The 115,343-nt window shown below is 39.1% G+C and carries 99 protein-coding genes, 3 pseudogenes and 2 riboswitches (1 of these 104 running past the window's edge); of the genes and pseudogenes, 81 read left to right on the forward strand and 21 right to left on the reverse strand.

Features of this window, described 5'->3' with window-relative positions:
- The 5 genes from NON16_RS15505 to NON16_RS15525 all read left to right on the forward strand — a co-directional run.
- A partial coding sequence (locus tag NON16_RS15505; RefSeq protein WP_257350310.1) for a group II intron maturase-specific domain-containing protein occupies nt 1–587 on the forward strand: 587 nt, incomplete at its 5' end.
- A gap of 748 nt (nt 588–1,335) precedes the next feature.
- The gene (locus NON16_RS15510; RefSeq protein ID WP_257350311.1) at nt 1,336–2,937 is read left to right on the forward strand and encodes a Na+/H+ antiporter NhaC family protein; all 1,602 of its coding nucleotides are present in this window, start codon (nt 1,336–1,338) and stop codon (nt 2,935–2,937) included.
- A gap of 196 nt (nt 2,938–3,133) precedes the next feature.
- A complete protein-coding gene (locus NON16_RS15515) occupies nt 3,134–4,744 on the forward strand; it encodes a gamma-glutamyltransferase family protein (RefSeq protein ID WP_257350313.1) in 1,611 nt (536 codons plus the stop codon).
- A gap of 53 nt (nt 4,745–4,797) precedes the next feature.
- Nucleotides 4,798–5,403: a chromate transporter gene (locus NON16_RS15520; protein ID WP_257350429.1), complete on the forward strand. Its 606-nt coding sequence runs from the start codon at nt 4,798–4,800 to the stop codon at nt 5,401–5,403.
- Complete coding sequence (locus tag NON16_RS15525; protein ID WP_257350430.1) at nt 5,403–5,939, forward strand: chromate transporter; 537 nt, start codon at nt 5,403–5,405, stop codon at nt 5,937–5,939. Before NON16_RS15520 ends, NON16_RS15525 begins: the two co-directional genes overlap by 1 nt.
- A gap of 298 nt (nt 5,940–6,237) precedes the next feature.
- Here NON16_RS15525 and NON16_RS15530 read toward each other — a convergent pair whose 3' ends face one another.
- Nucleotides 6,238–7,140, reverse strand: coding sequence for a DMT family transporter (locus NON16_RS15530; protein ID WP_257350315.1), 903 nt, complete (start codon nt 7,138–7,140; stop codon nt 6,238–6,240).
- Nucleotides 7,141–7,300: 160 nt separating this feature from the next.
- Here NON16_RS15530 and NON16_RS15535 point away from each other — a divergent pair, with 160 nt between their 5' ends.
- Nucleotides 7,301–8,686, forward strand: coding sequence for an aminotransferase-like domain-containing protein (locus NON16_RS15535; protein WP_257350316.1), 1,386 nt, complete (start codon nt 7,301–7,303; stop codon nt 8,684–8,686).
- 30 nt (nt 8,687–8,716) lie between these two features.
- Here the strand turns inward: NON16_RS15535 and pdxR are convergent, their stop codons facing one another.
- Nucleotides 8,717–10,096 carry a MocR-like pyridoxine biosynthesis transcription factor PdxR gene (gene pdxR / locus NON16_RS15540; RefSeq protein WP_257350317.1) on the reverse strand — a complete coding sequence of 460 codons (1,380 nt, stop codon included), beginning with the start codon at nt 10,094–10,096 and terminating at the stop codon, nt 8,717–8,719.
- A gap of 133 nt (nt 10,097–10,229) precedes the next feature.
- Between pdxR and NON16_RS15545 the strand changes: the two genes are divergently transcribed.
- The 3 genes from NON16_RS15545 (at nt 10,230) to NON16_RS15555 (ending at nt 12,316) form a co-directional block, all read left to right on the forward strand.
- On the forward strand, nt 10,230–10,862 hold the full coding sequence (locus NON16_RS15545) for an FMN-binding negative transcriptional regulator (RefSeq protein ID WP_257350318.1): 633 nt from the start codon (nt 10,230–10,232) through the stop codon (nt 10,860–10,862).
- Between the two features lie 127 nt (nt 10,863–10,989).
- The gene (locus tag NON16_RS15550) at nt 10,990–11,607 is read left to right on the forward strand and encodes an FMN-binding negative transcriptional regulator (protein WP_257350320.1); all 618 of its coding nucleotides are present in this window, start codon (nt 10,990–10,992) and stop codon (nt 11,605–11,607) included.
- 70 nt (nt 11,608–11,677) lie between these two features.
- Nucleotides 11,678–12,316, forward strand: a complete 639-nt coding sequence (locus NON16_RS15555; protein ID WP_257350321.1) for a LysE family translocator — start codon at nt 11,678–11,680, stop codon at nt 12,314–12,316.
- Between the two features lie 652 nt (nt 12,317–12,968).
- On the opposite strand, the gene NON16_RS15560 is transcribed toward NON16_RS15555, so the two are convergent.
- The 3 genes from NON16_RS15560 to NON16_RS15570 form a co-directional block, all read right to left on the reverse strand.
- Entirely contained in the window at nt 12,969–13,433 is a 465-nt protein-coding gene (locus NON16_RS15560; RefSeq protein ID WP_257350322.1) for a phage tail protein, read from the reverse strand.
- 65 nt (nt 13,434–13,498) lie between these two features.
- Nucleotides 13,499–13,921 carry a DoxX family protein gene (locus NON16_RS15565; RefSeq protein ID WP_257350323.1) on the reverse strand — a complete coding sequence of 141 codons (423 nt, stop codon included), beginning with the start codon at nt 13,919–13,921 and terminating at the stop codon, nt 13,499–13,501.
- A gap of 88 nt (nt 13,922–14,009) precedes the next feature.
- Nucleotides 14,010–14,489: a GyrI-like domain-containing protein gene (locus tag NON16_RS15570; RefSeq protein WP_257350324.1), complete on the reverse strand. Its 480-nt coding sequence runs from the start codon at nt 14,487–14,489 to the stop codon at nt 14,010–14,012.
- Nucleotides 14,490–14,599: 110 nt separating this feature from the next.
- Here NON16_RS15570 and NON16_RS15575 point away from each other — a divergent pair, with 110 nt between their 5' ends.
- Both NON16_RS15575 and erm read left to right on the forward strand, forming a co-directional pair.
- The gene (locus tag NON16_RS15575) at nt 14,600–15,562 is read left to right on the forward strand and encodes a helix-turn-helix transcriptional regulator (RefSeq protein WP_257350325.1); all 963 of its coding nucleotides are present in this window, start codon (nt 14,600–14,602) and stop codon (nt 15,560–15,562) included.
- Between the two features lie 716 nt (nt 15,563–16,278).
- On the forward strand, nt 16,279–17,124 hold the full coding sequence (erm, locus tag NON16_RS15580) for a 23S ribosomal RNA methyltransferase Erm (protein WP_372508826.1): 846 nt from the start codon (nt 16,279–16,281) through the stop codon (nt 17,122–17,124).
- Between the two features lie 99 nt (nt 17,125–17,223).
- Here erm and NON16_RS15585 read toward each other — a convergent pair whose 3' ends face one another.
- From NON16_RS15585 to NON16_RS15600, 4 genes are read right to left on the reverse strand one after another with little or no spacing between them, the layout of a single operon-like run.
- Nucleotides 17,224–18,594 (reverse strand): GntP family permease, encoded by a 1,371-nt coding sequence (locus tag NON16_RS15585; RefSeq protein ID WP_257350328.1) that lies wholly within the window; start codon nt 18,592–18,594, stop codon nt 17,224–17,226.
- A gap of 30 nt (nt 18,595–18,624) precedes the next feature.
- Complete coding sequence (gene pdxA, locus NON16_RS15590) at nt 18,625–19,644, reverse strand: 4-hydroxythreonine-4-phosphate dehydrogenase PdxA (protein WP_257350329.1); 1,020 nt, start codon at nt 19,642–19,644, stop codon at nt 18,625–18,627.
- Nucleotides 19,641–20,951, reverse strand: a complete 1,311-nt coding sequence (locus NON16_RS15595; protein ID WP_257350330.1) for a four-carbon acid sugar kinase family protein — start codon at nt 20,949–20,951, stop codon at nt 19,641–19,643. Before NON16_RS15595 ends, pdxA begins: the two co-directional genes overlap by 4 nt.
- 2 nt (nt 20,952–20,953) lie before the next feature.
- The gene (locus NON16_RS15600) at nt 20,954–21,721 is read right to left on the reverse strand and encodes a DeoR/GlpR family DNA-binding transcription regulator (RefSeq protein WP_257350331.1); all 768 of its coding nucleotides are present in this window, start codon (nt 21,719–21,721) and stop codon (nt 20,954–20,956) included.
- Nucleotides 21,722–22,376: 655 nt separating this feature from the next.
- Here NON16_RS15600 and NON16_RS15605 point away from each other — a divergent pair.
- The 7 genes from NON16_RS15605 to NON16_RS15635 all read left to right on the forward strand — a co-directional run bounded on the left by NON16_RS15605 (nt 22,377) and on the right by NON16_RS15635 (nt 30,394).
- Nucleotides 22,377–23,300: a nucleoside hydrolase gene (locus NON16_RS15605; RefSeq protein WP_257350332.1), complete on the forward strand. Its 924-nt coding sequence runs from the start codon at nt 22,377–22,379 to the stop codon at nt 23,298–23,300.
- Nucleotides 23,301–23,338: 38 nt separating this feature from the next.
- Nucleotides 23,339–24,559 (forward strand): NupC/NupG family nucleoside CNT transporter, encoded by a 1,221-nt coding sequence (locus NON16_RS15610; RefSeq protein WP_257350333.1) that lies wholly within the window; start codon nt 23,339–23,341, stop codon nt 24,557–24,559.
- Nucleotides 24,560–24,861: 302 nt separating this feature from the next.
- Nucleotides 24,862–26,886 (forward strand): bifunctional metallophosphatase/5'-nucleotidase, encoded by a 2,025-nt coding sequence (locus NON16_RS15615; protein ID WP_257350334.1) that lies wholly within the window; start codon nt 24,862–24,864, stop codon nt 26,884–26,886.
- A 65-nt stretch (nt 26,887–26,951) separates the two neighbouring features.
- Complete coding sequence (locus NON16_RS15620) at nt 26,952–27,572, forward strand: class D sortase (RefSeq protein ID WP_257350335.1); 621 nt, start codon at nt 26,952–26,954, stop codon at nt 27,570–27,572.
- Nucleotides 27,573–27,669: 97 nt separating this feature from the next.
- Nucleotides 27,670–27,789: riboswitch (SAM riboswitch) on the forward strand.
- An 82-nt stretch (nt 27,790–27,871) separates the two neighbouring features.
- A complete protein-coding gene (locus NON16_RS15625) occupies nt 27,872–28,900 on the forward strand; it encodes a methionine ABC transporter ATP-binding protein (RefSeq protein WP_257350336.1) in 1,029 nt (342 codons plus the stop codon).
- Nucleotides 28,890–29,552: a methionine ABC transporter permease gene (locus tag NON16_RS15630; RefSeq protein WP_257350337.1), complete on the forward strand. Its 663-nt coding sequence runs from the start codon at nt 28,890–28,892 to the stop codon at nt 29,550–29,552. The genes NON16_RS15625 and NON16_RS15630 overlap by 11 nt, the downstream gene beginning before the upstream one ends.
- 14 nt (nt 29,553–29,566) lie before the next feature.
- Entirely contained in the window at nt 29,567–30,394 is an 828-nt protein-coding gene (locus tag NON16_RS15635; protein ID WP_257350338.1) for a MetQ/NlpA family ABC transporter substrate-binding protein, read from the forward strand.
- A 187-nt stretch (nt 30,395–30,581) separates the two neighbouring features.
- On the opposite strand, the gene NON16_RS15640 is transcribed toward NON16_RS15635, so the two are convergent.
- The gene (locus NON16_RS15640) at nt 30,582–31,946 is read right to left on the reverse strand and encodes a sigma-54 interaction domain-containing protein (protein WP_257350339.1); all 1,365 of its coding nucleotides are present in this window, start codon (nt 31,944–31,946) and stop codon (nt 30,582–30,584) included.
- 231 nt (nt 31,947–32,177) lie between these two features.
- Here NON16_RS15640 and NON16_RS15645 point away from each other — a divergent pair, with 231 nt between their 5' ends.
- The 15 genes from NON16_RS15645 to dapA all read left to right on the forward strand — a co-directional run bounded on the left by NON16_RS15645 (nt 32,178) and on the right by dapA (nt 51,608).
- A complete protein-coding gene (locus tag NON16_RS15645; protein ID WP_257350340.1) occupies nt 32,178–33,260 on the forward strand; it encodes an aromatic ring-hydroxylating oxygenase subunit alpha in 1,083 nt (360 codons plus the stop codon).
- Nucleotides 33,253–34,704 (forward strand): aldehyde dehydrogenase family protein, encoded by a 1,452-nt coding sequence (locus NON16_RS15650; protein ID WP_257350341.1) that lies wholly within the window; start codon nt 33,253–33,255, stop codon nt 34,702–34,704. Before NON16_RS15645 ends, NON16_RS15650 begins: the two co-directional genes overlap by 8 nt.
- A gap of 451 nt (nt 34,705–35,155) precedes the next feature.
- Nucleotides 35,156–36,247, forward strand: a complete 1,092-nt coding sequence (locus NON16_RS15655; RefSeq protein ID WP_257350342.1) for a tartrate dehydrogenase — start codon at nt 35,156–35,158, stop codon at nt 36,245–36,247.
- Nucleotides 36,248–36,401: 154 nt separating this feature from the next.
- Nucleotides 36,402–37,943: a BCCT family transporter gene (locus NON16_RS15660; protein WP_257350343.1), complete on the forward strand. Its 1,542-nt coding sequence runs from the start codon at nt 36,402–36,404 to the stop codon at nt 37,941–37,943.
- Between the two features lie 630 nt (nt 37,944–38,573).
- Complete coding sequence (locus tag NON16_RS15665) at nt 38,574–39,596, forward strand: DUF3231 family protein (RefSeq protein ID WP_257350344.1); 1,023 nt, start codon at nt 38,574–38,576, stop codon at nt 39,594–39,596.
- 107 nt (nt 39,597–39,703) lie between these two features.
- On the forward strand, nt 39,704–40,174 hold the full coding sequence (locus tag NON16_RS15670; RefSeq protein WP_257350345.1) for a hypothetical protein: 471 nt from the start codon (nt 39,704–39,706) through the stop codon (nt 40,172–40,174).
- A gap of 912 nt (nt 40,175–41,086) precedes the next feature.
- Nucleotides 41,087–41,794, forward strand: a complete 708-nt coding sequence (locus NON16_RS15675) for a FadR/GntR family transcriptional regulator (protein WP_257350346.1) — start codon at nt 41,087–41,089, stop codon at nt 41,792–41,794.
- Nucleotides 41,795–42,172: 378 nt separating this feature from the next.
- Nucleotides 42,173–43,099 carry a 5-dehydro-4-deoxyglucarate dehydratase gene (gene kdgD / locus NON16_RS15680; RefSeq protein ID WP_257350348.1) on the forward strand — a complete coding sequence of 309 codons (927 nt, stop codon included), beginning with the start codon at nt 42,173–42,175 and terminating at the stop codon, nt 43,097–43,099.
- Between the two features lie 94 nt (nt 43,100–43,193).
- Nucleotides 43,194–44,657, forward strand: a complete 1,464-nt coding sequence (gene gucD, locus NON16_RS15685) for an alpha-ketoglutaric semialdehyde dehydrogenase GucD (RefSeq protein ID WP_257350349.1) — start codon at nt 43,194–43,196, stop codon at nt 44,655–44,657.
- 58 nt (nt 44,658–44,715) lie between these two features.
- Entirely contained in the window at nt 44,716–45,729 is a 1,014-nt protein-coding gene (locus NON16_RS15690) for a mannonate dehydratase (RefSeq protein WP_257350350.1), read from the forward strand.
- Between the two features lie 170 nt (nt 45,730–45,899).
- Nucleotides 45,900–46,922, forward strand: a complete 1,023-nt coding sequence (locus tag NON16_RS15695) for a tripartite tricarboxylate transporter substrate binding protein (protein ID WP_257350352.1) — start codon at nt 45,900–45,902, stop codon at nt 46,920–46,922.
- 78 nt (nt 46,923–47,000) lie between these two features.
- Nucleotides 47,001–47,453, forward strand: coding sequence for a tripartite tricarboxylate transporter TctB family protein (locus NON16_RS15700; protein WP_257350353.1), 453 nt, complete (start codon nt 47,001–47,003; stop codon nt 47,451–47,453).
- A 13-nt stretch (nt 47,454–47,466) separates the two neighbouring features.
- A complete protein-coding gene (locus NON16_RS15705) occupies nt 47,467–48,972 on the forward strand; it encodes a tripartite tricarboxylate transporter permease (protein ID WP_257350354.1) in 1,506 nt (501 codons plus the stop codon).
- Nucleotides 48,973–49,305: 333 nt separating this feature from the next.
- Complete coding sequence (locus NON16_RS15710; protein ID WP_257350355.1) at nt 49,306–50,310, forward strand: DUF3231 family protein; 1,005 nt, start codon at nt 49,306–49,308, stop codon at nt 50,308–50,310.
- A gap of 94 nt (nt 50,311–50,404) precedes the next feature.
- Nucleotides 50,405–50,583, forward strand: a riboswitch (Lysine riboswitch).
- Between the two features lie 131 nt (nt 50,584–50,714).
- A complete protein-coding gene (dapA, locus tag NON16_RS15715; protein WP_257350356.1) occupies nt 50,715–51,608 on the forward strand; it encodes a 4-hydroxy-tetrahydrodipicolinate synthase in 894 nt (297 codons plus the stop codon).
- Between the two features lie 333 nt (nt 51,609–51,941).
- On the opposite strand, the gene NON16_RS15720 is transcribed toward dapA, so the two are convergent.
- Together NON16_RS15720 and NON16_RS15725 are read right to left on the reverse strand one after the other, a co-directional pair.
- Complete coding sequence (locus NON16_RS15720; protein WP_257350357.1) at nt 51,942–52,571, reverse strand: homoserine/threonine efflux transporter; 630 nt, start codon at nt 52,569–52,571, stop codon at nt 51,942–51,944.
- A gap of 23 nt (nt 52,572–52,594) precedes the next feature.
- Complete coding sequence (locus tag NON16_RS15725; protein WP_257350358.1) at nt 52,595–53,068, reverse strand: YbaK/EbsC family protein; 474 nt, start codon at nt 53,066–53,068, stop codon at nt 52,595–52,597.
- A gap of 614 nt (nt 53,069–53,682) precedes the next feature.
- On the opposite strand from NON16_RS15725, the gene NON16_RS15730 reads away from it, so the two are divergent.
- Both NON16_RS15730 and NON16_RS15735 read left to right on the forward strand, forming a co-directional pair.
- Nucleotides 53,683–55,053, forward strand: a complete 1,371-nt coding sequence (locus tag NON16_RS15730; protein ID WP_257350359.1) for an MATE family efflux transporter — start codon at nt 53,683–53,685, stop codon at nt 55,051–55,053.
- Between the two features lie 167 nt (nt 55,054–55,220).
- Nucleotides 55,221–55,772, forward strand: a complete 552-nt coding sequence (locus NON16_RS15735; RefSeq protein WP_257350360.1) for a GNAT family N-acetyltransferase — start codon at nt 55,221–55,223, stop codon at nt 55,770–55,772.
- Between the two features lie 155 nt (nt 55,773–55,927).
- Here the strand turns inward: NON16_RS15735 and NON16_RS15740 are convergent, their stop codons facing one another.
- Nucleotides 55,928–56,389 carry a universal stress protein gene (locus NON16_RS15740; RefSeq protein ID WP_257350361.1) on the reverse strand — a complete coding sequence of 154 codons (462 nt, stop codon included), beginning with the start codon at nt 56,387–56,389 and terminating at the stop codon, nt 55,928–55,930.
- Between the two features lie 297 nt (nt 56,390–56,686).
- On the reverse strand, nt 56,687–57,802 hold the full coding sequence (locus NON16_RS15745; RefSeq protein ID WP_257350431.1) for an AbrB family transcriptional regulator: 1,116 nt from the start codon (nt 57,800–57,802) through the stop codon (nt 56,687–56,689).
- A gap of 155 nt (nt 57,803–57,957) precedes the next feature.
- On the opposite strand from NON16_RS15745, the gene NON16_RS15750 reads away from it, so the two are divergent.
- The 4 genes from NON16_RS15750 (at nt 57,958) to NON16_RS15765 (ending at nt 62,522) form a co-directional block, all read left to right on the forward strand.
- On the forward strand, nt 57,958–58,830 hold the full coding sequence (locus NON16_RS15750) for a LysR family transcriptional regulator (protein ID WP_257350363.1): 873 nt from the start codon (nt 57,958–57,960) through the stop codon (nt 58,828–58,830).
- Between the two features lie 197 nt (nt 58,831–59,027).
- Entirely contained in the window at nt 59,028–60,176 is a 1,149-nt protein-coding gene (locus NON16_RS15755) for a M24 family metallopeptidase (protein WP_257350364.1), read from the forward strand.
- A gap of 27 nt (nt 60,177–60,203) precedes the next feature.
- Nucleotides 60,204–61,724: a BCCT family transporter gene (locus NON16_RS15760; RefSeq protein WP_257350366.1), complete on the forward strand. Its 1,521-nt coding sequence runs from the start codon at nt 60,204–60,206 to the stop codon at nt 61,722–61,724.
- A gap of 99 nt (nt 61,725–61,823) precedes the next feature.
- A complete protein-coding gene (locus NON16_RS15765; RefSeq protein WP_257350368.1) occupies nt 61,824–62,522 on the forward strand; it encodes a TetR/AcrR family transcriptional regulator in 699 nt (232 codons plus the stop codon).
- 425 nt (nt 62,523–62,947) lie between these two features.
- Here NON16_RS15765 and NON16_RS15770 read toward each other — a convergent pair whose 3' ends face one another.
- The gene (locus tag NON16_RS15770) at nt 62,948–64,075 is read right to left on the reverse strand and encodes a 2-methylaconitate cis-trans isomerase PrpF family protein (protein ID WP_257350369.1); all 1,128 of its coding nucleotides are present in this window, start codon (nt 64,073–64,075) and stop codon (nt 62,948–62,950) included.
- A gap of 151 nt (nt 64,076–64,226) precedes the next feature.
- On the opposite strand from NON16_RS15770, the gene NON16_RS15775 reads away from it, so the two are divergent.
- Together NON16_RS15775 and NON16_RS15780 are read left to right on the forward strand one after the other, a co-directional pair.
- Nucleotides 64,227–65,090 carry a LysR family transcriptional regulator gene (locus NON16_RS15775; RefSeq protein WP_257350370.1) on the forward strand — a complete coding sequence of 288 codons (864 nt, stop codon included), beginning with the start codon at nt 64,227–64,229 and terminating at the stop codon, nt 65,088–65,090.
- A 354-nt stretch (nt 65,091–65,444) separates the two neighbouring features.
- A pseudogene (locus NON16_RS15780) lies at nt 65,445–66,754 on the forward strand (CitMHS family transporter).
- A 176-nt stretch (nt 66,755–66,930) separates the two neighbouring features.
- Here NON16_RS15780 and yyaC read toward each other — a convergent pair.
- Both yyaC and NON16_RS15790 read right to left on the reverse strand, forming a co-directional pair.
- Nucleotides 66,931–67,545: a spore protease YyaC gene (yyaC, locus tag NON16_RS15785; RefSeq protein ID WP_257350371.1), complete on the reverse strand. Its 615-nt coding sequence runs from the start codon at nt 67,543–67,545 to the stop codon at nt 66,931–66,933.
- Between the two features lie 229 nt (nt 67,546–67,774).
- Nucleotides 67,775–68,656: a LysR substrate-binding domain-containing protein gene (locus NON16_RS15790; RefSeq protein WP_257350372.1), complete on the reverse strand. Its 882-nt coding sequence runs from the start codon at nt 68,654–68,656 to the stop codon at nt 67,775–67,777.
- A 340-nt stretch (nt 68,657–68,996) separates the two neighbouring features.
- Here NON16_RS15790 and NON16_RS15795 point away from each other — a divergent pair, with 340 nt between their 5' ends.
- The 6 genes from NON16_RS15795 to NON16_RS15820 all read left to right on the forward strand — a co-directional run bounded on the left by NON16_RS15795 (nt 68,997) and on the right by NON16_RS15820 (nt 78,671).
- Entirely contained in the window at nt 68,997–70,151 is a 1,155-nt protein-coding gene (locus tag NON16_RS15795) for a M24 family metallopeptidase (protein ID WP_257350373.1), read from the forward strand.
- Nucleotides 70,152–70,330: 179 nt separating this feature from the next.
- Nucleotides 70,331–71,770 carry a sodium:solute symporter family protein gene (locus NON16_RS15800; RefSeq protein ID WP_257350374.1) on the forward strand — a complete coding sequence of 480 codons (1,440 nt, stop codon included), beginning with the start codon at nt 70,331–70,333 and terminating at the stop codon, nt 71,768–71,770.
- 677 nt (nt 71,771–72,447) lie between these two features.
- Entirely contained in the window at nt 72,448–74,109 is a 1,662-nt protein-coding gene (locus tag NON16_RS15805) for a sigma-54 interaction domain-containing protein (RefSeq protein ID WP_257350375.1), read from the forward strand.
- A gap of 499 nt (nt 74,110–74,608) precedes the next feature.
- Nucleotides 74,609–75,526, forward strand: a complete 918-nt coding sequence (locus tag NON16_RS15810; RefSeq protein WP_257350376.1) for a proline dehydrogenase — start codon at nt 74,609–74,611, stop codon at nt 75,524–75,526.
- A 200-nt stretch (nt 75,527–75,726) separates the two neighbouring features.
- On the forward strand, nt 75,727–77,274 hold the full coding sequence (gene pruA / locus NON16_RS15815) for an L-glutamate gamma-semialdehyde dehydrogenase (protein WP_257350377.1): 1,548 nt from the start codon (nt 75,727–75,729) through the stop codon (nt 77,272–77,274).
- Between the two features lie 116 nt (nt 77,275–77,390).
- Nucleotides 77,391–78,671: a PucR family transcriptional regulator gene (locus NON16_RS15820; RefSeq protein ID WP_257350378.1), complete on the forward strand. Its 1,281-nt coding sequence runs from the start codon at nt 77,391–77,393 to the stop codon at nt 78,669–78,671.
- Nucleotides 78,672–78,893: 222 nt separating this feature from the next.
- Here NON16_RS15820 and NON16_RS15825 read toward each other — a convergent pair whose 3' ends face one another.
- On the reverse strand, nt 78,894–79,847 hold the full coding sequence (locus NON16_RS15825) for a VanW family protein (RefSeq protein ID WP_257350379.1): 954 nt from the start codon (nt 79,845–79,847) through the stop codon (nt 78,894–78,896).
- Nucleotides 79,848–80,196: 349 nt separating this feature from the next.
- On the opposite strand from NON16_RS15825, the gene NON16_RS15830 reads away from it, so the two are divergent.
- The 9 genes from NON16_RS15830 to NON16_RS15870 all read left to right on the forward strand — a co-directional run bounded on the left by NON16_RS15830 (nt 80,197) and on the right by NON16_RS15870 (nt 87,373).
- On the forward strand, nt 80,197–81,045 hold the full coding sequence (locus tag NON16_RS15830; RefSeq protein ID WP_257350380.1) for an MBL fold metallo-hydrolase: 849 nt from the start codon (nt 80,197–80,199) through the stop codon (nt 81,043–81,045).
- 626 nt (nt 81,046–81,671) lie between these two features.
- A complete protein-coding gene (ureA, locus tag NON16_RS15835) occupies nt 81,672–81,974 on the forward strand; it encodes an urease subunit gamma (RefSeq protein ID WP_257350381.1) in 303 nt (100 codons plus the stop codon).
- Nucleotides 81,975–82,010: 36 nt separating this feature from the next.
- Nucleotides 82,011–82,379, forward strand: coding sequence for an urease subunit beta (gene ureB / locus NON16_RS15840; protein WP_257350382.1), 369 nt, complete (start codon nt 82,011–82,013; stop codon nt 82,377–82,379).
- Nucleotides 82,376–84,091 carry an urease subunit alpha gene (ureC, locus tag NON16_RS15845; RefSeq protein ID WP_257350383.1) on the forward strand — a complete coding sequence of 572 codons (1,716 nt, stop codon included), beginning with the start codon at nt 82,376–82,378 and terminating at the stop codon, nt 84,089–84,091. Before ureB ends, ureC begins: the two co-directional genes overlap by 4 nt.
- Nucleotides 84,092–84,107: 16 nt before the next feature.
- Nucleotides 84,108–84,551: an urease accessory protein UreE gene (locus NON16_RS15850; RefSeq protein WP_257350384.1), complete on the forward strand. Its 444-nt coding sequence runs from the start codon at nt 84,108–84,110 to the stop codon at nt 84,549–84,551.
- Nucleotides 84,493–85,233: an urease accessory protein UreF gene (locus NON16_RS15855; RefSeq protein WP_257350385.1), complete on the forward strand. Its 741-nt coding sequence runs from the start codon at nt 84,493–84,495 to the stop codon at nt 85,231–85,233. The genes NON16_RS15850 and NON16_RS15855 overlap by 59 nt, the downstream gene beginning before the upstream one ends.
- A gap of 36 nt (nt 85,234–85,269) precedes the next feature.
- Complete coding sequence (ureG, locus tag NON16_RS15860; RefSeq protein ID WP_257350387.1) at nt 85,270–85,908, forward strand: urease accessory protein UreG; 639 nt, start codon at nt 85,270–85,272, stop codon at nt 85,906–85,908.
- A gap of 25 nt (nt 85,909–85,933) precedes the next feature.
- Nucleotides 85,934–86,689, forward strand: coding sequence for an urease accessory protein UreD (locus NON16_RS15865; protein ID WP_257350388.1), 756 nt, complete (start codon nt 85,934–85,936; stop codon nt 86,687–86,689).
- A 27-nt stretch (nt 86,690–86,716) separates the two neighbouring features.
- Nucleotides 86,717–87,373 carry a sulfite exporter TauE/SafE family protein gene (locus NON16_RS15870; RefSeq protein ID WP_257350389.1) on the forward strand — a complete coding sequence of 219 codons (657 nt, stop codon included), beginning with the start codon at nt 86,717–86,719 and terminating at the stop codon, nt 87,371–87,373.
- A gap of 437 nt (nt 87,374–87,810) precedes the next feature.
- On the opposite strand, the gene NON16_RS15875 is transcribed toward NON16_RS15870, so the two are convergent.
- Both NON16_RS15875 and NON16_RS15880 read right to left on the reverse strand, forming a co-directional pair.
- A complete protein-coding gene (locus tag NON16_RS15875) occupies nt 87,811–87,942 on the reverse strand; it encodes an FbpB family small basic protein (RefSeq protein ID WP_257350390.1) in 132 nt (43 codons plus the stop codon).
- 304 nt (nt 87,943–88,246) lie between these two features.
- The gene (locus NON16_RS15880) at nt 88,247–89,338 is read right to left on the reverse strand and encodes a carbohydrate kinase (protein WP_257350391.1); all 1,092 of its coding nucleotides are present in this window, start codon (nt 89,336–89,338) and stop codon (nt 88,247–88,249) included.
- A 503-nt stretch (nt 89,339–89,841) separates the two neighbouring features.
- Here NON16_RS15880 and NON16_RS15885 point away from each other — a divergent pair.
- The 5 genes from NON16_RS15885 (at nt 89,842) to NON16_RS15905 (ending at nt 95,442) form a co-directional block, all read left to right on the forward strand.
- The gene (locus tag NON16_RS15885) at nt 89,842–90,792 is read left to right on the forward strand and encodes an EamA family transporter (protein ID WP_257350432.1); all 951 of its coding nucleotides are present in this window, start codon (nt 89,842–89,844) and stop codon (nt 90,790–90,792) included.
- A gap of 452 nt (nt 90,793–91,244) precedes the next feature.
- Nucleotides 91,245–92,246, forward strand: coding sequence for a carbohydrate kinase family protein (locus NON16_RS15890; RefSeq protein WP_257350392.1), 1,002 nt, complete (start codon nt 91,245–91,247; stop codon nt 92,244–92,246).
- On the forward strand, nt 92,247–93,173 hold the full coding sequence (locus tag NON16_RS15895) for a pseudouridine-5'-phosphate glycosidase (protein WP_257350393.1): 927 nt from the start codon (nt 92,247–92,249) through the stop codon (nt 93,171–93,173).
- Between the two features lie 129 nt (nt 93,174–93,302).
- On the forward strand, nt 93,303–94,484 hold the full coding sequence (locus NON16_RS15900) for a NupC/NupG family nucleoside CNT transporter (protein WP_257350394.1): 1,182 nt from the start codon (nt 93,303–93,305) through the stop codon (nt 94,482–94,484).
- 28 nt (nt 94,485–94,512) lie between these two features.
- Nucleotides 94,513–95,442, forward strand: coding sequence for a nucleoside hydrolase (locus NON16_RS15905; protein ID WP_257350395.1), 930 nt, complete (start codon nt 94,513–94,515; stop codon nt 95,440–95,442).
- 158 nt (nt 95,443–95,600) lie between these two features.
- Here the strand turns inward: NON16_RS15905 and NON16_RS25700 are convergent.
- Nucleotides 95,601–95,901, reverse strand: a pseudogene (locus tag NON16_RS25700) (GABA permease); the annotation flags it as partial.
- A gap of 316 nt (nt 95,902–96,217) precedes the next feature.
- Between NON16_RS25700 and NON16_RS15915 the strand changes: the two are divergent.
- From NON16_RS15915 to NON16_RS16010, 20 genes and pseudogenes are all read left to right on the forward strand, one after another.
- The gene (locus NON16_RS15915) at nt 96,218–96,820 is read left to right on the forward strand and encodes a superoxide dismutase family protein (RefSeq protein WP_257350397.1); all 603 of its coding nucleotides are present in this window, start codon (nt 96,218–96,220) and stop codon (nt 96,818–96,820) included.
- Nucleotides 96,821–97,029: 209 nt separating this feature from the next.
- Nucleotides 97,030–97,246 (forward strand): annotated as a pseudogene (locus NON16_RS15920) (IS4 family transposase); the annotation flags it as partial.
- Nucleotides 97,247–97,465: 219 nt separating this feature from the next.
- On the forward strand, nt 97,466–97,753 hold the full coding sequence (locus tag NON16_RS15925) for a hypothetical protein (protein ID WP_257350399.1): 288 nt from the start codon (nt 97,466–97,468) through the stop codon (nt 97,751–97,753).
- Nucleotides 97,754–98,132: 379 nt separating this feature from the next.
- On the forward strand, nt 98,133–99,050 hold the full coding sequence (locus NON16_RS15930) for a ketopantoate reductase family protein (RefSeq protein ID WP_257350400.1): 918 nt from the start codon (nt 98,133–98,135) through the stop codon (nt 99,048–99,050).
- Between the two features lie 267 nt (nt 99,051–99,317).
- On the forward strand, nt 99,318–100,463 hold the full coding sequence (locus NON16_RS15935) for an acyl-CoA dehydrogenase family protein (protein WP_257350402.1): 1,146 nt from the start codon (nt 99,318–99,320) through the stop codon (nt 100,461–100,463).
- Nucleotides 100,464–100,578: 115 nt separating this feature from the next.
- On the forward strand, nt 100,579–102,546 hold the full coding sequence (locus NON16_RS15940; protein WP_257350403.1) for a TRAP transporter permease: 1,968 nt from the start codon (nt 100,579–100,581) through the stop codon (nt 102,544–102,546).
- A 14-nt stretch (nt 102,547–102,560) separates the two neighbouring features.
- Nucleotides 102,561–103,568 (forward strand): TAXI family TRAP transporter solute-binding subunit, encoded by a 1,008-nt coding sequence (locus NON16_RS15945; RefSeq protein WP_257350405.1) that lies wholly within the window; start codon nt 102,561–102,563, stop codon nt 103,566–103,568.
- Nucleotides 103,569–103,604: 36 nt separating this feature from the next.
- The gene (locus NON16_RS15950; protein ID WP_257350407.1) at nt 103,605–105,215 is read left to right on the forward strand and encodes a long-chain-fatty-acid--CoA ligase; all 1,611 of its coding nucleotides are present in this window, start codon (nt 103,605–103,607) and stop codon (nt 105,213–105,215) included.
- A 75-nt stretch (nt 105,216–105,290) separates the two neighbouring features.
- The gene (locus NON16_RS15955) at nt 105,291–106,070 is read left to right on the forward strand and encodes an enoyl-CoA hydratase/isomerase family protein (protein WP_257350408.1); all 780 of its coding nucleotides are present in this window, start codon (nt 105,291–105,293) and stop codon (nt 106,068–106,070) included.
- 6 nt (nt 106,071–106,076) lie between these two features.
- Complete coding sequence (locus NON16_RS15960) at nt 106,077–106,484, forward strand: PaaI family thioesterase (RefSeq protein WP_257350409.1); 408 nt, start codon at nt 106,077–106,079, stop codon at nt 106,482–106,484.
- A gap of 24 nt (nt 106,485–106,508) precedes the next feature.
- Nucleotides 106,509–107,279 (forward strand): electron transfer flavoprotein subunit beta/FixA family protein, encoded by a 771-nt coding sequence (locus NON16_RS15965; protein WP_257350410.1) that lies wholly within the window; start codon nt 106,509–106,511, stop codon nt 107,277–107,279.
- Between the two features lie 12 nt (nt 107,280–107,291).
- Nucleotides 107,292–108,269, forward strand: coding sequence for an electron transfer flavoprotein subunit alpha/FixB family protein (locus NON16_RS15970; protein ID WP_257350411.1), 978 nt, complete (start codon nt 107,292–107,294; stop codon nt 108,267–108,269).
- 63 nt (nt 108,270–108,332) lie between these two features.
- Nucleotides 108,333–109,481: an acyl-CoA dehydrogenase family protein gene (locus tag NON16_RS15975; protein ID WP_257350412.1), complete on the forward strand. Its 1,149-nt coding sequence runs from the start codon at nt 108,333–108,335 to the stop codon at nt 109,479–109,481.
- A gap of 33 nt (nt 109,482–109,514) precedes the next feature.
- Complete coding sequence (locus NON16_RS15980; RefSeq protein ID WP_257350413.1) at nt 109,515–110,699, forward strand: thiolase family protein; 1,185 nt, start codon at nt 109,515–109,517, stop codon at nt 110,697–110,699.
- A gap of 368 nt (nt 110,700–111,067) precedes the next feature.
- Complete coding sequence (locus tag NON16_RS15985; protein WP_257350414.1) at nt 111,068–112,237, forward strand: acyl-CoA dehydrogenase family protein; 1,170 nt, start codon at nt 111,068–111,070, stop codon at nt 112,235–112,237.
- 167 nt (nt 112,238–112,404) lie between these two features.
- Complete coding sequence (locus tag NON16_RS15990; protein ID WP_257350415.1) at nt 112,405–113,451, forward strand: zinc-dependent alcohol dehydrogenase family protein; 1,047 nt, start codon at nt 112,405–112,407, stop codon at nt 113,449–113,451.
- Nucleotides 113,452–113,497: 46 nt separating this feature from the next.
- The gene (gene fabG, locus NON16_RS15995; protein WP_257350416.1) at nt 113,498–114,262 is read left to right on the forward strand and encodes a 3-oxoacyl-ACP reductase FabG; all 765 of its coding nucleotides are present in this window, start codon (nt 113,498–113,500) and stop codon (nt 114,260–114,262) included.
- A gap of 134 nt (nt 114,263–114,396) precedes the next feature.
- Nucleotides 114,397–114,846 carry a MaoC family dehydratase N-terminal domain-containing protein gene (locus tag NON16_RS16000; protein WP_257350417.1) on the forward strand — a complete coding sequence of 150 codons (450 nt, stop codon included), beginning with the start codon at nt 114,397–114,399 and terminating at the stop codon, nt 114,844–114,846.
- Nucleotides 114,843–115,244 carry a MaoC/PaaZ C-terminal domain-containing protein gene (locus tag NON16_RS16005; protein WP_257350418.1) on the forward strand — a complete coding sequence of 134 codons (402 nt, stop codon included), beginning with the start codon at nt 114,843–114,845 and terminating at the stop codon, nt 115,242–115,244. The genes NON16_RS16000 and NON16_RS16005 overlap by 4 nt, the downstream gene beginning before the upstream one ends.
- Nucleotides 115,245–115,337: 93 nt before the next feature.
- Nucleotides 115,338–115,343, forward strand: partial view of an acyl-CoA dehydrogenase family protein gene (locus NON16_RS16010; protein WP_257350419.1) — the start only. 1,245 nt of this gene lie beyond the right edge of the window; only the first 6 of its 1,251 coding nucleotides appear in the window; it begins with the start codon at nt 115,338–115,340; its stop codon lies beyond the right edge, outside the window.

The raw sequence follows: 115,343 nt of genomic DNA on the forward strand, positions 1-115,343 counted from the left end.
CCTCGTTTTTCGGAGGTCTCCAGGGAGGGGTCATTTCTCCGCTACTCGCCAACATCTACTTGGATGAATTTGATTGGGGGATGAAAGCGTCTGGATTCCCAGTCGTTCGCTATGCGGATGATGCCATTATATTTTGTAAGACTAAAACGCAGGCAGAAAAAGCGCACCGAGTAGCGAAAACCATCTTAGAAGACCGACTCCACCTAACGATGCATCCTGAAAAGACGAAAGTGGTTCACTTTAAGGAAGGATTCAGTTTCCTTGGGTTCAATTTCTGGAAGGGCTATATGGTTCTGCCAAAGAAACGAATCAACAAGTACAAGAAAAAGGTTCGCAAACTTACTAGAAGACAACAGGGAAAAAGCCTAGAGGAAGTCATAGTCAGACTTAATAAGTCAATTCGGGGTTTTGCGAACTACTTCAAGGTAGGGGACGTCAAAACAGTCTTTGACCGATTAGATAAATGGATTCGCATGCGGTTACGTGCGTTTATACGAAGAAGAAGGTCAACACTATCAAACCAGCTTATTCCGAACAAAAGGTTGGAACAAGCCGGTCTGGTTTCCTTGGTTGAACTACTCACCTAGTGTTCTTAATCCGGTAGTGAAATTCAAGCAATCCGGTGACGGATGAAGAGAACTCACTCCCGGAAATGGGGAACTGACACAGTGAAAGCCGGATGCGGGAAAACCGCACGTCCGGTTTGACGAGGGGTCCGAGGGTGAAAGCCCTCGTCCTACTCTACTTAATTGTTTGGAAATTATAAATTATTGTTTATTATGCACATATGCATAGTCCTATAATTCTTTCACTTGTCGATTTCACTCAACCAACCTTTGTATCCTTAACTAACACTTTCATAAATTCCCCTACCTTATTCTTAAAAAAGGTTTAAACATTAGTTTTTATTCACAAATGGGTATGTTATGCAAAAATTAATAAAAGGGATACTATTTGTCGATATAAAATTCCTAATTTTTATAATATTTCTTCAAAAACCAAAAATACCTTAGTTGGCATTGTTCTTGCATTAAAGAAAAGAGAATACCCTTTTGAGATAAAAAACATAGAATAGGTTTCTTAACGTATAAATATCCTTGCTAATACTTTCGAATTGGATATAACTTATGGAGTTTTTATTTACAAATGATTATGTGTATTTCGAATTTAAATCACTACTCCTAAACTATTTTTTAGTGATGTAATGAGGACTTTTTTTGAGGGATAAGCAGGAAGGATCTCATAGTAACTATTAAACTTATTTTTATTGTAAAAAAGGGTATTTTCGTACAGGGGAAATTAAATATTCTATAATTATTGGGAGGCGTTAAATTAATGGAAGGTTCTGTTTTTTCGCTCTTGTTACCTTTGATTGTCATGGTATTGTGTTTTACAACCAGAAGGGTAATTTTGTCACTTGGAATTGGTGTTGTTATTGGAGCCTTAATGTACACAAATTTTAATGTTATTTTTGCGGCTGGTTATCTTTTTGGTCAACTTAAAGCGTTATTTATTGAAGAAACTGATACCGGATGGGTGCTTAATACGTGGAATATTTACTTGATTGTTTTCACAATTCTTTTAGGGTTTTTCTCTTCCATAACCCATGTAATGGGTGGGAATAAAAGCTTTGGGGGTTGGGTACAATCGTTGTTAAAAACACGTGTAGGTGCGCAACTTTCATCAGCTATTTTAGGGGTTATTATATTTATTGATGATTATTTCAGCTGTATTGTTGTAGGGAGCATTTCAAGAAGTATAACAGATCGTTTTAAGATATCTAGAGCAAAATTAGCCTATATAATTGATTCAACAGCAACACCAGTGAGTGTGTTAGTCCCAATATCTAGCTGGGGAGCTTTCATGGTTGGATTAATTGGTACAACAATGGAAGATGCAGGAATAACTGGACATTCTTCGTTCAATGCTTTTATGTTGACGGTACCGATGAATTTTTATTGCATATTCGCAATCCTGATGGTGTTCGTTGTTATCATTAATAAGATTAATATCGGATCAATGAAAACTCACGAACTACGAGCACAAACGACTGGAGAGCTTGTTGATCCAAAAAGAAAACACAATTCAAGTGGAGAAAAAGAACTTCCTGAAAGTGATAAAGGTAACGTACGTGACCTTGTCGTTCCTTTTGTTGTTCTTATAATTACTACGTTTTCTGCTTTAGTTATAACAGCAATACCTGGAATTAAAGGCGCAGGCGAAGCTGTAACCTTCCTAGCTATATTTGAATACACGAAATTAGTAGAATCGCTAAGTATTGGGGGTCTTGCAGGGTTTCTTGTTGCAACTGGGTTCTTTTTTTCGAAAAAAATGCCGATGCTACAATTATTTCAAGCGATGTGGCATGGATTTAAGAGTATGCTGCCAGCTATTATGATTCTTTTGCTCGCGTTTACAACCGCAGAGATCATTGGCGACCTCAAAATGGGAGAACTTTTGGCAGGTTTAATCAGTAGTAACGTTAGTCTCTTCTTACTGCCTGCGTTAATATTTATTATTTCTATTATTATCGATTTTGCAATAGCAACAGCCTGGGGGACTTGGGCAATTTTATTCCCTATTATAGGACAAATTTCAGTAGCCACTGATGTGGATTTGTTCCTTCCAATGGTTGCAGCAGCAATTGCTGGATCGATATTTGGCGATCATTGTTCACCTATCTCAGATTCTACAATCTTGTCTTCCATTGGATCCGGAAGTAACCACATGGATCATGTTATAACGCAATTACCATATGGCCTTATTGTTGCAGGCGTTTCGTTTATCGGTTATATCATTTTAGGAATAACTCAAAGCATTTGGATGGGATTCTTTGCGACTACTGCTATCTTTATATTCGTATGTTACGCGTTGAAGAGATTTTATAACATACGAGCGAATACTGTTAAAACCGATGCAGCAGCAGCAAAAGAGTAGTAGATTTATTTATATTTGAGGTGAATTTGTAGATGTTTTTTATGACAACTATTATAATCTCAAATAACGAGAATGATCATATGTTAGTATAAATATCAATTTTAATTAACAATAGAAAGATGAGAGGTTATTTTTAAGACATTTCGTTTATATGTTATAAAGGAAGTCCACTATCATTAAACAGGAGTGAACAGTCATGAATCATGATCAGTTATTTTATCCTTACACATCACAACGTATGACGACTTTTGCAAGAAAAGGGATGGTTGCAACGTCGCAACCACTTGCCGCGCAGGCAGGATTGGAAATGTTGAAACAAGGGGGAAATGCCATTGACGCGGCAATTGCAACTGCAGCATGTTTAACGGTAGTTGAACCGACATCAAATGGAATCGGCGGGGATGCGTTTGCATTAGTTTGGATAAAAGGGAAATTGCATGGACTTAATGCAAGCGGACCTTCTCCACAAAGTATTTCTATTAAAGCGGTAAAAGAAAAAGGATATAACGAAATTCCAACACATGGATGGATTCCGGTTACAGTTCCGGGAGCCCCGGGTGCATGGGCAGAGTTATCCAAACGGTTTGGTAAACTTCCCTTAACAGAAGTACTTAAACCGGCAATTGACTATGCAGAAAATGGCTATCCCATTTCACCTGTACTGGGAAGATTTTGGAAAGAAGAAGCTGATAATTTTAATAAAACTTTGACTGGTGAAGAATTCTCTCATTGGTTTGAAACGTTTGCTCCAAATGGGAAAGCTCCGGAGATTGGAACGATATGGCGTTCTTCGGATCATGCCCAAACATTGCGGTCGATTGCAGAAACAAATGCTGAATCGTTTTATCGTGGTGAATTAGCTGAAAAAATCGATCAGTTTTCCAAGCAATACGAAGGCTTTTTGTCGAAAGAGGATTTGGCGGATTATTATCCTGAATGGGTAGAGCCAATTAAGGTGAATTACCGTGGCTATGATGTGTGGGAAATTCCACCGAACGGCCAAGGACTTGTCACTTTAATGGCACTAAGTATATTAAAAGGTTTTGAGTTACGAGAAAAGGATTGTACCAATACGTTCCACAAACAAATTGAAGCAATGAAACTAGCATTTACAGACGGGCAAACATATATAACCGAGGAAGAAAAAATGTCTTTTAAAGTAAAGGAGTTACTTTCGGAAGAATACGCTGCAGAAAGAAGAGCGCTTATTGCAGAAGAAGCACTTACTCCAGCGCCTGGTACACCCCCAAAAGGCGGAACGGTTTATTTAGCGGCAGCGGATGAAGAAGGGAATATGGTCTCCTATATACAAAGCAACTACATGGAATTTGGGTCCGGATTAGTGGTTCCTGGAACCGGAATTGCTTTACAAAACAGGGGACATAACTTCTCATTAGACCATGCTCATGATAATCGATTAGAGCCAGGAAAGAAAACGTATCATACGATTATCCCAGGATTTTTGACAAAAGGAGATCAACCTGTCGGGCCGTTCGGTGTGATGGGTGGGTTTATGCAGCCACAAGGACATGTACAGATCATCATGAATACAATTGATTTTCACTTGAATCCTCAATCTGCATTAGATGCGCCAAGGTGGCAGTGGCTAAAAGGTAAGAAAGTGCTCGTTGAACCTAACTTCCCAATCACTATCGCACAATCGTTAGCCCGAAAAGGTCACGATATTCAAATTGCATTAGATTCTGGTTCGTTTGGCCGCGGGCAAATTATTTGGAGAGATCCCGAAACAGGCGTTTTAGCTGGGGGAACCGAAGCTCGGACGGATGGAAGTGTTGCAGCTTGGTAAGTAATAAAAAGGTAGAAATTAATTTCACCGCGGAGAATCAAACTCATCTCAACATGAATACATCAAAAAAATGGGATCTTAAAAACCAACTTCATCTGTTTTTAGCTTTTTTTCGTGTAGGCATATTAGGGTATGGCGGTGGACCGTCCTCCATACCCCTTGTCCATAAAGAAGTTGTCCAGAAATATCAATGGATGGCTGATGATGAATTTGGAGACATATTGGCGTTAGCAAATACTTTACCTGGGCCAATCGCTACAAAAATGGCCGGATATATTGGTTTCAGAGTTGCTGGTATTACAGGGATGTTAAATGCTGTGTTGGCAACGATCTTGCCGACAATTGTTTTAATAGTGGTTTTGCTTACGTCGTTAAGAACATTTAAAGATCAGCCATGGGTAGCGGGTATGACCCGGGCAGTTGTTCCTGTTGTTGGGGTAATGCTTGCCGTTTTAACATGGCAGTTTTTCAGTAAATCGAAAAACGGATTAGGTTGGAAATGGAGTGTTATTCTTGTTGTTGCCAGTATTGTTTTAATTGAGCCGCTCAACGTTCATCCAGGTATATTAATCTTTGTTCTGCTAGTAGGATCATTAGTGAAAAAAGACAAACAAAAGACGGAAGAAAGCCGGGCTGTTAAAAGGAAGGATACAGTATGATTGTTTATTGGAACATTTTCCTTGCTTTTTTTATACCTGGTATTCTTGGTTACGGAGGAGGGCCTGCTTCAATACCGCTTGTCGAAAATGAAGTCGTCGACCGTTATCATTGGCTTACCACTGAACAGTTTAGTGAGATGTTGGCACTCGCTAATGCTTTACCCGGTCCAATTGCCACGAAAATGGCGGGTTACATTGGATTCCAACAAGGAGGAATTTTTGGGGCATTTGTGGGTGTATTTGCAACGGTTGCACCTTCTCTTATTTTAATGATCGTTCTTTTAGGAATTTTGTATAAATTTAAGGACTCTCCAAAAGTGAAACGAATGACGCTGCTTATTCGTCCGACGATTGCTGTTTTACTCGGGATTATGGCCTATGAATTTTTCCTAACCTCTTATGAGGGATCCGGACTATTGCAAACGATCGGTTTAGTTGTTGTTAGTTTTTTGCTGCTTGAGAAATGGAAAGTTCACCCCGCTTTTGTAATAATCGGCGCACTCGGTTATGGCGCCCTGTTTTTTAACAGTACCTAATCAATGGAATGATTCAATCTCCGTTCACATTATGAGCGGAGTTTTATATTTTTATAGAATTTTTTTAAAACTTGTTTAATGAATGAATCAATTTATAATTACAACCCCTTGTGGCTCAACGGTTTAAGACATAAATAGGGTATTCCTTACGTAAGAGACGAACATCAAACAGCTATTAAATGGCTAAATGAATTAAGTGATGACGATACTTTAGGGGTTAAATACAGGCTGTTAAGTTGTCAGTATTTTTTTTTTGTTTTCATATTTAATTATTTAGCTATTTCAATTGAACATGTAGTTAGTTTTTCTCAGATAGTGATCCTTTTTTTGAAACGGTAGCATTTTTGCCTAATATAACAGAAAAGACAACAATCACTGCTATTACAAGAGTGAAAAATGTGATGGATTCATCGAGGAAAACTGTTGCAAATAGTATCATCAAAAATGGTTGTAAGTATTGAATCTGACTAACTCGTGCTATTCCGCCCAGAGCCATGCCGCTATACCAAGCAACATATGCTAGAAATTGACTAACAACTGCGAGATAAATAAAACTGACCCAAGCTTGTAAAGGAGCATGGAGCATTTCAGTTGTAAGGTTTAGCGCAACTGGAATAATAAAAAATGGGGCACCGATCATAATCGCCCAAGCAATTACTTGCCAGCTGCCTAATTCTTTCGCTAATTTCCCACCTTCTGCGTAACTAAGTCCAAGTATAATCACGGCTGCTAGTAAAGCTAAATCGGAAAATTGTAATTGACCGAACCCTAGATGAAGTGCATACACAATAACAGCTAAAGAGCCGATTATACTTGAAATCCAGAATTTGAGAGAAGGAACTTCACCAGCTCTAAACATTGCAAATCCGGCTGTGGCTAATGGTAACAGAGCTAATTCCACAGCTCCATGAGAAACAGGCAAGGATTCCATTGCCCTAGAAGTGAGGAGAGGAAATCCTAAAACTGCACCAAAAGCAACAACAAGTAGACTTTTGAATTGGCGAGGAGAAGGGAGTTTTTCTTTTCGAACAATTAATACAACAGCAACTAAAATAGCGGCAACAACTGTTCTTCCCAAACCGACGACCGTGGTCCCAAAATACTGTACTGCAATACTTGTAGAAGGGAGCGTTAAGCTAAAACAAATAACACCTACTAATCCCAACAATAATCCAAATTTCTCCCTGGTTTCTCTCTGCATCTTATCCTACCTACCTTTTTACTTCGTATTATATCTGTACCATTTTCTGCTTTTCTTAAAAAACAGTTCTGATATAATTTAAATATTAATAGGTACACACAATAAAAATAAACCATTTTTTTACCCATCTGTACCGGTACAGTTGAAGGAGGATAAATGTATGAGCTCAAAATATATCGAGATAATGGAAGAAATTAAGCTTCGGCTGGCAGATGGGTCGCTTATTGCAGGAAGTAAACTCCCTTCTGTTCGTCAGCTATCTGAGCATTTTTCATGTAGCAAAAATACGGTCATTAAAGCATACGAAGAACTTGAAAAAGAGCATTTAATTTATTCTGTTCCTAAAAGTGGCTACTTTGTTGTGAATGAATTTCAAAATGCGCCGAAAGAAAATGACGTGATTGATTTCTTATCTGCTGGTCCAGATAAAAACGTTATGCCTTATGTTGAATTTCAACATTGTATGAATCAAGCAATTGAACAATATAAAGAAGAGCTTTTTACATACTCTGATCAACAAGGGCTTTACTCATTACGAGTACAGTTAGTGAAATATTTGCAGAATCTACAGGTGTTCACTCAACCTGAAAGAGTAGTTGTTGTTTCTGGCTCGCAGCAAGCCCTTAATTTATTAGTTTCTATGCCGTTTCCAAATGGAAAAAACAATATTCTAATTGAGCAGCCTACTTATTTCGGATTCATTGAGTCCATCAATCTACAACAAGCTAATACTTTTGGAATTGAGTTATCGATGGAAGGCATTGATCTTGATCGTCTGGAATACATTTTTCGAAATAATGATATAAAATTTTTCTATATTATCCCGAGATTTCACAATCCACTTGGACATTGTTACTCGAATAGCGAAAAGAAAAAAATCGTTGAGTTAGCTGAAAAATACGATGTATATATAGTGGAAGATGATTTTTTAGGAGACCTTGACCCAAATGCAAAATCAGATCCTTTATTTTCTTTTGATCCTTCCGGGAGAGTAATTTATATTAAAAGCTTTTCGAAAATTTTCCTCCCAGGGTTAAGGATTGCTACAGTCGTTCTTCCTACATTAATGATTAACAATTTTTTACGATATAAATTTAGTTCGGATTTTAATAGTTCAGCACTTTCTCAAGGTGCACTAGAAATCTATTTAAAAAGTGGTATGTTTAATAGCCATCTCAAAAAAATAAAAGAGGTATACCATACTAAAATGCAAACCCTTCAAGAAGCCTGTGAATTATTGTTACCGGCTAATACTCATTTTTCAAAACCGACTTCAGGATTCTATCTATCCATCAGTTTGCCCGAGAATGTGACAGCAAAACAGGTAGTTCATATGCTTAACGAGCAGCATATATTTGTTGATGATGCCTCTAGAATGTTTTTGCCAGAATATAAAAAGGAAAATCTCCTTCGATTAAGCATCTCTCAAGTGAACGAGAGTCAAATTAAACTAGGGGTAGAGCGATTGGCTCATTGTATTGCTTTAATTAACAGTAGAAAAAATCATATTACTCCAAAATTCAGATTTAGACTGCAGACCATTTAAATGGTTCGACGTTAATATTTACTTTTCGATTCAAATCCATGCCTTTTTTAAGAGCTCGACACCAAGCTCAATTTCATCACAAGAAAGATGACTAAATCCAAGTTTAATGATTGGGTTATCGGTATTATTTTTAATAAAGTAGAGTGAGGTGGGACACACTTTTACACCATAAGAAGAAGCGCGTTGGATTAACCATTCTTCTGAACGGTTCAGGTGTAATTTGATTAATAAGTACAAACCAGACTGCTCGCCAATAATAGAAATATTTTGGCCGAATTGCTTCCTTAATTCAGAAACTAAGTGCAGCATTTTTCTTTTATAAACAAGACGCATTCGTTTAACGTGGCGATTCCATTCTCCAAATTCCATAAATTTTGCCATTGTGAGTTGGCTGAAAAGCGAAGTGGGACTCTCAAAATGAGTAAAATACTTTTTATAATGATTTAAAACTGACTCTGGCAACACCATATAAGATAAACGGATTCCCGGAAGAAAAGATTTTGAGAAATTCCCTAAATAAATGACTCTTGCTGAATCAATGGAGGCAAGAGCAGGAAATGGTTTTTGTGTATAGCGAAATTCACTATCATAATCGTCTTCGATAATATATCCACGCATCTTGTTAACCCAATGAATAAGCATTTGCCGTTGTTGAATAGACATGCTTACTCCAATTGGACTTTGATGGGAAGGGGTTACATAGATTAATCGTGATTTCATTTGTTCTAATTGTGAAAGATCAGCACCTGTTTCATAAACCGGCAAAGTTTCAAACATAAAGCGATGGAATTGAAAAGCTTCTCTAGCACCGTCGTAACCAGGGTCTTCAACTATAATACTCTGGAATTCATCCTTCAGTATATATCCAAGGTATACAAGCATTTGTTGGGTACTACTTCCAATAATAATTGCATTTGCATTTGTTTTCACTCCGCGTGATTGGAATAAATATGTGGAGATTTGTTCACGCAGGCATTCTTCCCCAAATGGTTCTCCGTATCGAAAGCTATCCTGTAATGTTAATACTTGATTGGCAATTCTCCTCCAAATTTTCAGTGGGAAATGTGTTTGATCAACGGCATCTGCCCTGAAATTAACTACCTGAGGTTTCTTGGACTCTGTTTGCTTTTTATTATGAGAGATTAATGCCTCCTGAAATATTAGGGGTTCTAACTCATTTGCAAAATAACCTTTTCGGCCCTCTCCACGAATATAGCCTTCAGCAACAAGTTGTTCATATGCCATTAAAGTTGTATTACGGCTTACATGTAAGGAATCTGCAAGTTGACGAATGGAGGGTAATTGCTCATTCGCCAAAATGTCTCCTTGTTCAATAAATGATTTAAATTTCTCGTAGATTTGTTTGTATTTTGGGGAGTTATCTTTAAAAGTAAAAATGGTATTATTCATTTGCATTCCCTCTGACATGTATATTTATTTGTTATTGTACCTTTTTTTATGTCAGTTTGTATAATATTATTTTTTTATCGGATATTTATTTTTAATGCTTATATTTTTAAAAACTCAAATATAAGTTGAAAGGATGATTATTGTGTACATTCCTAAGCAATATCGTATGGATCATAATGAGGCAGTTCAAATGATGAAGTCTTACCCGTTTGCCTTATTGATTACTGTTGATGAACATCGTCCATTAGCTACGCATATTCCTTTGGAAATTCGGGAAGATGAAGGGAAAATCTATGCGACTGGGCACATTGCATACGGAAACATGCAGAAAAAAACTTTAGATAATAATAGCGATGTGCTGCTCATTTTTCAAGGGCCGCACGCTTACATTTCATCAAGTTGGTATCAGTGCGAAGAGGTTCCTACATGGGACTATCTAGCTGTACATGCGTATGGAACAGCACGTGTAATCACTGAAGACGAGCTGAAATCGGCTTTGGATACTATGCTTAAACACTATGAGTCTCACCGAGATAATGGTCGGCTCTGGGATACGTTTGATCCAGAGTTGCTTGAGAGTGAAATGAAAGGAATAGTTGGCTTTGAAATCGAAATAACCGCTATTCAATCTGCAGCCAAAATGAGTCAGAATCGTAATGACAACGATTACAAATCGATAATTGCAGAGCTTGAAAAATCAAATGAACAAGGCGAAATTCAGGTTGCTCAGTGGATGCGTGAGCGACGGAAAGGTCTATTTAAATGATTGGTCTAATCCTCCATGACATGTTCATCTTTTCAGTTTTGTACATTTTTTAATGTCAGTTTGAATTATATCATACCGTGCAAACGATATCTGTTATATGTAAAAAATAGGATTGAGGAGATTTCAAATGTATATCCCAGAGCATTTTACGATGAAAGAAGTAACTACTGCCTACAATGTCATACAGGCGAACAGTTTTGCAACATTGTTTTCCATTCATGAAGGAATGCCCTTCGCTACACATTTACCTCTGATGTTGAATAAGGAGAAAACTTATTTGTACGGTCATTTTGCCCGTCCGAACCCGCAGCGGAAGGATATTCAAAATCAGACAGTCTTAGCCGTTTTCCATGGTCCTCATTGTTATATCTCTCCCTATTGGTATGAGACCAATAAAGCAGTGCCAACGTGGAATTATGTGACCGTTCATGTTTACGGAGAAGCTGAGCTAATCGAGGACGAACACGAGTTAATGAGTTCCTTGAATGATATGGTATTGAAGTATGAAGCTCCTGACAGTTCTTACAGATTGAAGGATGTAGATGCTGAATTTCTCGTTGGTATGAACAAAGGTGTTCAAGGATTCAAAATAAAAATCGATAGGATTGAAGGGAAAGCAAAGGTAAGTCAAAACCACTCCTTACACAGACAAGAGCTCATTATAAAACAGTTGGAACAGATTCCATTTCCAAACGAGCAACAAATTGCCTCCTTGATGAAAGCGAACCTTAAAAATAAAGTGTAACCTTGCTTTCACCAATCAAGGAGGAGCCCAATTAAATCATGTGCAAAAATACAATAAGGAGTTGCATTTTATGGAGTTTTCAACTATTTGGCTATTTGTAATTGCTGCTGCTACATTGTTAATAATACCTGGACCAGCTGTGTTATATATTATGGCAAGAAGTATAGATCAAGGGAAGAAAGCGGGCCTGGTATCAGTTCTTGGTGTATCTCTTGGTGGTTCTGTTCACGTTTTAGCTGGAGCAATTGGAGTTTCTGCGATCCTTATGACATCAGCAACAGCCTTTAATATCGTTAAATACTTGGGTGCTGCTTATCTTATCTATCTGGGGTGTAAGACTTTATTTTCTACATCTGATAGAACGACTTCAGAAATTCCAAAAGCCTCTCGCAAAAAATCATTAAAGATTTTTTACCAATCAGCGCTCGTAGAAGTAATGAATCCTAAGACAGCACTCTTTTTTTTCGCCTTCTTTCCGCAATTCATATCACCTTCTGCTGGATCAGTCACAGTACAATTTTTGCTTTTAGGAACTATATTTATTATCCTAGCTTTTATTAGTGATGGTCTGTATGCAGTTCTTGCGGCAAGTATTAGAAAGCGGATTCTGGGTAGTAAAGAGAGTTCAAAGTTACAGAATCGGATAACTGGTTATTTGTATATTGTTCTAGGGGTATTCTCCGCCTTTGCGAGCCCCTCCAAAACATAAGAGTGTTATGATGAAATTTATCGCGTTGTGAAAAAACAAATAGCGATTCTACCAAGACAATAAGTAAAATAAAATGGAGAGATATTTTATGCCTAGCTTTATCATTGAAGATGATTTTTGGTCGTTATTCCCTCATGCAAAAATAGGCAGCTGAAAAGTTATACTTTCTTAACGTGTAAAACTAAACCCTCTCAAAACGATGATTTTTGAGAGGGTTTTTCATTAACATGCATCCGAAGTATTGAAAACTGTTTTGTTATTACCTTATTGAACTAACCTGCGCGCAGTTTAAGTACGTTTCTTCACAATCTTTATTGTATATTAACCTAAATATCCAATAAAAAATCATCTTACCTCTAAAAAATCTAGGGGAGAGATGACTTTTTTCGAACTTTGTTTTAAATGAACACTTTTTAACGTTGATTAGTAAATATTCCTAGGCTATGTCTCTTTTTTTACACGTATCTCCCCTAAACCCCTATTAGCAAAGTAGAAGTTACCAAGGAAAATGTCCGCATCCATTGGGTTTTCAAGCTAGTGAAAGCTATTTTTTACCTAGAGAGAAAATAGCTTTCACTAATTTCAATGAAGAAAAGGAATGACCAAATACAAAAAATGGCTGGATTCCTCTACTTGCGCTTTTTTGCCTACTTTAATATTCCCCTTTAATTACAAAAAACGAGCCCCGAATTGTTCCAGCTAGTTTAGACTTCTGCCTAGCAAACTTAAACTTCCCTTCTAATTCTTTTGGTACGTCCATTCCCTCAGAAAGCTTAAAACCAACGGCCCGCTTCTTAGGGTCATCAACCGTATACATGACATTGACCCCAAGGCCATCCTCATAAAAGACGTAGGCAAATTTGATATTTCCCACTTGAAAACGCGACGTTTCTAAAGGTTTGGCCGCAAACTCTATATCACGTTCTTCTTTCAAAATTCGGTTCACATAATCAAGAGTCTCCTGGCTTTCGCTAGCTGGTACAACCGTAAATTCATGCTTGTATTTGTTCATAAAGTAACGGGCTTCATTAGCACGTAAACCAGCAAACGCTTCTACTACAGGTGAAGACTCTAAACCAACCCTAGACACATTTTTAAAATCAACGATATAGGACATTTCCATCGCTCCTTTTATTTCCTAACAACAGGAATCCAACATTTCACCAAAAAGTCCATCCCTCTTTATAGTTTGCGGCTCTTCGGACGCAGCGCCCATGAAGCGATATTGAGTGCAGCATATGAAAGAGGAAGGATAAAATTGAACCCGTAATTACCAAAATCGTCAGCAAACGCATGAGACAAAGCCGCACCAGTCATTAAAAAGAAGAGACCAGCGTGAGCCCATTCTTTAAGTCGAGGAAAACGTGGCACGACGATAGCAATGACTCCAAGTATTTTCCAAATCCCGAGAATAGTAGTGATGTATAATGGGTAACCAATATTCGTTACTAACTCAATGTTTCCCCCAATTCGCATCAGTTGCCCGATACCACTTAACGTAATTGCTCCTGCGAGTAGTAATGTGATTGACCAATATGCAATCAATTTTCCTTGGAGCTGGGCCTCTACCTTCGCGGTTGTTTCCGCACCAGTAACCTTGCTCATTTGATTCCTCCTCATCATTGTTTCAAGTGAAAACTTATTCAAGGTGGCAAACTTTCCAAATGATTAACTCCTAAATGGAAACCTCCCTTTATTTCCTAACAACAGGGATCCACATTTCACCAAAAACTAAGCCGTTTCGCTCCCCCATCTCAACCGTCGCATTCGGCCCGCCAACATAAGCAACATTCTTTTCTTCTGGCAAGGCTTGACCAAAGGCAATACCAGTAAGCATATTATTCAGTTCATCAGCCGTCTTTCCTTCCCCTTTAACAACTAGGTATTCCCCCTTAGGAAATTGGATCACTCTGGCTTCTTCTGGTGCCGATGCCTCTGTCATGACGCCAGCATAATGCATCATCTTGTTATTTACCGCTTCGTTAACAGCAAAAATGTAGTCATTTGTGGCCATGGATTTTAACGTGTCAAGCCTTCCATCTTGAATGATGGCTTGCCAAAAGTCTACCTTTTCCTTGTTTACGCCAGCTTGGTCTGTGTAATCGCTCTTAAGCTCCGTTCCAAGACCTATAACGGTGAAGCCGTCTTTTTCTTCCAACGTATAATTAGCCATTTTCAAAACCTTCCTTTTTTAGACTTTTTCAAATGATTTGTCTTTTTCATTTGATGGTTATATCATAGCCTTAAATCATGTCAAAAGATGATACTGTTTAGGGGGACCCGATGAAAAAAGTTGAACGGATTAATACCATCATGCGGTATATCAACAACCGCGCCCACTTTACAATTTCTGAAATCATGCGAGAATTTAACATCTCTCGTTCGACTGCTATTAGAGATATCAGAGAAATTGAAGCCATGGGGATGCCACTTGTCGCTGAAGTTGGAAGGGATGGGGGTTATTTTGTTATGAACAACTCTGTCCTGCCCACTGTTCGCTTTACCGATAATGAGGTTAAAGCTCTTTTTATTGCCTTTATGGCCACAAGAAATCAACAACTCCCTTATCTAAAGAGTCGTCAGTCTTTAGCGGAAAAATTACTAGGCCTCATCTCAGAAAACCAGCAAGATGACCTTATTCTTTTAAATCAAATCTTGCTTTTTGAAGGGACCAACCCCCATAATCCCGACCTGCTTGATCTGTCAGACCTACCCCATCCTATTTTAGAAAAGCTCATCCAAATCCTTCTTTCGGATAGCTATTTATTGATTACCATCGAAGAAGAGAAGGTAGTAAAGTCTTATCCGATTTATCTCTTGCATCTTTATCGTGAAAAAAGTCTTTGGCTGATTGAAGGCTTTGACTTAAAGGAAGAAAAGAAGCAGATTTTTTCTGTCGACCATCTCATCAATGTCGAACCCTACCCGACGAAAAAAAGATTAAGTAAGAAAAAGATTTTAGAAAAACTAAGTAAGCAGGAAGAAGTAATCAACCTTGTACTTGAACTTGGTCCAAAAGCGATTGCCCAGTTCAAAAAATATCATCCTTTAAAAGTTTCAATTTCCTATACAAATCCTTACCAAACCACAGCCATTCTAAAGACTTTTATTAATGTTAATAAACCTGAAGAATTGACCGAAATAACAAATTGGCTGCTTTTCCTAGGTAAGGATATCAAGGTCAGGGAAGTGCCAGAAGAAGTCTTAGAAGATTTACAAGAGAGATTAAGCTTATACTGCCCATAAGTGATTGAGGAACCGTTTGAAGACTTAAAGATTAGACAGGCTGAACTTATGAAGCAATGGGAAACTAATTCAACCGGTAAAATGATTAAGTATGTTTGTGAAAAACATTCGTTAACTTTTGTTATTGCGGAGACGGACAAAGATGCAGTAGATTTTTATCTAAGCTACGGATTTATAAATTACAAATTATCAAACCTTAACCAAATTAGTTTTTGCAAAACAGTACTTCCCCAATAACTTCCAACTGTGCTATAATGGATTCAACTTTAAGGAACGGAGGGTTCAGCGTGATAGATTTTATGAGATTCCGGTTGAAAGGTTTTACTGCCGCTAATTAAATAGTGGCTCTGCCAGTGTGCAGAGTAATCGGGATTGGTCTGCTTATCACTACTGAAACCCTATATTTGCTATACGTAAAAAGGGCGAGACAAATCTGCCCTTTTTTTGCACGTTAAGAAAGAAAAATACTTTCTATAGTATAAGTGTAACTAAGGCAATCGCCAGCGCTAAGGCTTGGCGCTAGCCAAGTTTTCTTTATTTTCTTTAAAAGTTGTATATACTGGTTAGCTTTATTGCGATATGCCTATTGATGTGAAAAGGATTCTTTGTTTTGTCCAAAACAAGGGTTTCTTTCGGTGTTTTGTCATGTCCTTTTCCGTTACTCAAGCACAGGTACTGAGCCTGTGTCTTTTTAATTTGTAACGTAACGGAGGAAAATCATGAAAAAACATAAGAAACAGTATCATAAAGTTCGGAAATGTGTGGATGGGCCTAATTTTTCCGGGCAGCATCTGATGCATAATAAACAAATATTGAAAAGTATCGTGAAGCAAGCGGATATCAAGTCTACAGATCTCGTCATGGATATCGGAGCAGGGAAGGGGGCATTGACCTTTCCGTTAGCGGAAAAAGCAAAGAAGGTTCTCGCGGTCGAAAACGATCCAGTTTTTTCGGAGATCCTTTCTAGAAAAGCGAGTGGCTTCTCAAATATTCATATTATCGAGAGGGATTTCTTGATGGTGCATCTTCCGAAAGAACCGTTTTGTGTGGTCGCGAATGTTCCTTATGCGATTACCACGCCTATTCTTAAGAAGCTTCTGAATCGTCCGGACACCGCTTTCCAAAGGGCAGTGCTTACGATAGAAAAGGGGGCAGCCAAGCGTTTTACAGCCAATACAATTACCAATCCATTGATTTTAAGATGGAGAATGTGGTTTAATATCGAGATTACTATGGCGATCTCTCGGGAAAATTTTTCACCACCACCGAAAGTAGATTCAGCATTAATAAGGATTCAGAGAAAAAAGAACCCCCTTGTGGAGCACAAATATCATTCCAAACTAGCATCGTTGGCTGAATATGGCTTGAAGTATCCACATTTACCGATTCATGACGTTCTGAAAGGGATCTTTACAGCACCACAAATGAAACAATTGATCAAAAATATGAGGGTTAAGCGAGACGCTCCGATCAGCAGCTTAAAGGAACATCAATGGGGAGTCGTATTTAATACGATGATTCAATATGTAGAGCCTTATCGGTGGCCGAAAATGAAACGTTAATACCGACTTAATGGTATTTCAGTGCCCCAATTTAGCTAAAGGGGTAAAGAAAGAGGAACGACCAGCCGATGGGCATTAAAAGTCGTTCCTCAAAATCTATTAACCTATGATGCCATTTGCAATTAATAAGAGTACTAGGGAGCCTGCCCATACGAGTGTAGTAGGAACTGACCAGGTAATGATTTGTTCCTTTACGTTCTTAATTCCTAACATACGGTTTACTACCCAGAACAGACTATCATTGAAATAGGAAAATACCATTGCACCAAGCGTTGCTGCTTGTGCAGCGAGAACCATGTTTACATCAAGTCCTGCCAAAATCGGTGCAGAGATCGAGGCACCGGTAATCATCGCAACCGTTCCACTTCCTTGGATCAGACGGACTATACTAGCGATTACGAACGGAAGTAATATCGCTGGAAGAGCGGTCTGGGCAATTTGTTCTGCAATGTAATCTCCTGCGCCGCTTTCTCTCAGGACATTACCGAGTGCGCCCCCAGCACCAGTGACAAGTAAGATAATCCCCGCTTCTTTAATCCCTTCCTCCATTCGTTCAATGGCCGTGGACTGCTTAACATGATTAAACAAGCCATAAATCGCAAAGAGTAAGCCGATCCCAACCGCAATAATCGGGGATCCTAAGAATGTAAGGATATTATAAATTCCACCTTCAAGCCCAATCGCTCCGATGGTCGTATTTAAGAAAATTAGAAAGATAGGTACTAGAATTGGTAAAGAAGAACGGAGGAATGAGGGCAGATTTTTATCTTCCTGCATCTCATAGTATTCTTCCAAGGTTTTTGGTACGTCAGGTCGAACAAAACCTTGCCCATCTTCATCCGGTAATTGATAAATTCTTTTCCCTACCCATTTTGCATAAAAAATTCCGATGATCATAAGTGGTACGGCAAAGATTAGACCTGTAAGAATCATTAAGCCAACGTCTACACCAAATATTCCTGCGACACCAAGGGGTCCTGGAGTAGGTGGTACAGCGTGGTGTGTGACCGCTAACCCGATACCTAGAGCAACACCTAGTCCGACTACTGATTTACCCGTCTTTTTTGACAACGCTTTCACAAGCGGGGTTAAAATAACGAAAGCAGAATCGACAAAAATCGGGATAGAAACGACATAACCTGTTATCGCCATTGCCCATTCTTCTTTCCGCTTTCCTAGCCATTTGATAAAAGTGTACGCTAAACGTTCAGCCGCGCCGGAAATCTCGAGGATCCGTCCCATCATCACGCCAAAGCCGATGACGATACCGATTGATCCTAGTGTGCCACCAAAGCCTGACGTAATCGAGTCAATAACGTCAGGGGCTTTCATTCCCCCGACGATACCTGTGATCGATGCTGCAATGATCAACGCTAAGAATGCATGGACTTTCGTCCGTAATACTAGAAAAATGAGTACAAATACTCCAAGAACAAGACCTAAAATCATTTGTGCACCAGATGGTTCCATACTATTGACCTCCTATCGATTGTTCATTATTTACGCATTATCGCGTGTGAATTTGGATGCATATTTAGCAGCAAGCTTAATGCATTCTTCCATACTGACTGTGCTCGCGATTCCTTTTCCTGCAATATCAAAGGCTGTTCCGTGATCGACGGATGTTCGTAGGAACGGCAATCCATTCGTAATCGAGATCGTCCGTTCAAAATCAGTCATTTTAGCGGCAATATGTCCCTGATCGTGGTAAAGGGAGAGGACCGCATCAAATTTTCCGTTTAAAGCATGATGGAAAACAGAATCTGCTGGTACAGGCCCAACCACATCGATTCCATCCTTTCGTGCAAGTTCAATTCCTGGCGTAAGCTCGTCAACTTCCTCACGTCCGAACAATCCGCCTTCACCTGCATGAGGATTTAATCCAGCAACTGCAAACTTTCGACTTTCAACACCTAAACGTTGAAGTGCCTGATCACATCGATTTAAATAATCACGAACGCGCCTCTTCGTCATCTGGTCAATCGCATCTTTAACACTAAGGTGACGTGTTAGGAAGAAGATTCGCATATTTCGGACCTCGAACATTGTAAGTGGATCATCAGTCTTTGTTAGTGCCGCAAGCATTTCGGTATGTCCGATATGGGGAACGTTCGCTGCTTGCAATGATTCCTTGTTGATTGGGGTCGTAGCCATTACGTGAACGGCACCTGAGTTTGCGAGTTCTACTGTTTTTTTAATATAATCAAATGCAGCTTGTCCGCATTGTGCTTGAACTTGACCGAATTCAAGATCGTCTACCTTCAAGTTAGGTAAGTGGAGGACATCGATCGTACCGTATTGATAGCTTCCTTCCTCAGGGGAATTCACTATATTTAACGTAAGGTTTACATCCATGATTTCAATCGCTTTTTGTAGCACATCTTTATGTCCGATGACGATTGGTCGGGATTGTTCATAAATTTCTTTCTTGTTTAGAGCACCTACAGTGATTTCGGGCCCAATCCCTGCTGGATCCCCCATTGGAATAGCGATGATTGGTTTCTCATTAGTTGTTATCATTGATGATTCTCCTTTCTGAATTGGGACAATTTACTTTTCAAATGCTGCACACATTCATAGATTGCTTTCTTGTCGCCTACCATACCACCCTTTGTGACGATTGATAGCCCATCGAAGTGACCGCCGATGAACGTTCCATAGGCAACGAGTGGTAAAACTTCATCTTTAAGTCGTATACCTGAGGCGCCGCCTACTGCACAAAGCGAGGCTGTTACATCACCGCCGCTTGAAAAGCAGCCTTCAATTTTATGAGGCGAGCTCTCAATGATTTTTCTTGAAATTTTCGCTAATCCATCTGTAATCCGTTTAGCGAGTGCATCCTCAGAAGTGTTCTCGATCTTTGCTTTGTGCATTAAATCAATCCGTTTAGCTCCGGGTTTAAACGTTGTTACAACGAGAAGATTGTCGTTTTCAATTCGTACCAATGCCTCTTTAACCGCATGTTCGATTTCTTGCTCCCAGCCATCTCCGTACGTTGCAAGTTCGTTGGCATCTACCATGACCGGGGCGATCTGTGCTTTGGAATACAAGTATTCAAGCTGCCTCCCAGTTATTGTGGTAGCACTTCCGACAGATACGAGAAGTTTTACCGGACGGACCTTCTGTTGAACGTATTCCCTTGCATAAGAAGCGGTAAGCGGTCCAGGATCACACGGGAACAAATTGTGCGTTTTAATAAAGGTCATTGCTTTTGCGATATGATCAATTTCTTCATCTGTCACGGCGTCTACAGAAATGATCCGAGTACCTTTCTCGATCAACTCGGTCATTCGATTTCTAACAGCTTCGGATCCATTTAATACAGTAGACAAAGGAATATGTTCGACTTTATATTGACTTTGATTTTCGATGATCACCGGAACATAGGATTGGGTTAACGGCTTGACTGGATCACGTGCTACATCCGTTTCCTGTAATGGAACCCCATCGACAAGCAAATAACCACCCGTTGTAACTCGACCGGACTTAGGATAGGAAGGGCAAACTACTGCGACCGAATTCATCCCCAGTTCCTCGAGCATCGTATCAATTTCATATCCGAAATGACCGCGAACTGTACTATCGATTCGTTTGCAATAAACAGTAGTATCATGACTTTTTAATTGGGATATTGCTTTCGCTACACGTCTTTGGCAAACGTCAACAGGTGCGTAACGACTGTCTGTATCAATGGATAGTGCATCATATAATCTCGTATCTGGGAATGGAGCACCGCGGACAACGGTTGCGGTGCGAAAACCTTGCTTCGTCAGTCTTACACCGGTTGCATTTGCACCAGTTAAATCGTCAGCAATTACACCGATCATGTTCAATCCCCGCTTTCTACAATGTGAGTCTGGACGTGTTGTTCAATTAAACGGAAATCCTCATCGTTTATTCCGCTATCCATTATCAACCCATTTAGAGTGGATAGGTTACAAACCTTACTGAATGCTTTCTGGTTCAATTTACTGGAATCGGCAATCAGCCAAGACTCCTCAGCCGTTTCCAACATCAATTTTTTGACAAGTGATTTTTCTAGCGTTGGGGCAGTAACTCCAGCTTGTAGGTCAATGGCATGAGCACCTAAGAAGAAAAAGTCAACATGAATCGTCCTTAAGAACTCTTGTGTTTGCGGGCCGAATAAAGCACCAACGTTATTTTGTAAGTCTCCGCCGGTAACAACGACTTTAATCGAGGAGTTCATAAGCTCAGCAGCGATTTTAATATCATTTGTGATAACGGTAATATCGTTTTTTTGTAAAAGGCACCGAGCGAGCTCGAGTGTTGTTGTCCCCGAATCCAGTAGGATGCTTGAACCATCCGGAATAAAACTTGCTGCCGTTCTTGCTATTGCCCGCTTTTCCTTAACATTCTTAGTTTCTTTATTTAAATAAGGTGTTTCTTGTGTAAGGGAACGTGGAGATACTGCTCCGCCATGTGTCCGTATCAGTTTTCCCTTTTGTTCCAAAAAGTCTAAGTCACGCCGGATTGTCATGGGGGAGACATTGAATGTATGGCTCAATTGCTCAATATCCACTTTCCCAGTTTCGTTAACATGTGAGGTGATTTGTTCTCGACGTTGATCTGGTGACATCGTTTTTCATTCCTTTTTCAAGCTCAATTTGTTTAAAACAATCATTTCACGGTCTATTATGTTCTAAATTAACATTAAAGTCAAACAATATGATCGAATTTATCATATTGATGTTAAAAATGGACATAGGGAATTAATCACGATCATCAATAGTCCCGATCACAATGTCATTCACCTCCGCCTAACATCTTACATTTAAGTTATTTCAATATTCCTCATCTTAAATTTATTTTGACAAACACCGTCGTTTCGTGTAATCTCTTTAGATAAGTTACCTTAGTTGTGGTAACTAAAAAAACCGGAAACTGATTATCTTAACAGAGTGTTTTATAAAAGTATTTTTAATGATGAATCTGTAACCGGTTACAGAATTGAAAGGAGTGCTGGTAAAATGAAAAATAATCCATAGTTAATGGATGGATTGATAGTACATAGTATTCTGTGAATCTATGAACCTTTTAGGAGGAAAAGAATGACGGGCAAATTTGTTTTTTGAAAAACCTGGATGATCAATCTTGTTTTGATGATGATGCTCCGGAAGATGATGATTAATTTGCATAACCATCCGAAAACAGAAGTATTTTGCTAAACTGTAACCGGTTACAGTTCTTCTGTAATATTTTCAATGATTTTAAATTTGGAAAGGTGATAATACATGGAACACGTTATTTTAGATGTTGACACAGGAATTGATGATGCACTTGCAATTGCGTACGCTTTTCGTTCTTCCGAGTTGAATGTACTTGGGATCACAACCGGATTTGGAAATGTTTCCGAAAAAGAAGCGACTCGAAATACTCTTCAAGTTCTCGACGTGCTTGGTCTCGAACATGAAATCCCTGTTATAGCAGGAGCAGATAAACCGTTATCAGGTGTTCATATAAAAGGGAAATCAACGCACATTCATGGTGAAGACGGTCTCGGAAATTGCGGACTGCCGCTTTCTAAGCGGAGGCCTTTATCAACAGAAGCAGCCAATTTTATCATTTCAAAAGTTAAAGAGCTTCCGCATCAGGTCACACTTATTGCTGTCGGACCTCAGACAAATCTTGCAACGGCGATTAAAAAAGATCCCGAGATTGTGAATCTTGTAAAACGTGTGGTCGTCATGGGCGGTGCAGTCACTGTTCCGGGAAATGTGACACCTAACGCCGAAGCAAACATATATGCCGATCCGGAGGCAGCTTCTGTCGTGTTTGAATCGGGAATTCCAGTGACGCTCGTAGGCCTTGACGTAACGATGCAAACGTTGTTGCGGAACGAAGTGGTAAACGAATGGAGTTCTGTCAAATCGGCTTACAGCGACTTTTTACAAACAATTTGTAACAGCTATATTGGTGCTTATCATCAATTTGATTCTTCTTTAGGCGGTTGTGCATTGCATGATCCTCTCGCGGTTGGAGTTGTGATCGATCCTTCGTTTGTAAAAACAGTGCCGATGTGCGTTGGAGTTGATTTAGGGAAAGGAGATACGTTCGGGAAAACCTATGAGGTTCAACAAGGTAAAGCGAACATCGAAGTTTGTCTTGATATCGATGTAGACCGGTTTGTATCACATTTTCTACAAAGAGTTATCTAAGTTCATTTTTATAAAAAAAGTACAGGGGTGTGGGATATATGCAAATATTATGGGGTTTTGCCGGCATGATTGTCCTTCTCGGCATCGCTTTTCTGTTTTCAAAAGACAAAAAGTCGATCAATTTCCGAACGGTTATTGGAGCACTGGCGATCCAGCTGGCCTTCGCATTTGCCGTATTAAAGTGGGCGCCTGGAAAAGCCGCATTACAGTGGGTCTCCGAAAAAGTCCAACTACTGATTGGTTATGCAAGTGATGGGATCAACTTTCTGTTCGGTAATCTTACGAACGGAAGTGCGGAGAAAATCGGATTTGTTTTCGCCTTTCAAGTTTTAACGGTGATCATCTTTTTTTCATCCTTAATCGCCGTATTGTATCATCTGGGGATCATGCAATGGGTTATTCGTATTATCGGTGGTGGTCTTTCTAAGCTTCTTAAGACGAGTAAAGCGGAATCGATGTCGGCAAGCGCAAATGTTTTTGTCGGACAGACGGAAGCCCCTCTTGTTGTCAGGCCTTTCATTAAAAAAATGACGCAATCAGAGTTTTTTGCGGTTATGACCGGGGGAATGGCGTCTGTCGCGGGCTCGACACTCGCAGGGTATATATTACTTGGTGTTCCGGTGGATTATTTGATTGCAGCCAGTTTTATGAGCGCTCCAGCAGGTCTGTTGATGGCTAAAATACTTGTTCCAGAAACAAAACACGATGAAGTGAACAATTCAGTCGATGTTGAAAAGGATTCGGAAACAGTGAACGTTATTGATGCAGCGGCGCGCGGTGCTTCTGACGGTTTGACACTGGCATTGAATGTCGGGGCGATGCTGCTTGCTTTTATTGGATTGATTGCTTTAGTCAACGGAATTCTTAGCGGAGTCGGCGGCTGGTTCGGTTATGAGCAGCTTTCTATGCAAATGATATTAGGTTTCGTTTTATCTCCGCTTGCTTTTATTATTGGAGTTCCCTGGGGAGAAGCGGTTCAGGCAGGATCGTTTATCGGCCAAAAAGTTGTCCTCAATGAATTTGTAGCCTTTTCCGCATTTGCCCCTCACATTGAAGAATTATCCGATAAAACGGTAGCGATCGTATCGTTCGCATTGTGCGGGTTTGCTAATTTTGGATCGCTGGCGATTCTTCTTGGCGGACTCGGTGGGATGGCACCTGACCGGCGTCCGGATATTGCCCGGCTTGGACTTCTCTCTGTACTGGGAGGAACTCTTGCCAACTTGTTGAGTGCTGCAATTGCGGGCATGTTGATTTAAGCAAAATGGTGTCTCATGAGTAAAGAAAGTATAAAAGTTTGCGGCATGGATGTAATGTCCAGCTTCAACGCCCAACCACTTGGATCACTTCAGGCCTCCTGTGGCGGCAACAGCCTCCTCGTCGGTCTTCCAGTGACCTTCGTGGCTAAGCAGGGCGCTTGCGCTTTTCTTATACGTTAAGAAAGTATAAAAATACTTTCTATAGTATAAGCGCAACTAAGGCGATCGCCAGCGCTAAGGCTTGGCGCTAGCCAAGTTTTCTTTATTGAATAAAAGTCTAGTAGACAAATTGGGGGATAAGTATGAGGAGAAAAGTAATTTTATCTGTATTACTGTTATTTTTTCTAACGTTCGCGCTTGTTGGATCACTTCTACCAGTTCAGGCAAATGAGGGTGGTAACAACGATTATATACCTTTTCAAATCCTTGCAATCAATGACTTTCATGGGAACCTTGATACGAAAAGCACATTAAATGGAAAAGAAGTGGGCGGTGCAGCTTATTTAGCCTCACACCTTAATCAGCGTCAAGCCGATATGGAAGCACAAGGAAAAAATAACGAAAAAAAATCTTATACACTTCGTTTACAGGCTGGTGACGCAGTGGGTGCGAGCCCAACCGTTTCATCTTTGCTTCAAGACGAGCCAACTATGGAAGCACTGAATCAAATGGGCTTTAAACTCGGTGTACTTGGAAACCATTCATTTGACGAAGGGATTCCGGAGTTCAAACGACTTTTACATGCAACATCTATTCATCCGAACGTAGCGAAATATACGGAAGGAACGGATTACGAATATCATGGCATTGATGATGATTTTAAGTTTCTAGCGGCAAATGTTGTTGAAAAAGTTTCTGGCGCTCATATTTTTGATCCCTATACGATTAAAGATATTGGCGGTGTAAACGTAGGTTTTATCGGCATTGTAACTCCTGAAACAACAACTTCTGCTGCGCCAAAGTATACAAGTAAGTACGAATTTCTTGATATAGCGAAAACAATCGATAAATATGCAAAAGAATTGGATGGTAAAGGGATTAAAGCCATTGTTGTTGTTGCTCACGAAGGTGCTGCAACACATAATGATGTAACAACAGGCAGAATGGCGAACGTGGCTAAACAAATAGACGATCAAGTCGATATTATTTTTGCTGCCCACAGTCACGAAAAGGCGAACGGCTTTGTTGACGGTAAATTGATCATTCAAGACTATAATTACGGACAAGCCTTTGGCGACGTTCGTACGAAGCTTGACCCGAAGACAGATGACTTTGTCAAAGGTTCGATTAAAGCAAAAGTGGTACTCAATACACGCGATATTAAACCAGATCCAGAAATCCAGGTGATTGTTGATGAAGCAAAAAAAGTAACAGCAGAAGCAGCAAATGAACCGATTGGACAAGCAACTAGTGGGGAACCAATTGGAAAACGTAAGCCAGAAGACGGCGAAAATAAGCTTGGTAATTTGGTGACAGATGCACAACGCATCATGACACCTGAAGCTGATTTTGCGATTACTAATTCAGGCGGTATTCGTGAAGCACTGATTCCAAAGACAACTGACAAAGGTAAACACATAATCACATGGGGAGCGGCCTATGCTGTTCAGCCGTTTAATGGCTATATGCAGCTTGTAGAATTAACAGGCCAACAAATTAAAGAAGCGTTGAACCAACAATGGAAGAACCCTGAAGAAATTATGTTTTTGCAAATTTCAGGCTTTAAATATACGTATGTTGACGGAAGCAAGGTTGCTGATTGTAAACAAAAATATTGTGTACAAGATGTCTTTTTAGCAGATGGAAAGACAAAAATGGATATGAACCAAACCTATAAAGTAGCAATGAACGAATTTTTGGCTGACGGCGGGGACGGTTTTACTGCATTTACGGAAGGTAAAGTTCTAACTAATAACGGCACCGATACCGAAACGTTTATTGCTTATATTGAAAAGTTAGCATCAGAAGGAAAAAAAGTTGATCCAAAACTCGACGGCCGCGCGACACTGGTTGAGCCGTCAAAAAACGAGCAGGACGATGGCTCAAACGAAACAGGTATCGATAAAAATGACGGTACGGCTGATGAGGAAAATTCAAAAAAAGAGGATCCGAAAACAAATGATTCAGGTACGAAAACAGAGGACTCGAAGCAGCAAACTGAAAACCCAGGTGAACAAACAGACGTCCCAGGTGAAAATCCAAATGATTTAAATAGCGGACATAAGCTTCCGGAAACGTCCACCAATATTTACAACGCTTTATTGGCGGGTATCATACTCATTGCCGCAGGTTTCACTGTTTTGGTCAATCGGAGAAAACGAGTTTAATCTTACCCCGGAAGGTTCCGGATAGCCCGGGACTTTCCCTATATCTTAATGGAAGGTGTATCGACATGCGCAAATGGATTGGAATTTTATTATTAATTGCAGGTGTTATTTTTATTTCTGTTGCCGGATATAACCTCTGGCTGCATGATAATGGTCAAGACTATGCGATTCACAAAGCGGAAGCTATTGTGAAAGACACTAAAAATCAACAAGATAGACATTCCAGGAAATTTCAGATGCGCGAAAAATTTGATCCAGCCAAAGGGGAATCGATTGGTATTTTAAAGATTCCAAAACTCGATATTAAACTGCCGATTATTGAAGGAACAGATCCCGAGCAGCTGGTCAAAGGAGTCGGCCACTACAGAGCCACCGCTTTTCCCGGCGGGGATAACCAAATTTTATTGTCGGGCCATCGAGATACTGTCTTTCGCCGCTTAGGTGAATTACAAAGCGGAGATAAAATCATTGTTCAGTTGCCTTATGGAACATTTAGGTATGTGATGAAAGATTCTGAAGTCGTTTCGGCTGATGACACAACCGTAATTCGTTCCACCGCACCGAAAGAGGTCCTGACTTTATCAACATGTTATCCCTTTAATTATATCGGTAATGCACCTAAACGTTATGTGATCAATGCCCATCCGGAGGGGAAGTTGAAAATTAATAAAGTTGTATTAAAATGATTCAAACCGTAAAAAACAATTGACAACGAACTTATATATGAATTATGATTAGTGACAATATACAGAAAAACGTGTTAAAAAAATGAATATGACTTTCTTCTTATCTAGAGAGGTGGAGGGACTGGCCCTTTGATACCTCGGCAGCGGGTTTTATGTTAACCATATAAAACACTGTGCTAATTCCAGCAAATGCATGCAAGCATTTGAAAGATAAGAAGAGACGGTTTACATAACTTGTAGGCCCCTCTTCTTATTTTTCGAGAAGAGGGGCTTTTCGTTTTTCAGAAAGGAGCATTGCCATGATTCACTTTGACCATGTGACGAAGGTGTTTAAGAGTAATGGAGCGCCACTTAAGGCGGTAGACGATGTTGAATTGAAGGTTGAAAAAGGCGAAATTTTTGGTGTGATTGGATTCAGTGGTGCTGGTAAGAGTACCTTGATTCGATTGGCCAACTTGTTAGAACGACCAACTGAAGGGCGTGTCCTGTTAAATGGTCAGAATATCGCAGATCTTTCACAACCAGAGCTACGAAAGGTGAGAGGAAAGGTCGGCATGATTTTTCAACACTTCAACTTGTTGGAAGCAAAAAGTGTGTATCACAATGTTGCTTTCCCACTATCTATAGCAGGGATTCCGAAAAAGGAGATCCAAAAAAGAGTGAAGGAAATATTAGAGTTTGTTGGATTGGCTGACAAAGCGAAGCAGTATCCAGATCAGCTTTCAGGCGGACAAAAGCAACGGGTCGGGATCGCACGTGCTCTAGCAACCTCTCCTGAGATTTTGCTTTGCGATGAGGCAACGTCAGCACTTGACCCAGAAACGACGAAGTCGATTTTGGACTTACTCCGCCGCATTCGTGATGAATATAACATCACCATTCTAATGATTACGCATGAAATGCACGTCATTCGTGAAATATGTGATCGGGTTGCGGTCATGGAGAGCGGTAGGGTGATTGAACAAGGATCGATATTTGAGGTGTTTTCGAACCCTGACCATCAAACGACGAAGAACTTTGTCCGAACCGTCATGCAGGATGAGATTCCGGAATCGATATTACGAATGATTGATAAGCACGACGGACGTAGCCATATTTACCGCGTAACCTTTATTCGTGAAACGGCAGGTGAACCGATTCTCTCTAGGATCGCGAAAGGGTTTGATGTCGAAGTAAATGTTCTTTACGGCCAAATCACCGAACTTCAAGGTGTCCCTTTCGGTAACTTGATCGTTGAGTTCCGAGGAGACGGGGCTGAAATCTTAAAAGCGATTCATTATCTTCAAACCAATGTGAAAATCAAGGAGGTGACATCACATGCAGGTTGATCTACTAACCTTTTGGCCAAAAATTCTTGAGGCAACGAATGAAACACTAGTGATGGTAGGGATTTCACTACTATTCGCGACTTTAATCGGGTTGCCACTTGGTGTTGCTCTTGTCGTCACTCGACCAAACGGATTACTTCAAAATGGTGCCTTGTTCAAAGTGCTTAACGCTATTGTAAACTTTTTCCGTTCGATTCCATTTATCATCTTGCTTGTTGCGATTTTGCCGATTACGCGTTTTCTAGTAGGTACATCAATCGGTACAGCGGCGGCTGTCGTACCGCTTGTCTTTTTCTCAGGTCCATACATTGCACGACTCGTGGAAAGTAGTTTACTAGAAGTAAAGCCCGGTGTTGTCGAAGCAGCAGAATCGATGGGTGCAACACCATGGCAAATTGTGTTTCGTGTTCTTATTCCTGAAGCACTCAGCTCACTTGTGCTTAACATAACCATTGCTACGATCGGTTTGGTCGGGGCATCTGCTATGGCTGGCTTTGTCGGCGGGGGCGGCCTCGGTGATTTAGCGATTGCATATGGCTATCAACGCTTTGAAACAGAAGTCATGATCATAACCGTGCTATTGCTCGTCGTACTCGTACAACTTGTTCAGACCACAGGAAATCTATTATCTCGTAAAATTCGTAGACATTAAGAGGAGGAAACAACATGAGAAAATTACTAACACTATTAAGTTTAATCGCCATCATTGGAAGTCATCTAGCAGGCTGCGGTAAAGGGGAAGGTGCTGAGAACGAAGTCGTTAAGGTAGGATTGAATGGTTCAGGTGTTCCGATCTGGGAGAAAATCAAAGAAAAAGCGGCAAAAGAGGGTATTGAAATCGAATTGGTTGAATTTGCGGACTATGTTCGTCCGAATTTGGCACTAGCGGATGGGGATATCGACCTGAATGCATTCCAAACCGTCTCATACTTTGATACATTCATTAAAGAACATGATTTAGACTTGGCTCCAATTGCGACAACAATGATTGCACCAATGGGGATCTATTCTGAAAAATATAAGGATGTCAGTGAAATTCCAGATGGTAGTACAATTGCATTACCGAAAGAAGCAACGAATATGGGTCGCGCGCTTTTACTGTTAGAAAAAGCAGGTTTGATCGGTTTACCGGAGGACTTTGATGGAAATGGCTCGATCGACAAAGTTGAAGAAAATCCGAAGAACCTGAAGTTGGAACCGGTCGTTGCAGCTCAGACCCCCCGTGTATTACCGGATGTAGCGGCATCGATCATTAACAATGGTGTTGCCGTTGAAGCTGGGTTTGTCCCTGTGAAGGATGCGATCTTCGTAGAGGATGATACAGCGAAACCTTATATTAATATCATCGCTGCTCGTGCAGATGAAACGGATAAGGAAGTCTACAAGAAGATTGTTGAAATCTATCAGCAAGAGGATGTAGCCAACCATATCCGAGAGGTTTATAATGATTCATTGATTCCGACATTCGTGCCGCTTGATGAAATCGGCTGGTAGGGGAGCAGGTTCATGACGATTAACAACGTATCCGACATTAGAAAATCGAACCTTACAATCTATAGAGAACAAACCGAATCTCCAACAAGCAATCAAAACTCAATATAAAGAACGGAAGCTCTGATGCACATGGATCAGGGCTTCTATTTTATCGTGGAATACTTTAAACTCATCTATTTCCCGGGATTTATAAATCTGAACAATATTCCTTGATCAGCCTTGCAGCCTTTGTTTGGCTGATGCCAAGGTCCTTGGCCACTTTTCTAGACGATTTATATGTCTGATAAGAGTTTCTGACCAAGATTCGTTTCGTTTCATTGAGTGCTTTATCCAGAGAAGTTGGAAGAGCAAGTTGAGTAACTTGTTTAACATTATCAGTGATAATATCAGGTAAATCTGCCGCCTGTAAAATTGAATTACTTATAATTATTAAACGCTCAATTAAGTTTTCAAGCTGGCGTACATTACCTGGCCAGGAATAGTGAAAAAGTATATTCAAGCATTCTTCGGAAATGACTTTATTCTCGTTATATTTTTGATTAAATTTATTTAAAAAATTGTAAGTAAGCGGAATAATATCTTCTCTTCTTTCACGTAATGGCGGTAAATGAATATCAATCACATTCAAGCGGTAAAATAGATCTTCCCTAAATAATTTCTTTTCAACCATTTCAGCCAAGTTTTGATTGGTCGCAGCCACGATACGGACATCGACTTTTTTCATTTCATTACTTCCAATAGGAATGAACTGTTTTTCTTGAATTAGCTGGAGAAGTTTCGCTTGCACAGATAAAGGCATTTCCCCGATTTCGTCCAAAAAAATAGTACCGCCATTTGCCGCTTCGATTAGTCCTTTTTTCCCTGATTTATTTGCACCAGTAAAGGCACCTTTTGAATACCCGAATAGCTCAGACTCCAATAACTCTTCAGGGATTGTGGCACAATTGATTGCAAGAAAGGGACTGTTTTTCCGGTTGCTTATCTTATGGATATATTGGGATAATACACCTTTTCCTGTTCCGGATTCCCCGAGAATTAGAATGTTAGCATCTGTCAAAGCTACTTTTTTGCAAAATTCAAGGATTCTTTTAATCTTGCCGCTATTCGTCACAAAATGAGATTCCTCTTCATTCTCCTGAGTGGATTTTGACTCAACAGATTTTTCTCTTGCTTTCATCATTCTAATTGTTTGTACCTCAGTTGATGTGATGACAACAAGTTCAATGTCCTTTTTGTCATTTAGTATCGGGATTGCAGATGTCACTAACTCGGCACCAATATATGTTTCCTGCCTCAAATAGCAAGGTTCTTTTCTTTTATATACCTCCGGCACGATAGAAGGCTTCCAATATCCTTTTTCAAATAATTCAACATTATATTTACCGATAACATCTGTTGGTTTAAGCCCATAGTGCTTTTCGCATACTTGATTGACATAAAGAATTCGCTTTTCGCCATCAAGGACAAAAATTTCGTCAGAGGAGTGGTCGAGAATTTTTAAAAGAGTTTGTAGTGTCATCTCTACATTGCCTGTGGGATTAGATATTTTCATTGATGAGCCCTCTCTTTTTGAATAGTGAGTTAGTTTTGCTTACAAATAAATGATTATGAGTTAATTTTAACTCAATATTTCAGATTCTTCAGTAAATTTTTAATTTTTTTACTTAATTTTCTTAGTTTAACAACATTGGCACAATAATTGCATTAGAAATGATACGGGTAGTAAATATTATTTCTGTTTATTTAAAGTGGAAAAATATTGTTTAATTGGAGGAGAAAAAGTATGGCTTATAACAACGTACAAAATGCAACCAATCGAACATTTGAAAGAGCATTACCTTATGACAAATATACAGATCCTAAGGTATTAGAAAAAGAAATGGAGCTCGTTTTCTCAAAGTCGTGGCAGCTTGTAGGCCATGTTAGTCAAGTAGAAAAAGCGGGAGATTTTTTTACAACTGAAGTAGCGGGTGAGCCTATTATCGTAAATCGCGGAAAAGATGAAGTGGTACGTGCATTTTACAATGTTTGTCCGCATCGTGCGACAAAGCTTGAAAGAACAGAGGCGGGAAATAAGAAAATTTTACAGTGTGGTTACCATGGATGGACATTCAAGCTTGATGGGCAGCTGAATAAAGCACCTAACTTTCGAGGAGAAGATGAAGCTTGTGTGAAGGATGCTTGTTTACGATCTGTCCGAATGGAGGTTGTGGAATCATTAATTTTTGTGAACCTGGATGACAACGCGGAACTGTTAAGCGAGTCATATGGAGATTTCTTCGATAAATTGGGCAAGTTCCCTTTTTTAAGTGAGTTAAAAAGAACTCACCGAAGAACACGAGTTATTAAAGCGAACTGGAAAGCTTATATAGACAACTATTTAGAGTGTGATCATTGCCACGTTGCCCATCCTAGTTTCGTTGCGGCGTTGGATATGAATGATTACCAAATTACTATGTGTGACAATTATTCTATTCAAGGTACCGTTGTGAAACCGGATAAGAAATACGGAACAGTTAGTTTAGATGAAGCTGAAATGCAAGGCGGTTCATTCTACTGGTTGTGGCCGAATTTGATGTTGACGATTTACCCAGGTCCTGGGAATATGGCAAGCATTCAAATGGTACCGATTGACCACGAAACATCTTTAGCCGTTTACACCTATTATTTCCGTGATGAAAACTTGTCTCAAGAGGAAAAGGATTTAATGACATTCGCTGAACAAGTTCGTCAAGAGGATATCGAGCTTGTAGAGTTGGAGCAAATTGGATTTCGTTCCCGTGCATTTAATAAAGGAAGATATTCATCTTCAGAAAAAGCGATCGGACAATTTCATGAAATGGTATTGGAGGCCCTCGATGAGTAAAAATGTGAGTGAAGTAAAGTCTACGAAAAAGTTCTTAATGATCAATGGCCAAAAAATAGAAACAGCTAAATACGCATCTCTTAAATCCCCTTATTCTGGGGAAGAAATAGCCGAAATTGCAATGGCAGATAAAGAGCTCACTGCAAAGGCAATCGATGCCGCCTACAACGCACGTGAAGTAATGGCGAAAATGCCAGCTTACGAACGTGCAGAGATATTGGAAAAGGTTGTTATCCTTTTAAAAGAAAAAGCAGTTGAAGCAGCAGAAATTATTACTGCTGAATCCGCAAAACCAATTATGTTCTCCAAAGCAGAAGTGGCGAGAACAATTGAAACTTATAAGTTTGCAGCTGAAGAAGCGAAAAGAATTCAAGGCGAAACGATACCTTTTGATGGTGCAACAGGAGGAGTAGGCCGAATCGGATATACGGTAAGAGAACCTATTGGTGTCATCGGAGCAATAACACCTTTTAACTTCCCAATGAATCTTGTCGCTCATAAAGTAGGACCGGCAATTGCAGCGGGTAACACGATTGTCTTAAAACCAGCTTCACAGACACCACTTTCTTCCCTTTTTATTGCTGAGATCTTCGAGGAGGCAGGTCTTCCGGCCGGCGTATTAAATGTTGTGACCGGGCCTGGCGGTATTGTAGGAGAAGCAATTGTTGAAGATGATCGAGTGAGCATGGTTACATTTACAGGCAGCCCAAGTGTAGGGATTGGCATCCGCAGTAAGGCTGGATTAAAAAAGACCACATTGGAACTCGGTTCAAATTCAGCATTAATTATTGATAAAGAAATTGACATTGATCAAATTATCGATCGCTGTATTATGGGCGCTTTCTCCAACCAAGGACAAGTATGTATTTCCTTACAGCGGGTTTATGCCCATGAAGATGTTTTTGAAGAGTTTGTAACGAAGTTCACTGAAGCGACGAAGCAACTGAGAATTGGCGACCCGTTTGATCCGGAAACATATATTTCTGCTTTAATTACCAAAGGAGAAGCGGAACGTGTATTGGGATGGATTGACGAAACCAAAGGCAGTAATGCAAACATCGCAGCAGGAGGAAACCTGAAGGACGGTATTCTTGAGCCGACAATTATTACGAATGCGGATCACGATTTAAAAGTATCCTGTCAGGAAGCCTTTGCACCTGTTGTAATTGTGAACAAAGTAAGTTCAGTAGAGGAAGCGGTTAATCAAGTAAATGATTCTCGCTTTGGACTGCAGGCTGGCATTTACACGGATAGTGTAAAAAATGCTCTATATGCTTCACAGGAATTGCACGTAGGCGGTGTTATTATTAATGACGTACCGACATTCCGTGTTGACCAGATGCCATACGGCGGAGTAAAAGAAAGTGGCACAGGCCGTGAAGGTATTAAGTATGCAGTGGAAGAAATGACCGAAATGAAATTGACCGTTTGGAATCAAAGCTGATAAGAAAAGCGCAAGCGCCCTGCTTAGCCACGAAGGTCACTGGAAGACCGACGAGGAGGCTGTTGCCGCCGCAGGAGGCCTGAAGTGATCCAAGTGGTTGGGCGCTGAAGCTGGACATTACATCCATGCCGCAAACTTTTATACTTTCTTTANGGCTGTTGCCGCCGCAGGAGGCCTGAAGTGATCCAAGTGGTTGGGCGCTGAAGCTGGACATTACATCCATGCCGCAAACTTTTATACTTTCTTTACTGATAAAGAAAACTTGGCTAGCGCCAAGCTTTAGCGCAGGCGATCGCCTTAGTTGCGCTTATACTATAGAAAGTATTTTTTATACTTTCTTAACGTGTAAAGAAAACTTGGCTAGCGCCAAGCTTTAGCGCAGGCGATCGCCTTAGTTGCGCTTATACTATAGAAAGTATTTTTATACTTTCTTTAAAGGGAGACTTTTGTTGTGAAAAAACTTAAAATTGCTGTAATTGCGGGTGATGGCGTCGGACCCGAAGTCATAAACGAGGGGATCAGAGTATTAAAAAAAGTAGCTGAAATTGATTCAACCTTCCAATTTAACTTCACCTATTTTCCATGGGGCTGTGAATTTTACTCGAAAAACGGAAAAATGATGGATAATGAAGGAATTGAACTGCTAAAAGAGTTCGACGCCATATACTTGGGGGCAGTTGGTTTTCCCGGTGTCCCTGACCATATATCGTTATGGGATTTATTGCTGAAAATCCGAAAAAGTTTTGATCAATATGTTAATATACGCCCCGTGACATTATTAAAAGGGGCAAAATCTTCCTTAATTGATGTACAGCGGGAAGATATCAATATGCTATTTATCCGTGAAAACAGTGAAGGTGAATATTCAGGGGCAGGTGACTGGCTGTTTAAAGGACAGGATCATGAAGTGGTTTTACAAAACAGTGTATTTTCTAGAAAAGGTACAGAACGAATTATCCGTTATGCATTTGAAACGGCGAAAAAAGAAGGAAGGTCCCTGACAAGTATATCGAAGGGAAACGCATTGAATTATTCGATGGTCTTTTGGGATCAAGTATTTGAAGAAGTGAGTGCTGAATATCCTGAAGTTGAAACCGCATCTTATCTTGTCGACGCTGCAGCAATGCTAATGATCAAAGATCCGAAACGATTTGAAGTCGTCGTAACATCAAACTTATTTGGTGACATTTTGACAGATTTAGGTGCTGCAATTGCAGGTGGAATTGGGCTGGCTGCAGGCGCAAATATTAATCCTGAAAGAGAATATCCATCGATGTTCGAGCCCATTCATGGTTCTGCGCCTGACATTGCGGGACTAGGAATCGCTAATCCGCTTGCCTCGATTTGGTCAGCAAGTCAGATGCTCGACTTTTTCGGCTATGAAGCATATGGAAAAATGGTGCTTAACGCGATTGAACAGCTTTTGGTGGAAAGTCAAGTACTAACACCAGATATGACTGGAACGGCTTCTACTGGTGAAGTAGCAGATCGGGTTATTGACATAATTACTTCAACTGTTCCTTCAAACAACTTAGAAGTGTAAAAATGTACGATATCATATGAAGAAAAAACTTCTTCATATGATATTGGATTAATTTTTGCATTTATATATAGTTTTGGTACAACATTTAGAAATCGCTTACATTAACGTGGATTAAAAAAATCCTCAAACAACCTATTATAAAAGGAGTGTTTGTATGAATGGCCAAAAAACCGTATTTTATTACTCATTGGCTATTAGCTTAGCCTTAATAAGTGTCGGAGTATTTGCACCAAAACAGTTAGAGAGTTTTTCCAGCTCATCTCTGAGTTTTATCTATAATAATTTAGGCTGGTTTATTCTGGGCAGTGTTTTTATCTTCTTCGCTTTTTGTATGTATATTGGATTATCGAAGTTTGGACATATACGGTTAGGTGATGACGACGATCGCCCTGAATATAAAACAGCTACTTGGATTGCTATGCTATTCAGTGCTTCAATCGGCATTAGTCTTGTGTTTTGGGGAGTTGCAGAACCTGTATCCTACTATATTGATCCTCCGTTCGGAAAGGAATCCTCCGAACAGTCAGCTAAGCTGGCCATGCAATTTGTCTATCTGCACTGGGGTGTTTCCGCCTGGGCATGTTATGCAGTTGTAGGAGTTTCCTTAGCGTTCTTCCAGTTCAGAAAGAAATTGCCGTCCTCCTTAAGTTCCGCTTTTTATCCATTAGTAGGTGACAAAATTAAAGGTTCTTTCGGTAAATTTATCGATATTATTGTTACTCTTTCTATCGTCATTGGGATTGCTACGTCCCTTGGCTTTGGAACATTGCAAGTGAATAGTGGAATGAATTACCTTTGGGGTATTCCAGTAGGCTTTTATACTCAAGTTATAATAATTGCTATTGTAACCACACTCTATCTTGGATCAACTGTTTCAGGGCTTCAAGGTGGCATAAAACACTTATCCAATCTTAATATGTTTTTAGCTTTTGCTTTATTAGGATTTATGCTTTTACTTGGACCAACACAATCCATACTCAAAATCTTTTTACAAGGAGTGGGGGATTATGCCCATAACTTTATAAACATGTCGTTCCGAACTGAGCCATATAGTGATGGATCATGGATCGCAAACTGGACATTATTCTATTTTGGTTGGTGGATTGCTTGGGCACCGCTTGTAGGAAGCTTTGTTGCGAGAATTTCTAAAGGAAGAACAATTAAAGAATTTATGATGGGGGCTATCTTCATACCTGTTCTTGGTTCCTTTTTCTGGTTTGCTGTTATGGGTGGTTCAGCCATCGATCTTATCGAAAATCATGGCAAAACAGCGATCGCAGCTGCTGTATCTTCGGATGTGACATCTGCCTTATTTATGTTTTTTGATTACTTCCCAATGAGTGTATTTTTAAGCATTTTAGCAATGGTACTCGTGCTTATTTTCTTTATTACATCTGCGGATTCAGCAATTTTTGTTCTAGGAATGATTAGTGAAAATGGGAATCCGAATCCCACTCATACTACCAAAATCATTTGGGGTGTCGTAATTGCAGCAGTCTCAGCTGTATTAATTATGACAGGCGGTTTGTCAGGCTTACAATCAGCACTAGTGGCAACATCGATACCCTTAGCAATTTTAATGCTGTTTATGTGTTATTCCACATATAAGGGGCTGAAAGATGAACTGTTACTCATTTCAGCGAAAAAAGAGCAAGCAGTCAACTTGAAAAATAACATTGCCACTAAAAAAGCATAGATATCAACTTATAATCGCATATGACACTCTAAATTCAGTTGAGTTAGAGTGTCATTTTTCTAGATTGATAAAAAGAATTATGGAACAACTGAACTTAACTTTATAAAAAGGTTAGACACCTTACAGGAAATCAAAACCAAATACCAAGCAGAAGGCTCTGATTCGGTTGAATCAGGGCTTTCAGTTTACCTAGATGCGCTTTTACAAGCAGACATAAAAATTGAAAGCTTACTAGAATTAAAAACATTTTTAGCTAATTTAAACGTTGATTATACAGAAGTTAATAATTAAGAATCTGAATATATTCGGTTATTCAACAAACGCGTCCATATCGTGGAACAACAAGCTTGAAGTTTTATGCGTTCAATCAGGATTTTCAGTGTTATAACTTTATCATGTGAATATATGTTGAATTGAGGTAAGAAAATATCACCAAAAAGAAGAAGCCGGGGGAATCCCGACCTCTTTTTGGTTCTGAAGGATTTAATCACTTCAACAGAATTTTGAACTTTGGAGATTTGTAGTATATGGCCTTTTAAAGAATTTAAACAACTCCCTTTTTAAAATAATAAAAATCAAAATTGGAGGAAGATTAAAGATAAAACTAGTTGAACTTAGGAGGATTTAAACGTGACCACTTCAGACCACCTGTCAATTTCAGCGGCAGAATTAGGAACGTTATGGATGGGCTATGAAAACAAAACGATGAACATGAGGTTTTTGGAATACTACATTGAAAAAGCAGAAAACCCGGAAGCCAAAGACATCTTAGAATCCTATTACAACAAGGAAAGTGAACATGTAGAAACACTGATAAAAATTTTTCAGGACGAAGGGGCTGTTTTGCCTGTAGGATTTACTGAAAAAGACGTTACACCGGGGGTACCTCGTCTATACGATGAAATGTTTGATATCATGCACTTGCGTTTGATTACATCAATCAATATGGGGCTTTTCACAATACATCTTTCTATGGCTTATAGGGATGACATAAGAAAGTTATATCAGCGTTTTACGGCTGATGCTCAAGAAGCTTTTGACCAAACAACGGGTTTTCTGTTAAAGCATTCGGCTATCCCTCGTCCTCCTTATGTCACAATGCCAAAAGATGTTGAATTTGCACGCGACAAACAATATATGTCTGGATTTAACCTGTTCAGTCACAAAAGACCTTTAAATACGGTTGAAATTGCCCACCTTTATCTAACTTTAGAAGCAAACACAATAGGCATGACACTCATGACCGGATTCGCCCAATCAGCCCAAAATAAAGATGCTGCAAAAATTTTCTTTGATGGAAAGGAACTCGCGAAACAAATCGTTACCACATTCAGTGACGTTTTGCGTCAAAGTGATATACACGCCCCATCTATGTGGGCAGGGACAGCAACCGATTCAACCAATGCCCCCTTTTCAGACAAAATGATGATGTATCAAACCAGCGTTTTCTCCAGTTTTGGTCTGACAAGCAATGCTATCGGTTCAGCCTTTAGTTTACGAAGTGATTTACCTTTAAAATTGGCAAAATCTGCACAAGACATATTTACTTTCGCTAAAAATAGTGGGCAGGTCATGGTCAAAAATGGATGGCTGGAAGAACCCCCTCAAGCGGATGACAGGACAAAATTAACAAAGGGACAGAGCAACAAATAAAGACAAAAGATCAGTTAATGCTGAATTCCATTGCTTTCTTTTGACGCACGAAAAAAGAGCAATAGCTAAAGGGAATTTGATAAAACTTCATCATTTGGACTGGTCATATGAATCGAAATAATAAGTATGAAAAACTCTTTTGGAGTATTGCATTACCGGGATTTGGTCAAATTTTGAACGGTCAGTTTCTTAAGGGGTTCCTTTTCATTGTATTGGAATTTCTGATTAACGTTCAATCCAACTTTAACAAAGTGATTTTTTTAAGTTTTCATGGGGAAATTGAAAAAGCAATCCAACACGCGAATTATCAATGGCTAATGTTTTACCCCTGTTTATACTTTTTTTCGATGTGGGATGCTTTCAAAGATGCGGGTGGGGGTCAATCGCCATTTTCATTTTTGCCGTTTGTTTTTTCCGCCTATTTTGTAACAGTTGGTCTCATTGTTTCGCCTACCTTTAAGATGATGGGAGCATTACTCGGTCCTGTATGGTTACCTATGCTTTTTGTGATTCCCGGAGTTGCCGTGGGACTTATTATCAAGGCAATCATAATGAAGGCGGGTCAATCCATCCATTAGAAATTCAAGGAATTTCGCCAACATTTTGACGGTCTACCTAGGTTAAGGAACTATCCTCCATAAAAGGGCCCAATTGTTGAATAACACTGACAGAGAATGATCAAACTTTTTTACAAAAATCATCCCTCACGAAATATCTTAAGGGCCTGTTATGATCAATCTTTTTTAAAAATGGGCTCTTGTATTTGTGTTAAATCAGGTTTTATAAGACCAACAGGCTGATAATTGATTATCCCATATTTCGCTTTGTCATTTATACCTTCAAAAAGTGCATAGTGGTAAATAAAGGGGCTGTCCAAATTAGAAGGATAAAATTGTAACACTATAAACACTCTGGAATAAAGTTGATTCTATGCCAAGATTTTCATAGAGATTTTTCAAATAAAAGGAGTTATTACGGAATCACTTATATATCAGGATGATTACTCCATGATCGTTCTTGGCGCGATTCACAAACAGTGGATTACGTCTTTCTTTATGATTAGTTGGAGGAATATTTTACATAAGAAGTTGTGTAGGTGGAGTAGTTCTACTTAATGGATCGTTTACTTGAAATTGAATTTCTGAAATCTTAAGTGAAAGGTTAAATGGAAGGATAAAGAAACAGCTTGGGATTGGATTGATATTCGTAGTTGTTGTGTCGAATGCGATCCCATACTGGGTTGTATCGAAATGATGATTAAAAAGAACATAGAAATATACCGAAGAAAAGCTCTGATTCAATGGAATCAGAGCTTTTACTTTACCAATAATTAAATATCAATAAATGTTGCCGAGAGATAGGTTAAAACTATTTTGAGGTATTTTTTATATTCATAATAAAATTAATTTTCCGAATATTTATTGACTTATAATTCTATTTGTCTTACAATTAAACAAATTTAACTTATGACAAATTTAAAGGTGAGAATTATGAATCTGGATCAAAAAGACGTAAATATAAAATCGGTGAAGAGGAAAACGCTTTCGAAGCAAGTTGTCGACCAAATCATTCAGTTACTGGAGAATGGGCACTTTAAAGCAGGGGATAGATTGCCGACAGAACTAGTTTTGATGGAAAAACTTCATGTGAGCCGGCCAGTTTTACGAGAAGCTCTAAGTTCTCTTGAAACGCTTGGGATCATTCATCGCAAAACCCGCGAAGGGACATTCTTTTCTGAAAAAATCGGAAGTGAACCATTCTCATTAATGCTGGCACTTTCTACAGGGGATATTCCGTCCATCATGGAAGCAAGAATTTCCATTGAACTCGGCTTGATCACGTTAGCAGCAAAGAAAATAACGGACAAGCAATTAGAAGAATTAAGAAAGACCATCAAAAAAATGGGTGAAAATCCAGATGATTATTCGGAGTTTGATAAAGAATTTCATAGGATCATCGGTTATAGTGCAAACAATGTAATCGTAGAGAGCCTGGTTGATCCACTATTGAACATGGTTGACCAAATGTTGCGTCAAGTTTCACATGAACATAAAGATCATGAGGAAACGATGGAGCAGCACATTGCCATATACAATGCACTTAAAAAACACGATGTAATGGAAGCGCATACAAAAATGTATAACCATCTCGAGTACGGCCGGAAAAAAATCATGACGATCATTAATGAGGATTCTTAAAATTAAATCATATAAATGCGTGTTCAAAAAGGAGGACAAAAAGAGCCAAGAAGTTCGAGGCGTGAAAATCTCGAGGACCAGAACGACGAGCGGTACTAGCATAAACACTACGAGTTGTACCGAGGAAGCTTACATCCAAGAATACGCTTGTAGACACAGGTACATATGGAACTTCGACTAACGACTTCACGTCCTGTGAAAACGTCGAAGTCAGCACGTCCGTGTGCAAGTCCGCGGAGATCGAACACAAGAATAACCTACGGAAGCGGTACCTCGCACGCAGGAAAAGTGTTCTCCTTTTTCAAGGAACGAAGAAATTCGACAGCTATTTTTACCGGACTTATTTGAACAACCTCTAAAAGGAAAGGTGAGAAAAAAATGGACATGAAAAGAAAAGCGCCAGTAGGAATTTTAGGATTTCCAGTCGCTCCCTTTAACAGCAAAGGGGATATTGATGAAAAGGCTTTGAGTCAGAACATTGAGAACCTCGTTGATGAAGGTCTCTCAGCGATCTTTACCGCATGTGGTTCAGGAGAGTTTCAGTCACTTAACATGGCAGAGTATAAGACGATGGTTGAGGTAGCAGTTTCATCTGTAAACAAGAGGATTCCGGTTTACACCGGAGTTGGAGGTAATATTTCGACTGCTGTAGAATTAGCCCAGCTTTCCCAAGACCTTGGAGCGGACGGATATTTGATTTTACCGCCTTATCTGATTCATGGTGAACAAGAGGGACTATTCAGTTATTTTAAATCTATTATTGAAAGTACAGACCTGAATGCAATTGTTTATCAACGGGATAATGCGATTTTGTCACTTGATACGTTGGGACGTCTTGTAGAGTTTCCACAGGTTGTCGGCTTTAAGGACGGTGTCGGTAACATGGACTTAAATATGGAATTAACGCAATTTATCGGTAACCGTCTTGAATGGTTGAACGGAATGCCGCTTGCGGAAGTAACGATGCCTAGTTACATACCTCTTGGATTTACTTCTTATTCTTCTGCAATTTCGAATTATATACCCCACATCTCAAGAATGTTTCACAAAGCCCTTTTAGAAAATGATCATGAAACCGCTGATGATTTATTACAAAACATTATTCTGCCGATTAATACGATCCGTAAAAAGAAAAAAGGTTATGCTGTCTCACTAATTAAAGCCGGTATGGAGATTGTCGGGTATCCTGTAGGCAATACGGTTCGACCACCGGTTGTTCCTGTTGAAAAAGAACACTATCAACAGCTGGAGAAAATCGTCAAAGTCGCGATGGAACGATATCCGAAAAATACAGCAATCAAATGACTTGTGTTGTAGGGTGTTACTCAATTGAATGATGGCTGTATCCATATCGGATCAGTCATTAAAATATATTCACAAATTGAATTGGGGGAAGACAATGAGTGTAGAAATCGAGCAAAAGAAGTATCGGAATTTCATAAACGGTGAGTGGGTTCCATCGAATACAGGTGAAGTTTTGGAGAGTCGAAATCCAGCAGATGCAGACGAGGTTGTCGGATACGTTCAAAAATCATCAAAAAAAGACCTCGATGACTCCGTAAAGGCTGCAAAAGGGGCTCTGCGATCTTGGAAAAAACGATCATCAGTAGAACGCGGTCAATACCTTTACAAAGTTGCAGATATCTTAGAAAGTCGCCTTGATGAGGTTGCTGAAACGATGACGAGGGAGATGGGTAAAACACTTCCGGAAGCAATGGGAGAGACAGCACGGGGTGTTGCCATTCTCCGGTATTACGCCGGTGAAGGCATGCATAAAATCGGTGATGTAATTCCTTCTACTGACAATCGTGCATTGTTGTATACAACACGGGCATCACTGGGTGTGGTTGGTGTCATTACGCCATGGAACTTCCCAGTTGCAATTCCAATTTGGAAAATGGCTCCTGCTTTGGTTTACGGTAATACAGTTGTGTTGAAACCAGCGAGTGAAACGGCGGTAACAGCAGCAAAAGTCCTACAATGCTTTCAGGAAGCAGGATTTCCGTCAGGGGCTGTCAACATGGTTACAGGACCAGGTTCAGTGATTGGACAAGCAATTATTGACAACAAGGATATCAACGGGATTACATTCACAGGGTCAAACGAGACTGGAAAAAGGATTGGTCAAGGTGCTTTGGCACGCGGAGCCAAGTATCAGCTGGAAATGGGAGGTAAAAACCCAGTGATTGTATTAGAGGATGCTGATATTGATTTGGCAGTTGAAGCCACCATCAGCGGGGGATTCCGCTCAACGGGGCAAAAGTGTACGGCGACAAGCCGAGTGATTGTCCATCGCAGTATATACGACCAATTCAAAGAAAAGCTCTTATACCGAATCGATGAAATTACCATTGGGGACGGAATGAATGAGGGAATTTGGATGGGTCCTTGTGCGAGTGAGAGCCAATTGAATACGATATTATCTTACATTCAAAAAGGTAAAGAAGAAGGAGCAACATTGATTAAGGGAGGTAAGCAATTAACGGATGGTCCATTTGAAAAGGGCTATTTTGTGGAACCCACTGTTTTTGAACATGTAAAACCAGAAATGACAATTGCTCAAGAAGAGATTTTTGGACCTGTTTTAGCCCTAATGAAAGTGGACAGCATTGAAGAGGCGTTAACGATTGCAAACGATGTGGAGTATGGCCTTAGTGCATCCATATTTACAACAAACATACAACATATGCTTTCATTTGTAGATGATATGGAAGCGGGGTTGATTCGGGTTAATGCGGAGAGTGCTGGTGTTGAACTTCAGGCGCCATTTGGCGGAATGAAACAATCAAGTTCCCATTCTAGGGAACAAGGCCAAGCAGCTATTGAATTTTTCACCTCTATAAAAACAGTCTTTATAAAGTGATAAGAAATTACGAACTCTATCATTCTTTTAGACAATTAAATGAAAACAGGTGATGCTCATGATGAAAGTATCGATTACGGCAAACACATTCGAATTAACAGACGGTGATTTAAAACAAATGAGTCAGTTAGGTGTTGACTGTATCGACTTTGGGAACGGCGCTTCATTTCCAGGCGTTAAGGAAGAAGGTTACCCTGATCTCGATGAATTGTTAAAGCAAAAACGGCGAATTCGTTCATGGGGAATGGATATAAACCGCGTAACACTTCCAGATATAACAGATTCATTTATGCAGGGTGAACCAGGGAGCGAACAGCAGGTTGAAAACAGTGTGAATGCTATAAAGGTGTTTGGAGAAGCAGGAATCAAGATTGTGAGACAACGATTTGCAGGAGATGTAATCCACGGTCTAACCACTACTTATCAAGCAGTACAGAGAGGTGGAGCTATATCAAGAGGTGAAAGCCTGGGATTTACTAAGGTGAAGCCTGAAACGCCAACACTTGGAGAAGCACAGTTATGGCGTGATAAATTCCGTGAAGTCTATAAAAGAACTGTTCCGGTTGCTGAGGATTATGGTGTCAAAATTGCGATGCATCCATCGGACACACCTAACCATGACACTCCTTTTGGAGGATTAGGACTCCACCGTATCATTGATGAATTCCCAAATAAAAATGTTGGTTATATTTATTGCGTTGGGACAAGAGCTGAAGAAGGCGGCAGTTCGCTCGTATTGGATGAAATCAATCACTATGGGCGCAAAGGTAGGTTATTCTTGATTCATTTCAGAAATGTAAGGGGAAGTTTACCGACGGCTGGAGGTTTCGAGGAAGCTTTGCTGGATGATGGAGACATGAACATGTTTAAGATCATTTTGGAACTTCGAAAGGTCGGCTATGACGGATGTCTTAATCCAGATCATGTACCGCTTATGGAAGGTGATAATCCAGATATGAATAAGAACTGGGCAAACTCGAATATTGGCTGGAGTTACTCAAGTATCGGATTTGCCTATTCAATCGGCTACATTAAGGCTTTACTAGCAGCATTAGTAGAATTTGAGAGATAATTATCCATTAATAAAGAAATAGATTAATAGAAAAAGACATTTATGAAAGGTTGGAAACACTGAAACCTTTAGGGAGGTGAGATAGGCAGGTATATCGGAAAGCTTGCATCCCGATAAAGTTTATATGTTGGTACGCTTAATTAATAATAATTTAAGGAGGGTGTCTTAAGTTGAAAAAACTCTTTTCATTTGTCCTAGTCTTATTATTAGTAGCAGGAGCTCTTGCTGCATGTTCAAGCCAAGAATCAGCATCAAGTAAAAGTACTTCTGGGGAATCATCAGGAACTTCCGAAAATGATGATGGTAAATTCCCGAACAAGCCTATTAATGTCATCGTGGCATACGATGCAGGAGGGGGAACGGATACAACAGCGCGTACATTACAACCTTATCTCGAAAAAGAATTAGGGGTACCGGTGAATGTTATCAATAAACCAGGCGGCAGTGGCTGGGTTGGCTGGACCGAAATCGCCAATGCCGAACCTGATGGTTACACAATAGGATATCTTAATTCTCCAAATTTTGCAAGTGGATTGGTTAATCCGACAATGCAACGTGGTATTGATTTAGACAGCTTCACAATATTGGCAAATCATGTAGCAGACCCCGGGGCAATCGTCATCCGAGCAGATGAGGACCGTTTTACAAATTTCAAAGAATTAATAGATTATGCAAAGAAACATGAACTAACAACTACCGCAACTGGTGTAGCAGGGGATGACCACTTAGTTACATTGAAATTGAATCAGAAACTCGACACGAAATTTCGGGCTATTCAATTTGAAGGAACAGCTGAATCAAGATCTTCATTCTTAGGTGGACATGTTGATGTGTTAATAACTAGTGTAGGTGAAGCTTATTCAATGCACCAGAACAATCAACTTAAAGTAGTTGCTATAACTGCAAAGGAAAAGTCATCTTTTTTGTCTGATGTTCCTACTGTTAAAGAGGCTGGTTTTGATGAAATCATTTCCCAGTCGACAAGAGGGTTGGTAGCTCCTAAAGGATTACCTGAGGAAAAAGTGGAAATTCTGCAAGACGCGTTAGAAAAAGCGATCAATAATACTGAACATCAGAAAAAAATGAAAGAACTAGGTACCCAGGTTCTCTACGCTAATGGAGATGAATATTTGAAGTTATTACAACAGGATATAGAAGACGTAAAAGGATTAAAAGATTTACTAGGGTGGTAATTCTTAGATAACCGGGTTTCTTTAGCCCGGGTATCTTTTTAAAATAGGACTTTATTATTGGAAGGGAGTTGCTTTGGGGTGGGAAACTTTGGAGTGTGGATTGGAATTTTCATCCTATCGATTGCATGTTTTATATTTTGGTCATCTCAGCCTTTGCAATATTACGGAGAATATGGTCCTGGCCCAGGTCTGTTCCCAACCTGGCTTAGTGGTGTACTTGCACTGCTTTCAATATTGTACATTATTGATTGCTTAAGGAAAGAAAATAGAATTTCATTCTCAAATGTAATTCCTAAAGGAAAGGTACTATTTCGAGTATTAACAGTTGTTGCGTCCATTGTGGTTTTCATATTGATCGCTCCATGGACGGGTTATCTGATTGCCGGTATCATCGTTACGATTATCATGCTTCTTCCTGATTTCAAATGGTATTCTTCACTTGCAATTTCAACGATAGTAACATTCGCATTGTTTTTTATTTTTAAAACATTACTAGATATTCCGTTGCCGGTAAACGCATTCGGTTGGTAAAGGAGGGAGAAACGTGGACGCATTCAATTTATTGATGTCAGGATTCGAGATCGCGCTTACATGGGAAAATTTATTGTATTGTTTAATTGGGGTTTCAATAGGAATGATGGTCGGTATTTTACCAGGATTAGGTCCAAGTGCGGGTACAGCTCTTCTTATTCCGATGACCTTCGGAATGGACCCTATCTCAGCGATTGTCATGCTGTCCGGGATTTTTTATGGATCCATGTATGGCGGTACCATTACAACGGTTTTGGTCAATGTTCCGGGGGAGGCAGCTTCGGTTATAACAAGTTTAGATGGGTATCCGATGGCAAAACAAGGTCGTGCAGGTGTCGCGCTTGGAATATCTGCAATTGGCTCTTTCATTGGGGGAACGGTTGCGATCATCGGCGTTGCAGTAGTCGCTCCTCAACTAGTAAAGTTTGCATTGGCTTTCGGACCTCCTGAGTTTTTTGCCTTGATTGTATTTGGTATGACGATGGTTGTAGGTCTTGCCGGAAAATCAATCATTCGTGGTTCGATTGCGGTGGTGCTAGGTTTAGTGTTGGCGATGGTCGGCATGGCGCCAGGTTCTGGAGTTGTTAGGTTTTCATTCGGGATCCCACATCTTATCGACGGTTTGAATTTTGTTACGATCGCGATGGGCTTGTTTGGCCTCTCAGAAATATTGTTAGGTATTGAGCAACAAATGAAAAAACCTGAAAAGCCTCCAGTTGTGAAAGGGCTTTTTCCTTCCCGTAAAGAGTTGAGACCATCACTCATGTCGATTGGAAGGGGTACGGGGTTAGGTTTTTTCATGGGGCTCATACCAGGAACAAGTTCTGTCGTTCCAGCACTTATGTCTTACTCGATAGAAAAACGAATTTCCAAGGATCCTAAACGATTTGGAAATGGTGCAATTGAGGGAGTTGCCGGACCTGAGACAGCCAATAACTCTTTTTGCGGCGGTGCTTTGATTCCTCTATTTTTACTAGGAATTCCTAGCTCAGCAACAATGGCCGTATTGTTAGGAGCCTTCATCTTACATGGCCTTCAACCTGGACCGACATTGTTTGTACGTCATCCCGATTTTGTATGGGCAGTCATCGCAAGTATGTTCATCGGAAACTTGCTTTTATTATTCATGAATTTACCGATGGCCAAAATGTGGGCAAAAGTTGCAAGTGTTCCATTTAAACTATTATTTCCGATTATTATTGCCATCTCTATTGTCGGAACATATTCCATTAGTAACAGTCTTTGGGATGTAGGAGGGCTGCTCGTATTTGGTTTATTGGGCTATTTTTTGAAAAAGGCGGATATTCCCGTTGCACCAGTAGCTTTAATGTTTATTTTAGGTGACCTGATGGAAAAGTCGCTGCTCCAGTCATTAGCTTTATACAAAGGAGACTTCTTCGCAATATTTACCCGACCATTATCCGGAACATTATTGGCACTGTCAGTGTTGGTGATTACTCTAAGTATTGTTGCCGGATTTAAAAGTAAAAAAGATAACTTAGTAGATGTCGAAGCGTAAACTGTTACTGGTTGCATATTGTTATTTTCAGAATATAGAGTAGCAAAAATAAATCCCTATGATAGATAAAGTAAGTTTTTTCTTTAAACTATCATAGGGTTGTCTATAATAAATATCCGGATGATGATTGTTAGTATCTTTTTATATTGCGTTGCCAAAGATTGAGGCCAGTAATCAAATAATTTCAATTTGGAAACCTTCTTATTACCGTTTATTATTTGTAAACAGGAGGAAACCATACAATTTATCATAAAAGCCCTAAAGTCATTTATTTATTTTTTCACCCATTTCATCATATCTATTTCGTAATTGGTAAATAATATCCAATAGGTGATGATAATGGATAAATTAAAACTCACATCTTCCGAAATAGGAACACTGTGGGGAGAGTATGTAAACGGAACAATGACAGATGTAGTAATAAGATATATGTTCTCTATTATTGAAGATGAATCGATAAAAAATATTTTTGAGGACGCTATCAAAACATTCGAAAAACAAAAGAAACAAATCGTAACCTTTATGGAGAACGAGGGATTTCCCGTTCCAATTGGATTTACTGAATCTGACCTCAATAAAGGTGCAGAAAGATTATTCACTGATATTTTTTGCTTAACTTATTTACATATCATGACTTTGCATAGTATGCTCGGACATACCACTGCATTAGGTGTTTCTGTTAGAAAAGACTTAAGGGATTTTTACGATTCATGCGATAATGATGGGAAAAAAATGTATCATCAAACTATTGAATTGTTGCTTGAGAAAGGGAATTTTCAAAGAGATCCTTTATTTTACCCTGCCGTGAACCCTGAAATTATTTCTAGCCAAGATTTTACAGATGGTTTGTTTGGAAAAGGAAGACGTTTATCTGCACCAGAAATTATAAGTATTTCTTTCAACCTTAAAAAAAGTATTATGGCTAAAACTCTTTCTATCGGATTTAGTCAAGTCACTCAAACAAAAGAAGTAAGAAAGTTTTTAGAGCATTCCGAGAAAACGGCGGATGAACAAATACAATCCCTTTCAGATATCATGCATTCGGATAATTTACCAATTCCTAAATCATGGGAAACGGAAGTGACAACTTCAACGGACTCTCCCTTTTCCGATAAGTTAATGTTGTATCATATTGGTTTCCTGTTTCAAGCTGCACAATCATATCACGGGGCAGGTTTAGCTTCAGCCATGCGAACAGACCTTGTAAAGACTTATGAAAGCGCTATTCTAAAAAATCTAATGGTAACAAAAAAGTGGTTTAATCTTATGGTACAAAATAAATGGTTAGAACAACCACCACTTGCTCCTAATAGAAAAGAAATTGCAAAAGAAAAGTAATTAAAAAAACATCCTCTATTTTAATCTTGCAACAGAAAGAATCTTCTGTTATATTACAATCAATTAAATATTTTCTTACTTCAATATCTTTTGAAGTGAGGATAGAGGAGCAAAGACCATTAGTACACATTGTGAGGATAATGAGATCCATTGACCATTGTGGAAAGGGGAATTTGCCGAAGCGGAAAGAATCTCATGTTCTTGAAGCTGGTTCTGCTATTGAATAAATACAGGACTGTCATATAGGAAACTATATGGAGGGCTATCTTACGCACGGGAACGATTTTTGATAAATATTGTTTCTACTGCAACAACGAACCCTCGTTGTTGCTTTTTTGCGTTACATTTGAATGGCCTTAACCCCCTCTATTTTTTTAAAAAAATTATGTAAAGGGTGTGAAGTTATGAATTTCGGCCAAGTTTTAACAGCAATGGTTACCCCATTTGATCATAATGGTGAGGTTGATTTTAATGCTACGAGAACTTTAGTAAATTATTTAATTACTAATGGATCTGATGGATTAGTTGTAGCTGGAACAACAGGGGAGTCTCCTACATTAACAACAGAAGAAAAAGTAGATTTGTTTAAATATGTTGTAGACGTTGTTGATGGAAGAGTTCCAATCATAGCTGGAACTGGCTCAAATAACACGAAAGCTTCTATCAGCTTAACAAGGCAAGCAGAAGAAGCAGGAGTCGATGGAATTATGCTCGTTACTCCATACTATAACAAACCGTCTCAAGAAGGATTATTTCAACACTTTAAAGCTATTGCCCAATCAACGCCATTACCGGTAATGCTTTATAATATCCCAGGACGAAGTGTTGTAAACATGTCAGTAGAGACGATTGTTAGTCTCTCAAAGATTAACAATATTGTGGCAGTAAAAGAAGCAAGTGGCGACTTAGATGCCATGGCACAAATCATTAGCAAAACACCTAGTGATTTTACGTTGTACAGCGGCGATGATGGGTTAACATTACCGGTTTTGGCTATCGGTGGAGCGGGTATTGTTTCGGTTTCCTCACATATCATTGGTAATGAAATGCAAGAAATGATCAATAGCTTTAAAAATGGTAATGTCAATGATGCTGCTTCTACACATCGTAAACTTCTCCCAATTATGAAAGCATTATTTGCTGCTCCAAACCCATCACCAGTAAAATCAGCATTAAATATGAAAGGTTTAAATGTAGGAGATGTCCGCTTACCATTGATCCCTTTAAACAATGAAGAGAAAAGAATACTACAAAGAGCTTTACAACCTAGTAACATAGAATCTGTGCTTGTTAAATAACTAGTAAAAAGACCACATTAATAGAGAGAAATAAGTTTCCTCTATTAATGTGGTTTTTCTTTCACGTTAAGAAAGTATAAAAATACTTTCTATAGTATAAGCGCAACTAAGGCTCAGCCAGCGCCAAAGGCTTGGCTTGGCCAAGTTTTCTTTACCTGCTGGTTCTCATTAATATTATCCCTCAGCCAAATACTACGATCAGCTTAGAGAAGCACTTCAATTATTATTGCAAAAAATAGTATCAAATAATTGTGCAATTAACAGACAAATAACCGGAAAATAACATTATACGAGGAATATTTCATAAGTAATTAGGTGTGTTAGTAAATGAATTTAAATTCCTGTTTTTATGCCAAAACTTATTAAAATTAAGCCAGCTGATTTTTGGAATGCCTTCTGGAATTTTGAGTTGTTCAACCATTTTTTTACGTAATCAATTAGATAAACAAGAAATAGAAACCACAATACAGCGAGTAAGGTTAAGATGAAGGCTAATACAATCAATTGCTGGCTTACATTTCCGTTCAAATTGATAAATTGTGGCATGATTGTTATATAAACTAAAACAGTCTTTGGATTAAGAATATTATTAAGTAACGCTTGCATAAAGGAATCTTTATTATGCCGATTTGAATACTTCGTAGGTGTATTTGCTTGAGCTTGAATTTCTTTTAAAGAAAAAACGCTTTTAGTAAAAAAACTTTTTATCCCTAAATAAATTAAGTAGGCGGCTCCCAAATATTTGATGGTGCTGAAAAGAATGACGGACTTTGCAATGACAACAGATAAGCCAAGGATCGCAATCAATGTCCAAAACGAAAGTCCCATTGCCATTCCTAGAACCGTATAACGGCCGGCGTTTGGACCATAGCTAAGCGTGTTTTTTACAAGTAGCATAGTATCTGCTCCAGGTATGATAACCATCATTGCAACTATTGAGATGTATGTTAGTAAGTTATCCATGTATTTCACAGCTCTTTTCTATTTTAGTCCGTCCATTGTTTACAGACATCAATCCATTTTAAATAGTGTGAATGTTTTTCCAGTTCGTCTATCGTTAATTCAATTGCGCTATTTCCACTACCGCAGGCAGGAAAAACCGTTCTAAAGGGATTCAGTGATTCATCCAGGTAAACCTCTATGCCTTCATTCACGGCAAATGGGCATACACCGCCTACAACATGGCCAACATAAGTTTCTACTTCGCTTACACCAAGCATTTTTGCCTTTGCCCCGAACTGCTCTTTGTATTTCTTGTTATCAATTTTAGCGTCCCCTGCTACAACAATCAGTAAAATCCTACCTTCTAAATTAAATGAAAGTGTCTTTGCTATTCTTTGGGGTTCACAATGTAATGCTTGTGCTGCCAGTTCTACCGTTGCACTAGATTCAGATACCTCTATAATTCTATCTTCCATATAAAATTGTTTAAAATACGATTTTACTTTTTCAAGCGACATGTTTTTCTCCTTTCCTTCTTATGAGCTTTGTGATTTATCCTGTATTTTTAATATGTACTGATTGTAACATCGGAATCGTATGGTTCAACCTGGCGATAAAATTGCAGTGGATAGCTATACTTATCCAAATTTTATTGAACTAGCAAATATGCTGAATATACAACTAATCCCTATTGGAGGAGATGTATTAGGAATGATGCCGGATCAGTTGGATTTTGTATGTAGAAAAACTAATTTACAAGGTAAAAAGAGATTGCGAAAGAACGTAATCTCATCTACCAGAACTATTTTAAAGTTGATAATCCAATGAAAGTCCTCTCAGTTTTTTTCGCACGTTAAGAAAGTATAAAAATACTTTCTATAGTATAAGCGCAACTAAGGCGATCGCCTGCGCTAAGGCTTGGCGCTAGCCAAGTTTTCTTTATTGGCTTCCACTTGCGCATAAGTATCATCCGCAGCAGTTTGAGCAGGAGGTTTTTGCTCAGGGTATTCGTGTTTATCATTACTCCTTTTTACATACTTCCAATGTTACGAGCCAATTCTGAGCATGTTATGTGAAGATCGAATATAATTAAGTCTACTAGTTTAACATTTTTTATCAAGGAGTATTGGCTATGAACCAAACTTATACATTGACAGAAAAAATAAGACAAATATTTATCATGTTGATTCCGATCTTGATCACACAGCTCGGAATGTTTTCGATGGTGTTTTTCAATACCATCATGTCAGGGAAGTACGATGCAACCAACCTAGCGGGAGTCGCGATCGGCTCCTCTATTTGGAATCCGATTTTCACAGGGTTAAGTGGAATCCTTCTTGCTGTATCTCCGATTGCAGCCCAGTATTTCGGAGAAAAGAGGAATAAGGAAGTTTCCTCTGTTGTAACTAATGGAATTTATTTGGCGTGTGCGATCGGTTTTTTGGTGATCATACTGGGATTCTTTCTGTTGGATCCAATATTGAACAAGATGAATTTGTCATCGAGTGTACAGGAAACAGCTCATGATTATTTGATTGGGCTGAGTTATGGAATCATTCCTTTGTTCATTTTCAATGTATTCCGATCTTTTATCTATGCATTAGGTAAGACCCGTGTCGTGATGGTCATTCTTATCTTGGCATTGCCGATCAATTTCTTTCTGAATTATGTGCTCATCTTCGGGAAATGGTGGTTTCCAGAGCTCGGAGGATCAGGGGGAGGCTATGCGACTGCTTTCACATTTTGGTTCATATTAGGGATGACAGCGTTCATTATTAAAACACAAGAAATTTTTTCTTCGTATGTTTCTTTCACCAATTTTAAAGAGTTTTCATTGGATAAATGTATCGAGATTATAAAAATTGGTGTGCCGATGGGACTTTCTATTTTCTTTGAGACGAGCATGTTTGCTGTTGTGACAATATTGATCAGTAAATTTAATATTGCAACGATTGCAGCGTATCAATCAGCCATGAATATCGTATCATTTCTATACATGATACCAATTAGTATTTCTATGGCACAGACTGTTTTGGTCGGGTATGAAGTAGGAGCACAACGGTATAAAGATGCGAAAATATATAGCTGGCTTGGGATTTATTTATCAATGTTAAGTGCTCTTGGTACAGGCTTGTTCGTTGTGCTGTTCCGTTATGAGATCGCTGGCTTATATTCAAATGAAACTGCTGTCATTCAATTAACTGCCCAATTTTTGATTTACGCATTGTTCTTCCAGCTATCGGATTCTATACAGGTAACCGCACAAGGAGCTTTAAGGGGATATAAGGATGTGAATATCGCATTCGTTATGACCTTAATTGCATATTGGGTTATTTGCCTACCAGTTGGCTATTTCTTGGCCCATCATACGACCCTTGGAGCCATTGGTTATTGGATCGGGTTAACGGTTGGATTACTTGCAGCAGGAATATGTTTATCGATAAGACTGATTTATATTCAAAAGCGGAAATATAAAAGTGTGAAGATTGAAGCGGTAGTATAATACATGTTGGTAATCGTATGAAGAAACCCACTATGAATATCAATTTTATGGTATAGTTAAAGCAGATTTTATAAGAAAGGGTGTGACGCTTATGGTACGTTTAAATAATTCTGTCGCTCGTTGCTATAAGGCTCATGAACAACAATTGGAAGGATGGGGTTACACTCTTGATTACAGGAAAAAAGGTCGAACTGCGACCGGTATCGTTGGAAGACTTTAAAAGAACATACCAATGGCGAAACGATGAAGAAACTGCGAAATTAGAAGCTGGCACTGGTTTATTTCACCATAGTCACGTTCCCCTGGAACAGATTGAAGACACGTATGAAAAGGCAATTAAAAAGCTGGATAAACGTGATGCTGGAGAATTTTCCATTTATACACAAGAAGAAAATCCGAAACATATTGGTTTAATTTGTTATCGCGAACTGAACATCGTTGCACGGCGTTGTACTCTAGGCATAGGAATTGGAGATAAAGAGTATTGGGGCAACGGTTTTGGGTCGGATGCGATGAAGGCATTGATCAACTACCTGTTTCAAACGATGAATCTAAATCGGGTGCAGCTCGATACGTGGAGTGGAAACGTGCGTGCGATTCGATCTTATGAAAAATGCGGTTTTGTTGTCGAAGGGAGATTGCGTAACCACGCTTATATAGACGGAAAATATTATGACACCATTGTGATGGGGTTATTAAAAGAAGAATTTCAATATTAAAATTTTGGGCACCTGAGTAAAAGAGGTGCCCATTCTTACACGTTAAGAAAGTATAAAAATACTTTCTATAGTATAAGCGCAACTAAGGCGATCGCCTGCGCTAAAGCTTGGCGCTAGCCAAGTTTTCTTTATTTCCTTTATGTGAACTACTAATCTCATTTAACTACTAAAACCGAGCAGCTTGCCTGCTTCGTCACCTTTTGGCTCACACTTCCTTGTACCAGCTTTTTTAAGCCGCTGAGACCTCTGTTTCCGATTATAATTAAATCCATCTCGTGTTCCTCAGCATAGTCACAAATTCGTTTAGCGGGCTCCCCTTCTAATACAATAATGTTCGCGTGCATGTTTTCTTTGATCAAAGCAGTTTTAGCCTCATTAATTGTTTGTTCGCCCTTTTCAACTAGTTCCACTTGTTTATTTTCCTGTACTTCATTTCGTTGTACTACCGGCGGTATCGCTCCGGGCGCTACATAAGCAGGTTCAGGCTCAGCGTTCACCACATTGACAATAGTAAACTCTCTAAACTGATCATCCTTCATGTAATCCATACCTTGTTTTAAGGCGTCCATACTTCCTTTAGAACCATCAAAGGCGACAAGCACTTTTCTATAACCCATTCTGATCATCCCTTTCACTTTGTTTTTTACACGTTAAGAAAGTATAAAAATACTTTCTATAGTATAAGCGCAACTAAGGCGATCGCCAGCGCTAAGGCTTGGCGCTAGCCAAGTTTTCTTTAAAAGTGTCTGGTTTCTAGCTAGATTGAATGAATTAGTTATTAGAAGTTTTGGCCATGTGAATCAGTACTAGGATGTTCTACTGAAGTTACTGTTGTATTTAATATAATCATTACCCCTTATCTGACGACCTCAAACATTGATCCTATAAATACGTGTTTACGGAGATTCATAGTATCAAACAGATGCAGAAGATTGTTTAACCTTTTTGCGTTCATGATGATTGATATATTTGAAAAATGGTGGCAGAAGGATAAGGACAACGATGATTCTTAATACTTGAACAGCTACTACGAATGTGGAATCCGCATCTAAAAGAATCGATGTTGTGGCCATTTCAGCGATTCCACCAGGTGCAAAAGCTAAGGTGGCGGTAACAAATGATATTCCTGTCATTTTCGCTACGACAAAAGAACATCCTAGTACTGCTAAAATTAGAGCAATCGTGCAAATCAATGACATGTACACCGTTTTTCCTATCCCGATCAATAACGACTTATTGAAACTCGATCCAATGCTAGCAGCAATGAAGATCTGTGCTAGGATCATAAAAATAGATGGCCACCAGGAAGTGATCGTGTGTCCGACATAAGAAGAACTGATCGTTTGGACCAAAGCAACACCAAGCATGCTTCCAATGACCCATGGAGCAGGAAAGTTCAGTCGTTTTCCTAATAAGGCTCCACCCCATGCTGAAAGTGCCAAAACAAGCGTCCAAAGAAACGGCACTACCTCGAATTCAGAAATACCATTCTGCAAAGCAAGTGTACTTTCTGTTTCGGATCCGTCCGCACTTACGAGTAAAGAGGAAACAAGCAGAGGTATGCTCAGTATGACGAGGAAAACACGCATTGTTTGTATGATGCTGACCACTGCGGTATTGGCACCGACCTCTTCAGCAATTGCTGGCATTGCCGTCAATCCACCTGGAGCTGTACCATAAAAGCTCGTCAGAAGATCTGTCTTTGTATATTTCCAAATGAAATAGCCTGAGAGAACAGAGAAAATGATTGATAAGAAGAGCATAGAAAGGATCGCTATCGAATTGTCCATAAAAATTTGCAAAACGGACAAGTTGATTTGTTGGCCCAATTCTATTCCTAAAATACATTGGCCGATCCATAACCAAAATTTCGAGAGTCCTTTTTCATTTACAGTCATGGACCGCATAAACGTAGGTTTTTTATAAGAAAGTACTGTAGCAAGAAGCATTGTTCCAATCATCCAGCCAATTGACATTCCAGTTAAAGCAAACAAAAATCCTCCAATGCTGCTTACTAAAATAAACAACATATTGTTGAGGAACACAGGATGTTTTTTCTCCAAATTGAAAACCTTCTTCCATTATGGTGAAGTATATCCAAACTATAGTATACTTTTTGGTATAAATAAAATATTAATGTTATATGGATATCCATCAATTATAGTTATGGCTTGGAGGCGAAGATTTGGATACTCGGGATTGGATGATTTTACAGATACTGCACACGGAACAAAACATAACGAAAGCGGCAAAAAGACTGTATATATCGCAGCCTGCATTAACCAACCGTTTACAGCAAATCGAAGAAGAATTTAATGTTAAAATCGTGAACAGGGGGAGACGTGGCATTCAATTTACGTCACAAGGGGAGTATTTGGCGAAGTGTGCAGATGAAATGTTGTTGTCCATTCAACAAGTGAAAGAAAATGTCCTCAACATGGAAGATGATGTATCGGGAACATTGAGATTAGGTGTATCCAATTACTTTTCACATTATAAGTTACCAGGACTACTAAAACGTTTTAAAGACAAATTTCCTGAAATTGAATACAAAGTTACATCAGGATGGAGCAGTGAGATCGCACCTTTATTACCGAAAAAAGAAATACATATTGGTTTTGTAAAGGGTGATTTCAATTGGGCAGATCGTAAACATTTGCTGTTTGAAGAGACGATCTGTATTGCCTCTAAAGAAAAAATAAGCCTGAATGAACTTCCCCAGATCCCTAAAATTGATTTCCGTACTGAATATTCATTAAAAAGTATCATCGATCATTGGTGGTCGGAAAATTATTCACAAGCACCCTTCGTCAGTATCGAAGTGGATAAGGTAGATACGTGTAAAGAAATGGTCCTGAACGGATTAGGATATGCGATCATCCCGAGTATGATTTTGAAAGATACAGAAGGAATAAACAAAATCAATCTCAAGACAAAAGATGGAGAACCACTACTCAGAAAAACATGGATGTTATACTACGAAGAATCATTGAATCTGAGTATGGTAAGAGAGTTTGTCAGTTTCATTGAAAGTATCGACTTAAATAATAACTTCTGAAAAGTAGGGTAAGCACTCACTTCACCTTACCGAACCTATTTGGCATGGGTGGGTATGTGCCTCTCTCGCATACCTAAATAATTAATTTAGAGAATTCTTAAAATATTTTGTGGAATTCTCTTTTTTATGTTAACATGTTCTTTAAATGAACATGTTCATATAATCTGAATATTACAATATATGAAAGGGGCCTAGAAATGACGGTAGAAGGGGAATCAATTGAAAAACGATTGAAAGCGCTTCGACAACGGATGGATGATAAAGGGATAGACGTTTCGTTGTTGTGGGATCCGGATAACGAGTATTATTTAAGTGGATTCAGGGCAATTTCTTACTCTCGTCCGATCGTATTAATCGTATATAAGGAGAAAACACAGTATATCATTCCAGCATTAGAAAATGACCATGCTCGTGAAAAGGCAAAAGTCGATGAGTTTTTTGTCTATCACGAAAAAATTCAAAACAGGCATATGGATACAACTTATTTGCAGCCGCTTCAGCGAATATTGAACGAATTGACTAAAGACAAGGTGTTCGGTCTAGAATTGGATATCGTACCTGCTTTTGTTTACCGGTTACTTCAGGAAAAAGGTTTTGAAATTAAAGACATAGGTCAGGATCTTATTGATTTACGTGCTATAAAAGATAAAGAGGAAATCTATTGGCTTGAACAGGCAGGTCGCCTCTCTGATATTGCACTTGAAGCATCATTTGCAAATGTAAAAGCAGGGATGAGTGAATTGGAATTTGACTCTTTTGGTGACAGCAAATTACTAGAAATGGCTTCAAAAGATTACCCGGATCATATCGTTGGTTATGAAAACTGGACTTGTTCAGGTATCGAGCGCAGTGTAATGCCGCATCTGTATTCCAGTACACGCAGGTTTAATGAAAATGATGTCATCATTCACAGTCGTCAAGTGTGGATCAACGGATACCGGGCTGAGAACGAACGTACTTTCTTTGTCGGTCAACCATCAGATGAACAAAGGAAATGCTTGCAGCTGGCGATTGATGCGCAACAGGCAGGCATGGATATGATCAAGCCAGGAGTCAAAGCGAAAGATGTGGATATTGCTTCATTCAAAGTATTTGAAGAAGAAGGATATGGAGAGTATGTGCAACACCGTATTGGTCACGGTTTAGGCTTGACAGAACACGAAGAACCTTATCTCCGTTTTGACAATGATCTTGTATTGGAAGAGGGCATGGTTTATACAATCGAACCCGGAATTTACGTACCTGGAGTCGGCGGTTTCCGTCATTCAGACACTGTCATTTTGACGAATGACGGATGTCGTAGCATTACCCAATACCCACGGAAATTAGACGATTTGATATTTTAATATACAACATTGGAGGTGCTTAAAACAATGAATCGTAAACTTGATAATTCTATTTTCTGGCCTTCCATTGTATTAGTGGTTCTCTTCACATTTTTGCTTGTCATTTTCAGGGAATCTGCAGCACCTGTTCTAGCAGGTATGATGTCCGGCATCAACAACAGTTTGGGATGGGCATTTGAATTTCTGACGATTGGTTTATTTATTATATTGCTTTGGCTGATGTTTGGTCGTTTTGGAAGAGTGAAACTAGGAAGTGCAGATGATCAACCGGAATTCTCACGATTTAGTTGGGGAGGGATGTTGTTCTGTGCAAGTATGGGTACAAGCATTATGTACTGGTCGATTGTGGAACCGCTTTATTATTACACAGGGCCTCCCTTTGGTATTAAGGCGAATTCTAAAGAAGCAGCAGACGTTGCATTAAGCTATGGGTTATTCCACTGGGGAATTTCAGCCTGGGCTCTCTACGCATTGCCAGCTGTAGTCATTGCCTACAGTTTCTTCGTCCGAAAGGATGCATCACTAAAAATCAGCACTTCCTGCAGAGGTGCATTAGGAAAGCATGCGGATGGACTACTTGGTAAAATCATCGACATCCTTGTAATTTGGAGTATGGTAGGCGGCTTGGGTACATCATTAGGGCTTGGAGTTCCAATGGTGTCCGCTGTCATTGGAGATATTTTCGGTATCGAACCGTCTATTGGATTAAGCATTATCATTATTATCATATGGACCGCCATTTTCAGCTCCAGTGCTTACCTGGGCTTATACAGCGGGATTAAAAAATTAAGTGACTGGAATGTTTACATGGCGTTGGGAATTGCAGTATTTGTCATTCTGGTGGGACCGACTCTGTTTATTCTGTCTTACTTCACAAACAGTATGGGCATTATGCTCGACAATTTCATGAGAATGAGTTTATATACAGACCCTATCTATAAGAGTGGATTCCCACAAACCTGGACGATTTTCTATTGGGCATGGTTTGCAGCAACTGCCCCATTTATCGGACTGTTTGTTGCCAGGATTTCTAAAGGACGTACCATTCGTGAACTTATAGCAAATGTTTTACTATGGGGATCTGTCGGTAGTTGGTTATATTTTGCAGTATTTGGGGGCTATACGTTGAATCTCGAATTAACGGGAGAGTTACCTCTGACAAAAATATTGAGTGAACAAGGCGGTCCAGCTGTCATTGTGGCAGTATTGAACTCATTACCATTAGCACCAGTCGTATTAATCTTCTTTCTTATTCTGGGCTTTATATTCCTGTCAACATCTCTCGACTCAGCCACCTATGTCATCGCAAGCATTGCAACAGCTGAATTAAGAAGTAATGAAGAGCCTGCACGCTGGCACCGATTATTATGGGGTGTAGTTCTTTCAGCAATGGCGATCGGTTTAACAATCGTTGGCGGATTAGAAGTCGTGCAAACTTCATCTGTACTCGTATCAGTTCCTATAATCGTTATCTACGTTTTATTATGTGTTTCATTGATTAAGTGGTTGAAGCATGACGAAAAGAACCTTGTATATGTTGAAAAATAAGCGATTGTTAATAGTGTGAATTTGCCCCATTTAGAAACAAGGTCTACAATTATAGGTAGCATTGAATGCTGTAAACGATTAGGTCAGGAAGTGAATAACGTGAAGGCTGGGAGAAGAGAATTAAAAAAAGAACGCATGTGGGGCTATTTTATCGATGCGACTGTTGATGTGATAGAAAAAGAAGGAATCGATCAAGTCACAATTCGAAAAGTGTCCGACAAAGCCGGTTTCACAAGTTCAACGGTCTATAATTATTTCCAAGAGTTCTCGCATCTAATCTTCTTTGCTGCTATGCGCTTTACAAAGGATTATATTGAAGAATTACCAATTTATATAAATCAAGGCACAAATACGATTGAAAAATGGTTGTACATTTGGGAATGCTTTTGCAAACACTCATTTGAAAAACCTGAAATCTATTCAACTATTTTTATCAGCAATCTCGGTTCTGTGCCTGAAGACCTTTTGGAAAATTACTATAAAACGTATCAAGATGATTTAATTGGTCTGCCTGAACCTATTCGTATCATTGTTCTAGAGCACACTTTTTCGAAACGGAGCGCTCTATATTTGCAGGAGGCAGTTGATGAAGGACTGATTGAACAAAGGGATGTTGAGTTTATTTCCGACACGACGATGTTAATATGGAAAGGTATGATGTCTACGGTGTTAAATCACCGGCGAAAATACACCACTGAAGAAGCAATCAGACAAACCTTGTTTTACGTGTATGAAAGTGTAATGAAAGTTGTTACGTCGGATAAAAGAAAAGAAATTAATGTTGAATTTAATTATTGAAACATGATGTTAAAAGATACAGAAGGAATAATTAGGATCCTTTAGCTATAGAAGTACCAGCCAAGTTAATTCAAAAGTTGTCACCTGAAGATATCGAGCGTGCAAAAGTAGTTTGCTCTGCATCATTATGTTAATCATGGAGTTATGTTATATAGAAGAAAATATTATCGACAATCTGATAAAACCTTATTATTTAGGTGTAACGAACTGGAATTCACTACCTTAGTAAATGCAAAATTAAAATAAGTGACCTTGTTCATTCTAATCAGATAACAAGGTCGCTTACACTGTTAACGTACCTATTACTTATATCCCTTTAGATGTTGTTATTGGTAGTTCTATTAACCAATGATCCTTCTGATTTTCTGGTAATGTGTAAGAAAGCAAATTACTTATTTAGCTGATAAATTCTCAAAAGAATTAATTTAAGCTAACATGTAGGAAAACCCATAACTTTTCTTTGTATATACAAACCCTTCCAAAATCCTTCTTGCTGTACGTACCACTTTGATTGAACTAATTTGTCCGGCGATTAAATCTACCTTCGTTTGCATAATACCGGCAGGGTGTGCTATCCGAAATACCTCTTGATCAATTGATACTATATCTGATAAAATCGTATCCTTTAAAAAGGCACCTGCGGTTGTACAAATGGCACCTGTAATCGCTAGAGTTTGATGTGGTTTTTGCATAGACATCATTCTTATCGTACATTCCATATCTGAAGCTTTTCTTTCTACCCCAGATGCATCAATGTAATCCATTGCGGGAGCGATAATAGTCATTTTGGGCACAGCAGGAGATTTTTTAGTTGCGTCTCCTTTAGTGGCAAATTGACACATTTCGGCTGTAATTGACCTGATTTCCTCAAGTTCATTCAATTTTTCTTGAGTGAATTCATGAGGCATTTCAGATCCAATGAGGCCGACATCATTAGCTTTAACAAAGACTAATGGATTGGCAACATCAATAATGGAAACATTTAGAGGGCCTCTAGGTGTTTGAATCACATCGATCGTGTTTCCAGTCGGAAACAGCTTTCCGGTTACTGCGCCTTCAGCTTTAGTGAAAGAAAGATAAATAGGGGAACCTGTTCCCGGTACTCCAGGAATTGAACACATTCCATCTGTTTTGACATGCCCTTTTTCAACTTCAACCTCAGCGATAATCACCTTCTGAGTATTTGTGTTAAATATTCTGACTGTTGTAATAGGCTCTGTCGCTGGTACAAACCCTTGCTCAATTGCAAAAGGTCCGACCGCTGAGGAAATGTTTCCACAATTCCCTTGAAAATCAACTAATTGATCTTCAATACTTATTTGTGCAAATGTGTATTCCACATCTATCTCTTCTAGCTCAGACTTCTTGATAATGGCTGCTTTACTTGTTAATGAATCTGCTCCACCAAGGCCGTCAATTTGTCTATGGTCTGGACTTCCCATAATATCCAAAAGAAATTCATCCCACAGCGATTGATCGGCTGGCATATCCTCAAAATGGAGAAAAACACCTTTACTTGTTCCACCACGCATAACCACAACAGGCACTTTCATTTCCGATAACCACCTTTTCTCATTTGTTTTTCAAAAAAGTACCGGTGCTTCTAAAAAAATAGTATGATAAGTATAATCATAAGTAAAATAGATAATTTATTTGATAAAACCAAAAAAAAACTTATAATCAAATTGGTTGGTGTTGTACAATATGGATGAAAAAGACTGGAACGCTATAAGAATTTTGTATGAAGAGAAAAATATTAGCCGTGCATCAGAACGATTATATATTTCTCAACCAGCGCTTACTTACAGACTTAAAAATTTAGAAAAAGATTTTGGTACGAGTTTGTTTTATAAAATAAGAGGTGGTATTGAGTTTACTTCCGAAGGTATACATTTAGCAGACTACTCAGAAGAAATGATCAAAAAGTTGCAAAAAACGAAAGACTATATGTTAAATATGAAAAGTGAAGTGAGAGGAACATTACGTCTAGGAGTATCAAGTAACTTTGCTCAATATAAGCTACCCAAAATACTAAAAAGGTTTTCAATGAAATATCCAAATGTACAATTCAATGTGAATACAGGGTGGAGTACAGATATCATGCACCTTCTTGATTCCTCTAGTGTACAACTTGGGATACTACGTGGTAATTACGACTGGTATGGAATAAAAACATTACTGAATAAGGAAAGACTTTGTCTGATTTCTAAAAAAGAAATCGATATGGTTAATTTGCCTGAATTGCCATTTATTAATTACAAAACAGATAGCTCACTAAAAAATCTAATTAATGGGTGGTGGCATGATAGGTTTTCTGAGCCACCATTCGTTACGATGGAAACAGACAGACAAGAAACGTGCAAAGAAATGGTCAAAAATGATTTAGGCGTTGCGATCCTGCCTGAAATTTGTTTACAACCTTCTGATAACCTTCATACATACGGTTTATCTTACAAAAATGGAGAACCCGTACTAAGAAATACTTGGTTGATGTATAATCAAGATTCTTTAAAACTATCCACTGTTAAAAATTTCATTGACTTTTTAAATGAAAATCCTAATATTTGATTGATTTAGTAACGAACATTTCCACATAAAGAAAACTTGGCTAGCGCCAAGCCTTAGCGCAGGCGATCGCCTTAGTTGCGCTTATACTATAGAAAGTATTTTTATACTTAACGTGTAAAAAAGAACGAGGGAGCATTCCTTCGTTCTTTTTTATCAACTAATTCCTTCTTTGGTTTATAAGATATTTTTTAAAAATGTATTAAAAAATATATATTTTACTTATTTTTATACTTGTAATAGTCTTAAAATATAAAATATTTAGAAAAGCGCTTGATGATACAGATGTACTTGGATATTGAACACTATACATTCTTTTCATTTGTAAGCGCTTTTTTACTACTAGGAGGGATTAGTATTCTTACATTTTTAGGAGTTTCAATGGTAGTCGTCTTCACTTATTTGATTATGGCAAAACGATTATCACCTGTTGCAGCCCTTGTAATAGTTCCCATTGTCTTCGCGTTAATTAGTGGTTTGGCTCAAAGCTCGGGGATATGATGCTTGATGGTTTAAAGGTTGTAGCTCCTTCAGCTGCTTTACTACTGTTTGCTATTTTGTTTTTCGGTATATTGATCGATGCGGGACTCTTTGACCCACTTATAAATAAGATGGTGAAAATCATCAAAGGCGACCCAGTTAAAATAGCTATCGGAACTGCAGTGATTGCAATGACAGTAGCATTAGACGGGGATGGGACCACTACTCATATGATTACGATTTCAGCAATGTTGGCACTATATCTACGATTAGGTATGAATCCTCTCGTGCTTGCAACAATATCTATGCTTTCCGTCAGTATCATGAGTGGTATGACTCCTTGGGGTGGACCCGCTACAAGAGCTATCGCAGCTTTAGGACTCGATGCAAATGAATTCTTTATCCCACTACTACCGACAATGTTTTCAGGAATGGGATGCATTCTTTTTATTTCCTATCTTCTTGGGAAAAAAGAACGCGCAAGAGTTGGTATTATCCAAACTGAGGAAATCCCCGCGGATGTATTGGAGTCAAATGAAGCAGCTGCAACTTATTCACTGCAAGAAGATATCAAACGTCCTAAATTAAGGTGGGTAAACCTGATTCTGGTACTTGCTGTTATGGTGACCTTAGTTATGGGAATCTTACCTGCCCCTGTTTTATTTTTGATCGGCTTTGTAATCGCTGCCATGATCAACTATCCGAATCTAGAGCAGCAAAAAGATCGTATTGTATCGCATGCGGGAAATGCTTTAACTGTTGTCACATTAGTGTTTGCTGCAGGTATCTTCTCAGGAATTTTTTCCGGAACAAAAATGGTTGATGCAATCGCAAATTCATTGGTGTCAATCATTCCAGAGTCTTTAGGTTCTTTTTTCCCTTTAGTTGTTGCAATAACTAGTATGCCGTTTACATTCGCTTTATCCAATGATGCATATTACTTTGGGGTTTTGCCAATTCTCGCTGAAACAGGAGCTGCCTATGGTGCAAGTCCTCTAGAAATTGCAAGGGCTTCAGTATTAGGGCAACCAGTACATTTTCTAAGTCCACTAGTTGCATCGACTCTTTTGCTGGTAGGAATGGTCAAAACAGACATCGGAGAACTTCAACGTTTTGCATTTAAATGGGCTGTTCTTTGTTCGTTAGTCATTATGATTGTTGCTTTCTTAACGAGTGCAATCAGTTGATTTTTCACTTCTCATTTTAAGGCGTATCATAATAATTTTGGTGGAGGCTTCCAAATGCAGTTCTTACCCCTATATTTGGATGGCTCCCCCAATTTTTTTCAAGTAGTCTGAGAGAAAATAAGTATCGATACGGTTAATTTTTAAATATGAGCAGGTATTTAATGCATACTTCCTATCTACTTGCTTCCATCCCTTGATACATTTCCAACTATCTCTATATTAGTAATAACTTTTGTAATAACATTAGCAAGTTTCATTACGGTAAACAAACGGGTATCATTCAAAAATTGTGATGTTGGCAACGGGTCGATATAATTAACTATCCCCATGAAATGGTAATCTCCTATTTCCGGTAACATTTTCTCAAGGGCTTTTCCTGGTACAAGAGGACCCTCTTTAAAAATGACATGCCCAACTTGATTTTTATCACCTAGACAAGCATCAATACTAAAGATAAGAGGCTTTTTAAATTGTTTATTGATCTCTTTCAGTGTGCCTTTTACATTAAACGCATGAACCGGTTCTTCTAATGTTCCATAAACACGATAAGGAACCTGATTTTCTTTGAGCATCGTTCCTACTAAAGGACCTAAGGAATCGCCTACATATCGGTCTGATCCGATACATAAAAAGACAATATCACTATCCATACGTGATGATTGTTGTATAATTTCCTTCATTTTAAGTGCTAATATTTCTATTTCTCTTTCTTCTGTTTTTTCATTAGATTTTACATAATATAAATTTGCTGCTTGATCTTTTATATCTTTTTCGTTATAAAAAGGGCTCACTATTATCCCCCTAAATTATTTTTCAGCTAATAATTGGCTGAAAATGAGATTGAAACCAGACATTTTACAATACTGGTAATCAGGCTTACAACAAATATAGTCTATTTTTAGAAATAAATAAAATATTGAATTTTTATTTTTATTTATAAGTAAAATTGATTGCTAAATTTTTTCATTACACCTTAAAAGTTTGTAGAATGAGGTGGCTCTTGTTACTCTACTGAAAAATTCATTCATTTTCGGGAAGATTGATAGAGTCTAGGACATTTAGAAAATTTTGTAATACATCAGACTTTTCCCCACGCCGCCATACCACCGCTCTTTCCATTGTAATTGTTACATCTTCCAATTTTCTATAAACGGCCCCTTTGAGTGGAAATTTTGAATTAACAAGTGAAACCCCAATACCAGAAGAAACTAGAGCAATAATGGTTTGTACGTCATGTGCATGAATGGTGATCTTGGGGGTGAATCCAGATTGATGGCAGATTTTTATGAAGGTATTATAATAATCTACACCTGCTGTCTTTGGTGTCATAACGAAGGATTCTTCAGCTAAATCGTGGATGTAAAGCGGTGACTTCTTACTTGTCAAGGGATGCGTTTCCGGTAAGACCGCCATGAACGGAATTTCTCCCAATGATCTAACATGAAGTTGATCACTGATGACAGGAGAGGCAACAAATCCCACATCTATACGCTTTTCGTGCAAGGCACGAATCTGGTCAGCTTTGCCCATTTTATGTAAGATTAATCCTACAAGAGGATATTCTTCTTTAAACTTTCGAATAATTTTAATAACCCCTTCAGATGTACCTGTAAAACCAACTGTCAGACCACCATGCTCACCTTTAGATGTCATCTGTGTAATAACGCGTGCTTGCTCAACTTGATCAAGGATTTGATATGCTTTCTCCAAAAAAACTTTACCTGCATTCGTCAACTTAACATTACGTTTTGTTCGGTCAAACAACCGAACATCTATTTCCTCTTCCAATTTTTGAATCTGTCTACTAAGTGGTGGTTGTGCAATATGTAGACGGTTGGCGGCCCTACCAAAATGTAATTCCTCTGCAAGAGTTATGAAATAACGTACGTGTCTAAGCTCCATTTCCATCACCTTTCCTTATGTTTAATACCTTAATAGTATTAATACCAAACTATTTATGTATTTCCCTTTTTTTTATTGGTATTTTATAATCAACATAATTAATACAAAGGGGGAAGGAAAGGGGGAATTACCACTTGAATATTTTCAAAATTTCGATTATTAGGTTTTCATAATGAAATTATTGTTACTGATTGTTTAGGAGGGAAGAGGGTTTTGAGGTGGTTTCCACCAAATTAATTATCAGAATATTATGTATTTTAAATGAAAAAATGATCTTGTACTAGGACTATTGTGTAAGGATAAAGGTGTTTTTAAAAAAGACTTTTGAGGAGCTGAGCTAATGAATTATAACAAGCGGTTAGACAAGTTACGAGGTTTTATGGAAAAGGAGAAACTTACAGCCGTATTATTAACTGATCCAATTAACCAGAGTTACATGACTGGATTTGAAATAATTACTTATTCCCGTCCAATTTTCACCTTAGTAACCAAAAATGAATGTATCTTAATAGTTCCAGGCTTAGAGGAGAAGCATGCCAAATTGAAGGCAGAATATGATCGTTTATTTGTATATTATGAGCATCCTGAAAAAGCAGACCAGGGAACTGACCCACTTGCGTTGATTATAAAATGCTTACAAGCTCTAAAGGGGGAAAGAAGACTCGGAATTGAGTCTCGCTCCTTACCTTTTGAATTAGCAAGTGTCCTCCAGAGAGATAACTGGGAATTAGTAGATGTTAATTCTGAAATGATTAAAAAGCGAGCGATAAAAGATGAGAAGGAATTAGAAAAAATACGCCAAGTCTGCTCATTAGCCGTAGGTTCTGTACAATCAGCATTTCGAGCTCTTAAAGTAGGAATTACTGAACGAGATATTGAAGATGCTGCAGCCAGCGCATTTTATCAAGAAGCCTCTTACCTTTACCCCGACTCATTCCTTATCACTAGAGGAATGAGTCCATCTGGAATAGAACGCACTATTCTGCCTCATGTATTTTCAAATTTAAGAAGAGTAGAATTAGGCGATGGATTAATTATTACAAGAATTACTTCACTAGATGGATATAAAGGTGAATGTGAACGAACTTGTTTTATTGGGGAGCCAACCACTAAGCAAAGAGAATTGTTCGAAGTGATGGTTAATGCCCAAAGAGCCGCGCTTGATACAATCAAAGCTGGAGTTAAGGCAAGTGATGTAGATACCGCGGCACGCTCATTTATACAAAAGGAAGGATATGGTGAATACGCCGTTCATCGCACTGGACATAGTATCGGTCTAGCTGTTCATGAGGCCCCTTTCTTCCGTTTTGATGAGCACTCCATATTACAAGAGGGGATGACATTTACGGTCGAACCCGGTATTTATGTTCCTGGAATAGGGGGCTTCCGTCATTCAGACACAATTCTCGTTACAAAAAATGGATACGAGATGTTAACCGAATGTCCGCGCTCAATTGAAGAATTAATTTTTAATCCTATAAATAGTAGGGTATGAGCAGAGTCATAAAATAGAAATTCATTTTCATATGGTAGATACAGTTTAGGGAATTTAACCCAAAGGGGAAGTATGAGATATAGATCATAGGGAGACCTTTTAAACCTTCTAACTGAAGGTTTAAAAGGTACCTTATCTCCGGGACTTAAATTAGTTCATATTTATAGAGGGGGAAAACAATGGGAAATGTTATTCAGATAAGTGCAATTGTTATTTACTTATTACTTATGGTTGTTCTTGGGATTTATTATTCTAAACGGGAAGTTAAAACAAGCGAAGATTTTTTAGTTGCTGGCAGACGCTTACCTAAATTTGTTCTTATGGGTACTCTACTTGCTACTTGGGTTGGTTCGGGAACAGTGGTTGGAAGTGCGAGTTTTATATATCAATACGGTCCTCTAGCTAGTTTGCTAATTGGTATAAATGTACCGTTGGGAATAATAGTTTTATATTTTATTGCAGATAAAGCTAGAAATTTAAAAAAATACACAGTTCCTGAAATGCTTGAAATACGGTATGGAAGTCTTGTGCGTTTAATAGCCGCAATTTTTATTATATTAGCTTATGTAGGCATTGTTTCGTATCAATTCATCGGTGGTGGCTATGTTCTTAATATTACAACAGGGTTGCCCGTTGAAATCGGTACAATTATAACAGTTATTTTAGTTATTTTTTTATCAACTTCCGGCGGATTATTTTCAGTAGCTTATACAGACTTTGTTAGCTCACTTTTAATTGTCTTTGGCTTTTTACTAGGCTTACCTTTCCTTTTATTTACTGTAGGAGGATTCAATAGTTTTACATTAAATTTACCCGACCATGCCCAAACATGGACAGGAGGTTTAACAGTCCCCCAAATGCTAGGTTACTTTTTACCAACGCTTTTATTAATATTAGGTGATCAAAATATGTATCAGAGATTTTCTGCAGCAAAAGATGCTGAAACGGCAAAAAAATCAACTATAGGATTTTTCTTTGGTGATATTGCTATTAAGGTATTAACTGTTATCTTTGCAACTTCAGCAATCATTCTTTTCCCAAACATCAATCCTGACACAGCTATTCTCCAAGTTGCTGTTAACGGAGTTCCTATATCAATAGGGGCAATTATATTATCGGCAACCGTTGCTTTTGTTATCACTACCGGTAATTCATATTTATTATCAGCTGCAGGAAATATTGTTTATGACATCTATGCACGATATGGACGTAAGGAGATTCCAGAAAAGAAACTATTGGGCTTTAACCGGATAACGGTTGTTATCCTAGGGGTTTTTGCTTATGTTCTCGGTAGCTTTTTCCCAAGTGTATTAGCAATTCAAATGTATTCCTATTCGATGTATGGTGCTGCAATCACACCATCTATTTTGGCAAGTTTCCTTTGGAAACGTGCAACTGGTGCTGGAGCATTGTCATCTATTATTATCGGGGGAACAGCTACAATGTTTTGGGAACTAGTTTTAAATAAACCATTGGGTTGGAACAGTGTTCTTTTTTCTTTGCCATTGTCAATAATAGCTCTAATAATTGTAAGTTTGGTTACTAAAGATAAGAGAATTAATTTTGGCAATCATACTATTAAACAAAGTAAAAATACAAATAAATCAATTAATAACTAAGGGGTAGTGCCACATCCCGTAAAGATAGCACCGGCAATTTTTCAGGTTGTTAGATGTCTGTTGGTTCACAGCTTTATGCCGATAATACCTGTATCAATTTGTCGTTACAAGAGTGAAATGTCTATATTAATGACAGCAAAGTGATCATTGGTTGACCGATTGCTTTAGATAAGGTTTCACCATACTTTGGGTGGTAACGTGGCGCGGCAAAAACCATCTCCGCAGCATATAGCCGAGTTTCGCGGCAAAATCTTATTTATCGCGGCAAACACCTCAGTTCCGCGGCAAAATCCACTTTATCGCACCAAGTTACCTCGGTTCCACGGCAAACCATCTTTTCACGGCTACATTCTTTGGTGAAGAACCGGAAAAAACTGATTTTATACCGTTTTAGGGAGGTTTTACACGTGTTTTGTAATCGTTCCATAAAATAGGGTCCAATAAACTTAGGGAATGACTTCAAAACAGAGAATTCAGGCATCTGCAACACAACATTTTGACGTTATTAAACCTTAATATTACAAAAACTACGTTAGACGTATGGATCCGGATACTTTTGAGTCAGTCCCTTTTTCATGATTCAAAAGTTTCGAATCATAGCGAAAAAGCAGGATATCCGATGAGATTAATCGAAATATGAACTAAACATTTCGAAAAACAATCTGAGGTGAATGCATTTGTTATCGATTGAATCCTCTATTGAATTGATTCCTTTTCCTGCTTTTATTACAAAAATGGACGGTACGATTTCACTTGTAAACCACTCATTTAAAGAAGCGATAAATTCCGTTAATTACTTTTCTATCCACCATTTATTTGACGATATCGACATTCAAGGTGATGGGGCATTTATGCTTGCAAGAAGAAACCAGAGACACTTTTTGTTTCTCAGGAATACGATTGATGGGAATATCCATTATATCGGGAGGGAAGGGAAACATTTTCAAGAGCTTCAACAACAAGTTTCTGAATTGAAGAAACTTAACCGGGAACTAGATTCGATCATTGATAGTTCATATGACGGGATTTATATAACAGATAATAAAGGTATTACTTTGAAGACGAATGCGGCGATTGAACGAATAACAGGTATACCGAAAGAATACTATATCGGGAAAAATGTAGACCGATTGATGGAAAGAGGAATTTTGAAGGATTCTGTTACACCTAAAGTACTGAAACAGAAGCGTCCTGTATCCGTTGTTCAGGAGAATTACCGGGGAAAAGAAACATTGATAACAGGGAACCCTGTATTGAATGAAAATGGTGATATTGAAAAGGTGATCACAAACATCCGTGATCTATCAGATTTAAATCGCTTACTTACAGAGCTGAGCGAAGCAAAAAAACGAAATAACGAATATGAAAAAGAATTGAAGAAGCTAAAAGGATATACTGATCAAGAATTAATCATCGAAAGCCAACCATTGAAAGAGATCTATGAAATGGCTGAGCGAATAGCGGATTTCGATGCGACTGTTCTCATTTTAGGTGAAACAGGTGTTGGTAAGGATGTTCTTGCAAGGTTCATCTATAGGAATAGTAAGAGGTCAGAAAAAGGTGAATTTGTAAAAGTTAATTGTGGTGCGATTCCTCCTGACCTATTAGAATCTGAATTATTTGGGTACGAAGCAGGGGCGTTCACAGGTGCTAATAAAAAAGGGAAGCCGGGTTTGTTTGAAGTGGCTGATAAAGGGATCCTATTTCTCGATGAAATAGGGGAACTTCCGAAGAATCTTCAGGTCAAGTTGTTGCAAGTGATTCAGGATGGTCATACCCAGCGTGTCGGAGCGACCAAAGCTAAAAAGGTGAATGTCAGGATCATAGCAGCGACTAACCGGGATTTACAAGGGATGATCCAAGATGGTGAATTTAGAGAAGATCTTTTTTACCGGCTGAATGTCATTCCAATAACCATCCCACCACTTCGGGAAAGAAGAGATGATATATTGCCTCTTCTACAGTTTTTCCTAGAATTAACGAATAGGAAGTATGGATTAGATAAAGAGATGGATGAGCGATTAAAGAGTTTCCTTTATGAGTTAGACTGGTCTGGAAACGTAAGGGAAATGTCCAATCTAATTGAACGGCTCGTACTGACAACATCCTCCAAGGGAATCTCAATTGACCATTTACCTGAAGAAATCGGTAAAAAGAATCAAAAGATCCGTATTTCAGAAATCATACCGTTGAAAGAGGCAGCTGAAATTGCGGAAAAGAAATTATTAGAACTAGCCTCTAAGCGTTACGAGACAACCTATGAAATTGCAAAAGCACTGCAGACTAGCCAGCCGACCATTGTTCGGAAGTTAAAAAAATACAACATGGAAATAAAATAAAAGTAGCGATTGCATCTTGGTCTGACATATCGACAATCCTTAGAAAATAGTCAATTAGGTAGAGGCGATTAATCCAATTCCATTTCAATTATTCTTACCGTTTGCTTTTATGATTACAAATCTGGATCATTAAATGCTGCAAGTTTGCCCAAAAGCAAATGAATACAAAATAAGAAAAGGCACTCTATTAGCTGTTACAGACGATAGAGTGCTTTTTTTGCACGTTAAGAAAGTATAAAAATACTTTCTATAGTATAAGCGCAACTAAGGCGATCGCCAGCGCTAAGGCTTGGCGCTAGCCAAGTTTTCTTTAATTATGAAACTTCCTTCCTTTTGTGTGTTAATCATAAAAAAGCAATGAAAATATTGTGGTGTGAGCACGTTGTCTAGAGGTGATCATAATCGTTATAATTTTCTTAACAAATAAGATAGTAATATAAATTCCATGTTTCCATCTACAGGATTACAGGAAAAGTGACAAATATAGGGGGTGGTAATCTTGGAAGCCATAAGCAAACGGTTCTTCTTGTATCTTTCCAACAACAAGCTATTAGATGGCTTGGCAAAGCGTTGGGGAACAAAATTTGGGGCTGACAAGATTGTTGGGGGAGAAACATTCTCTCATGCAATTCCACTGATTAAGAAATTGAACCATGATGGATTACTAGTTACAGTTGATCATTTGGGTGAATTCGTCAATTCCGTTGATGAAGCAAGAGAACGGGCTCAAGAGTGTCTCCAGAGCATTCGCGCTATTGCTTTTCATCAATTAAATTCTCAAGTGTCTGTGAAACTGACATCATTAGGCTTGGACATCAGTCAAGAACTGGTTATGGAAAACATGGAGCTGATTTTGTCAGAGGCAAAGGAACATGGAGTTACGGTGACCATTGACATGGAAGATTCTTCTAGATGCCATGCTACCCTTGAGATTTATAAAGCATTAAAGCAGAAGTACGAGAACTTGGGAACTGTGATTCAATCCTATCTCTATCGATCTGATAAGGATGTAGATGATCTTGATAGTTATGAACCCTATTTAAGACTCGTAAAAGGGGCTTATAAGGAATCTACTAAAGTGGCTTTTCCTGATAAGCGGATGGTTGATGAGAATTTAAAACGTCTCATCAAGAAAAATCTCTTGAACGGTCATTATACAGCTGTAGCTAGTCATGATGATGCTATGGTCGAGTACACAATAAATCTCGTAAAAGAGCACGGAATTCCAAGAGATCGCTTCGAATTTCAAATGCTCTATGGGATGAGAAACCAAATGCAAACCGATCTTGTGAAAGAAGGATATACGGTTCGCGTTTATCTCCCGTATGGAGAGGATTGGTATGGCTATTTCATGAGACGATTAGCTGAAAGACCTGCGAATATTGCATTTGCTATCAAAGGAATTTTCAGTAAGTAAAACCTAAAGGAAGTTCAAAAAGTATCCAAATGATAAACGGCGAATTTCTGCGTTACTCGGTTTTTCCGGTCCTCACGTATTAACACCATACGCTTCGGTCCTCAAAACTGTCGTGTCTTGAACTTCTTGTTTCTGATTCGTCTACTTTTTGAACACACACTAATTTGAACACACACTAAAAGATAAAGGGGAATTTCATTATGGTAACACCTTATAAACATGAACCATTTACTGATTTTACAGTTGAGGAGAATAAGAAAGCTTTTGAAGATGCATTACAAACAGTTAAAGCAGAATTAGGACAACAACACGATTTGCTTGTAAACGGTGAACGCATTCATACCGAGGAACAAATTGTTTCCACAAACCCTGCTAATACAAAGCAAGTGGTAGGTTCTGTCTCAAAAGCGAATCAAGAAATTGCGGATCAAGCTGTACAAGCTGCTGCAGAAGCTTTTAAAAGCTGGAGAAAATGGGATGAAAGAGCACGTGCTGAATTACTTTTCCGTGCTGCTAGCATTATTAGACGACGCAAGCATGAGTTTTCCGCATATTTAGTTTATGAAGTAGGTAAACCGTGGAAGGAAGCGGATGCCGATACAGCAGAAGCGATTGATTTCTTAGAATATTATGGTCGTCAAATGATTGAGTTGAAAGCCGGTAAGCCAGTGGAAAGCCGTCCAGGTGAACAAAACCGCTACATTTATACTCCAACAGGTGTGGCAGTTGTTATTCCTCCTTGGAACTTAGCGTTTGCTATTATGGCGGGTACGGCTGTTGCACCGATTGTAACGGGGAGTACAGTAGTTATGAAGCCTGCAAGTAACAGTCCAGTGGTCGCAGCGAAATTCGTGGAAGTGCTAGAAGAAGCGGGTCTTCCAAAGGGTGTATTGAATTTTGTACCTGGAAGCGGTGGAGAAGTAGGCGACTATCTAGTCGATCATCCAAAAACGTCCCTTATTTCCTTTACAGGCTCTCGCGATGTAGGTACACGGATCATCAAGCGTGCGGCTGAAGTTCAGGAAGGTCAGAATCATTTGAAACAAGTGATTGCTGAGATGGGCGGTAAGGATACGGTTGTCGTTGATAACAACTCCAATTTAGAGACGGCTGCTGAAGCGATCGTTGTGTCTGCTTTCGGCTTTTCTGGACAAAAGTGTTCGTCAGGTTCACGTGCTGTCGTCCATGAAGATGTCTATGACGAGCTGCTTGAAATGGTTAAAAAACGTACAGAAGAATTGACTGTTGGTAATGCTTCTGAGGAAAATGTGTATATGGGACCGGTCGTTGACCAAGGTGCTTATGACAAAGTGATGAGTTATATCGAAATCGGTAAAGAAGAAGGTCGCTTAGTTACTGGCGGAAAAGGCGATGATTCTAAAGGTTATTTCATTGAACCTACTATTTTTGCTGATCTCGATCCTCATTCTCGCATGCAGCAAGAAGAAATATTCGGGCCAGTCGTTTGTTTCACAAAAGCAAAAAGTTTCGATGAAGCAATTGAGATTGCCAACAATACAGAATATGGATTAACAGGAGCGGTCATTTCAGATAACCGTGATCACCTTGAAAAAGCAAAATATGATTTCCATGTCGGCAACCTATACTTCAACCGTAACTGCACAGGTGCGATTGTCGGTTATCAGCCTTTTGGCGGATTCAAAATGTCAGGTACCGATTCTAAAGCAGGCGGTCCAGATTACTTGGCGCTTCATATGCAAGCGAAGACGATTTCGGAAACATTTTAATGCTTTGCGTTTAGATTCTTACAGAAAAGCTCTCCAACTTGGGGAGCTTTTCTTTTTCTTTCCACGATAACTCGCTATAATAAGGTAATAACCTACTCGGAAAGGTAAGGATTCCTATGGAAGTGAAAGAATTGATCCTCCAAGCAGAGGATATTCATAAAGCAACGGAGCTGATTAGTTCAAAGTTATCGAAACCTGTGATTATTGAAAATAAAAATTTTGAATTGATTTCTTACAGCTCCTCATTCGATAAATTCGATCAAACCCAGCAGAAGACGATACTTTCAAAGAAATGTCCAATCTTCATTATTGATCGATTGAAAAAAGAAGGAATTGTTCAGCGCCTTGAGAAACATTCCGATCCAATTCGAGTCCACCCTATTGAAGAATTAGGTTTTCATCAGCGTGTTGTGATTGCTGCCAAGCACCTCGGGCATACGATGGGATATATTTGGATCCAGGAATCCGATCAACTTTTAGACAGTGTGGAGCTTGGATTCCTTGAGGAGATCACCCCACACCTTGGTAACTTGATCCATGATGTTTTTACAAAGCTCAATGCCAAAAAGGGTAGAAAAGAAGAGGTATTGTGGCAGCTGCTTCATCATGAATATGGAAGTGAAAGTCAGTTACTGAATAATGCATCTTTAGCCAAACTTACATTGCCTGAACGGTTTTCTGTTGTTGTTTTTTCTGTATCAGCACCGCGGTATAAATTTATGCTTGATGACCTTGAGAAGATTGTCCACAATGCTTATAGCCATACACAAATGTATAGTTTGAAAACAGAATTCCAAGTTATCTTAGTTCTCTACGGTGCAGCACGAAAGAAGTTTTCTTCACTGGAATTGGCTAGGAGTTTGATTGAAGAGGTTAAGCAGGAAATCGGAGAAGAAGAGTTTTATCAATTTTTAATCGGGGTAGGAAAAGAATATAACTCCTTGTATCATATGAGAAAAAGCTTTCTAGAAGCACTTGAGGTCATTGAAACGGCAAACTTTATTAGTCCTCGTCCTGAATCAATGCCTCGCGAATTTGCTTATCTTGGAATTTATCGTTACTTAGCGACTCTCTATGAAAAGAACAGTTCAGAAGACTATTACAGTGATGATTTATTATCATTGATTCAGAATGATGCTGAAAAACAGACGGATCTGCTTCGAACGCTTGAAGTTTATTTAGCGAATAACGGGAAGGGGAAACAGACCGCCAATGAATTGTTTATCCATCCTAACACACTAAATTACCGAATCAAAAAAATACAAGAGCTCACTAATATCGATTTCAATGATTTTAATATGAAATCATATTTATATACTGAATTGTTATTATTGAACAACGTTGCGGCTTACTATCAACGGTATAAAGGAGCCGTGAAAAAAGGAATCCCATCATGAGCATAGCTTTTTGAGAAGTCTTGTAGAAAACGGTCTCTACAAGACTTTTTAACAAATATATTTTTAGTATATGAAACGAATATTTGAAATTTTTTTACACGTTAAGAAAGTATAAAAAATACTTTCTATAGTATAAGCGCAACTAAGGCGATCGCCTGCGCTAAGGCTTGGCGCTAGCCAAGTTTTCTTTATAAGGCTTAGTCCCCTCTCCACCCCTCTCCATTACGGGTATATGGATCTGCCTTTACTTTGTAGGTGGATTTCCGGATCCGTTTTGATTTCTTTTTGTAACCGAGATGAGGTATTGGGAACTTCTTTTTTTGGTTCGTAATTAAGTACATCAGAAGAGTAAAGAGTAATGACCATACTTCCTTCATATCGTTTAGCTCGAATCAATATTGGTTGGTTATATTTATTTTTGAATCGAAAGTCAGGTCCGTACCAGCTTACCGTAGCATCACGCCCTGATGGAACATAAGGTACTTGCTTACTGTGGGAATAGCGCTCTATAATTTGTAATCCCGCACGATCGACAGCATTAAATAATGTTGATGAAACCTGACAAATTCCACCACCAATTCCTTCAGACAATTCCCCTCTAACGATAATGGGAGCACGCATGTATCCCTTGTCCCGGGTCCGCTTTCCTACAACTTGGTTAAATGAGAACGTTTCATTAGGAAAAACAACGTGATTGTCAATTGCTTCTGCGGAAAGTGAGATATTGTGAGAACGACTTTTGTTGTTAGAATTAAAGTAAGTCACGTATTGACCAATCCGTTGTACCCGGATGTGAGCAAGTAGTTCACTGTCAACTTTCGGATAGATGTCCAACTCCGGCACTTCTATTTTTGAGGGACCATTACTATAGAAATAATTGTAGAACTGCTCCTTAAACGCCTGCCGATAAAGGCTGTAACCTACCTGTCCTGGGACGATTCTTCCCTGATCGTCGATTGTGGCATTTATGGGAGCCCGGTATACTTGCTTTTCAAGCTTGTCGGTGAATTGATTGTATTTTTTACGATCAATCATTGGAGTATTGGGAATGGGCACGTTAAAGTTTTCACGGTTAACAATGGCAATCGTCTGCCCTTGTTGGGTGACCGTTAAGCTGTCAGGAAGCTCGACAGGTTGAGCCAATAACAAAAGACCAGCAATCAATAGTTGTCTCATAAGTCGGTATACCTCCCACCATTAGTATGAACAGGTGTTTATCCTTTAATGTAAATCAAGCGTAATAATTGTAGTCAGTATTAAACTATTGTTCGATTTTTTATCTTATAATCGGTACTAGCATAGTCATGATTACGATTTCTTTTTTTTGTTTATTATTGTGCATAAGTTAGTATGAAGGAAATCTTACATAATCTAGTTGTTTTTCGGAAATCTAATATGGGGAATCATGTCAAAGTTTTAAGAGAAATGGTTGAGGAAGCAGAACAAAAACAATTCGGTTTTGAAATGAAATTAAAGCTTACTAGGTATTAAACCTAGTAACAAACTGGGTAAGGAGAGTGAGGAATTGCAGAAACTAAAACAGATCTTCAATCGTATCTTATACCTACCACCGTATCAAAAAACGGATCGTCCCATCTTAGCAGCAATAATAGGGAATGATAAAACACTAATAATTGATGCTGGAAACTCTTCAAGTCATGCAAAATTGTTTCTGAATCAATTGGAGGAACGTAACATCAAAGGAGACTGGCTTGTCCTCACTCATTGGCATTGGGACCATATATTTGGAATGAGTGAAATGCAAGTTCCGATTATTTCCCATTACAAGACACGTAACAAAATCAAAGAATTACAGGATCTGTCTTGGGAGGATAAATACCTAGATCAACGTGTTAAAGAAGGAACAGAAATCCCATTTTGTGCGGATGCAATAAAGGAAGAGTTGGGGGATAAGAGGGATATTTTTCTTCCTGATCCTGATCTTACATTTGAAACGCAAATGGAAGTGAATTTAGGCGAACTGACTTGTGTAATCATCCATGTGGGTGGAGATCATTCCCATGACACCAGCATTATTTATATTCCTGAGGAAAAGGCCCTATTTCTAGGGGATTGTCTGTATGCAAATCTCTACGCAAAAAAATGGAACTATACAATTGAAAATACACTCCGGCTAATTGATCGAATTGAAAAATATGATGCGGATATTTTTTTTCTTTCCCATCATCAGGATCCATTAACCAAAAAGGAATTTAGTTCTTTCCTCCATCTTCTAAAAAACACAGCCTTTCTTACAAAAAAGTATGAAGGAGACCAAGAAGCTATTGTTAGAGAAATGTCTAAGAGTTTGCAAAGGAGATTAAACGAAGTTGAGATCGAGACTATTAGCTATTTTGTTAATGGCTTTTCATGAAATTATTGATTCAATCAAATCACTCTTTTGGAAGGGGTTTTGACCGTCCACCCTGCGTCAATATGGTTGTTCAAAAGTAAGTTATAACAGACCATAGCAAATTGTGCTAACGCATGTTAGTAAGGTAACGATTATTCCTTTAAATGTAATGCTTTAGACAATCGTAACAACTATGTGAAATTTTTCACAAATTTTATTGTTTTACTCAATCCAACTATGCTATAATTCGATAGTCAAGATCATTCCCTCGATTTTGGCAATTAACTCCTCTCTTTATATGAGCTCATTCACTTCCCTACAGCCTTGTAGTCGACAGTGATATTCCTATTCGTTCAAATTTTAAAACCGGTTAAACTACAAATAACTTTGTCTTTGTTTTTTGCTTCGAGATCCATGGTAGGAAAAAGCAAGGGGACATATATATCAACATAATCAGGTTTCTAGTCGTCTAGACTTGAGTTTGTTATGAGATTTATATGACCATACTGAACATGTAGTCGATGTTTTTTTAGTTTGGAGAGAAAGAACGGGCCCGGTCACCTTCCTTGCTTGTGCATAGTATTTCGAAGCTCAATCAAATCAATCATGATTTGTTTATTTAATTATGGAAAATGAGGTGAAGCAACGTGAAACTAAACCCGGTTGAGCAAGAAAAATTGATGTTATACTTTGCCGGCGAACTCGCTTTAAATCGTAAAGAAAAAGGTTTGAAATTAAATTATCCAGAAGCGGTTGCTATAATCAGCCGTTTTATTTTGGAAGGTGCAAGGGAAGGAAAAACAGTAGCCCAACTGATGAGTGAAGGTAAACATGTCCTTACACCTGAAGATGTGATGGACGGCGTTCCCGAAATGATTAAAGACGTCCAAGTGGAGGCAACTTTCCCTGACGGTACAAAACTTGTAACGGTCCATACACCCGTTCAATAACAACGAAATGAACAATGGATTGAGGAGGCGTTAATATTGATACCTGGTGAATATAAGATTGCTAGTGGCGATATTGAAATCAATACCGGAAGAAAAACAAAGACTATCCGTGTTGCAAACACTGGAGACCGACCGATTCAAGTCGGTTCCCATTATCATTTCATCGAAGCCAACAAATATTTAGATTTCCAGCGTGAAGAAACAGTCGGTATGCAGTTAAACATCCCATCTGGCACAGCTGTGCGGTTTGAACCCGGTGAGGAAAAAGAAGTGGAGTTAACCGAAATTAGCGGTCGACAAAATGTATATGGTCTAAACAACTTAACGGACGGTTCAATTGACAATAAAGAAGAGATTATCGAAAACGCGGATAACTCGGGATTTAAAGGAGCGGATGCCGAATGAAAATCTCTAGAGAAAATTATGCAAATATGTACGGACCTACTTCAGGTGATATGGTTCGGCTTGCAGATACCGATCTATGGATAGAAATCGAAAAGGATTACACACATTACGGTGATGAAGGTGTATTCGGTGGCGGTAAATCTTTACGTGTTGGAATGGGGCAAAACGGTACCCAAACGCGACTTGAAGGAGTACTTGACGCTGTGATAACCAACGTTGTTATTATCGATTATACCGGAATCGTGAAAGCCGATGTTGGCATGAAAGATGGAAGAATTGCCGGAATTGGAAAAGCCGGAAATCCCGATACGATGGATGGTGTTGATCCGAACATGGTGATCGGTGTCGGAACGGAAGTTTACGCTGGCGAAGGTTTAATTGCGACAGCTGGAGCAATTGATACACATATTCATTTTATCAGCCCCGACCAAGTGGATGTTGCGCTTGCCACAGGAACTACCACAATGATTGGAGGGGGGACAGGCCCTGCTGCAGGTTCGAAGGCAGCAAGCTCCACCCCTGGGGAATGGAATATCTTTAAAATGTTAGAAGCTGTTGAGAATTTACCAGTTAACATTGGGTTGTTAGGAAAAGGAAGTGCTTCCACACAAGAACCGCTGATTGAACAAATCAGGGCCGGGGCTATTGGCCTGAAAGTTCATGAAGACTGGGGCGCGACTCCTTCCGCACTTCATCAAAGCCTGACCACTGCTGATGAATATGACGTCCAAATTGCACTTCACTCAGATACGTTAAATGAGGCAGGATTTGTCGAAGATACGCTCAAAGCGATTGACGGCCGGGTGATTCATACGTTCCACACAGAAGGGGCAGGCGGCGGCCATTCCCCGGATATGTTAAAGATGGCATCGTATCCGAATGTACTGCCTGCGTCAACAAACCCAACAAAACCATTTACCACCAATACGATTGATGAACATCTGGATATGATGATGGTGTGTCACCACTTGTCACATGACGTTCCTGAAGATGTCGCTTTCGCTGATTCCAGAATTCGTCCAGAGACAATAGCCGCTGAAGATATCATGCACGACCTCGGTATTTTAAGCATCATGTCATCGGATTCGCAAGCAATGGGCCGTGTGGGAGAAATGATTATTCGTACATGGCAGACAGCTGATAAAATGAAGAAACAGCGAGGCACCTTACCAGAAGATCAAGGAAAAGATCATGACAATTTTAGAGCCAAGCGATACGTTGCAAAATATACGATCAATCCGGCCATTGCCCAAGGGATCAGCCATGAAATCGGTTCGATTGAAGTTGGGAAATTAGCGGACATCATCCTATGGGATCCCATGTTCTTTGGTGTTAAACCCGAAGTTGTCATTAAAGGCGGATTGGCTGCTTACGCACAGATAGGTGATACGAATGCTTCCATCCCAACACCACAGCCGATGATGGCTCGGCGGATGTTTGCCTTCCATGGTAAAGCCACGGCACTTACGAGTATGACATTCCTACCGAAAGTAGCTGTCGATAATGCGATTCCGAAACGTCTTGGATTGCAAAAACAAATCGGGGTTGTTAAAAACTGCCGGAATATTGGAAAAAAAGATATGAAATTGAATGCTGAAACCCCGAAAATTGATGTCAATCCGGAAACATACGAAGTGAAGGTGAACGGCGAATTGATACGTTGTGAACCGTTTAGCGAGCTTCCTATGGCACAACGGTATTTCTTATTTTAAAGGGAGGAGAACGGGCATGCTTATTCAAAAAGTTATAAGGAACATTGATGATGAAAAAGAAGCGCCAAAACGTCGTGAGTGGATTGAATTGGACTGGGAAGAACTAAATAAACGTATCTTACGCAAAACAACGGATCAAGGTACGGATGTGGCCATTTCCCTGGATCAGGATCAACCCCTTCACTTCGGTGACCTTATATATGAAGATAAAGAGAGACAAATCGCCGTACGGACAAAGCTTGAAGAAGTGATCGTTATTCATCCGAAGACGATTACTGAGATGGGTAAAGCCGCTTTTGAACTCGGGAACCGTCATACACCGTGTTTGATAAGTGAAAATGAGATTATTGTTCGATACGATCATACATTGGGAAAATTGCTAGAAGAGGTTGGTGTCGGTTATGAGCGTTCAGAAAGAAGATTCAAACAACCGTTTAAATACCGGGGGCATCAGCACTGAGCAACAGCTTCTCCACCTGTTTCAGATACATGATTCAGCGTTTCCAATTGGCTCCTATACACAGTCTTTTGGGATGGAAACGTACATTCAGCAAAATTTGATTACAACGAAACAAGAATTGGTCGATTATTGCAAATCTTATTTGTTTTATAACCTGGCCTGCGGGGATGCGATTCTTGTTAAAGAATCGCATCAGGCTGCAGAAAATAAAGATTATGACAAACTTGTCTATCTAGAGCAGATTTGCAACGGAATGAAATTGGCGCGGGAATTGCGAAGTGGCAGCATAAAGATGGGCAAACAGTTCCTGCAAACGGTATTGCCGCTCGGTGAATCTGAATTAATGAAAGAATGGAAAAGCAGGTTTGATGATAAAGAAATCAAAGGTCATTATGCCGTTTTGTATGGTATTTATACTGCCAGTCACGGTATTGATAAAGAAAAGACCGTTTCTAGGTTTTTATACGCCTCCATTAACGGGCTGATACAAAATGCGGTTCGAGCCGTCCCGCTTGGACAAAACAGCGGTGTACAAGCTTTGTATGAGTTACTTTCACTAATTGAAGAAGCGGGAAACTGCGTAATGAACTACACATTGGATGATTTGTACAATAATGCATTGGGAATTGAAATGGCGTCGATGAAACACGAATACCTATTTTCGCGCTTGTTTATTTCATAATTTTCGGCGTCGTCACATAAAAAGGAGTAGATGAACATGAAACCAGTACGACTTGGAATTGGTGGGCCTGTTGGTTCAGGAAAAACCTCACTTGTAGACAGATTAACAAGTGAACTTTATAAGAGGTATGAAGTAGCGGTCATTACAAATGACATCTATACGAGAGAGGATGCCGAATTTTTAATAAAGAGCGGCGTTTTAGAAGAAGACCGAATTATTGGTGTCGAAACAGGAGGATGCCCGCATACAGCGATCCGAGAAGATGCTTCGATGAATTTTGAAGCTATTGATCAATTGAAAACAACGTTCAGTAATTTGGATATTATCTTTGTGGAAAGTGGTGGGGATAACTTGTCGGCGACATTCAGCCCCGAGTTGGTCGATGCTTATATCTATGTGATTGATGTCGCAGAAGGACAGGATATCCCCCGTAAAGGTGGACCGGCATTATCTCGTTCGGATTTGCTTATGATTAATAAAATAGATCTTGCTCCACATGTAGGTGTAGATTTGGATCAAATGGAAAGCGACACACAGAAACTGCGCGGTGGACGTCCATACGTATTTACTGACTTAAAAAGTAAACAAGGACTGGATGAAGTGATTAACTGGATCAAACGTGATCTATTATTAGAGGGGGCCGATTCCTCTGGAACAAATACTTCAACCGCCTAAAATCAATCATCACGGAAAACTATTGTTGGAATTCCAGAAGAAAAATGGCCTAACATGTTTAACAGACTGCTTTCAACAATCACCGTTAAAAGCGAGCCGTGCATTATATCTTGATGATAAGGAAAAGGCCACGGTTTACCTCATGGAATCGTCGGGTGGACTGGTAGCCGGAGACCGTAATGAATACAAGGTTCACTTAAAGAAACAGGCTAATGTCTGCCTTCTCCAGCAATCGGCAACAAAAGTATATCCGTCTTTGAATGAACTTTCTTCCGCTCAACATGTCTCTGTGCAGCTTGATGGAGGGGCGCGTTTGGAATGGATGCCGGAGGCGATTATTCCTTTCAAAGACGCAAAATTTAATGGAGATACAATGATTCGGATGAAAAGGGATTCAACACTATTGTGGGGGGAAATCATATCGCCCGGGCGCGAAAAAAGAAATGAATGTTTTTACTATGATGAATTCCGGTCAAGTTTTCAAATTTGGGTCGAAGAGGAGTGTCTTGCTTATGACACCCTCCACCTTTCCCCGACAAGGATGCCGCTACAACAGATCGGATTACTCGAAAAATCTTTATATATTGGTTCATTGTGGTTTGTTTCGCCAGAAGTTCAATCTATAAGTATAAGAGATTTACATGATAAATTCAAAATCTCCAAAGATATCAATGCCAGTGTTACAGGCTTGGAAGGGAAAGGACTTCATTTCAGGTGGCTTGCCACCGATTTATGGGCGCTGAAGAAGGAAATGAATAAAATATGGAATCAGTTAACTTAGAGTAGAATTATTAAAGGGGGATAAGAAATGGAAATCAGTTTTTTAACAGTTTTATTGTTCGGTTTTATATTGGGGGTTAAACATTCACTCGAACCTGATCATATTATTGCTGTCTCAACCATTGCCAGCAAAACGAAAACGTTATGGCGGTCTTCACTCGCAGGTGTATACTGGGGGATCGGGCATACGGTGACATTATTTATAGTGGGACTTGTATTGATTGTCCTCAAAGCAGAGGTCAACGAAGTATTTGCGTTGTCACTCGAATTCCTTGTTGGAATTATGCTCGTTTATCTTGGAGTTACGAGTATGTTTGTTTATAAAAAGAGGCTGGTCGAACAAAAGGAATACTCACGGTCACCTCATATTGCGTACGGAAAGTCTTTCTTGATTGGAATTGTACATGGTCTGGCCGGAAGTGCGGCAATGATTTTATTGACGGTTTCTACCGTATCCAGCGTATGGCAAGAAGCGGTCTATATTATTGTGTTTGGAGCTGGAACCATTGTCGGGATGCTATTTTTTACGACTCTCATTGGTGTCCCGTTTGTGTTGAGCGCTGACAAAAAAAGACTTAACCGTTTGCTCACACAAGTGACTGGGGGCATTAGCGCGGTATTCGGGATCTATTACATGTATAATCTCGGCATCACGGAAGGATTGTTTAAACTATGGTTAGAATAAAGCATCATTCTATATATCTTTTTTGGCCTTCCGCGTAGTTATTGCACTTTTTATATAAAACTTGGGCTGTACCGGCCTCTTTAAACTTATTTAAAATTCGATTGGCGCTAGTGGAGGAACTGTCGGTTAGGACAGTTCCTTTTACTATTTTAGTACCGACCGATATGGAACGATCAGAAATATGGCTCTTTTTGATTGTTCTCAAGTTGTTTACGTTGAAATTCGTTAAAGATCATTTTACTCATTATTTATTCAACGTTCTCTCTAATTGATTTCATTATAACGGGTTCTCTGTGATAAACCACAAAAAATCTCGAATAGTGGACTTTTTTATAAGTGTCCATTATTCGGGATACAGTTCATCTTTCCTCCGCTCAGATTTTTTAAACAAGATTATGTCAAAAAAAGAGAGGCCGGAAGCTTAACTCCAACCTCTGTTATAATGGTTTGTTTAATTGTTTGTCTTCAATCTTCTTTTCGATTTTTTCCATTTCATCTTTGCTGTTTATTAAATATATTTTATTCTCTATCACTAATTGCTTAAATGAAACGTTTCGTGGCTTTCTCATTTCACCAACTCCTTTCATGTAAATCTATATCTCTATTATACTTTATATAACTGTATTAAATTATAACAATCTTATGAAAATTCATTGTATTAAATAACCCCGATCCCCTTAGTTGCGCTTATACTATAGAAAGTATTTTTATACTTTCTTAACGTGCACAAAAGGAAACATCTGCAGGCGAGCAGATGCTTTTTCAACAAAAGAGGGGCAAATATTTTATGGATTTAAGTATTCTATACGAGATAATCATTTCTAATAAAACTAAAAGAAGATATTTCTTCCGTAAAAGTCAAATATGATTTCATCACGAAAACTGCTTTACTAGTTCATGAATTTTTTCGGGTTTTAAAACCGATGAACTAGATTCTTCAGTTTGAAGGGTAAGAGCAGCACCAGCAAGTCCTAGTTGGCAGGCACTACATAGCGATTCTTCGTTCATGATTCCATATATTGCACATGATGCAAATGCATCACCAGCCCCTGTGACATCAACAACATCCGTTTTGAAAGGAGGCAAATGCCCAGATTCCTCAGAAGAGAAATAATAAACCCCTTGATCACCAAGCGTAATAATAACTTTTTGAACGCCACGCTGTTGAATCTTTTCACAGGCTGATTTACAATCCTTGATTGAGTCGATTTTTATTTCAGCAAGCACCTCTGCTTCTTCTCGGTTAGGAATCAGCAGTTCTACTCCGTCAAGTCGAAAAGGAAGTTTTCGTGCCTTGGCTGAAGATACAGGGTCAATATAAATAGGGACGTTTTCTTCAGTGCAGCGTTTAATTAAAAAACTGACACATTCCTTCGGAATATTCGTATCCAAAAAAACAGCTTTTGAGGAAACGATATAGGACCATTTTTCCTCAAACATGGAAGTTGTTATTTTTTCGTATATATTCATATCAGCCATTGAGACAATACTTTCACCAGTAATATCCAATAAGGTGGTAAAAGTCCCTGTCCGTTCTGTTGGTAACACCCATACTTGGCTCACGTTAACTCCTTGACTTTTCGTTTCATTCAGTATCCAGTTACCTTCTTTGTCGTCTCCCACACAAGTCATAAGAGAGGAGTTGCAGCCGAGTCGACTTAAATTTTCAGCAAAGTTGCGTGCTACACCGCCACAAGCTTCAGTAATTTCGACCGGATTGGATGAATATAAACGCACCTTCTGATTTGTACGCGCTTTTCGATCTGTGTTTGCCCCTCCGATACACACGATTGAAGATTCTTCTCGAAGAATATAGGCACGTCCTTGGATTTCACCGCGTCTCGTCAGGTTAGCAATATAATTAGCAACGGCAGGTCGTGATAAACCGACTTTACTTGATAATTCTTGCTGTGAAATAAAAGGATTCATTCTTATATGATTTAAAATTTGTTTCTCTTTATCCATGATACAACCTCATTTCTCCTTAAACAATAATTTAATACATAAACTATTGTTTGTAAACGCTTAATATTAAATGCCATTTTCAAAGCATTCTTATAGCTTAATCATAATAATAACTTTTTTCTGTCTGTTTATTTAGATAGGCGATATTTCTTGCATTTTGGAAATATCGCTTATGTCAAAAATTGCTTAGCGTACAAATTTCTCGTTTTTTTCTCTCAACTCATCTCTTTTCTTAGCTTTCAATCCAAATAGATTTGCTCCTTTAATTCAAATTTCAGCTATATTTATAAATGGGTTTACCACTTTTTCTATTATTTTCATTACTAGATACTGATAAATTATACGTGATCCAAATCTTACTGAGATGACATAGTCAATTCATTATAACCAAAAAAATAGATTGCAAAAAAGTCTATATGTGCTTTATATTGGAGATTATGATTTTTTTGCCATAGGAATGTTAAAAAATCATAATAATAAAAAGGAGGAGTAGAATGCTGAAGATGTATCTATATCCCTTGTTAGTAGTTATAGCAGCTAGTAGTTATGGTGTAGTTTCAACCATCATAAAACTAGCAATGCATAGTGGTTATTCGGTGTCGGAAGCAGTTACAAGTCAATTTTTTATCGGTTTTTGTATCGCTTTGTGTATTTTCTTTCTTTCAAACAGAACAAAATTAAGCTTTAATGGATTTAAAATTCTTATCTTTGCAGGCGTTTTAACAGGGTTGACAAATATTTTATATGGTCATTCTTTGAATTATTTACCTGCTTCTTTGGCAGTTGTACTACTGTTTCAATTTACATGGATAGGCATGTTGATTTCTTGTATAACAAAACGCCAATTTCCTAGTCGTATTGAATTTATTTCTTTAATAATATTGATTACTGGTACCATACCAGCAGCTGGTTTGATTGATGTTGATTTATCTCAAATACCTTTTCAAGGTTGGTTATGGGGGTTATCGGCAGCTCTTTGTTATTCCCTATTTTTATTTGTTAATGGTAGGGCAACTAAAAATATGACAACCTCTAATCGGTTGGTATGGGTTTCTTTTTTTGCTTTTATTATGTCGGCTGTTTTTCAGTCTCCTGAAATTATTTGGAATGGGACTTTGTTTAACGAAGGACTTTGGATTTATGGTTTGGCATTAGGGTTATTTGGCATGATTATTCCAGTTTTCTTATTTACTATTGCAGTTCCTAAAGTTGGATTGGGTATGTCATCAATATTGAGTGCTGTTGAATTGCCAATCGCGGTAATGGTGTCAGTCATATTACTAAGTGAAACTGTTACTACGTTGCAAATAGTAGGTATAGCAATCATTATTCTCGGTATGAGTTTACCAACAATGCTAAATAGAAATATATTATCAGTTGAAAATAAGGCTGTTAAACAAAAAGTAAAAAATAAATCTTACATGTTTGGTGAATTTAATAAACACAGTAGCTAGAATCATTTCAGTTATACGAATACTAGTTCAGACTTACTAGTTGTTACTTTTCGACCCCTATCTTTTAATCAAAATTATAACAGAAAGTGGAATCATTATTGAAAATATATTGCTGATAGACAATGCCTCATCCAATAGATAAAACGGATGAGGCTATTTTGGTTAGGATCAGCATCAATTTTAAGTGCTATTGTGTTACCAATTTTTGTTGTAGATTTTGTTTTGTTAGTACATGAAAGTGTAAATATTGTACAGGTATCTGGTATGGATCTTATATTTATTGGGCTGATATTACCATCAATAAAGGCAATAAATTGCGATGATAAACAAAATAATATGAAATAATGTGTTGGTTTTTATTGAAAATACTATTGACAATTTAAAATGAAAACGTATACTAAACATGTGTTTAATTAATAAACATTTGTAATGAAAAAAAGGGGGGTGTGAAAATGACTGATGATATTAATGAAAATAAAGAATTAATTTTAGGCATGATTAGAGAAAAGGGTTATGTTTTAAATAATACAATCCCTATTATTTGCATAGGGGGAGCTAACGTAGATAGGAAATTCTATGCGAAATATGAAATTACTAATGGAACGTCTAATCCAGTAAAATCCTCTAGAACGGTTGGGGGAGTAGCTAGAAATATTGCCGAAAACTTAGGAAGATTGGGTGAGGAAGTTATACTAATTTCAGGAAGTGGTTACGATTCGGAATGGGAAGAGATTTATAATTTATCGTCACCTTTTATGAATTTAGAGCATGTCGCTCAATTTGAAAATTCGTCAACAGGTTCCTATACAGCAGTTTTAGATAAGAATGGTGATCTATCAATTGCATTTGCAGACATGGATGTTTATGAAACTATTACACCTGAATTGTTGATAAAAAACAGGAATATTCTTAGAAGAGCTAAATGTATCGTAGTGGATTTGAATTGTCCAAGTGAAACGATTGATTTTCTTTGTTCCTTCACATCTAAATATAATATTCCATTGGTCATTATCCCTGTTTCGTCTCCAAAAATGAATAAACTTCCAAAAACTTTAAACGTAGTGAGCTGGCTCATCGTAAATAAAGATGAAACAGAAACTTTTATGAATATTAAAATTAATGATGAGAAAGATTGGGAAAATTCAGTTAAGAGGTGGTTAGAGTTAGGCGTAAAAAATGTAATTGTAACCAATGGATCAAAAGGTGTAATGACAGGTAATGAGACTGGTGAGATTCATTTTTTCCCAGCTATCGAAACGCCAATGGTGGTTGATGTTACAGGTGCAGGAGATTCATTTTGTTCAGGTGTTATATATTCCTGGTTACAAAAGAAAGAGATTAATTACATTATAAAATCTGGTTTGGTCAATGCCCATAAAACAATTATGTCAAAGTATACAGTTAGACCGGAATTATCACAAAAACAATTTATATTAGATATGGAGGCTATTTAAATGAAAAAATATATTGAATTATCTACAGAGGTACAACAAGCAAAAGAGGAAGGAAAAGCAATCGTTGCATTAGAATCTACTATTATTTCTCATGGTATGCCTTATCCTCAAAACGTAAAAATGGCTCGAGAAGTTGAACAAATTGTTCGTGATAACGGGGCTGTTCCAGCAACAATTGCGATCATTGATGGGAAAATTAAAATTGGTTTAACAGATGATGAATTAGAGGTATTTGGTAAAAGTTCAGATGTTGCTAAAGTATCCAGACGGGATTTACCTCAAATTATTGCTACAAAACAATTAGGTGCAACGACTGTCGCAACAACAATGATTTGTGCTGATTTAGCAGACATCAAAATCTTTGTAACAGGTGGTATTGGTGGGGTTCATAAAGGGGCAGAAACCACTATGGATATCTCAGCTGACCTTGAAGAATTAGCTCAAACCGATGTAGCTGTAATTTGTGCAGGTGCTAAATCAATCCTAGATTTAGCTCTTACTCTAGAATACCTTGAAACAAAAGGAGTTCCTGTAATTGGATATGAAACAGAGTGCTTGCCAGCATTCTACACAAGAAAGAGTGAACATCAATTAAACTTCTCTACTAATTCAATCAATGATATTGCTGAAACATTAAAAACTAAATGGGAATTAAACCTTAAAGGTGGAGCAGTAATCGCTAACCCAATTCCTAAGGAATATGCTCTGGACGAGGATTATATCAATGGCATTATCGATCAAGCAATCAAAGAAGCAAAAGAAAATCATATTAGTGGTAAAGATAGTACACCATTCTTGCTAGGTAAAATTAAGGAATTAACTGACGGTAAAAGCCTTGATGCCAATATAGAATTAGTAAAACACAATGCTAAAGTAGGAACTCAAATTGCAGTTAGTTTCAATAAAAAAACTAAAATGAGTTCGTAATTAGTATAAACTCAACTTCTATAAAGTTAACTTTCTCAGATTATTGCTTATAACAATATCAACTAGACTTTATAGAAGTTGTTTTTTAAAAGAGATGAAAACGCTAACATCTAAAGGGAGAGGCTCCACATGAATTTTATATTCTTAATAACAGGAATTTTGCTTGTTTTTGTTATTGCTTTTTTATTTAGTAATAATAGAAAAGAAATAAAATATAAACGAATTCTGATCATGTTAGCTGTGCAGATCGTTTTAGTATACTTCATGATGAATACTAGTATCGGTTTAATTGCTATTACCAAAGTGGGCGTGTTTTTTGAAAAATTAATGGAGATTGCTGATTCAGGAATTCAATTTGTATTTGGTGGTATGGTGAATAAAGGTGCAACAACGTTTTTCTTTGTAGCGTTATTGCCTCTTGTTTTCATCTCAGTTTTAATTGGAATACTAAATTATATAAAAGTATTACCATTCATAATCAATTATTTAGGTCTATTTTTAAGTAAAATAACTGGAATGGGTAAACTAGAAAGCTATTTTGCTGTATCTACAGCTGCATTTGGGCAACCAGAAGTGTTCTTAACAATTATCAAACAAATTCCCCTTTTATCTCCAAAAAGACTTTACACAATTTGTACTTCGGCAATGAGTGCAGTAAGTATGGCGATGGTTGGGGCGTATATGACGATGTTAGAGCCAAAATATGTTGTAACAGCCGTTGTATTGAATATTTTTAGTGCACTAATAATTGCTAATATTATTAACCCATATGATTTAGAAGATAATGAGGATTTAATTCAAATTGAAGAAAAAGAAAGAGTTCCTTTCTTCCAAATGGTTGGAGAAAGTGTAATGGATGGATTTAAAATTGTTATAGTCGTTGCTGCAATGCTATTGGGGTTTATTTCCTTGATGGAATTGATAAATGTGATCTTTTTAGGCATATTTCAAGTTTCTTTCCAAACGGTTATTGGTTATATTTTTGCACCAATCGCATTCCTAATGGGAGTTCCATGGGCAGAGGCTGTACAAGCAGGTGGGATTATGGCTACAAAACTTGTTACTAATGAATTTGTTGCAATGTTGAATTTTGGTGAAATATCAAAACATCTTTCCGATAAAACAGTTGCAATTGTATCCGTTTATTTAGTTAGTTTTGCAAATTTTGGGACAGTAGGTATTGTTGCGGGTTCAATCAAATCAATCAGTGAAAAACAAGGCAGTTATGTTTCAAAATTTGCTTTAAAACTCTTGTTAGGGGCAACATTGGCTTCTGTAATTTCAGGTACAATTATGGGTGTTGTCATTTAATTTTTATTTTATATAGAGGTGATATAGGATGACTGCAAGAAAAATTATTATGGATTGTGATCCAGGTCATGATGACGCAATTTCAATTATTTTGGCTGCTGTGCAACCGGAATTGGAGATTATAGGTATTACGACGGTTTCTGGAAATGCAGAAATTGAAAAAACGACTATGAATGCATTAAAAATATGTGATTTAGTATCCTTAACTGATGTTGTCGTTTCCAAAGGGGCAAGTGAGCCATTGGTTCGGTTTCGAGAAACTGCACCTAGTATTCATGGAGATTCGGGTCTAGATGGTCCGGTGTTGCCTGAACCTTCCCGCAGCTGGAGTGAGGAACATGGGTCTGATACAATCGTTAGACTTATAAAAGAATCAAAAGAGCCTGTTACAATTCTTCCAACAGGACCATTAACAAATATTGCGTTGGCTTTATCCAAAGCACCAGAAATTAAGGACAAAATTGAAGAGATTGTACTTATGGGTGGTGGAACATATGGTAACTGGACACCAACTGCCGAATTTAATATTTGGGCTGATCCAGAAGCCGCAAAAAAAGTATTTGATAGTGGTATACCAACAGTAGTTATGGGGTTGGATATAACACATCAAGCCTTAGCAACAAAAGAGGTTATCGATCAAGTGAATAAAATTGATAACAATGTTGCTAAAATAGTTGGTGAATTATTAGTGTTTTTTGCATCAACATATAAAGAAATGTTCGATTTTGACGGTGCACCAGTACACGATGTATTAACTGTTGCATATTGTGTTGCACCAGAATTGTTTAAAACAAAAGATGTAAATATTACAGTGGAAACGAAAGGAGAGTTTACTGCTGGAACAACCTTAATTGATCTACATGGGATCACTGGTAGAAAAGTTAATGCTAAGTTTGGTTTAGAACTTGAAGTAGAAGATTTTTGGAAGCTAATGATTGAAGCACTTAAAAGGTACTAGAATCTAATATTAAAGGATGTTAATAAGTTTGGTGAAATATATTTGGATTGCAACTAATAACGTAGGGAAAGCTTCATGATTTCAAGAGATGTTTTCGTATTTAGGTTATAAAATAAAAACGTTGAATGATTTACAATGGTGCTCCGAAAAAGGCCGCAGCTATTTAAAGTAATCGCGATTGTTAAGACTAACGCGAGTAACCATAAAGGAATACTTGGATACCATATATGGATAATAGCTGCACCTGCAATTGCTTCAATGGCAATAACGATAACCCATTGAAACCAATAAAGCACCAACTGTTACGCCTGCTCATGGTCCAATTGCGTCTCGTGCATATTCAGAAAATAAACTGCTTGCAGGATTAGCGTGACGATTTCACCCAGTATTTTCATAATGAAGAATTAAAACACTAGAAATTACATAAGAAACTAAGATACCAGGCCCGACCTTGTGTAGGCCTAAATCACAAAGAAAGAGCGCAAAGGGTTTGAGGAGATGCAGACCAAACTTTTCCATTTATCAACAATAAAAAATCAGTTAAATGATAAGTTCTATTTAGGAGAAAGGGCGTCAGAAACATCAGTTGCTACCTTCCCCTAAGTTGTTGTCTAAGAAATGTTTCCTAGGGTTTCAGCACTATAATTGGCTTAACTATGTATACTTATGTATGCCTATGGAATGAGATTGCTTTCTGAATGTTTAATCTTTCTTTTTGTATGGAAATACATAGAGGTAATAACTATCTTATAAAATGAAAGGGGCTTTGAAAAAAATGAAGCGTGCGACATTATTTTTAATTATGCTGATGCTCGTCCTTGCTCTTGCTGCATGTGCTGGTACTGATGACAACAAAGAAAATCAAAATGAAAAGTCAAAAAAAGGGACAGGTATGGAAAAAGACAACGGAGAAAAGGAAAATAATAAAGATACAGTAAATGTTAATTTGAAAAATGGGGACGGAGATAAGGTAGGTTCTGCAAAATTAAAACAGGAATCTAATGGTGTGAGGATTCAACTTAAGGTTTCTAAGTTGTCTAAAGGGACACATGGGTTCCATATCCATGAAAAAGGGCAATGTAAAGCACCGGACTTTAAGTCAGCGGGCGGGCATTTCAATCCGACAGACGCGAGTCACGGTTTTGATCATCCAAAAGGAGAACATGCTGGTGACCTCCCTAATATTGAAGTAGGAAAAGACGGAACCGTTGAAGAAGAATTTCTAGCGAAGAATGTGACATTAAAGAAAGGTAAAGAAAATTTATTATTCGATAAAGACGGAAGTGCACTTGTTATCCATGCTGAAGCGGATGATGGTAAATCCCAACCTTCAGGTGATGCGGGAGATCGTGTGGCGTGCGGTGTAATAAGTGAATAATCAGACGCCGGGATGGGAGGGCACTCCTCCCGGCTGTTTTGTATCAACTATTATGATATTCCTGAAGACGTAGCTACTGGAAGCTCTAATGTTGCATAGCTTTTATTAGGATAAATATCATCATTTTGAAAATGGTAAATCCGTTAAGTTACTCGCTCCATTATTTTTGTCGGATTTATTGTACTCTCATGCTAAGATCGGATCAGTGAACTCTTGGCAGCATGTTTTATGAAATTTGTTTGTGATCAAATCAGTGACCTTGATTGGTCGATCGCTCTCCAACAACTAATCGAGCTTCTTCAAGATACCCTTAAGAAGACGAACAAAAAGACGAAGAAACTGATTAAAAATCGAGTACAACAATGGATTGTAGGTTTACCTAACTACATCAAGGGATACCTGCCTATTTCAGTCTGCGAAAGTTGAGTCGATAAAGAAAACTTGGCTAGCGCCAAGCCTTAGCGCAGGTGATCGCCTTAGTTGCGCTTATACTATAGAAAGTATTTTTATACTTTCTTAACGTGTTATCAAAAAGTCATTTGAGCTCTTTAGGTGACTTTCATATTAAAGATAGCTGGTGATTTTCTATCTAATTCCGTACAATCCATGATAAAATAGGAAAAAAGAAGCCGGAGGAAAAACCAAATGGAAGAAACATTGATACAAATTCTCAATGAAATTAAAAAAGTGAATAACCGTTTAGTTAACTTAGAAACAGGACAAGAACGTATAGAAACAAAAGTAGACCATCTCTCATCGGAAATGCGTAGTCATTTCAATCACATTGAAGGAAAGTTAGACCAACACCAAGCTGTGTTCAAGGTTGTTTCAGATGAAATGAAAAGTGTTAATTTTGATGTTGATTATTTGAGTTCTAAAACCGGAAAGCACGATACAGAAATCAACAATATAAAGAAAAAACTTCAATCTTAATAGACTACTTAACTCCTTTTCACGGTCTACCATCATATCAATCCATTGTTCCCCGTCCTCAATCAATCCATATTAATTGTTTCTCTTCTCGCCGCCCTAGGACTTTTAATTTCAGTAACCCCCCTATAACCATTTCCATGATCCTCCAAATCGATTCAAAAGTGAACTCAAACCGCTAATTGACACCTAAACTATAGCATCCTCTATTTCAATTCTTCCCATTAGATCTTTCTTCTAGCAGTAACTTTGTAATTCGGCCTGATAAATCGTTTTGATATTCCAGTTGCATTCTCATTAGCATCCATTAATTCTTGACATTCCCTTCTTGTTGGCATGAAAATTGCAATTAATTGAAGTGAGAATGAAGGGGGTAATAGTGATGAAGATTGGTGTTGCCGGTGCTGGTGCTGTTGGTGGTTATTTTGGCGGGATGCTTGCGAATGCAGGACATGAAGTCATTTTCTTGGCTAGAGGACAGCATTTACAATCAATGAAAGAAAATGGAATGCGTATTGAGACTTCTGAGGGGAACTTCAATGTGAAAGGGACCTTTTCAGACGATGTTCGAGATTTTCGAAAAGTGGATCTCGTTTTATTTTGTGTTAAATCAACGGGTACATCAAGTGTAGCAAAACAATTGAAGTTTGTTCTATCTGAAACGGCTAACCTACTTGTTATGCAAAACGGGGTCGATAATGAAGAAACATTAAGTGATATTTTTGGAAGAGAGCGTGTACTGTCTACTGCAACTTATGTCTCCGCGAGTGTAAAAGAACCTGGAGTAATCAGTCAGTTTGGTTCACCGAGACTTCCGATTGGTTCCCTAACTCATGCTTCTGAAGAAGCGGCTAAAGAAGTAGTCGATGCATTCAATCACGCCGGAGTAAAGTCATGGTTTTCTAGTGATATTATGACTGCGAAATGGAAGAAACTATTATGGAATATTACCTTTAATCCTCTCTCAGCAGTTGTGAATGCGGATGTAGGACAGATTTTAGATGACCCGTTGTTACGGCAGACCGCAGAGACTGCCCTAAGAGAAACGTGTTTGGTTGCTGAAGCTAAAGATATCAATGTGGACTCTGAAGTAATTGAACAAATACTCGAAAGTGCTGAAAAAAGAGCGCGAAATCATAAAACATCAATGCTACAGGACCGGTTACAGGGGAAAAGGATGGAAGTCGAATCTATATGTGGCTATTTGGTTCGAGAAGGGGACAAGCTCGGGGTTGAGACACCTGTTTTGCAATCAATTTATTCGATTCTCTCTTTCATGGACCGACAAGAAAATACATAGAATCTAAGAAAATTCATTTTTGAATCACGCTGATCATGGTTTTGATTACTCAGGCCACATGGAACCGGTTAATACAAAAATGAATCAAGGATACAAAGATGAATCAATTATAGCATGTGAAAGCCATCATTAACGAGCTTACTAGACTCCCCTAATAAAAAAATATTGCTGTTTGGTCAGCTGCTATCCCTTATTTTCTAACTATTTAAAATTTTGGCACAGTACTTGCATTTATTAATCGTGACACCAAAAAGGGGGAATTACAGAATGCCTGCTACTATGGTAAATGAATTAGATCAAATGAAAACGATGATTCGAAATTTCGTAGAAAACGAAATTGATCCATGTGCACAACAAATTGAAGATGAGGACACGATTCCGCAACATTTAGTTAAAAAAGCGAAGGAACTAGGATTATTCGGTATGAGTATCCCAGAAGAATACGGTGGAATTGGACTGAATGCGGTTGGTAAGGCAATCGTTCTCGAGCAGTTAGGGAGAACGCACAATGGTTATGTTTCTTTAATCAGCGCTCATACAGGTATCGGTAGTACTGGGCTTGTAAAGCTAGCTTCTGAAACGTTAAAGCAAAAGTACTTACCTGACATGGCAGCCGGAAATAAAATTGCTGCATTTGCATTATCTGAGCCGGGAGCTGGATCGGATGCGACTAACCTTTCAACTAAAGCTGTCAAACAGGGAGATAAGTGGATCCTGAATGGCATGAAGCACTTTATTACGAATGGGCCTGTTGCCGATATCTTTACAGTAATTGCTTCTAATGACAAATCCAAAGGAGCTAAAGGTATAACTGCATTTCTAGTTGAAAAGGATTTTCCAGGGCTAATTGTTGGAAAGCGTGACAAGAAAATGGGGCTTAAAGGGTCCTATACATGTCAAATTTTATTTGAAGATTGTGAGGTTCCTGAAGAAAACGTAATCGGCGAAGTTGGAATGGGATATGTCTCAGCACTCAAAATCCTTGGGGAAGGAAGAATAGGTCTAGCTGCAAGGGCGGTTGGCTCTTGTGAAAAGTTGATTGAAATGTCAGCAAGCTATGCGAAAGAAAGAGTTCAGTTTGGTAAGCCTATTGCGTCAAATCAAGCGATTCAATGGATGCTTGCTGATATGGCAACTGAAACGGAAGCTGCAAGAACGCTGATGATGAAAGCTGCTGAGATGATTGATGAAGGAAAGAAGGTCATTAAAGAAGCCTCAATGGCTAAACTCTTCGCTTCAGAGGTATTTAATCGTGTGGCCGACAAGGCTGTCCAAATCCATGGTGGAATGGGATATGTTTCTGATTATCCTGTTGAACGTTTTTACCGTGATGCACGAATCACAAAGATCTATGAAGGTACAAGTGAAATCCAACGAATGATCATATCTCGCCACATACTAGCTGAAAATTAATCAGTCCATTGTTGGTTACTTACTCTTTGCTTTTGTACATGTATGAAACAATTGTTATTCAATCCGTTCGTGAAGATGAAAGCGTTAACAAATAGTATGGAAAGGGGTTGATAGGATGAAACAAGGACAAAGTGAAGATGCAGCAAAGAAAATTGATACAACGATTAAGGAAAAACCAGCGTTTATTGAAGAACTATGGGGATCGAGAAAAGAGAAGTGGAATTTTGCTAGACTACTTGTTTTGATTACGTCTATCTTGGCGATCGGTTTATCCATTTTTCACATTTACACGGCTGGCTTTGGAACACTATCTTCATGGCAACAAAGAAGTATTCACGTCGTCTGGGCGTTGCTCCTAATCTTTCTGCTATTTCCTTTTAAGAAAGGAAGTAAGTTTGGTTGGGTTGACGTGCTGTTTGTTCTGATCACAGTAGTGGAGACATGGTTTATTATATTCCAAGGTCAAGAGATTCTGAGCAGACAAGGGAATCCGAATACAACGGATCTCGTTATAGGGACCATTTTCATCGCGTTAGTACTGGAAGCGACGAGAAGAACGAATGGCTTTCTGATGTCATGTATCGGCTTGTTCTTCATCGCCTACATATTTCTCGGTCCTTATTTCCCAGGTGCACTCGCTCATCCAGGAGCGCGATATGGGAAAATGATTGATCAAATGTTTAATGGCACCCTTGGTATTTTCAGTGCTCCAATCTATATCAGTTCGACTGTTTTGATTCTCTTCGTCATATTTGGGTCCTTTCTAATGAGGTCTGGAGGGGGGCAGTTTTTCACAAGTTTTGCGTTTGGAGCATTAGGACATCGAAAAGGCGGCCCTGCTTTATCAGCGGTTGGTGCGAGTGCATTGGTCGCGACGATTACAGGGAATGGGGCCGCGAACGCAGCGATAACCGGATCCTTTACGATACCACTTATGAAGAAGCTGGGTTACAGTAAACGATTTTCTGCCGCTGTAGAAGCAGTCGCATCTCAAGGTGGACAAATTATGCCGCCAATTATGGGAGCTTCGGTGTTTATTATGGCCGAAACTACCGGGATTCCTTACATCACCCTTGCATTGTATGCGTTAATACCAGCTGTCATTTATTTTCTGATTGCTGGGTTCATTGTATATTTTCATGCAAGGAAGCTCAGGTTTGAAGGGATTCCTAAAGAACAATTACCCGATCCGAAAAAAATCCTTCTAAGTCAGGGATACATGTTCTTACCTATCATCTTGATTATTTACATGATGATCGAAGGCTCTAGCCCGATGAAGGCTGGTTTCTACGGCATTATTACAACGATCATCCTAAGCTGGATACGACAAATGACAAGGATGAATGCACTCGATATCCTAGCGTCTCTAGAAAATGGTGCAAAAGGGGCATTAGCTGTAGTTTCGGCCTGTGCAACAGCAGGAATTATCGTAGGGGCTGTGTCACTGACAGGTTTAGGACTTACATTCTCACGATTTATGATCGATGTTGCGGGCGGTAATTTGTTGCTATTGCTTGTTATGCTTGCGATTGCCTCTATTATTCTTGGGATGGGAATGCCTACTGTTTCGGCATATGTGATTCTAGCAGTATTGGGTGTTCCGGCATTAGTAGAAATGGATGTAAATATAGTGGCAGCCCATATGTTTGTCTTCTATTTTGGGGTTATGTCAGGCTTGACACCTCCAGTGGCCATTACGGCCTATACAACGGCAGGTATTGCTGGGTCCAATCCGACCTCAACTGCTTTTTACGCGGTGAGGATCGCACTTGGAGGATTCTTCATTCCATTTGTGTTTGTCTATAATCCCGAACTTCTCCTTCAAGGAGGCGACATAGGCTCGATTATCCTTGCATTAGTTACTGCGGTCATCAGTTGTGTGCTTTTTGCGGGTTCAGTGGAAGGGTATTGGTTTGGAGATTTAACAGGTGTCATACGAATCATATTGTTTGCTAGTGCTGTTCTACTTATTATTCCTGGACTCATAGGTGATTTGATTGGGGTAGCACTCTTTATCCTCGCCTACTTCTGGCAACGTTCTCAACACATTAATAAAAACACGCCACAGCAAATTGGCGGGTAAAAAGGAGGATCATGATGAGAAAAGTAATAACGGTTTGTTTGATATCAATGCTATTAATGATTATGACTGCTTGTGGAAGTGAGAGCGCTTCTGGTGATGGAGAAGGCGGACTAGAGGCGCCTGATAAATTTTTGAAGGTGGGGTCTGGTCCGATGGGCTCTGGATGGTACCCGATTACAACAATCCTTTCAGAGCTTTACATGGATAAGTTCTCTGGCTTGAATGTATCGCAAATCGAAGGTGGTTCCACTGCAAACTTGAAAGCACTCCAAATAGGAGACATCAAATATGGCATCCATTATACGTCTGACTATGCTGATGCACTTAAAGGGTCTGGAAGCTTTGATAAGGAACTGGATCAAGTAGCTGGCCTGGGATCACTATATCCGGTATATCAGACGATTGCTACATTAGCGGAAAACGAGGAAATTAACAAAGTGGAAGACATCGTAGACAAGCATATTTTCCTAGGTCCTAAAGGTGGAGGAGGACCGGTCGCTTTTTGGAATATGATGGAGGAGTACGGAATCGATGAGAAAACGATCGAAGATGCAGGTGGAAAGATTTCTTACGGCAACTATAATGATGGGGCTTCTATGTTAAAAGACGGCATAGTTGACATTTTCGTCGGTGGTGGAGCTCCACAAGTGACCGCTTTGCAGGAGATTGAAGTGACACAACCTGTCAAAGTGATTCCGATCGATGAAGATAAACTGAAAAGCATCAGGGAGAAAGGAATTGGAATTTCTTCCGACCAACTTCCTGCAGGAACGTACAAAGGACTTGATGAAGACATTCCAACTTACACGCTTGTTGCCATGTTCAGTGTGAGAAAGGATCTCGAAAAAGAGTATGTATATAACCTTACAAAAGTATTTTGGGAGAATCAAAAACCATTTGAAGACCAGCTTCCACAAAGGGCTAAATATTTTACGCTAGAAACTGCTCTGGATGGAATCGACCCTGAAACGCTACATCCTGGGGCTGTGAAATATTATAAGGAAAAAGGCATCATCGAATAATAAGAGGATCACGATCGAAACTAGAGGGGGATCGAAGTGGGAAAACTTGTTGAACGTCCCTGGAACACTGCATATCAAGAAGCTTTCAATGGTCAATTTGAAATTCCAGAATGCTCCCTTTACCGTCTTTTAATAGATAGTGCACATCAATATGGAGAACAAACTGCTTTAATCTATCAAGATGAGCGTATTACATTTAATGAACTAAAGGACCGGGTTGACCGATTAGCGGGAGCATGGAACAAACTGGGTATCAGTAAGGGGGAACGGATAGGTTTGATGGTCACCAATCATCCAACGTATGTCTATTCCTATTACGCAAGCCAAAAGCTAGGCGCGACAGTGGTCCAAATGAATCCAATGTATACGCCGAGAGAAATGGAATATATCGCTCATGAAGTTCAACTAAGCCATATTGTCATAGAAAGCCACAATGCTGAAAAAGTGAAACAAGTTTCAGAAAGTCACTCTTTCAAAAATGTTTTTGTCATAGCTGAGGACGAAGAAGATAAGCCGTTTGGACATAATTTGATTCATCTCATCAATTCAAATGAACCTCTTGTACATGAGGAAGCCATTTCACCAAAAGACGATGTAGCCGTTATTCAATTTACAGGTGGAACGACAGGAAAGATGAAGGGGGCCATGCTAACTCATTATAATCTCGTAGCAAATGTTATTCAAAGCTGGATCTTATACGCCCATAAAATGAAGCTTGGAGAGGAAGTGACGCTTACGTGTACACCACTCTATCATGTGTATGCGATGACGAGCGGAATGAATTTAAGCATCTATATCGGTGCAAAGAATCTCATTGTACCGAAATTTGAGATTACTAATGTCCTAGAAATAATTAAAGAGCATCGACCTACATTCTTCCCAGGGGTTCCGACCATGTACAACGCTTTTATAAATCATCCAGATATAGAAGACTATGATTTGAATTGCTTTAAGTTTTGTTCAAGCGGGTCTGCTCCCTTGCCGGTTGAAGTGATCCATCGGTTTGAGAGGATGACCGGAGCGATCATTGGTGAAGGTTATGGAATGTCTGAAACTTCTCCATCTACCCATCGCAACCCGATACTCGGTATTCGGAAAGTCGGAAGTATCGGAATACCGCTACCGGGAACGGATTGTAAAGTGGTTGATGGGGATAGAAACGAGCTTCCACCAGGGAGTGTTGGTGAACTTGCGATAAAAGGTCCTCAGGTTATGAAGGGATATTGGAGAGATCCAGATGAAACGAAGAAAACGCTACGTAATGGTTGGCTGTTAACAGGAGATCTAGCCTCAATGGACGTGGATGGCTACTTTTATATCGTTGGTCGTAAAAAAGAGATGATCATATCAGGAGGTTTCAACGTGTATCCGCAGGAAGTTGAAGGGGTCCTGTATGACCATCCAGCTGTGAAAGAAGCCGCGGTGATAGGGATCCCCCATGAATATAGCGGTGAACAAGTAAAGGCGTTCGTTGTTCTGAAAGATTCTACAACCGTTACCGAAGAAGAAATAAAGCAGTTTTGTTATGAGCGATTAACGAGATATAAAGTGCCTAAGGAAATCCAAATACGTGAGTCCCTTCCTCGTAATACGGTTGGGAAACTATTGAAGCGTGTGCTTGTTGAAGAAGAAAAGCAAGCAAAATAGATTGATAGGAGGGGGTGAACTCGGAAGAAAAACAGGCAAAGGCTTCTATACCTACTCATAAAGGGAGTGATATCAATGGTTATACAAAATCTCGATGTCGTGATCGAAAATAATCTCGCTTATGTGAAGATTAACAGACCTGAAGTTCGAAATGCTTTAAATAAGGAAACGTTGGATGAATTGACGATAGTCCTTGAACGGTTGGAAAGTGATGAGGAAGTAAAGTGCGTCATCCTTACGGGTGAAGGTGAAAAGTCATTTGCCGCAGGAGCAGATATTGGACAACTCGAAAACAAGACGATGCATGATGCTTTGAAGGCTGGTGGCATGCAACAGGTTTATGACTATATTGAAGGATATAAGAAGCCGACAATCGCGATGATTAATGGATATGCGCTAGGCGGAGGTTGTGAGCTTGCGATGGCGTGTGATGTACGGATTGCCTCCCGAACTGCAAAGATGGGGCTTCCAGAGTTAAACCTATCGATCATACCTGGGGCGGGAGGGACACAACGCTTAACCCGACTCGTCGGTAAAGGGAAAGCATTGGAATTGATTTTGACAGGGAAAATCATTTCTAGTGAAGAGGCAGCGAATATTGGGCTTATAAGTGAAGTCGTGGAATCTAGTCAATTAAAAGAAAAGACGGTCGAGGTTGCGCAACAAATCATCAGTAAAGGGCCTCTAGCAGTTATGCTTGCGAAACTCGCGGTCAATGTTGGTGCAGAAACGGATATGAAAACGGCGCTTATCATCGAAAAGCTGTCTCAGGCCATTTTATTTTCTTCAGAAGACAAACAAGAAGGAACAAGGGCATTCCTTGAAAAACGAAAACCAGCCTTTCAGGGAAAGTAGTTGGAAATGAAAGTAGAATACCCATATGACAGGATCCAGAAGGACTTTGAGACAAGCCCTTTCTTTAAGCTGCTTGGTTTTCGATTCGTTGAATTGACGGAAGACGAGGTCATACTTGAACTTCCTATTGAAGAAAAATTGCTTAATACAGCCGGAAACCTGCATGGTGGCGTTTATGCAACATTAATTGATAACATCATCGGTCTTAAGCTCAGATCTATGTATGGCCAGCCAATGATTACAGTTGATCTGAACGTTAAATATATTGCACCAATAAACCGTGGGAGGATAACTGCCAAAGCAAAGGTTTTTGGTAATGGGAGAAAAATCAAGATGGGTGAAGGGGAAGTATACGACCAGGACGGAAATCTACTGGCAAAAGGATACGGTACCTTTAAAGTGGTAAAGGGATAATAATAACGGAAGGAGAATGATTATATGGACATTTACGTCCTATTAAAACGGACATTCGATACAGAAGAGAAAATTGTCATCAATGAAGGTAAGGTCAGCGATGAGGGTGTAGATTTTATTATTAACCCCTATGATGAGTTTGCTGTGGAAGAAGCGATTCTGCTTCGGGATAAGCACGGTGGTGAAGTGACGGTCGTCAGCGTCGGTAGTGAAGAAACCGAAAAAGAGCTCCGAACTGCACTTGCGATGGGGGCTGACAAAGCGGTTCTGATTAATTGTGAGGATTTGGAAGCTCAAGATCAGCATACGACGGCATCAATCCTTGCAGCCTTCTTTCAGGACAAAGATTATGATCTGATTCTTGGCGGCAATGTTTCCAACGATAATAGCACTGGCCAAGTCGGTCCACGTTTAGCTGAACAATTAGGATTACCTTATGTGACAATGATTACAAATATTGAGGTCGATGGAAACACAGCAACACTGAAACGGGATGTCGAAGGAGATACGGAAGTCATTGAAGCGACTCTTCCCCTTTTGGTTACAGCTCAACAAGGTCTTAATGAACCGCGTTACCCCTCTCTCCCAGGAATTATGAAAGCGAAACGAAAACCGCTTGAAGAAATCGACTATGATGACTTGGACATTGATGAAGATGAAATCGAAGCGAAGACAGAAACGATTACGACCTTTTTGCCACCGGAAAAAGGAGCCGGAAAAATTCTTGACGGTGAACTCGAGGTACAGGTTAAAGAGCTTGTCTCGAACCTTCACCAGGAAGCAAAAATACTATAGGGAGGAATTAGAATGGGGAGAACAGTACTTACCTTTGCTGAAATACGTGAAAACGAACTACGGAATGTTTCATTTGAAGCACTTGCAGCAGCTAAAGATATTTCAGACGGGGGAGAAGTCGTTGCGGCAGTTGCCGGTTCTGATGATGATTCGCTTGCAGAAACACTTTTCCACTACGGGGCAGATCGTGTTGTAAAAGTAGAAAATGAAATCTTAGACCACTATACGAATGATGGGTATTTCCAAGCTTATTTACAAGTTATCCAGACTGTAAAACCCGATGTTGTCATACTAGGACATACGGCACTTGGGAAAGACCTGTCCCCACGTTTAGCAGCCAGGTTTAATGCTGGACTCATTTCAGATGCAACCGATATTGAGGTCATTGATGAGGAAGTTGTTTTTACAAGGCCGATTTATTCCGGAAAAGCGTTTGAGAAGAAAAGGGTAAAAGAAGGAACGATTTTTGCAACGATTCGTCCAAACAATATTCAAGCACTTGACAAGGACTCCAGTCGTACAGGAGAAGTTTTAACAGAAGAGGTCGTTATTAACGATTTACGTACCGTCGTAAAGGAAGTTGTGAGAAAAGCAACTTCTGGCGTAGATTTATCCGAAGCCAAAGTGATCGTTGCTGGAGGACGTGGAATCAAGAGTGCTGAAGGTTTCAAGCCATTAGAAGAGCTTGCTGAGGAATTAGGTGCAGCAGTGGGTGCTTCCAGGGGTGCATGTGATGCGGATTATTGTGATTATTCCTTGCAGATTGGACAGACAGGAAAAGTGGTTACCCCGGATTTATACATTGCATGCGGAATTTCAGGCGCCATTCAGCATCTTGCAGGAATGTCCAACTCTAAAGTAATTGTTGCAATCAATAAAGATCCTGAAGCGAATATATTCAATGTCGCTGATTATGGCATTGTAGGAGATCTTTTCGAAGTTGTTCCGTTGCTGACTGAAGAAATTAAGAGCTTGAAGGTTGGCGTCTGACACAAAACACATTATTAATTTCTAAATACCACAATGCAACTCTATCTACAGGAGGAATCTGCAATGGATTTTCGTCTAGATGAAGAAATTGAATTTCTTAAAACCAATATACGCAACTTTGTTAATAATGAAGTTGAAAAAGTGGCGATGCAAATTGAAAAAGAAGATAAAATCCCAGAACGTATTATTGAATTGTCTAAGGAAATGGGGTTGTTCGGACTAAGTATCCCAGAAGAATATGGCGGACTAGGAATTGGAATGGTTGGTAAATGTGCCTTATATGAAGAACTGGGAAAAACACACAACGGGTACACGACTTTAATCGGAGCACATACCGGTATCGGAACAGTCGGTATTGTAGAGCTTGGGAATGAAGAGCAGAAGCAGAAGTACCTCCCTGACATGGCAAGTGGAAACAAAATTGGAGCGTTTGCATTAACCGAGCCTGAAGCGGGTTCCAATGCATCCAACCTCAAAACCACCGCAGTGAAAAGGGGAGATACGTATATTCTCAATGGCACAAAGCATTACATTACAAATGCGATTGAAGCCGATGTATTCACAGTTATGGCCGTCACGGATCCATCTAAAGGGGCAAAAGGGATCACTTCTTTTATTGTTGAAAAAAGTTTTCCTGGCTTTCAGGTTGGGGCGGTGGAGGAAAAGATGGGATTAAAGGGTTCTCACTCTGCTGAATTGATTTTCGAGGATTGTGAAGTACCGGAAGAAAATGTTCTTGGTGAAGTAGGCAAAGGATACATGAATGCCCTGAAAATATTAGCGAACGGTCGTGCAGGTCTTGCAGCACGGAATCTCGGCTCATGCCAAAAACTGCTTGATATGTGCATGGAATATGTCCAAGAAAGAGTACAGTTCGGTGTACCGATTATCGAACATCAAGCAGTTGCCCATATGGTAGCGGAAATAGGAGTTGAAATCGAAGCACTGCGATCCTTTACGTATCGGATCGCGTGGAAGGTGGATCAAGGAGAAAAAGTCATTAAGGAAGCTGCGATGTTAAAGTTGTATGGTTCTGAGGTGTATAACCGTGTTGCTGACAAGGCGCTTCAAGTGCATGGCGGGGTTGGATATATTTCAGATTATCCGATTGAAAGATATTATCGAGACGCGAGGATTACGAGAATCTATGAGGGTACATCCGAAATCCAAAAAAATATCATCGCAAGCCAGCTTCGGAAAGAATACAGCTAGTTTTTGTAAATCAAATAGTCGGGGTGGAACGTAATGAATGAAAACATTGTAATAGTAGAGGCGGTCCGGACACCTGTCGGAAAATATGGTGGAGGTTTAAAAGACTTCAATTCTGGTGACCTAGCTTCCATTGCCATTAAAGAGGCAATCAATAGGGTAGGGGTCTCTCCTGAACAGGTTGACGAAGTGATTTTAGGAGAAGTTCGGCAAACAACTGAATCTTCCAATGTGGCAAGAGTTGCAGCTTTAAGTGCTGGCGTACCTGAAACATCTCCGGCTTTCACGATCAATCGCCTGTGTGCATCAGGTATGCAAGCCGTTGCCTCTGGTATCCAGCAGATTGTATCCAATCAAGCAAACATTGTAATCGCAGGTGGAACCGAAAGCTTAAGTAATGCACCGGTTTATATTCGTAATAGCCATTTTGGTGGCGATCGTACTCGATTAGTTGATTCAAATCTTGAAGTAGGTCAACAACCGATTGAAATGTATGGTAAGAACCTCGGAATGGGTATGACAGCTGAGAATGTCGCTGAAAAGTACGAGATTTCAAGAGAAGATCAAGATGCATTTGCAATTGAAAGTCAGACACGAGCTTTTACAGCAATAAAAAATGGAACGTTTAAAGAGGAAATCGTTCCGGTTACCATCAACCAAAAAAAGAACACATTCGAATTTGATACGGATGAACATCCTAGACCGAATACCTCATTAGAAAAACTTTCTCAACTAAAACCTGTGTTTAAAGCAGATGGTACCGTAACTGCTGGGAATGCATGTGGCCGGAATGACGGAGCAGTCGCTTTAGTATTGATGACTGAAGAGAAAGCAAAGGAATTAAGTCTTAACCCCCTCGCTAGAATCGTTGACTGGGCAACTGCCGGTGTCGATCCGAGAGTCATGGGGATTGGTCCTGTACCTGCCGTCAGTAAACTACTAAATCGTACGGGTCATAAGCTAGATGAGATCGGCTTGGTTGAACTAAATGAAGCTTTTGCATCCCAATCACTTGCTGTCATTAGAGAACTGGGGCTTGATCAAGAAAAGGTGAATGTCAACGGTGGGGCAATTGCTCTCGGGCATCCATTAGGAGCAACGGGAGCTCGCTTATTGACATCATTGATTTATGAAATGAAACGCCGCGATGAAAAGAATGGGATTGCAACCCTTTGTGTAGGAGGAGGACAAGGGATGGCTATGATGGTAGAAAGATTGTAAAATTTAATTTAGGGGTTGTATTTTCTGAACTTTCAAAATATGATAGTAATATAACCTACTAACCGGTTGGTATGTAAAATATGAAAGTAAAAGTGCGTGTTCAAAAAGGAGGACAAAAAGAGCCGAAATTTCTGAAGTTCAACTAAAATCGTCACTTCCTGTGACAACGTTGAACTGACTCACATCCTGTGAGCCCGAGGCGTGAAAATCTCGAGGACCGAAAACGTATACTATTAATACGTGAGGACCGGAGAGATCAAACAACGAAGAAATTCGACAGCTATTTTTACCGGACTTTTTGAACAACCTCTAAAATGATTGAACAGAAGCTATTGTCCTAAAATCATTAAAAGAATGGGGATAGTTCGATGCATTTACGTCTGACAGATGAGCAAAAAATGGTACAAAAAACAATAAGGAAATTTGTAGAAAAGGAACTAATGCCACTAGAAAATAACGTGTTACGAAATGAGAGAGAAGGGAAACCGAGTCTTGATCAAGGAAAAATGAAGGAGCTACAGCTAAAGGCAAAGGAAGCTGGATTTTGGGGGATCAATACACCAGAAGAATATGGTGGTGCTGATCTGGGGCAAATGATGCTCGCTATCGTACAAATGGAAGTTGCCAAGACATTTGTACCGTTTCAGTTTGGAGGTTCTGCTGATAACATCTTGTATTACGGAAATAAGCAACAGAAGGACACCTATTTATATCCGACGATCAATGGTGAGAAAAAATCTTGTTTTGCGATGACTGAGCCTGGAGCAGGATCCGATACGAGGAATATTAGGATGACCGCCGTAGAGGATGGTGGTGAATGGGTTTTAAATGGAGAAAAGACCTTTATTACAGGCGGAAACGAAGCAGACTTTGTCATGGTTATTGCGATCACTGATAAGGAATTACATCAAACTTCTTCTGGTCGGAAAGGGGTAACGTGTTTCATCGTGGACCGATCGATGGGATGGAAATCCGAATACATCCATACGATGGGAGAATGGGGTCCTGCAAGCTTGATTTTTGAAAATGTACGGGTTCCCAAGGAAAATATCTTAGGTGAAGTAAATGGTGGATATAACCTTGGACTGGAGTGGATTGGTTTTGCAAGATGGATTGTTGGAGCTCGAGCAGTAGGTGCTGCTGAACGATTATTGAAGATGGCCGTCGATTATGCCAATGAACGTGAGACATTCGGAAAACCAATTGCGACCCGACAAGCCATCCAATGGCAGATAGCTGATTCCGCCGTCGAAATTGAGGCGGCAAAATGGCTTGTCCTTAACGCTGCTTTTACATTAGACCAAGGTGAAGACAACCGTCATGCAGCATCTATGGCGAAATTATACGGTTCCAATATGGGTAATCGAGTGGTCGATCGAGTCTTACAAATTCATGGAGGAATGGGCTACACGAGGGAATTGCCTATTGAACGTTGGTATCGTGAAGCCAGATTGTGGAGAATTTACGATGGTACGGATGAAATCCAGCGGTTGATCATCTCTAGGAACTTATTAAAAGGACACGTAAAAATAGGCTGAATAGCATAATCTATTAAATATATACGAGTCTGATAGTTACAGATTGGATAGTACCGAAATTAGGCTCAAACACCGAAGTTTAGGGTCCAAGCGCTGAATAAAGCAAGTTTAGGACCAATAACGCGGATCCAGTGCTCATATAAAACAGGGAAGAGGTGAAAGACTTAATGAAAGCACTCGTTTTGGAAGAACAAGCAAAGCCGATGGTAGTCCGTGAAATGCCAGATCCTCAGTGTAGTGCTGATGGTATCATTCTTCGTGTCGAGGCAAATGGGGTATGCAGAAGTGACTGGCATGCATGGATGGGTGATTGGGATTGGTTAAAGCTTCCCCTTCCGCATGTTCTTGGACATGAATTCTCCGGCGTAATTGAGGAGACGGGTAAGCATGTTAAGCAATTTCAAAAGGGTGACCGTGTGATTGTCCCATTTACACTTGGGGATGGTAGTTGCCCTTATTGCCAAAGTGGTCATCATAACGTCTGTGAAAATATCCAAATGCCTGGTTTTACTTCTTGGGGAGGATTTGGTCAGTACACACATGTCCCTAATGCTGATGTTAACCTGACAACGCTTCCTGAAACGATCGATTTTACGGTGGCAGCAGGGATGGGATGCCGCTTTATGACTGCCTTCCATGGAATAACTGGTCAAGCAAATGTTAGACCGGGAGAATGGGTTGCCATTCATGGATGCGGTGGAGTAGGATTATCAGCTGTTCAAATTGCCGATGCAATAGGGGCTAATGTCATTGCTATAGACATTGATGATGAGAAGCTTTCGTTTGCCCGTACAGTAGGTGCTGTAGTGACCGTTAATGCAAAATATGAAAACCCAGTCCAAGCAATCAAAGAAATAACAAAAGGGGGTGCCGATGTTTCCGTCGATGCACTTGGTATCACCCAAACCTGCCAGGCTTCGTTACTGAGTCTGAAAAAGCGGGGGAGGCATCTTCAGCTCGGGTTAACAACAAAAGACGAAGCGGGTATGATCCCGATTCCAATTGATCTGATTGTTCAGTCTGAAATCCAACTTGTCGGCTCACTCGGTATGCCTCCTTCCAAGTATCCAACTATGCTAAGAATGGTCGAAACAGGGAAGCTGAACCCAGAAGCGCTCATCACCGATAAGATCTCATTAGAAGGGGCACCTGGTGTATTCGAACAAATGAGCAATTTTCAAAACATTGGTGTGACAGTTGTGAATAAATGGTAGTGTACGGGTTTTGCCGGTTGAATTTTAAAGAATGGAGGAATTACATATGACAGGGAGATTTGATGGAAGGGTTGCTTTTGTAACAGGAGGGAGCCGCGGGATTGGAAAAAGTATCGTTCAAGGTTTTGCAGAGGAAGGTGCTAAAGTAGCGATTATTGATGTCAATGAAGAAGCGTTAAGTGAAACGACGAACGAATTCAAAGAAAAAGGATTCGAGGTCTATCAAAAGGTTGCCGATGTCGTAGATGCCCAGCAAGTTAAAATGGCCATGAAGGAAGTTGTTGATACGTTCGGGTCAATTGATATTCTTGTTAATAATGCCGGGGTCATCCGGGATAATATGCTATTTAAAATGACTGATTCAGATTGGGACACTGTCATGGGGGTTCATCTGAAAGGTTCTTTCAATGCTGCTCGTGAAGCCCAAAAGTATATGGTTGAAAATAAATATGGCCGTATCATTAACATCTCTTCGACGTCTGCATTAGGGAATCGGGGTCAGGCGAATTACGCAACGGCAAAAGCTGGATTACAGGGATTCACAAAAACGCTCGCAATTGAACTAGGCAGATATGGTATTACAGTAAATGCAGTTGCCCCAGGGTTCATTGAAACGGAAATGACGAAACAAACAGCTGCTCGAATCGGGATTTCATTTGAAGATCTAATTAAAGCAAGCGTCAGCAATATTCCAGTAGGAAGAAGTGGAAAGCCTGAGGATATAGCTAATGCAGTCGCCTTTTATGCTGATGAAAAGTCGTCCTTTGTGAACGGTCAAATTATATATGTAGCCGGTGGTCCTAAAGACTAAATTTTATAGGTTGTTCGAAAAGTCCGGAGGCTAACAGGATGTTAGTCAGTTCAATGTTACCATAGGACGTGGTGGGTTTAATCGAACTTCTTCGTTCCTTGGATGTTCAAATATTTACAGCGAGGTGATAATCGATGTTAACACATTGCATAGGAAAGAGATCTAGTGTTGTGAAAAACACAGTCGAAAGAGGAGCAGTTAAAAAGTTTGCGGAATCAATCGGGGATATGCATCCGATTTTTGTATGTGAGGAAACTGGAAAACAATCCCGCTATAAAAATAATATTGCTCCCCCAACCTTTCCTCGGGTGTTTGATTATGGGACGATTGAGGAGCTCAACTTACCGAATAAAGGTCTTATTCACGGCGAACAAACCTATCATTATGAAAGGCCGTTGATCGTCGGTGAAGAGATTCGATGTTATTCAGAAGTAACGAATTACTATGAAAGAAAAGGAAAAAGCGGAGAAATGGGCTTCTTATTATTAAAACGATATGGCGAAGACCTTGAAGGGAATCTCATTTTTACCGAGGAGCAGGTTGTCATCATAACAGAAGCGGTTCGGAAGGGGATGTTTGTTTGAACAAGTTAGCAGACTTACAAGTTGGTGAATCGCTTCAAGATGTAACACTTACACCGGTTTCTAGGTTAGACTTGATCAAATATGCTGGAGCCTCGGGAGATTATAACCCGATTCATACGATCGATGAAGAAGCAAAAAAAGCTGGATTACCTGGAATTATCGCACATGGAATGTGGACGATGGGAAATCTTGCAAAACTTTTTACGCCCTATTATGAGGAAACGTTTATCCAAGATTACAACATCCGTTTTAAAGGTATGGTCCGATTAAATGATGTCATCACGCTCAATGCAATTTTAGATAAAAGTGATAATAAGAAGATGGATTTTAAAGTGAACGCAACCAATCAAGATGGACAGGAAGTTATCAAAGGGAATGTCCTGCTTTGTAAAATTTAAAATTTGAACAAAACGATAAGTCCAGGTGACAGTATAAATCCAACAGATTAAAACGTATCTATAAAGAAGTTCATAATTCAGAGGAGGTGTCGTATGAAT

It is taken from the genome of Pseudalkalibacillus decolorationis, assembly GCF_024609785.1.
In the GTDB taxonomy this organism is placed as follows: domain Bacteria; phylum Bacillota; class Bacilli; order Bacillales; family Fictibacillaceae; genus Pseudalkalibacillus; species Pseudalkalibacillus decolorationis.

What these genes read in the sequence shown, in the direction of transcription:
- NON16_RS15890 (WP_257350392.1), top strand. Translation starts at nt 91,245, where the DNA reads ATGACTGATGATATTAATGAAAATAAAGAATTAATTTTAGGCATGATT.
- NON16_RS15670 (WP_257350345.1), top strand. Translation starts at nt 39,704, where the DNA reads ATGAATCGAAATAATAAGTATGAAAAACTCTTTTGGAGTATTGCATTA.
- NON16_RS15595 (WP_257350330.1), bottom strand. Translation starts at nt 20,951, where the DNA reads ATGATCGGTGTAATTGCTGACGATTTAACTGGTGCAAATGCAACCGGT.
- NON16_RS16000 (WP_257350417.1), top strand. Translation starts at nt 114,397, where the DNA reads ATGTTAACACATTGCATAGGAAAGAGATCTAGTGTTGTGAAAAACACA.
- NON16_RS15775 (WP_257350370.1), top strand. Translation starts at nt 64,227, where the DNA reads ATGGATGAAAAAGACTGGAACGCTATAAGAATTTTGTATGAAGAGAAA.
- NON16_RS15635 (WP_257350338.1), top strand. Translation starts at nt 29,567, where the DNA reads ATGAGAAAATTACTAACACTATTAAGTTTAATCGCCATCATTGGAAGT.
- NON16_RS15980 (WP_257350413.1), top strand. Translation starts at nt 109,515, where the DNA reads ATGAATGAAAACATTGTAATAGTAGAGGCGGTCCGGACACCTGTCGGA.
- NON16_RS15895 (WP_257350393.1), top strand. Translation starts at nt 92,247, where the DNA reads ATGAAAAAATATATTGAATTATCTACAGAGGTACAACAAGCAAAAGAG.
- gucD (WP_257350349.1), top strand. Translation starts at nt 43,194, where the DNA reads ATGAGTGTAGAAATCGAGCAAAAGAAGTATCGGAATTTCATAAACGGT.
- NON16_RS15855 (WP_257350385.1), top strand. Translation starts at nt 84,493, where the DNA reads ATGAGCGTTCAGAAAGAAGATTCAAACAACCGTTTAAATACCGGGGGC.
- NON16_RS15605 (WP_257350332.1), top strand. Translation starts at nt 22,377, where the DNA reads ATGGAACACGTTATTTTAGATGTTGACACAGGAATTGATGATGCACTT.
- NON16_RS15615 (WP_257350334.1), top strand. Translation starts at nt 24,862, where the DNA reads ATGAGGAGAAAAGTAATTTTATCTGTATTACTGTTATTTTTTCTAACG.
- NON16_RS15560 (WP_257350322.1), bottom strand. Translation starts at nt 13,433, where the DNA reads ATGTCCTATATCGTTGATTTTAAAAATGTGTCTAGGGTTGGTTTAGAG.
- NON16_RS15625 (WP_257350336.1), top strand. Translation starts at nt 27,872, where the DNA reads ATGATTCACTTTGACCATGTGACGAAGGTGTTTAAGAGTAATGGAGCG.
- NON16_RS15530 (WP_257350315.1), bottom strand. Translation starts at nt 7,140, where the DNA reads ATGCAGAGAGAAACCAGGGAGAAATTTGGATTATTGTTGGGATTAGTA.
- NON16_RS15930 (WP_257350400.1), top strand. Translation starts at nt 98,133, where the DNA reads ATGAAGATTGGTGTTGCCGGTGCTGGTGCTGTTGGTGGTTATTTTGGC.
- NON16_RS15570 (WP_257350324.1), bottom strand. Translation starts at nt 14,489, where the DNA reads ATGGCTAATTATACGTTGGAAGAAAAAGACGGCTTCACCGTTATAGGT.
- NON16_RS15820 (WP_257350378.1), top strand. Translation starts at nt 77,391, where the DNA reads ATGGAAGTGAAAGAATTGATCCTCCAAGCAGAGGATATTCATAAAGCA.
- NON16_RS15510 (WP_257350311.1), top strand. Translation starts at nt 1,336, where the DNA reads ATGGAAGGTTCTGTTTTTTCGCTCTTGTTACCTTTGATTGTCATGGTA.
- NON16_RS15985 (WP_257350414.1), top strand. Translation starts at nt 111,068, where the DNA reads ATGCATTTACGTCTGACAGATGAGCAAAAAATGGTACAAAAAACAATA.
- NON16_RS15755 (WP_257350364.1), top strand. Translation starts at nt 59,028, where the DNA reads ATGACGGTAGAAGGGGAATCAATTGAAAAACGATTGAAAGCGCTTCGA.
- NON16_RS15720 (WP_257350357.1), bottom strand. Translation starts at nt 52,571, where the DNA reads ATGGATAACTTACTAACATACATCTCAATAGTTGCAATGATGGTTATC.
- NON16_RS15790 (WP_257350372.1), bottom strand. Translation starts at nt 68,656, where the DNA reads ATGGAGCTTAGACACGTACGTTATTTCATAACTCTTGCAGAGGAATTA.
- NON16_RS15970 (WP_257350411.1), top strand. Translation starts at nt 107,292, where the DNA reads ATGGGGAGAACAGTACTTACCTTTGCTGAAATACGTGAAAACGAACTA.
- NON16_RS15640 (WP_257350339.1), bottom strand. Translation starts at nt 31,946, where the DNA reads ATGAAAATATCTAATCCCACAGGCAATGTAGAGATGACACTACAAACT.
- pdxA (WP_257350329.1), bottom strand. Translation starts at nt 19,644, where the DNA reads ATGATAACAACTAATGAGAAACCAATCATCGCTATTCCAATGGGGGAT.
- NON16_RS15520 (WP_257350429.1), top strand. Translation starts at nt 4,798, where the DNA reads ATGAATACATCAAAAAAATGGGATCTTAAAAACCAACTTCATCTGTTT.
- NON16_RS15870 (WP_257350389.1), top strand. Translation starts at nt 86,717, where the DNA reads ATGGAAATCAGTTTTTTAACAGTTTTATTGTTCGGTTTTATATTGGGG.
- pruA (WP_257350377.1), top strand. Translation starts at nt 75,727, where the DNA reads ATGGTAACACCTTATAAACATGAACCATTTACTGATTTTACAGTTGAG.
- NON16_RS15725 (WP_257350358.1), bottom strand. Translation starts at nt 53,068, where the DNA reads ATGTCGCTTGAAAAAGTAAAATCGTATTTTAAACAATTTTATATGGAA.
- NON16_RS15800 (WP_257350374.1), top strand. Translation starts at nt 70,331, where the DNA reads ATGGGAAATGTTATTCAGATAAGTGCAATTGTTATTTACTTATTACTT.
- NON16_RS15885 (WP_257350432.1), top strand. Translation starts at nt 89,842, where the DNA reads ATGTATCTATATCCCTTGTTAGTAGTTATAGCAGCTAGTAGTTATGGT.
- NON16_RS15675 (WP_257350346.1), top strand. Translation starts at nt 41,087, where the DNA reads ATGAATCTGGATCAAAAAGACGTAAATATAAAATCGGTGAAGAGGAAA.
- NON16_RS15630 (WP_257350337.1), top strand. Translation starts at nt 28,890, where the DNA reads ATGCAGGTTGATCTACTAACCTTTTGGCCAAAAATTCTTGAGGCAACG.
- NON16_RS15975 (WP_257350412.1), top strand. Translation starts at nt 108,333, where the DNA reads ATGGATTTTCGTCTAGATGAAGAAATTGAATTTCTTAAAACCAATATA.
- NON16_RS15650 (WP_257350341.1), top strand. Translation starts at nt 33,253, where the DNA reads ATGAGTAAAAATGTGAGTGAAGTAAAGTCTACGAAAAAGTTCTTAATG.
- NON16_RS15795 (WP_257350373.1), top strand. Translation starts at nt 68,997, where the DNA reads ATGAATTATAACAAGCGGTTAGACAAGTTACGAGGTTTTATGGAAAAG.
- pdxR (WP_257350317.1), bottom strand. Translation starts at nt 10,096, where the DNA reads ATGAATAATACCATTTTTACTTTTAAAGATAACTCCCCAAAATACAAA.
- NON16_RS15740 (WP_257350361.1), bottom strand. Translation starts at nt 56,389, where the DNA reads ATGGGTTATAGAAAAGTGCTTGTCGCCTTTGATGGTTCTAAAGGAAGT.
- NON16_RS15960 (WP_257350409.1), top strand. Translation starts at nt 106,077, where the DNA reads ATGAAAGTAGAATACCCATATGACAGGATCCAGAAGGACTTTGAGACA.
- NON16_RS15935 (WP_257350402.1), top strand. Translation starts at nt 99,318, where the DNA reads ATGCCTGCTACTATGGTAAATGAATTAGATCAAATGAAAACGATGATT.
- NON16_RS15900 (WP_257350394.1), top strand. Translation starts at nt 93,303, where the DNA reads ATGAATTTTATATTCTTAATAACAGGAATTTTGCTTGTTTTTGTTATT.
- NON16_RS15940 (WP_257350403.1), top strand. Translation starts at nt 100,579, where the DNA reads ATGAAACAAGGACAAAGTGAAGATGCAGCAAAGAAAATTGATACAACG.
- NON16_RS15535 (WP_257350316.1), top strand. Translation starts at nt 7,301, where the DNA reads ATGAGCTCAAAATATATCGAGATAATGGAAGAAATTAAGCTTCGGCTG.
- NON16_RS15990 (WP_257350415.1), top strand. Translation starts at nt 112,405, where the DNA reads ATGAAAGCACTCGTTTTGGAAGAACAAGCAAAGCCGATGGTAGTCCGT.
- NON16_RS15745 (WP_257350431.1), bottom strand. Translation starts at nt 57,802, where the DNA reads ATGTTGTTTATTTTAGTAAGCAGCATTGGAGGATTTTTGTTTGCTTTA.
- NON16_RS15760 (WP_257350366.1), top strand. Translation starts at nt 60,204, where the DNA reads ATGAATCGTAAACTTGATAATTCTATTTTCTGGCCTTCCATTGTATTA.
- NON16_RS15620 (WP_257350335.1), top strand. Translation starts at nt 26,952, where the DNA reads ATGCGCAAATGGATTGGAATTTTATTATTAATTGCAGGTGTTATTTTT.
- ureC (WP_257350383.1), top strand. Translation starts at nt 82,376, where the DNA reads ATGAAAATCTCTAGAGAAAATTATGCAAATATGTACGGACCTACTTCA.
- NON16_RS15875 (WP_257350390.1), bottom strand. Translation starts at nt 87,942, where the DNA reads ATGAGAAAGCCACGAAACGTTTCATTTAAGCAATTAGTGATAGAGAAT.
- NON16_RS15850 (WP_257350384.1), top strand. Translation starts at nt 84,108, where the DNA reads ATGCTTATTCAAAAAGTTATAAGGAACATTGATGATGAAAAAGAAGCG.
- NON16_RS15955 (WP_257350408.1), top strand. Translation starts at nt 105,291, where the DNA reads ATGGTTATACAAAATCTCGATGTCGTGATCGAAAATAATCTCGCTTAT.
- NON16_RS15905 (WP_257350395.1), top strand. Translation starts at nt 94,513, where the DNA reads ATGACTGCAAGAAAAATTATTATGGATTGTGATCCAGGTCATGATGAC.
- NON16_RS15965 (WP_257350410.1), top strand. Translation starts at nt 106,509, where the DNA reads ATGGACATTTACGTCCTATTAAAACGGACATTCGATACAGAAGAGAAA.
- NON16_RS15915 (WP_257350397.1), top strand. Translation starts at nt 96,218, where the DNA reads ATGAAGCGTGCGACATTATTTTTAATTATGCTGATGCTCGTCCTTGCT.
- NON16_RS15575 (WP_257350325.1), top strand. Translation starts at nt 14,600, where the DNA reads ATGAAAAAAGTTGAACGGATTAATACCATCATGCGGTATATCAACAAC.
- NON16_RS15565 (WP_257350323.1), bottom strand. Translation starts at nt 13,921, where the DNA reads ATGAGCAAGGTTACTGGTGCGGAAACAACCGCGAAGGTAGAGGCCCAG.
- NON16_RS15925 (WP_257350399.1), top strand. Translation starts at nt 97,466, where the DNA reads ATGGAAGAAACATTGATACAAATTCTCAATGAAATTAAAAAAGTGAAT.
- NON16_RS15770 (WP_257350369.1), bottom strand. Translation starts at nt 64,075, where the DNA reads ATGAAAGTGCCTGTTGTGGTTATGCGTGGTGGAACAAGTAAAGGTGTT.
- NON16_RS15585 (WP_257350328.1), bottom strand. Translation starts at nt 18,594, where the DNA reads ATGGAACCATCTGGTGCACAAATGATTTTAGGTCTTGTTCTTGGAGTA.
- NON16_RS15945 (WP_257350405.1), top strand. Translation starts at nt 102,561, where the DNA reads ATGAGAAAAGTAATAACGGTTTGTTTGATATCAATGCTATTAATGATT.
- NON16_RS15645 (WP_257350340.1), top strand. Translation starts at nt 32,178, where the DNA reads ATGGCTTATAACAACGTACAAAATGCAACCAATCGAACATTTGAAAGA.
- NON16_RS15515 (WP_257350313.1), top strand. Translation starts at nt 3,134, where the DNA reads ATGAATCATGATCAGTTATTTTATCCTTACACATCACAACGTATGACG.
- NON16_RS15825 (WP_257350379.1), bottom strand. Translation starts at nt 79,847, where the DNA reads ATGAGACAACTATTGATTGCTGGTCTTTTGTTATTGGCTCAACCTGTC.
- NON16_RS15690 (WP_257350350.1), top strand. Translation starts at nt 44,716, where the DNA reads ATGATGAAAGTATCGATTACGGCAAACACATTCGAATTAACAGACGGT.
- ureG (WP_257350387.1), top strand. Translation starts at nt 85,270, where the DNA reads ATGAAACCAGTACGACTTGGAATTGGTGGGCCTGTTGGTTCAGGAAAA.
- NON16_RS15710 (WP_257350355.1), top strand. Translation starts at nt 49,306, where the DNA reads ATGATAATGGATAAATTAAAACTCACATCTTCCGAAATAGGAACACTG.
- NON16_RS15600 (WP_257350331.1), bottom strand. Translation starts at nt 21,721, where the DNA reads ATGTCACCAGATCAACGTCGAGAACAAATCACCTCACATGTTAACGAA.
- NON16_RS15730 (WP_257350359.1), top strand. Translation starts at nt 53,683, where the DNA reads ATGAACCAAACTTATACATTGACAGAAAAAATAAGACAAATATTTATC.
- NON16_RS15555 (WP_257350321.1), top strand. Translation starts at nt 11,678, where the DNA reads ATGGAGTTTTCAACTATTTGGCTATTTGTAATTGCTGCTGCTACATTG.
- NON16_RS15545 (WP_257350318.1), top strand. Translation starts at nt 10,230, where the DNA reads ATGATTATTGTGTACATTCCTAAGCAATATCGTATGGATCATAATGAG.
- NON16_RS15660 (WP_257350343.1), top strand. Translation starts at nt 36,402, where the DNA reads ATGAATGGCCAAAAAACCGTATTTTATTACTCATTGGCTATTAGCTTA.
- kdgD (WP_257350348.1), top strand. Translation starts at nt 42,173, where the DNA reads ATGGACATGAAAAGAAAAGCGCCAGTAGGAATTTTAGGATTTCCAGTC.
- fabG (WP_257350416.1), top strand. Translation starts at nt 113,498, where the DNA reads ATGACAGGGAGATTTGATGGAAGGGTTGCTTTTGTAACAGGAGGGAGC.
- NON16_RS15610 (WP_257350333.1), top strand. Translation starts at nt 23,339, where the DNA reads ATGCAAATATTATGGGGTTTTGCCGGCATGATTGTCCTTCTCGGCATC.
- NON16_RS15550 (WP_257350320.1), top strand. Translation starts at nt 10,990, where the DNA reads ATGTATATCCCAGAGCATTTTACGATGAAAGAAGTAACTACTGCCTAC.
- NON16_RS15880 (WP_257350391.1), bottom strand. Translation starts at nt 89,338, where the DNA reads ATGGATAAAGAGAAACAAATTTTAAATCATATAAGAATGAATCCTTTT.
- dapA (WP_257350356.1), top strand. Translation starts at nt 50,715, where the DNA reads ATGAATTTCGGCCAAGTTTTAACAGCAATGGTTACCCCATTTGATCAT.